We start from the raw sequence: 113,574 nt of genomic DNA, 5'->3' as shown, positions 1-113,574 counted from the left end.
GAGGGCGAAGGCGTGGAATCCAAGCCCGCCAAGCCGCCGCGCACCCACTGGGACATGCTGCGGGAACGCCGCACGATCGAGGAGCTCGATGTCCTGCTCGAAGAGCGTCTAGAGCAGCTGCGCAAGCGTCGCCGCACCGCAGCCCGCATTGCCAAGGAGCAGCAGCAGGCCAACGAGGGCTAGCCCGCCTCCTCGCGTCTCGCGCGAAGCGCCCGTCCGGTGACCATGGTCGCCGGACGGGCGCTTCGCTGTTTCGCTCTTTTACCGGCGCTTGCCGTCCAGACCAAGCGCGTGCAGAGCCTGGCGCGCCGTCTCCTCTCCCAGGTGGACTGCGTCGTTAACTCTGCGTGCTGCCCGGGAACGCAGTGCTCCCAGGTCGAAGCCTTGGACCTCGTGCTTCGCCACTGCAGCGAACTCACCGATGGCGGTGATGACTCGCTCCGGGGCACCCTCCGCCTTCTTGCCCAGGTCTGCGAGCTGGGAGTGCTCCACGGCGTGTGCCAACTGGCGGCCAGTCTCCGCGGTGAGGTCCTTGACGAACGTGGCCTTCTCCGTCACTCCCCACTTGGTCACTTCTGCCAGGGATGCGGTTGCGAAGCTGGCGTCCAGCTTGGATTCGCCCAGTTTGCGGTCCTCAAACGTGATCGGGACTTCGCGTACGTCGTAGCCAAGCTTGGCCACCTTGTGGGCGATCTCGACTTGGAAGATGTAGCCCTTTGTAGATAGCGCGTCGAGGTCGAGCTCCTCCAGCACTTCCCGCTTGAACGCGCGGTAGCCGGCCGTCATGTCTGCCACGTCCGTTCCCAGCGCGACGGAGATGTACTGGTTGCCCAGCTTGGACAGCAAGAAGCGCTCCTTCGGCCAGTTCTTCACCTCGCCGCCGTCGATGTAGCGCGAGCCGATGGCCAAGTCTGCGCCGTCGGCAACAGCGTCGAGAAGGCGGTGCAGCTCCTCGGGCGCGTGCGAGCCGTCGGCGTCCATTTGGACGAGCACGTTGTAGTCGCGCTCAAGACCCCAAGTGAAGCCCGCTCGGTAGGCGGCGAGCAAGCCCTCCTTGCCAGTGCGGTGCAAGACGTATACTTCGTCGTGCGCCTGGGCAAGTTCATCCGCCTTTGCGCCGGTGTCATCAGGCGAATTGTCGTCGACGACGAGGATGTCCACCGCATCCTTAGTGGCCAGCACTCGCTCGACGATGAGCGGGAGGTTTTCTACCTCGTTATAGGTCGGGATAATCACCAGTGTCTGGTTGGCCACGGCGCTACATCTCCTCATAGGTACGCTTGGGGTTTCTCGAAGGAGCATACCCTCGCCGGTTCTTGCGTGCGGACACGGTTGCGGCGAGCATAAGCAGCGCGCCAGCGCCGACGAGCAACCATTCCAGCGCTCCACCGAAACGCACTGCCGGCGTCGTTCCGGTTCGCAGAGGCAGCTCCTCAATCAAGTGCGCTGGCTCGAAAATGCTGGTCTGCTGCGAGACCGTGCCGTCTGGGTGCACGATGGCGGACACACCGGATGTCGCGGCCACCACGACCGCCCTGTCGGTCTCAAGTGCTCGCATCCGGCTCATCGCCAGCTGCTGGTAGGTCATGTCCGTGAACCCGAAGGTGGCGTTGTTCGTGGGCGTCGACAGTATTTGCGCCCCGCCGCGTACCGCCATGCGATACGCCTCGTCTTCAGCGATCTCGTAGCAGGTGGCCACTCCGACCGGGATGTTGCCCATGTGGACAACGCCGTTATCGTCGCCGGGTTTGAAGTCCCCGGCCAAATCCACCAGCTCGGAAAAATTGCGGAAGAAGTCGCGCATCGGCATGTATTCGCCGAACGGCTGCAAGAAGCGCTTGTTGTGGCGCTCCCCCGCACCCGTTTCCGGATCGAAGACGACCATGGTGTTGCGCGCCCCCGCGTCGTCGCGCGTGAGCGTGCCTATAAGCACAGGTGCGTCCACTCCACGTACGGCGACACCGACCAGCGCCGCAGCCTCAGTGTCGGCGAAGGGGTTGACGTCGGAAGCGTTCTCGGGCCAGATCACCATATCGAGAGGCTCGCCGGCATCGCGGGTCTCCTTCGCCAACTTCAGCGTTTCGTTGACATGGTTGCTCAATACGGCGCGGCGCTGCTCGTTAAAGTCCAATCCCATTCGAGGAACGTTGCCTTGCACGGCGGCTACGCGGGCACGGTCGACTGTGGACGAGTCCCCGCCGACTCCGAGACCCGCGAGGAGGCCTGCCGCGAGCGGAAGGACAACGGCCAGGGCGGCAGCGCGGCGCGAAGCTGCGCAGAGAAGCGACCCCAGCCCGACCGCCACGAACACGGCAGCGAGGGTGACAAGCGCAGGTCCGCCCCAGGCAGCAAGCGGCGCGAGCGGGCCGTTGATCTGACCCCACGCGAGCCGCACCCAGGCAAAGCCCCCAAAGGGCCAGGACGACCGGACGAACTCGACCGCCAAGTAGATGAAGGGAAACGCCAACGTGCCGAAACGCCAGCGTGCAGCGACGACGCCGAATGCGCCTGTGGCTAGCGCGTAGAGCGCCATCGTCACCGCGAGCGCGACATAGGGCATCGGGCCAACAAATTCGCCCACCCACGGCAGCAAGAAGAGGTAGCAGAACAACCCGTGCGTCAAGCCGATGAACGCACCGAATGCCACGGTCGGGCGTTCCTGGGCTTCGCCCGCCATTCCTAGCGGGGTCGTCACGCTCCTCGGCCAAGGAACGAGCATGAGCCATAGCAGCGCCACACCTGCGATCCCCGCCCACCAATGGCCGATTGGCTCGTAGGACAGGTACACAAGCCAGCCGGAAACGGCGGCGAGCCCGAAGCGGATGAACGCGGGCACTTAACGCGCCCCGCCTTGGGAGTCGGTATCGGGGCCGTCTGGGCCGTCCATGCGGTACCACTGCTCGAGCTCGTCGGCGTCGATGACCGGCTCCTGTCGCTGGTCTGCGCCCGTCGGTGCGCTGGGCTGGGTGCCCGACTGGGTAAAACTGCCGTAGCTGGTTTGGAACTGTCCCAGCGGGGTTGCGTTGTACACGCGGACGCCGAGGTTCTCCACGGCGGAGCGAGCTCGCCTGGTCATGGTCTTGCGGATGAGGCCGCGAGTCGGCCCAAACACCAGGGGCAGGCCCACAAGGGAGGTGACGAAGCCGGGGACGACGCTCAAGGCCCACCCACCGATGAGCAACGCGGTGTCTCCGGCGAGTTTGCCCACGCTCGAGCGGCCGTTCACGGCGTCCATCATTGCGCCGCGCAGCGCCAGGGTGGCAGCTGCGCCGCCTGCAATCATGAGCACGAATATGGCCAGAAGCGCCCACCCGACGCCGATGGCCCTGGCCACGAGGAAGAACGCGAGCGCTTCGACAACGAAGTATGCGAGAAGAGGGATCGGCATGGGGTTGAGGTTACCTAATCTGGCGCTTACCTCGGCATGCGCCTCCACACGGGCCGCGGCACTACCCGCATGACGGCGGCCAGAAGCGCGAGCCGGCGGGGAATCCACACCGTCGTGCTCCTCCCGCGGCGCGCGGCTGTAACCACGGCGTCGGCGACTATGTCCGGGGTCACAGACATCACCGCCGGCTTCATCCCCTCAGTCATAGAACCGATGACGAAGCCGGGCCGTGCCAGGATGAGGCGGAGCGGCGAGCCGTGCAACCGGTCCATCAGCCCCTGGCAGAACGCGTCGAGACCGGCCTTCGTCGACCCGTAGACGTAGTTCGCCCGCCGTGCCCGCCACCCCGCGATGGAAGAAAACGCGTAGATCTCCCCCGCCGGCATTTCATCTGCGAGCACGGTCAGCATGCTCACCTGCGCGAGGTAATCGACGGTGGCGATTCGTGCGGCCTCCGCCTCGTCGTGCTCGGCACGATTGTGGTCGCCGAGGATGCCGAACGCCACGATCGCGGTGGTCACCTCACCCGCCTCGCGCACGATTGTGCGGTGCGATTCGAGGTCAGCGGCATCGAAGTCCACCGCGCGGACGGCGGTAGCGCCCGCGTCAAGCAGACGCTGTTCGATATCCGCCAGCCCTCGACGTCCTCGCGCCGCGAGCACCACTTCCCTGCCCGCGCATACGCGCTGGGCGATCTCCCCTCCGATATCGCTGCGCGCGCCAAGCAGCAGAACGGAGCCTGCGCCGTTACGCATCGCCGCCACCCAGTGTGCGCCGGGTGCGGTTGAGCGTGACCACCCCGTCCGCGGTCATCCGCACGATGTCTTCGATGCGCATCCCCCACTGTCCGGGTTTGTAGATTCCCGGCTCAATGGAAAACACTATCCCTTCTCGCAACTCAACGTCGCTGCCTGCGATGATGAAGGGCTGTTCGTGCCCGGACAGGCCAATGCCGTGGCCGAGACGGTGCGTGAAGAATTCCCCGTAACCCCCCTGCTCGATCACGTTGCGTGCCACCGCGTCGAGCTCGCCCGCGGTCATGCCTGGGCGGGCCGCGTTGCACGCCGCCTGGAAGGCCTGCTCCAAGACCTCGTAGGCCTGGAGAAACTCCTTGGGCGCCTGGGCGGGCTCGCCCACCACGTGGGTGCGCGTGCAGTCGGACTGGTAGCCGGATGGCAGCGCCCCGCCTAGGTCCACCACTACCGGGTCCCCTGGCTCCAGCACGCGGTCGGAGAAGTCGTGGTGCGGGTTGGAGCCGTTCGGGCCGGAGCCGACGATGACAAACTCGACCGTGTCGTGCTCCTCCAAGATGAGCTGGTGGAGCTCCTCGGCGACGTCGCGCTCGGTGCGCCCGGGCCGCAGGAGCTCGGCGGCGCGCTCGTGCACGCGGTCAATCGCCGCTCCAGCTCGCTCGAGCTGCGCGATCTCATCGGCGTTTTTGACCATGAAAAGCTCCGCCACCGCATCCGACGCCAATTCCGTCCGCGGCAGTAGCTCCTGCAGCCCGAAGACATGGTCGGCGGTCAGGGAGGACCCCACCCCGATGGTCCCCTCGCCGAGCCGTTCCGCGACAAGCTGGTACGGGTTGTCGCCGTCGCGCCACCCGAGGACCTCCACGTCTGCCGCGCCCTCTAAGCCCAGCGACTGAATATCCGTCACCGGTGCCACCACGGCGGCCCCGCCTGGTGCAATGACCAGCGCAGTAAGGCGTTCATGGGACGACGCCCAAGAACCGGTGAGGAACGCAAACTCCGCGCCGGTACCGATGACGAGCCCACCCAGCCCCCTGTCCTGCAGGAGCCGGGCGGCCCGGTTACGGCGTCCGCTGTACACATCAGGGTCAAAAGCAGTCATGGCCGCAATGATAAATCGCTACCATCTCCCCCGTGACGTCCGACCTCCACCGCTCCGTCGCCCACCTCACCGCGCCAGGCGGCTACTGCTCTGGTGCGCTCATCGCCCCGGACATCGTGCTCACGTGCGCGCACTTTCTTGCGCGGCGCGGGTGGGCAGGTGTGCGCGTGCGTATCGACGGCTCCGCGTACAACCCCGCTCACGTGCACGTCATGCGCGGCACCGATATCGCTCTCGTGCGCCTGTCCCAGCCCGCGGATGCGCCTGCGCTGCCCCTCGGGCCGAGGCCGCGACCACTTGCGCGAACGCTCACCCTCGGTTTCGGCGGGAAGGCCCAGCACGTTCAGACGCGGCCAGGTGTGTACCTCGGCACGCTGCCGGCGGCGTGGTCGCGAAATCGGGCAACCACAGTGAGCCCTGCAGGCCTGGTCGTTGCTAACCCGCCGGCAGTGAAGGGTGATTCGGGCGGGCCGGTAATGGCGGATGGGAAGGTGGTTGGGGTGCAATCACTCATCCTCGACCCGCTTGGGGTAAACCTCCGTCTCGCCACGGTTGCACTGTGGCCCGTGGGCCTAGCAGATGCGCTCCGGGCGCTCTGATTAATTCCCGATGGCCACGACACCGCGGCGGATCGCGTCCACCGCGCGGTTGGCGTTGTCCCGGATCTCGTCCGAGTAACCGGTTTTCTTGATCTGCTCTAGCACATCGATCACCTGGCGGCACCAGCGCACGAAATCGCCCGGGGTCAATTCCGCCCCGGATTCGGCGGCCGCGGCGAGCGAATATCCCAGAGGCGCGCCTGCGGTCCACTGGTGGATGGACAAGCAAAATCCGGGATCCGGCAGGCGGGTTGCTGGCAGGCCGTGGCGCTGCTCGTCCGACACCAGCTCACCGTAGACCCGCATCGTCTCCTGCATCGCATCCGCCATGGCGTCGGTCGCTGCCTCTGGGTTTCCGCCTGTAGCGCGGCGGTTTTCAAACACCACCATGGACGCGACGCCGGCGAGCTCTGCCGGGTCTAACCCATCCCAGATCCCCCGCTTCAGGCACTGTGCAACGAGGAGGTCCGAGACGTTGTGAATCCGCGACAGGCGCTCGCCCTCGTCGGTGACCTGCGGTTCGCCGTCGATAAGCTCAACGTAATCCATCTCCGTGAGCAACCCGATGATGCGCTCGAAGGTGCGACCCAGCGAGTCTGTGGAGGTGTCCACACGGCGCTCCAACGTGGCCAGTCTGCGTTCTTCCCGCACGATCGCCTCGGCGGTGCGCGCAAGAACTTCGCGGTCGGCCGCGGGCCAGGCGTGCACCGGGTGGTTGCGGATTGCCTCGCGCAGCGCCATGATCTGCTTGTTTGGCCGCACCCGGGACTGTTCCCGGAGTCGTTTCGGGGCGTTGAAGTGCCCGCGGTGCAGAAGGTCCGCAACCTTGCGGGCATGCCGCCGCGGCTGGTCCTGCATGTGGCGGGGAACCTTCACCCGGCCCACAACCAAAGGCGGGTTCTTAAAGGACGACGCGTCGATGCGGCCGGACCAGCCGCGCTCGGTGGTTACCCACGGCCGCGGATCGTTCGCTTTATGGGCGGCTTCCACCACGGCAGCGAGTTCGGGCTTGCGTTTGCCGGGCAGCGCGATGACCTGCCCGACCTGCAGGGAACCGAGAATCTTGACCGTTTCCGTCTGCCGGCTGTCCAGGTGGTCGCGCCGGGCCTTCTTTTCCTCCTCCGACAGGTCCCTGCGCAAGTTGGAGTACTCCACCAGTTCGGCGGCAGCGTCGTCGCTTGGCGGGGCGAAGGCGGAAATGTCGCTATCCAGCTTGGCCCGCAGCGTCCGCACCTTCTGCTGCAGCCGTTCAATGTCGCGCACTTCACCCACCACGGAGCGGTCGGTTTGAAACTGGGCGAACGATTGCTCGATCAGGCGGATGGAATCTTCGTAGCCGTTCATCGCCAGCATATTGATGGCCATGTTGTAACCGGGCTGGAACTGGGAGATCAGCGGATACGTGCGGGTGGAGGCTAGCCCCGCTACCTGGTGCGGGTCCATTGCCGGCGCCCACTGCACAACTGCGTTACCGATGTGGTCGATGCCGCGGCGGCCCGCACGGCCAGTGAGCTGGGTGTACTGCCCGGGCGTGAGGTCCACATGGGCCTCGCCGTTGAACTTGACCATCTTTTCCAGCACGACGGTGCGCGCCGGCATGTTGATGCCGAGCGCGAGGGTCTCGGTGGCGAACACTACCTTGACCAAGCCGCGGACGAAGAGCTGCTCCACGATGTGCTTGAACGCCGGAAGCAAGCCGGCGTGGTGCGACGCGAAGCCGCGGGTCCACGCGGTGCGCAGCTGGCGGAAGTTCAGCACCTCAAGATCTTCTTCGGGGATGCCCTCCACGCCCTCGTCGATGATCTGCAGGATCTCAGCGCGCTCCTCGGGCGTTGTCAGCTCTTTGCGGGACCGTAAGCACTGAAACAGCGCGCCGTCGCACCCCGCTCGGGAGAAGATGAACACGATGGCGGGAAGCATGTCCTGCCCCTGCAGCGCGGAGACGACCTCTGGTCTCCCCACAGGGCGCACCTTGTCCTGGCCGCGCACACGGCCGCTGTGCGAGCGGGCGCGAAAGCCCCTCCCCTCCTCGTAGTCGCGGCGGCCTTCGTCCGAGGCGCCTGTTTCGATGCGCTCGATCGCATGTTCCAAGCTGCGGTTGACCCGGTCGTCGGTGCCCGGTTCGAAAAGCGGGAACATTTTGCGTCCGACCATCATGTACTGGGAGAGCGGCACTGGCCGGTGCTCGGAAACGACGACTTCCGTATCGCCGCGGACGGCATCGAGCCACTCGCCGAATTCCTCGGAGTTGGACACCGTTGCGGACAGGCCGATCAGGCTTACCGAGTCATCCAGGTTCAAAATGATTTCTTCCCACACCGCGCCTCGGTCTCGGTCGGCCAAGTAGTGGATCTCGTCCATCACGACATGGGTGAGGCGATCCAGCTGTGGCGACTCGGCGTAGAGCATGTTGCGCAGTACCTCTGTCGTCATCACCACGATGTCGGCGGACCCATTGATGCTGGTGTCGCCGGTGAGCAGGCCCACCGCATCTTCACCGTGTTGCGCGACAAGGTCGTGGTATTTCTGATTGCTCAGCGCCTTAATGGGCGTGGTGTAGAAGCATTTCGTGCCGCGGTGCAGCGCAAGCGCGACGGCAAACTCACCGACGATGGTCTTGCCCGAGCCGGTGGGCGCGCACACGAGCACCCCGCGGTCCTGCTCCACCGCCCGGCAGGCTTGGAGCTGGAAATCGTCGAGGGCAAACGGCTTGGCGTCGGCGAATTCCCGCAGGAAGGAAGTACCAGGTTCGGGGGAAAGCATGCCCCCTAGAGTACGTCGCCGAAATCCGTCCCGTCCGCGTAGCCCCGTTGGGAGGGCGCGTGCGGGCGCTCCGGGGCCGGTTGCTTCGGTGCCGGGCGAGCCTCCGGCTGCACGCTCACGCGGCTGGCCTTACCGATCGGCGTCGGCGCCTCGATCGGGCCGGATGCTTCGTCGTCGCTGAGGTCCATCCAGTCCGGGCGCTCCCGGTTGCGCTTCCGGTCGTTCCAGCGACAGAACTGGAACGCCATTTCCACCAGCACAGTGATGGACAGTGCCAGCGCGACCATCGAGAACGGATCCTGGCCGGGCGTCATGATGGCGGCGAACACGAAGATGAGGACGATGATCAGCCGGCGCTTGTCCTTGACGTGCTCGTAGCGCAAAATGCCCACCAGGTTGAGCATGACAATGATCAACGGCAGCTCAAAACTCACGCCGAAGATGACGATGAGGGAGAGCAGAAAGTTGTAGTACTCCCCACCTGTTAGGGCTGCTACCTGGAACTCCGAGCCGATGGACATGAGCACGTACAGGCCCTTATCCAGCACGAAGTACGCCAGCAACGCGCCGGCGACGAAAAGAGCTACGGCGATGGCGACGAAGCTGAAGGTGTAGCGCCGCTCACTCTTGTGCAGGCCGGGGGTGATGAAGTTCCAAATCTGGGTCAGCCACACCGGCGACGCCAACACGAGACCGGCCAGTGCGCCGACTTTCAGGCGCAGCATGAACATCTCAAACGGGCTGGTGGCAAGCAGGCGACACTCGCCGTCGCCAGTGAAGTCCGCCCGCAGTTCAGGAGGCAGATTGCAGTACGGACCACGGATAATCTCGCCCAGCGGCAGCATGCGCGGTGGGGCGGTTTGGTACCAGATGAACCCGATAATCGTGCCCACAACGATGGCGGCGAGCGAGACGATCACCCGGTGCCGGAGCTCTTGTAGGTGCTCCACCAGCGTCATTTCGCCGGTCGGATTTTTGGGCCTTTTCGGTTTCTTCGTGCGTGCCATCAGGCAGAATTAGCGCGGCTGGTTCTCCGGGCGATCCCAGAAGTCCGCCTCCTGGGTCGCGCTGCGGGTCTCCTGCGCGGGCGCAGATTCGATCTGTCGCTGCTGGGTGGCGGTGCCAGCCTCATCCTCCTCGCGCATTTCCTTCACCTCAGACTTGAAGATGCGTGCGGAGCGGCCCATCGACCGTGCGAGATCCGGCAGCTTATTAGCGCCGAACAGCAGCAGCACAAGAAAGAGAATGACGATGAGTTCGGTCCAACCGATGTTCGGCATGGAGGTTCCTTTCCAAAACGGTGTAACGCGCAGATTAGTCTAGCGCCTGCGTTGCGCGGAGAATGCGAGCCTTAACTTCGCGTGCCGCGCTCGGCGGGGCGACGAGGCGGACGCGGTCTGCTTGACTCAGGCAAAAGCGGACCAGCCAGTCTTCGTTGCCGTAACGCATCGTCGCACGGATCCAACCCGGCCGCTCGTGTGTGCCCTCACCCGCGGGGTCGGTCTGGGCTTGCGGGTCTGGTGACGGTTGCAGCTCGATGTCCCAGTAGTCCGCCAGCCAGGTCGCATCCGGGTGCACCAGTAGTGCTGCCTCTGCCCTTTCGGCCATGCCGAACGGGTCGGCGGGATCGAAATCGGCGCTTGCGGCGACCGAAGGTGCGTCGAGAAGCTCGGCGCTGCGGATCCTGTCAAGGCGAAACGTCTTCATCTCCCCGTCTTGCGTGGCGTGCATGTAGGTGGCGCCAGACTGGTGGAACAGGCCCGCGGGCTCGACGTGCCGCGTCGACGTCGTGTCGGAGGACGCGGAGTAGTACGTGATACGCAGCTGGCGCTTCTGCGCCAACGCCTCGGCGACAGTGCCGGCGACACCCGCCTCGCCGGAATGCTCCGCGTCGCCCACGGCATGGGTCTTGGCCACCGCGCGGATCTTCGCCGCAGCGGAGCGCACTGCGCGCGTGTCCACAAGCCCGGGCATCGTCTGCAGCGAATCCAGCAGGATGAGCAGGGCGCTCGCCTCGGCCGGGGACAAGCGCAGCGGCTTCGTCATCCCCTGGTCGTCGATGATGTCGACGCCTTTCCAGGAGTACTCCAGGTCGATCATCTCCCCCGGCCCAGTACCGACACCCGAGAGGAAGAGCAGCTCGAAATCGTCGCGCACCTGCACCGGGTCCGCCCCGAGGTCGCGCGCAATTTCCATCGGCGTGAGCCCCGGGTGGTTTGAGGCGTAGGCGAGCAGGTTGAGCAGGCGCACGACCCGCTCCTGCCTCTGAAAATCCACAGCCATTATTCGCTCCCTTCAACGGCAGTACGCAGCAGCTTGACGACGTCCTGACGGATGTCTGCCGGCTCTACACGAACGACGCTGCCGCCCAGGCTCGCGATCGTGCGCACGGCCCAGTCCCGGTCCGCGTTCCGTACCGTGATGACGTCGGTGTCGTTTCCGGTGTCGTTCCCGGTGCCCTCCCCCGACGCGCGCATTCCGCGCTGCGCCAGCGCTTCGCCCGTCCCTGCAGCGACCGTCACGGTGGCGTCGACAAGCTCCCCGCCTAGCGTGGCCTCGACGAGAGCCTGCAGGTCACCTTGCCGTTCATGAAATGCATCGGTGTGGCGAACCTTCTTCAACCCCGAGACTTTCTTCAACCGGAAGACACGGACGTCGTCGCGATCAATGTCGTAGCCGACGAAGTACGCGCGGTTGTTCAGGGACACCACTCCCCATGGATCCGTCACTCTCCGCTCCGGGTCTTTGCCCGGCGCGCGCACGAAATCGAAGGAGATGCGCTGCTTCGCCTGCACGCACTTCACAATCGCGCGCAGGGTGTCCGGGCGCAGTTGGAAGATATCGTTGGACACCGACATCAGCGCCGGGGCGTCCATGGTGCGGGTCGCCCCCGACGCCGCCAGTTTCGTCCACCCGGAGCGAGCGAATTCGCCCAGGGACCCTGGCTTGCTCAAATCGGCAGCGAGCCCTATCACGGACGCTTCCTCGGCGGTCAGGTCCACAGGCGGGAGCTCGTACAGGTCCTTGACCACCCAGACCTCGCCGTCCTGATAGCGCGCCGGCACACCGAGGTCGCGCAACTCGCGAACGTCGCGTTCCACCAAGTGGGTGGCCGCGTCGCGTGTGCGGTCGCCGTAGCCGTCGACGTGCGCCTGCACCCACGCCACATCCCGCTTCTCCGGCGACGCCAGCAGGGCGAACGTGAGCCCTACCTGGCGCACAATCATGTCGTTGTCGTTGGCCACTGCGACCTAGCCTTTCTGTGATTGCACCCAGCGAATCAGATCGGTGGCGGTGTCGCTGCTCGCGGCAAACGGGTCGGGCAGTTCCACCGTGCGGGGCTCGGGCCGGTTGACCTTGAGGTGCACCCAGTCAACGTTATGCGACAGCGCTGCCTCCCGCACGGCGTCGAGGAATGCTCCGCGGACGGCCGCCCGAGTCGTCGCGGGCGGGTGGGTGACGGCGTGCTCGATTGCGGCGTCGTCGACCCAGCGAGCGGCGAGCCCCCGGTGCTGCAGCAGGTAGAACAGGCCGCGCTGTGGGTGGATGTCGTGGTAGGTCAGGTCGATCTGGGCGAGCTTCGGGTGGTCCCAGTCGCACCCCAGACGGTCTTTGAACTGGGTGAGCAGTTTGCGCTTGATCACCCAGTCGATCTCCGTGTCCACGCCGGAGAAGTCCTGGGTGGCGATGGCTTCGAGCACGCGTTCCCACAGGTCGACGATCCGAGCCATCTCCTCGTTGGGGGTGCCCTCGTCGGGCCGCTGCGCCAGCCACCGCTTCGCGGTCTCCAGGGTCCGCTGCTGCACCTCCAGCGCGGTGATGGTGCCGCCAGCCGCGAGGGTAAGCTCTGTGGCTCCTGTCGGGTCTGCGGCGATGTCGCGGATGTGCGAGATCGGGTCCGCAAGCTCCATCTCCGGCAGGTCGAACCCTGCTTCGAGCATCTCGATGACTAGCAGCATGGACCCGACCTTCAGGGCGAACGTCGGCTCGGACATGTTCGAATCGCCCACGATGACGTGCATCCTGCGGAAGCGGTGGGAATCCGCGTGCGGCTCGTCGCGGGTGTTGATGATCGGCCGGGTGCGGGTCGTGGCGGACGAGACTCCCTCCCACACCTGGTCCGCGCGCTGCGAGATGACGAAGCGGCCGGCCGCGATCTTGCCGGCCCCGCAGATGAGCTGGCGGGTGATCAAAAACGGCAGCAGCTGTTCGCCGAAGGATTTCAGCGCGAGTTCGCGGCTGACCAGGTAGTTCTCGTGCGCGCCGTAGGAGTTGCCGCGCGAATCCACGTTGTTCTTGAACAGGTACGTGGAACCATTAAACCCGTCCGCGCGCAACGCCTCGTCGCACTGCTGCGACAGACGGTGGAAGATCCGCTCCCCCGCTTTGTCGTACGCCAGCAGCTGGCTTAGCGAGTCGCATTCCGCAGTCGCATATTCCGGGTGCGACCCCACGTCCAGGTACAGACGCGAGGCGTTTTCGGTGAACACGTTTGAGCTGCGGTGAGCCGCTACAACCGGACGGAAGAGGTAGCGGGCCACCTCCTCGGGGGTCAGTACTTGACTCGCGCCGTCGTACGCAGCGACGCCGAACTCCGTTTCCACGCCCATGATGCGGCGCGGGTAGCCGGTGGCCAGCTTACTGCCCGCCCTTCTGCACGAAGGACTTCACAAACTCCTCGGAATTACTCGCCAACAGCGCATCGATCTCGTCGAGCAGGCCGTCCGTGCCCGCGGTGTTGATCTGCGCCTGGCCGGCCTCGAAGTCCTCGTTGTGGTCATCGCCTCCGTTGCCCGAGGCGTGTGTCTGTTGGGTAGCCATAGCCGCAACACTACCGCTCCGGGGTCAGCCCCAAGCCAGAAAGCAGCGCTTCGGTTGTTTCGGCGCTGTCGATCAGCTGGCCCACCTGTTGCTTTGTATGCGCGCCCACGAGGTCGAGCGGCACCCGGTACAGCTCCCCGTCCACGGTGAACAGCATGGACTGCCAACTGGACGCGGTCAGGTCCGCCGCGAACTTCTCCCCAGCCCGGCCGCGGAAGTACGCGCGGGTGTCCTCCGGCGGGTGCACTGCGGCGCGCGCAATTTCCTCTGCGGAGACCATGCATTTCATCGCCCCCTTTCGCACAAGCGCATGGTAGAGGGACACCTGTGGGTCGATGTCCGCGTACTGCAGGTCGATGGCTTGCAGCTTCGCCTGCGTGGCGCCGCGCGCCTCGAATCGGCGCACCAGCGCCCATTTCGCGGTCCAGTCCAGCCGGTCTGCGGTGGAAAGCGGGTCGCGCTCGAGATCGTCGAGGATCTCGCCCCACATCTCCAGCACTTGCGTATCGACGTTGCTTCGCCCCTCACAGCGCTTCCTATATTCGCGCAAGACCGAAATCGCGGTCAACCTGCGGCCGTCGAGAAGCGTGAGCTCATGCTGGAGCGAGGGGTCGTGGCTGACGGCCTTGATCTCCTCGACGGGGTTTTGCAGGCGGAGGTCGGTGAAGTCCACGCCGGCCTCGATCGCGTCGAGCACGAGCGAGGTCATGCCGAGTTTGAGGAAGTTGGAGTACTGGCTCATGTTCGCATCCCCCACGATGACGTGGAGGCGGCGGAAGTCCTCCTCCGGCGCGTGCGGCTCGTCGCGGGTGTTGACAATCCCGCGGTTGAGCGTGGTCTCCAGCGATACCTCCTGCTCGAAGTAGTCCGCGCGCTGGGAGATCTGGAAGCCGGGCCGCTCCGATTCCTGACCGATGCCCACTCGACCCGCGCCGATGATGACCTGGCGGGTGACAAAGAACGGGATGAGCGCCTGGGTGAGGTTTTCAAAGTTGGTGTGGCGCGAATACAGGTAGTTCTCGTGGCTGCCGTAGGAGCGGCCCTTGCCATCGACGTTGTTCTTGTAGAACTTCAGCGGCGGGCACGGCTCGTGCTTGGCCAGCACGGACACCTGCTGCTCCCAGAGCTGGCGAATGCACGTTGCGGCGTCGTTGAGAATGATGTCGCCGGCTGCGTCGTAAACCATGGCGTCGAAGGCATTCGAGCACTCCGGGCTGGAGTACTCCGGGTGTCCGTGGTCGACGTAGTAGCGCGCGCCGTTGGTGGTGACCACGTTGGCCACGCCGATGGCGTTCGCGTCCACCACCGGCACGCTACGGTAGCGCTGCAGGTCGAAGCCGCGGGCGTCTTTCAGCGGCGCCTCTTCTGCGTAGTCCCAGCGTGTGCGTGCCTGGGTCCGCAGCGCCGCGTAGGCGACCACCGCGTGCGTTGAGGTGACCAGCGGGCTGATCTGCGGGTTATCCGGGCAGGTGATGCCGTACTCGGTCTCGGTTCCCATGTAGCGCGTCATGGGTGCCGAGCGTACAGGCGGTTGCTGCGGGAATTTCGCAGTGTTTTTCGAGAAACCCGCGCAGAATCGCTGCCGCGAGGTATTTGGCCGTTAATACGGTGGGTCGTATTTTATTTATTTATATCTACACAAACCCAGCCCGGTGCGGACACCCCGCGGACCGAGCGCACATTTTTCGGACAACCATGGGGCCTGGCCAACCTCTTCGGCATCGAGCTGTGGGAGCGATTCAGCTTCTACGGCATGCAGGCGCTGCTGGCGTTTTACATGTACTACGCCACAACCGATGGCGGGCTCGGCATCGACCGGCCACCGCCTTGAGCATCGTCGGCGCCTACGGCGGTTTCGTCTACATGATGGCGCTGGTGGCGTCGTTCGTCGGCGACCGACTTCTCGGCCCTGAACGCACCCTGTACTACTCCGCGATTTTGGTCATGATCGGCCACGTCATGCTCGCCTTGGTTCCAGGCGCCGTCGGCCTCGCCATCGGACTGGTCTGCGTCGGCATCGGCTCCGGCGGCGTGAAGACGGCGTCCCAGGTGGTGCTGGGGGATCTCTACAGCCGCGAGGACCCGCGCCGCGACGCGGGCTTTTCCATCTTCTACATGGCGGTCAACATCGGCGGCCTGTTCGGTCCCGCGATCACCGGCTGGGTGTGGGGCATGGCCGGCTTCCACTGGGGCTTCGGCCTTGCAGCCATCGGCATGGCCTTTGGTCTGGTGCAGTACACCGTGATGCGCAAATCCACCATCGGTGCCGCCGGCTCTGAGGTCCCCAACCCCTTGCCGCGCTCCGAATGGGCAAAGTGGGGGCTGGGCGTCGCCGCAATCGCGCTCCTGCTGGTCGGTTTGCTGACTACCGGCATTCTGCCGCTGGATTGGCTCTCCTGGGTCGTCTTCGCGGTTGCCCTGGTGGCGACAGTGGTGCTGCTGCGCGAGATGTACGCCACGAGGTCACTGACGCAGAGAAATCCCGCCTCACCGGCTACATCCCCCTCCTCGTCGGCTCGGTGGCGTTCTTTGCCATCTTCCAGTCGCAGTTCACCGTGGTCGCGGTCTACGCCGACCAGCGCGCGGACCTCAGCCTGTTCAAGTGGGTGCTCGAGCCGGCGCAGGTGCAGTCCTTCAACCCCGCGTTCATCATCATCTTCGCGCCGCTGTTTGCCGCCGCGTGGACCAAGCTCGGCGAGCGCCAGTGGGCCTCCGCCACCAAGTTCGGCGTCGCCAACATCATCATCGGCCTGTCCTTGTTTATCTTCCTGCCGTACGTGGGCAAGGGCGAGCAGTCAACTCCCCTTGTAGTGCTCGTGGTGATCTTGTTCCTGTTCACCATCGGCGAGCTGTTTTTGTCCCCCGTGGGCAACTCGCTGGCCACCAAGGTCGCCCCACAGGCGTTCAAGTCCCGGCTGTTCGCGGTCTGGCTGATGTCGGTGTCCATGGGCACCGCACTGTCCGGCGTGCTGGGCTCCCTGTACAACCCGGACGACGCGGCCGCCGAGCGCACCTTCTTCCTCACCCTTTCCGCGATCACGATCGTGCTTGGCGTGTTCCTCATCGCCATCCGCCGCTGGGTGGTGCGCAAGTTCGCCGACATTCGCTAACCGGCGAAGCCCACCTCTGCAACGCAAAGGCCCACTATCCGCAAGATAGTGGGCCTTCCCGTTTCTACTGCCTGTTACCAGCCACGCTCTGCCAGGCGGTGCGGCGCTGGCAGGTCAGCCACGTTGATGCCCACCATCGCCTCGCCCAGGCCGCGGGAGGCCTCGGTGACCACCGCGATGTCGTTCCAGTTCCTCGTCGCCTTTACCACGGCCTTCGCGCGGGCCTCGGGGTTGCCGGACTTGAAAATGCCGGAGCCGACGAACACGCCGTCCGCGCCGAGCTCCATCATGAACGCGGCGTCCGCCGGGGTAGAAACACCACCCGCGACCAGCAGGGGAACCGGCAGCTTGCCGTTTTCTGCCACCTGGGCCACCAGCTCGTACGGCGCTTGGAGCTCCTTGGCGGCGACGTAGAGCTCATCGCGGTTGTTGGCCCAAATCGCCTGCAGGCCCGCGATTTCGCTGGTGATCTTGCGGATGTGCTTGGTGGCCTCGGACACGTCGCCGGTGCCGGCCTCGCCCTTGGAGCGGATCATGGACGCGCCCTCGTTGATGCGGCGCAGCGCCTCACCGAGGTTGGTCGCGCCGCACACGAACGGCACCGAGAAGCCGCGCTTGTCGATGTGGTTGACGTAGTCGGCTGGGCTGAGCACCTCGGATTCGTCGATGTAGTCCACGCCCAGGTGCTCGAGGATCTTCGCCTCCACGATGTGGCCGATGCGGGCCTTGGCCATGACCGGGATGTCGACGGCCTCGATGATGCCCTCGATGAGGTCCGGATCCGACATGCGGGCCACGCCACCCTGGGCGCGGATATCGGCAGGCACGCGCTCGAGCGCCATGACGGCGGATGCGCCTGCGTCCTCGGCGATCTTGGCCTGTTCGGGCGTGACCACGTCCATGATCACGCCGCCGATGAATTGCTGGTTTAGTTCCTGTGCTTTAGACATGCTGTCGAGTTTGCACCCTCCAACTGGTAGATTCCAAGTGCCAGTTTCATGCAATTTCTTTGGACCAGTTGATGCTGCTGCAAATCTCCCGCGGCTCCGTGGTCGCGGCGTACGACCATCTCGAGGGCGAGGGTTACCTCCTCTCCCGGCAGGGCGCACCGACTCGGATCCATCCCGAGCTTACGGTGGCACCTGCGTCCGATAGCGGTGGTGCACCCCGCATTTCGCACAAGGTTTCCCGCACCCGCATCTCGTGAAGCCCTCCCCCGGCAGCGCCGGCACGATCAAACCGGCGGCATGGCGTAAGGCCTGGCGCGAAGCCGCGGGCATCCTTTCATGGCGCTGCTTCTACGTGTTCGCGCCTGGGGGCGCAGCGCTACGATGTCGGCCACCGCGTGCGTTGAGATAACCGGTGGGCTGAACTTCGGGCTATCCGGACAAATAATGTCGTACTCGGTCTCGGTTCCTATTTAACGCAACTGGTTATTAAGCATAGCCTGAATAGGCTACATGGCTGAGTTAACAGATCAGGACAAGTGAAAGTAGTGCCTGCTAGCGGTGACCTGTGCTATCATCTATGTTTCAGGGGTGAATCAAATGGACCACCTCATCGACAAAGGCCTCAAAGGAGTAAAGAACTTGAAGACGACGAAGTGGCGCATTCTCGCCGGACTAGCAGCGACTCTAACGAGTGCAATCTCCCTCTCGCCCATTTCGGACGCATCCCCCAGCGATGGCGCACCGACAGTGCCATATCAATGGTCTGAAGCACCCAAGGCGTGGCTGGCCGACGATTCGCGCGATGACGAGGGGGTCGCGCAAGATAAAAACGGCGCGGGATTTACCCCGTATGCTTTCCGGGAAACTGGGGCGCCGGGAACTTGCCGTCTTGTTGTTTGGGATATCGGTTGGGACCAATCCAAGAATTGGCTGGGCATCCAAGGCGGAAGGCAAAACTGTCCAAACAATACTGCTTTTTCTGTAGAGCTCCGCAAAGATCTTTCTTTTAGGCCGGATCCAATCATTGGTTCTGTGACGGGCGTGAATAACCAAATAGTTCGAGCTTTTGGTGCATGCCAGGGGGCCGGTAATTATTACGGCCGGGTGGCGAGTAACACAGGAAACTCGTTGCGTGGAGATAACTCTGGGGCGTGTCGCTAATCGGAAGGAAGCTCCTTGATTCGCACCAACTCGCTGAGCAAGACTTTCAGGTCCCGCACCGGCACCACGGAAGCGGTCAAAGACGTTTCGGTGACGTTCTCGCCCGGCCTTTCAGCGCTGATAGGCGGAAACGGCAGCGGAAAGTCGACGTTGATCCGTCTCCTATGCACAATTGAAAAACCGACGCGAGGCGGGTTTTCCGTCAATGGCTCTGAGATCACAGGAAGAGCGTTAGTTAATTATCGGCGTCGCATCGGTTACGTTCCCCAAGATGTACATTTCGCCTCGACAATGACATGTCGAGACGCCCTTGCATATGCAGGATGGGTTGCAGGTCTCGATAGACAAGCCTATCTGCGGCGAATCCCGGAAGTTTTAGATTTGGTCGAGCTGCCCGAAATTGAGAATTCCAGAGTTAGCAATCTTTCTGGAGGACAAACTCGACGTGTTGGAATTGCAGCCGCTCTGATCCATTCGCCGGACATTCTATTTTTGGATGAACCTACTGCGGGTCTTGATCCGCAAGCCAGGATTGAGGTGCGGCGTCTCCTTAAGCGCCTCAAAGATAGCGCAACAATAATTCTTTCCACGCATCTGCAGGATGATCTCGAGCATGTGGCCGACAGCGTGGTTGCACTCCACAACGGTCGCGTCGCGTACGAGGGAGCATGGGATCGACTAAGAGACGTTTCGACAGAAAATTTTTCCTCGGTGTCAACCGATAACCTGGAACGCGCCCTCGCCTACGTGGCTTCGAGAAATTAATCAAGGCTTCAAACTTATGATCGCTAGAAAACTCGGATCACCAGTGTTCTTGGTGCTCGGTGTCATTCAGGTTGTATTCAGTGTCGGGGTTTCCTTTTGGGTGACCTCCAAACAAATGCAATTTGCATACCCGCGAATCGCGGATATCGCTGAAGCGTTTCGGTTTGTAACCGCATTATCTTGTTTCGGACTTGCAGTTATCGTCTCCTTCAACGTGGCAGCTTTAGGATCTCCTCGTGTGGGAACTGCCAACCCGCTTGGCCGGTATCCGCTGAAACTGCAGGTTCTATTCTTGACGCTCACCCCAGCATTAATTACGGCCGTGTCAATATCATTTGGGGCCCTGCCTAGTTTCATCGATGCCATCACTCAAAGTGCAGTCGGATCGGTCTGGCTTCCTCTGGTAGTCGTTGTCAGTACAGCTTTTCTTTTCACCGTTGCTGCGCTGTCCGCTTTGGTTGCGCTAACCTTTCGCAAGTTTCATCCAGTCGTATCTTCACTGATTTCCGTGATTGTCGCCTACTTTGTCGTAGCGTTCGGTGCTAATAGTGATAAGACTTGGGCAGTCGCTCCAATTGTTTTACAAGCGATTGAACCGACTGATCTCACTGAGCCTCGAAACCTGGTAGTTGCCTTGGGGGTAAGTGCATGCCTAGCACTTGCAGCTGGTGGGCTCCTTTTGAAGGCTGCTGGGGTTTCGAAATACTTTAGTGTTAGCGGACTAGTTTCCATGACGGCGATTTTCGGTGTTTCAGCTCTGTTGCAGGCAGCTGCAGGTTCCGCCGCGATCGTTGATCGCGACTCCTGTGCATTGACGTCGGGCGGCTCAGAAATTTGTGTGGATTCGGCCGATAAGCCTGGCCTTGAGCAAATGGTGCGTGATGTCTCTGCCGTCGAAGAGTATCTACCCGAAAGGGTAAGCCCCAGGAAACTCGCTAGTACTTCGGCTTACCGAGTTAAGACCGGGGACCACGGTTACCAACAGTTTACGATCGCTGGTGAAGATCGGCGCCTAGACATCAGTGGGCTGCTTCTGGACGAGCTAGGAATCGACTCATGTACAGATCCGACGTCTGAAGGAGCCTTTGTGATCGACCGGGTTGGGGTTTACATCACTAAGCGCACTGGTGTCTATTCCAAGAACGTTGAGAATAATGGTGCTTTCTACCATAGTATTTCCGAGAGTGGTGAGACGGATCCAGCACCGGAGGACGTGTTGTCATTCCTTGATCCCAGTGTGGTCGACGATAACTTAGCGAAAAACTGGAGAGCAATCGAGTCATGTCAAGCAACGTGGGACATGTTGACGGCTGAGTCCTAAGCCATTCAATGACCAATACTTGATTACTCAGAGATAGCCCGATGCCGATCCGCAGTATCTTTCTGTCCACACCGTGGCACGTCATTATCCTTTTAGGGGCATTTTGCGATGTAATGATTTTTCTAGTTCGTGGCGTAACGTTCGAGGTCGGAGGCACTCCCACAGAGCCCTTCGTCATCACAGCTGCCGAGCTAGTTTCGCTGCTTTTCGCTTTGACCACGGTTGTGCTTCTATCACCCTCGATGCCTCACATTGATCTGCGGAGACGACGGGCTCAGTGGTTATCGGTAGTGAGGCAAACGATTGGTGCGATGATCGTTTTGATTGTCTCCAATTTCGCCTCGTCTCAGATCAAAGTAGCCTACTATCTCCAGTCGGGAACCGATTCTGCTGTTGGCCCGGAAAGCGAACTGATCATCAACAATAGTGTGTTGATATTTGCGACAGCCGGAATACTGATCGCGCAATGGGGAAAATCATTGGGAGTGGCAGCCACTGTTGTGCTGTGGCTTACGTGTAACGCGCCTCTGGTATTTTTCACCAACCTCACCCCTTGGCCCTTTGCGGTTCTTCTAGGTGAAGGTCCCTGGTTTTCTCTGAAGCATGTGGCGGCTACCGGGCTAGTGTTAACCGCAAATTTCGTAGTGCAGTTCCGTACAGCCGGAGCCGGTGCTTTCGCGATTCGAGCGGACAGATAGATGCCACCGCTCCAGAAGGAAAGCGTTCGTCAGATGTAGGTTGCAGAGCACCGCGGGCGTGCGACGCTGATCACGCCGCCGATGAATTGCTGGTTTAGTTCCTGTGCTTCAGACATGCTGTCGAGTTTGCACCCCCAACTGGTAGATTCCAAGTGCCAGTTCCATATAGTTTCTTTGGACCAGTTGATGCTTCTCGACGTCTCACGCGACTACCCCACGCCGATCCCAGCACAGATCGCCGCCGGGATCCGTGATGCCGTCGCCAAGGGCACCCTGGCGCCTGGCGACGAAGTGCCGTCCACGCGAGCGCTGGCCGCACAACTCGGGGTCTCCCGCGGTAGCGTGGTCACGGCCTACGACCAGCTTGAAGGCGAGGGCTATCTCCTCTCCCGGCAGGGCGCGCCGACCCGGATCCATCCCGAACTTGCGGTTGCGCCAGTGCACGAAATTGACGGGACACCCGGCATCTCGCACAAGATTTCCCGCACCCGCATCTCGCTGAAGCCCTCCCCCGCCAGCACCGGCACGATCAAACCGGCGGCGTGGCGTAAAGCCTGGCGCGAAGCCGCAGCTGAACCCGGCGGCAGCGTGGATAAATCGGGCGAGTCGGAACTTCGCCATGCAATCGCGGAGCACCTCCGTCTCGCCCGCGGTATGACGGTCTCGCCGGGGCACATCGTGGTCACCGGCGGTTCCCGCGAGGGGCTCATGTGCATCCTCTATACGCTGGGGGCAGACCTTAAGGTCGGCGTCGAGAACCCTGGCCACCCCGGCTTAAGGCGCGTCATTCCGCTCGGCGGCCACCGAGTGGTGGAGTGCGAAACGGACGCTGAAGGGGTCGTGGTCAAGCAACTGCCTACAGATTTGGACGCATTGTTAGTCACGCCATCACACCTCTACCCGTTCGGGGGCGCGATGCCGGCGCCGCGCCGGGCGGAACTGCTGGAGTGGGCGAAACAGACCGGCACGGTGATTATCGAGGACGACTTCCACACCGAACTGCGCTACCGCATCGCTCCCCAACCGACACTGTCCACGCTCGCGCCGTCGGCGGACGTACTCACCCTCGGCACGTTTTCCACGCTGCTGTCGCGCGAACTGGCCGCCGGCTACGTTGTCGCCTCCCCCGCGACCGTGGACCGGTTGAAAGAGGTCCGTGGAATCCTCGGCATGCCGGTCGCAACCGTGACTCAGCGCGCGATCGCCTCACTGCTGCGCGGAGGTGTCGTCCGCCGTAACACCCGCGCCGTGCACCGGGCGCTGGGCCAACGACGACAGGTGCTAGAAGACCTACTGGTGCCGCTTTTCAATGACGCGCGTCTCGCACCGGGCGACGGCGCGGATCTGACGGTGCGTTTTGGCACGCGACACGACCGTGATGATTTTGAAAAGCGCTTGCTTGAAGCTGGTATCGAGTCGGGCCATGAATCCGCATTGTGGACCAGCGGTGGCGACGGACTGGTACTAAGTTTTGCCCACTTGAGTACCACTGACTTCGACCGCGCCGTCGAAATCGTCACACGAACTGCCCGATGTCATGAGCACGGCACGTGACGCCGCATAGCGAAGTACTGAAGCGGATCGCCCCGCCTACCCGATGACCTCTGCGGCAACCACGCGGCGGCCGTGCCTGCCGGTGATGCGCGCCCACTCGTCCGGATTCGCTGTGTTCGGCATGTCCTCGCTCTCGTCCTGCTCCTCGCGCACTGTCTGGCGCAGGTGGTCGGCGGTAACGCCCGCTGTGGACACGCCGGAAAGGTGGTCCTTAATCGCCAGCTTCTTGGCACGGTCGACCACGTTGGCGATCATGGCGCCGGAGACGAAGTCGGAATAGTGCAGCGTTTCGGCGGAGCCGTCGACAAGCTCGAGGCGCACGAAGGGACGCGGGGCGAACATCGCGTCGGCGGTGGCGTCGATGAGCTCGTGGCGCGGAGCCGCGAGTGGCACGCCATCGGTGATGTAGCGGGCGAGGATGTCCTTCGCTTCCGCTCGGCCTGGGCGCGAGACGCGGACCTTAATATCGAGGCGGCCCGGGCGCAAAATCGCCGGGTCGATGAGCTCCTCCCGGTTCGTCGCGCCGATGACGATGACGTTGGCGATGTCCTCCACGCCATCGATCTCGGTGAGCAGCTGGGGCACCACCGTGGTCTCCATGTCCGAGGAGACGCCGGAGCCCCGGGTGCGGAAGATGGATTCCATCTCGTCGAAGAAGACGATGACGGGGTTGCCGCCGGATGCGAGTTCGCGGGCGCGCTCGAAAATGAGGCGGATGCGACGCTCGGTCTCGCCCACAAATTTGTTCAAAAGCTCCGGGCCTTTGACGTTGATGAAGTGGGCCTGGCCACCGTCGCCGATGCGCTGCGACAGCGAGTTCGCGACCGCCTTGGCGATCAGCGTCTTGCCGCAACCGGGCGGGCCGTAGAGCAGCAGGCCCTTCGGCGGGCGCAGGTCGTAGGCCTGGTAAAGCTCCGGGTGGGAAAACGGCAGCTCCACCGAGTCCTGGATGGTTTCGATCTGCGAGGCCAAGCCGCCGATGTCGGCGTAGGTGACATCCGGGACCTCGTCCAAGGAGAGCTGGTTGACCTCCGTCTTCGCCACCCGCTCGAAGGCGTAGCCCGCCGAGGTGTGCACAAGGACGGTGTCCCCTGCGCGTACGGCGGCGCGCAGCGGCTCGGCGAGCATGACGAGGGATTCCGCACCTTGCTGGTCTGCCACGATGGCGCGGTCCTCGCCGACGCGCTCGATCATGGTCGCGAGCTGGCCGGTGGGGTCGAACCCGCAGGCCTCCACCACGATCGTGCCCTCCCCGAGGCGCACGAGCGTACCGGGGACGAGCGCCGCCGGATCCACCAGCGGCGACACCTTTAACCGCATGCGTCGGCCGGAGGTGTGCACCTCGGCCTCGCCGTCGCGCGGGACCGGAGCGAGGTAGATCCCGTATGTCGACGCGGGCTCATTGAGTTCCTCGACCTTGGCGTACAGGTCGTTGAGCTTGTCACGGCTAGTTTTTAGCAGCTCAGCGAGCTTCTGATTGCGCGAGGTCAGCTCGCGGTTTTGACGTGCGAGCTCGCGCAGCTCCGCCGCGGGGGTGCCGTCGTGGGGATGTGCCATGTGCTCGAGCCTACAGAGGGGCTTTCCGCCTACCGACGAGCCTTGCGTTGCGGCCGCGGCGGCGTCACACCGTCTGCGAGCCTTCGGGTCCACACCAGGAACGCCGTGTGCGCGTTCATGCGGTGCTCCGGGCGGGTGGCCAGGCCCTCGACCTTCCACTCGCGCAGCAGGGTTTCCCATGCACGTGGCTCGGTGAAGCACTTCGCCTCGCGGATGGCCTCCATGATGTTCATCAGCTGCGGCACGGTAGCCACGTACGTCATGAACACACCGCCCGGGATGAGGACGTTCTTCACCGTGTCAATGAAGTGCCACGGCTCCACCATGTCCAGGATGACGCGGTCTACCTGGCCGTCCAGGTCCTCTGGAGTGACTTCGCCAAAGTCGCCGAGCCGCGGCGCCCACCAGCTTGGCTCACCCCCGAAGTAGTCGGCGACGTTGTCCCTGGCGAAGGCGAGGTGGTCATCCCGGATTTCGTACGAGTAGACATGGCCCTCGGGGCCGACCGCGCGCAGGAGCGACATCGTCAGCGCGCCGGAGCCTGCGCCGGCCTCGAGGACGCGCGCGCCCATGAAGATGTCGCCCTCGACCAGAATTTGTGCGGCGTCTTTGGGGTAGATCACGGCGGCGCCACGGGGCATCGAGAGCACGTGGTCCACCAGCAGGTGGCGGAAGCACAGAAAGTCCGAGCCGAGCGTCGACTTCACCACCGAGCCCTCGTCCGCGCCGATGATGTCGTCGTGGTGGACGATGCCCTTGTGCGAGTGGAACTGCCCGCCTGCTTTGAGCTCGATGGTGAAGTGGCGTCGCTTTGCGTCAGTAAGCTGCACCTTGTCGCCTGGCTGGAACGGTCCCGAATACATGGCGGCTAGTATGCCCTACCGCGCGCCCGCGTAAAAAGCCGAAAGGGCGCGCACGAAGTAGTCCATGTCGTCGACCCCGCACAGCTCCCGGGCGGAGTGCATAGACAGCAGCGGCACGCCGACATCCACGGTGGGAAGGCCCAGCCGCGTCGACGAGATCGGCCCGATAGTGGACCCGCACGGCACGGCGTTGTTGCCCACGAATGTCTGATGCGGTACCCCGGCGGCCCGGCAGGCCAGGATCCACTCTGCTTCCGTCGCAGCGTTTGACGCGTACCGCTGGTTGGCGTTGATCTTCAGCACCGGTCCGCGGTTGATCAGCGGGTGGTGGGTCGGGTCGTGCTTGCCCGGGTAGTTCGGGTGGACCGCGTGCGCGGCGTCCGCAGAGACCTGGATTGAGTTGGCGATGATCTCGGCGGGGTCGCCGAAGCCGGCGGCCACCTTCGTCAACACACGCTCCAACAGTGGGCCGCCAGCGCCCGCAGTCGAGGCCGAGCCGACCTCCTCGTGGTTGAACGCGGCGAGCACCAGGATGTCCCCCGCTTGGTGCTCTGCCTGGTCCTTGGCTGCGAGCAGCGCCTGCAGCGACGCCCACATGCTGGTGAGGTTGTCCAGGCGCCCGGCGGCGAGCATATCGCCCAGGATTTCGCCGCGTTGCGCGTCCGCGGTGATCAACTCGTGAGCGACGATGTCCTCCGCATCGATGCCGGCAGATTCCGCCGCAAGCTCCACAAGCGGCCGGTCCTCGCCCAGAACCGACTGCGTGTGCACTTGGCGGTCGATCTCCGGCATGTCGCCGCGGTAAAGGTGGATGGCCAGGTTCGGCACACGCGCCACCGGCCCGGTATTGACAAGGTGTTCGGTGCGATCCGCCGTGACCACCCTGCCTGCGAATGTGAGGTCCCGGTCGAACCAGCTGGCCAGAATCGGCCCCCCATAGACCTCCACCGCCACCTGCCTGAAACCCTCCCGCAGCACATCCGGGTCCGGCTTGGCCATCAGGCCCGGCGAATCGGTGTGCGATCCAACCACCCGGAAACGCGGGCGGGCGTTTTCCGGGACCCACCACGCGACGACCGCGCCGTCGCGCACGTTCAGGTGGCCACCGGGGGCGTGCGCGTCGTCGCCAAGCAATGCGCTCCGCGAAAACCCTTCCGCTTCCAGCCTGTCGGCGGCGGCCGCGGCGGCGTGGAAGGCTGACGGGCTCTGGGCGATGAAATCGATGAAGGGCTGTGTCATGGCTCCACTCTATGATGTTGTCCACCATGACAACTCCCAGCACTCCCCCACGCCCAATCGCCCTCTCCCCGTCGCGCGCCTCCGACTACAAGCGCTGCCCGCTGCAGTACAGGCTGCGCGCCATAGACCGGATCCCGGAGCCGTCTACAGAGGCGCAGGTGAAGGGCACCCTGGTCCACGCGGTGCTGGAGGAGATGTTCACGTGGCCTCGCGAGCAGCGAACCTACCCCGCTGCGGTGAAGCGGTTGAAACCCCAGTGGGAGCGGATGCAGGAAGCCGACCCGTCCTGCGGGGAGCCTGTCGCCGACGAGTACCAGTTGCTTGTAGACGCGCGCACGCTGCTCCGCGGGTACTTCACCATGGAAAATCCACTGGGCTTTGACGCGCACGCGCAGGAGATGCCCGTGGATTTCACGCTCCCGAACGGGGTGCCGGTGCGCGGGTTCATCGACCGCGTGGATATCGCACCTACCGGCGAGGTGCGCGTGGTCGACTACAAGACAGGTAAGAAACCGCTGTTGCGCTACTCCCAGGATGCCCAGTTCCAGATGCGTTTCTACGCCCTGGTGTACTGGCGGTTGTTCAACGTCGTGCCCACGCAGCTGAAACTGATGTACCTCAAGGTCATGGATTCCATGATCCTCGCCCCGTCGCGAGATGAGCTGGAGTACTTCGAGCGCGACCTTGCAGAGCTGTGGTGGAAGATCGAGGCAGACGGCAAGGCGGGCACTTTCCGCCCGCAGCAGTCCAAGCTGTGCGGATGGTGCGCCTTCCAGTCCCTGTGCCCCGTCTTTGGCGGCACTCCCCCGCCATACCCCGGCTGGCCGGGATCTCGGGCGGACACAGCGCCGGAGCCAGAAGCCTAGAACAGGCCGCTGATCACGCCGTTGTTGTCCACGTCGATGTTGTTCGCCGCCGGCTTCTTGGGCAGGCCCGGCATAGTCATCACATCGCCCGTGAGCACAAGTACGAAGCCTGCGCCGGTGCGCGGGATGAGGTTCCGCACGTGCAGGGTGTGGCCGGTCGGCGCGCCCAGCTGCGACGGGTCGTCCGAGAAGGAGTACTGCGTCTTGGAAATGCACACCGGGAGGTTGTCAAAGCCGTTGTCTTTGAGCGTCTGCAAATCCTTCAGCGCAGCTGCGGAGTACTGAACGTTGTCTGCGCGGTAGATCTCTTTGGCGATGGTCTCGATGGAGTTCTCCACACCCTCCGCTGGGTCGTAGAGCGGGTGCGAGGTGCCCTCGGTGAGGTTGTCCAGCAGCGTCTGGGCGAGCTTCAGCGCGCCGTCGCCGCCCTTGCCCCACACATCCGCTTCCGCCAGCGCAACGCCCTTGTCTTTCGCCCATGCGTGCACGAACTCCAGCTCGGCGGACGTATCGGAAGTAAACCGGTTCAGCGCCACCACCGGGGTGACGCCGAACTTGCGCACGTTCTCCACGTGGCGCTCAAGGTTGACAATGCCTTCCTCCAGCGCAGCGACGTTCTCATTGGACAGGTCTGCCTTGGCCACACCCGCGTTGTGTTTGATGGAACGGATGGTGGCGACGATGACTGCGCCGGCAACATCCAGGCCGCCGTAGCGCGCCTTGATGTCGAAGAATTTCTCTGCGCCGAGGTCCGAGCCGAACCCGGCCTCCGTGAGCACGATGTCGGCGTACTGCTGCGCGGTGCGGGTGGCGATCAGTGTGTTGCAGCCGTGGGCGATGTTGGCGAAGGGGCCGCCGTGGATGAACGCTGGGGTCCCGTCCAGGGTTTGCACCAGGTTTGGGTTCACAGCGTCCTTCAGCAGCGCCGCCATCGCGCCTTCCGCCCCGAGGTCGCCCGCGGTGACCGGCTTCTTGTCGTAGGTCAGGCCGATGGTGATGTTGGCCAAACGCTGCTTGAGGTCCTCCAGGTCCGTTGCCAGGCCGAGGATCGCCATGATTTCCGACGCAGCGGTAATGGTGAACCCGGTTTCCGCCGGCACGCCGTGTGCGGGCCCGCCGAGGCCCGTGACCACGTTGCGCAGCGCGCGGTCGTTGACATCCAGGCAGCGCTGCCAGGTCACCCGGCGCGGGTCGATGCCCAGCGCGTTGCCCTGGTGAATGTGGTTGTCAATCAAGGCCGCGAGCGTGTTGTTGGCGCTGGTAATGGCGTGGAAATCACCGGTGAAGTGGAGGTTGATCTGCTCCATCGGCACCACCTGGGAGTAGCCGCCGCCGGCCGCCCCGCCCTTGATGCCCATCACAGGACCGAGCGAGGGCTCGCGCAGCGCCACCATGGCGTTCTGCCCCAGCTTTGCCAACGCGTCGGTCAAGCCGATGAGCGTGGTGGATTTGCCCTCGCCGGCAGGTGTCGGCGACACGCCGGTGACCACGACCAGCTTGCCGGGGTTGCCGGACGGCACCTGGGTGATGTCCACCTTGGCCATGTGCTTGCCGTACGGGATGAGCGCATCCTCGCCGACCCCGGCCTGTGCGGCAATGTCGGCGATGGGAGCGAGCTCGTGGGCTTGGGCGATTTCGACGTCAGTCAACGGTTGAGCAGTCATGCGACTCACACTACAGCGGCGCCGATGGCGTAACCCAGCAGAACGCTGACAAATATGCAGACCACGCCTGGGGCCAAGAACGGGTGGTTAAACACGTATTTGCCAATGCGGGTGGAGCCCGTGTCGTCCATCTCCACCGCAGCCAGAAGCGTCGGGTAGGTGGGAAGCACGAACAGTGCTGATACTGCGGGGAATGCCGCGAGCGCGGTCAGCGGGCTTACTCCGATGGCCAGCGCCGCGGGAATCAACGCTTTCGCTGTTGCAGCCTGCGAGTACAACAGAGACGCTGCGACGAAGAGCACCACAGCCAGCAGCCACGGCTGTGCGGTGAGGACGTCGCCGGCGGCCGACTGGATGTCATCAATGTAGTGGTTGATAAACGTCGTGCCCAGCCAGGCGACGCCGAGTACGCACACGCAGGCCGACATCCCCGACCGGAACACCTGGGTGTTGAGAATTTCAGCCGCCGTGGTCCGGGTGATTAGCACGATCGTGGCCGCCGCACCGAGCATGATGGCCATGATCGCCTCGTTGCGCGGAATCGTCGGTTCCTGGATCAGACCCACTTGCTCCGAGATGAGCGTGGCGTAGACCATCACTACGACGATGGCAGCGAGGAAGATGCCTACTGACGCCTTAGCGCCGCGCGGGGGGACGTAGTGCGCGCGAGCCGCAGGCTTTGCGACGAGACCTTCGGCGAGCCGGCGTTGATACACCGGGTCCTGCGATAGTTCGGAGCCTGTCCTGTTGGCAATCCACGCCATCGGGAAAATAGCCAAGAATGTCGCGGGGATCATGACCGCCAGCAACTGCAGGTAACCCACGCCGAACGGCTCGAGTGCGGATGCCATGAACACCACGGCCGCCGAGATCGGCGAGGCGACAATCGCCATTTGCGACGCAATCACCGCCGCGGATAGCGGACGTGATGGGCGAACGTTACCCTCCTTCGCCACCTCGACGATGACGGGCATGGTGGAAAATGCGGTGTGGCCGGTGCCGGCGAGCACCGTCATGAGCCAGGTGACAATCGGCGCGTAGACGGTGATCCGTCGGGGGTTGCGGCGCAGGAACCGTTCCGCCAGATCCACGAGATAGTCCATCCCACCGGCCAGTTGCATCGCGGCAATCGCGGCGATGACGCACATGATGATGCCGATGACGTCAAAGGGGATCGCATCCGCGCTCACCGGCACCCCGGTCGCGCCGAGGAGCAACACGCCGAGGCCCCCGGCGAAGCCGATCGCGATCGACCCCATGCGGGCACCGACGACGATGGCCCCGAGCAGGATGATGAGATGGACGACGAGCATCACGGCACGCTCCTTCGGCTGACGGTAAGGTCATCCCAATTATCGGTCGTCGCCCGGCACGGGAGCGTGTAAGGCGGGTGTGACGTTGGCTACGCGCCGGAACGCTCACCCAGCGTCGGCTCATCGTCGACGTAGAGCTTGCCCCGGTACTCCGGGTGCATGAGGTTTTCCTTGCTCAGCAGCCGCTGCAGATCGTCCTCGTCGATCAGGCCCTTCTCCAAAACCAGGTCGTAGACGCTCTTGCCCGTCTCAGCCGCCTCGCGGCCGATCACGTCGCCGTTGTGGTGTCCGATCACCGGGTTGAGATAGGTGACGATGCCGATGGAATTGGTCACGTACCCCTCGCACACCTCCTTGTTCGCGGTGATGCCCACCACGCACTTTTCGCGCAGCGTCTTGGCCGCGTTGGAGAGCAGGCGAATGGACTCGAAGAGCGACTGCGCGATAACCGGTTCCATGACGTTGAGCTGCAGCTGACCGGCCTCCGCGGCCATGGAGATGGTCACGTCGTTGCCGAAGATTTTGAAGCAGACCTGGTTGACCACTTCCGGGATCACGGGGTTGACCTTGGCCGGCATGATCGACGAGCCCGCCTGGCGCTCCGGCAGGTTAATCTCGTTGAGCCCGGCGCGCGGCCCGGACGACAGGAGACGCAGATCGTTGCAGATCTTGGACAGCTTCATCGCCGCGCGCTTGATGGCACCATGCATCATCACGTAGCCGCCGGTGTCGGAAGTGGCCTCGATAAGATCTGGGGATGCTTGCACGTTGAGGCCCGTGACCTCACGCAGCGCGGAGACGACTTGGTCGCGGTAGCCGTTCGGGGTGTTGATGCCGGTGCCGATCGCGGTGGCACCCAGGTTGACCTCTAGGAGCGATTCGGCGGCGCCGCTGATGGTGCGCTGCTCCTCCGCTAGGTTTGCGCCGAACGCCGTGAACTCCTGGCCCAGCGTCATCGGCACAGCGTCCTGGAGCTGGGTGCGGCCCATCTTGATGATGTCCGCGAACTCGTCGCCCTTGGCACGCAACGACTTCTGCAGCTCGTCCAGCTCTGAGAGGAGATCCTGCACCGCGTAGTAGACACCGAGGCGGAAACCGGTCGGGTACGCGTCATTGGTCGACTGCGACATGTTGACGTCGTCGTTGGGGTTGATCACGTCGTAATCGCCCTTGCCACGGCCGATCAGCTCAAGCGCGAGGTTCGCCACGACCTCGTTGGTGTTCATGTTCACCGAGGTGCCCGCTCCGCCCTGAAAGACGTCGATTGGGAACTGGTCCATGCACACGGCCTCGCCCAGGATCTTGTCGCAGGCCGCGACGATCGCCTCGGCCTTATCCTTCGGCAGCGCGTGTAGGCGGCGGTTGGCCATGGCTGCGGCCTTTTTCACCTGCACCATTCCGCGGATGAACTCCGGGAAGTCGTTGATAGTGCTGTCGGAAATATGAAAGTTATCCACGGCGCGTAACGCGTGGATGCCGTAGTACACGTTTGCGGGTACTTCAGCGGTGCCAAGGAGGTCTTCTTCAATCCGTGCGTCCATGGGCGCCACTATACGGAGAACGCCGCTTCGCGCTGCAGCCTCCGCACCCCCGTTTATGCCTATAGAGCTGCAGAAAACCAGCTGTCCACGTCGCCGGCGTCGGCGCCCACGAGTGCCTGCGGATCGAGCGTTGACACCCCGTCCGGCACGACATCGGCCAACCCCAGAACGACGCATCCAGCGGCGGCAGCGGCCGACATGCCGTTCCACGAGTCCTCGACAACGAGGCACTCGCCAGGGGCCGCACCAACGCGCCGGGCAGCCTCGAGGTACATCTCGGGCTCGGGCTTGGGGTTATCCACCTCGTCGCCGGTAATCGTGTCGGCGAAGTATTGTCTGCCTATCGCGTCGATGCACGGATCGGCCAGCACCCGTTCGGTGTTGGTGCAGACGAACATCGGGGTGCCCCGTTGCGCAAGCGCTTCCAGCACTCCCTCGGTACCCGGCTTTAGCGCGATGCCGCCTGAAAACAGCTCGGCCACTCGGCCGAACATCCAGGTGCGGTAGCGCTCCACATCTCCTTCGGCCAGCGTGTGCCCGGCCCAATCCGCGACAATGCGCAGCGTGTTGGGGAAGCTGCCGCCGATGGTCTGTTCACGCACTTCGGGAGTCAGCGGGCGGCCAAGCAGCTCGCCGAGCTCGTAGGTGGCCTGGCCCCACAGCGGTTCCGTGTCGATGAGGGTGCCGTCCATGTCCCAGAAGACGGCGGCGGGCCTACTCAAATTCCGGCAGCTCATGCAGCGCCTCGTCGGTAGCACCTGTAGCAGCGGCGGCGCGAAAGACGAGGGTCTCGATGTCCGCCTTCTCCTCCGGCTCCAAGACCGCACCCGCGTGCTGCTCGTTGAACTCGTTAAGGTTGGCGTACAACGGCGCGACCACCTTCACCAGCGCCTCGCCCTCCGGGTCATCGCCCAGGAGGTCCAGTGCGTCGAGGAACATCTCCAAGATCCTCTTCAGGTCAGGCAGCACCGCCGGATCGAAGGGTTCCTCCCACAGGTCTTTGTCGTCGTCCTGCAAGTAGGAGCCGGTGGCAAACGTGGTCAGATCGTCGATAAATTCGTCGACCTCGGGCTGAAATTGCGCCCGGATCGAGCTCTCTGCAGCTGCGCTCATGGGCACCATTGTGCGCGAGCGGCGCTAAATACGCACGCCGAGCAACCCGTCGAGAGCGGTAGCGATAATCCGGTCGTGGTCTCCGGTGACGCCGTCGATAAGCGTCAGAGCCCGCGGGGTGTCCAGGTCGTTGGCCAGGTGGGCACGCAGCTCGTTGACGACGGCGATCGCCTCCGCTTCGCTCGCCTCTCCCCCTAGCTGCTCGCGCCAGCGGGCAAGGCGCGCCTCAGCCTCGTCCATGATGGCGTCGGAAAAGTCGCGATCCGTGCGGTAGTGGCCGGCAAAGACGGCCAGGCGGATCGCGGACGGATCGTGCCCCTGCTCCGACAGCTTGTGCACGAAGACGAGGTTGCCCAGGGACTTCGACATCTTCACGCCGTCAAGTGCGATCATGCCGGCGTGGACGTAATGGCTGGCCATGCGGTCCACCTCCAGCGCGGCTTCGGCGTGGGCAGCGGAGAACTCGTGGTGCGGAAACGCCAAGTCGGAGCCGCCGCCCTGGATGGCAAAGTGGGCGCCCAGCCGGTTGGTAGCGATGGCGGAGCACTCCACGTGCCAGCCGGGACGGCCCGGTCCGAACGGGGAATCCCAGGCGGGCTCGCCCTCGCGGTGCCCGCGCCAGATCAGTGCGTCCAGCGGGTCGCGCTTGCCCTCGCGTTCGGGGTCGCCGCCGCGCTCCGCGAAAAACTGCTCCATGGTGGCGCGGTCCAAGTTGGACTCGTAACCGAACTGTTGCGTCGCCTCGATAGAGGCGTAGATATCGCCGTGGTCAAGCTCGTAGGCGGCCCCTTTAGCGAGCAGACGCTGGACCATGGCGATGACCTCGTCGACGGATTCCATGGCGCCGATGTAGTCGCGCGGCGGGATCACCGACAGGATTTCCATGTCGCTGCGGAACAGGTCGATTTGGCTGGTGCCCAGCTCGCGCCAGTCCACCCCGTCGCGCGCGGCGCGCTCGAACAGCGGGTCGTCCACGTCGGTGATGTTCTGCACGTAGTGGACCGCGTGCCCGTTGGCGATGAGCTGGCGCTGCACCAGGTCGAACGTGAGGTAGGTGGCGGCGTGGCCCAGGTGTGTGGAGTCGTACGGCGTGATACCGCAGACGTAGAGGCCTACCTCCCCGTTGGCGTTTGGGGTGGTGTCCACCTCTTTCACACGCTGATCTGCGGTGTCGTAGAGCTTCAGCGGCGCCGGAGTACCGGCGACGGCGGGAACGGACGGCGTGGGCCAAGCATGCATGCGGACAACCCTACCGTTACGCCGCCATGACGCCGGTGCCCAGCAGCACCATGACGATCAGGCCCAGCGGGATGCGGTATGCGGCGAACCAGGCGAACGAGTGGTTGGACACAAACTTGAGCAGCCAGGCAATGGAGATGTAGCCCACGACAAACCCGATGCCGGAGCCGACTAGCAGCTGCAGACCAGACGCGGCCTGCCCCGACTGGGGGTCGAACGCGTCCGGCAGGGAGAACAGCCCGGACGCCAGCACCGCGGGGATGGCCAGCAGGAACGAAAAGCGCGTGGCCACCTCACGGTCCAGATCGAGCAGCAAACCGCCCGAGATGGTGCCGCCGGAGCGGGAGACGCCGGGGATGAGCGCAAGGCATTGCCACAGTCCCATCACGATCGCGTCTTTCATGGTCAGCTCGTCAAAACCGCGTGTCTTCTTACCCTTTCGCTCCGCCAGGATGAACACGAACGAGAACAGGATGAGCACGGTCGCGGTGATCCACAGGTTGCGGAAATTGTCCCGGATGAGGTCTTTGAGCAGCACGCCAGCGAGAGCGACGGGGATTGTGCCCACGATGACCATCCACCCCATGCGGTAGTCCGCCCCCCGCTTGGACGTGTCGGCCAGGCCTGCAAACCAGCCCGTGAGAATCCGCCAGATGTCTTTGGCGAAGTACACCAGGACCGCGAGCTCGGTGCCGAGCTGAATCACGGCTGTGAAGCTGGCGCCGGCGTCTTCGCCCCAGAACAGCTCCGAGACGATGCGCAGGTGCCCCGAGGAGGAAACCGGCAGGAACTCCGTCAAGCCTTGGACGACGGATAAGACAACGACCTGGAGCCAGGACATGGTTGTGGCGGGATCAGTCATGGCGAAAGACACTACCCCGCCGCCTGAGCAACTGCGGTGCGCGACGGGCGCGTTGCTAGGCTTTCGCCTTGTGAATGCTCGATCGTTTGCCCCCACTTCACGCGCCCGCGTATCGACGGCCTTCGGCGCCCTCGCGGCAGTTATCACCCTGAGCGCCTGTGGCGCATCCCCTGCCGCGAAGATCGAGGAAGCCGGCGGTGAGGCGGCCGCGAGCATGGGCAGCGCCGAGCCCGCCCAGTCCCCGGCGGCGGTAGACCCGGCGGGCCAAGTGGTCTCCTTCGAGCCGGTGCGGGACCTGGACGTGACAGACGGGCGCATCGGCGTGCGCACCGGCGACGCGCTGGTCATTGGCACGTTGGAGGAGATTGAACGCGGCGCAGGTGAGCGGCACGCGTTGGACGCGTCGTGCGGCGAGGCGTCCGCCAACGCCGGCACGTTCGCGGTGGCCTGCGACGGAGAGATCAAGCTGTTCGGAGACCGGGACGAGACCATCGGCACTGATTTGCCGGTGACGGTGGCCACCGTGGCGTCGTCAGGCGAGGTGCTCGCGGGCAGCAACTCCGAGCGCAAGATCTGGGTCTTTGAGGATGGCGAGCTGGCCTCGACAATCGATGTCGCGCGCGAGACCGACCAACTGCAAGCGATCCAGGTGGACGGCCAGCGCGACTCGGTAGTGCGCACGAACCGCTTCGACACCACGATCCAAGACGTGGACTGGACGGGCTCGCGCCAAGGCGGCACGCTGCGCGTCGGCTTGGGCGTGGGCAAGGTCGCCGGCGGCGAGCACGGTCTGGTGCTGGCCGCGGACTCCACCGGCAGCCAGCTCCACGTGTACACCACAGACGACATCATCCGCCTCCAGCAATCCGCCCCTGTGCCGGAGGGGCCGTGGGACGCGGCGTGGGACCCCGCGCAGCGGCTGGCATGGGTCAGCTCACTGCCCAGCAACACCGCGAGTGGCTGGGACATCTCCCAGGGTGTGCCGCTTCGCCGCAAGCACTTCGCCACCGTCGCGGACGCACAGAGCATCATTACGCTTGACGACGGCACTGTGGTCGCCGCCTCCGCATCCGGCGACGGCATCCAGATCGTCTCCCCCGCCGACCAGACCGAGAGCAACTAGGAGATACCACCCATGACGCTCTACGACCGCGCACTCAAGCTCATGTTCCTGCTGCCGCCGGAGCGCATCCATGGCATCATCAGCGGCGCCCTACAGACGCTGCACCTGGCCACCCCGGTCAACCGCGTGATGGAAAAGGCTGTGCGCGTGCACGACCCGGTGCTGCGCCAAACCGTTTTCGGCGTAGACTTCCCCGCCCCGTTGGGCCTGGCGGCCGGTTTTGACAAGAACGCGGAGGCGATCGACGCTTGGGGCGCGGTCGGCTTCGGCTACGCCGAGATGGGCACCGTGACCCCGAAAGCCCAGCCAGGCAACCCGGCCCCGCGGCTCTTCCGCCTGCCGGAGGACAAGGCGATTTTGAACCGCATGGGGTTCAATAACAAGGGCGCGCTCACCGTCGCCGATAACCTGCGGGCGAGGCGCTCGGGCGACATCGTGGGGATCAACATCGGCAAGAACAAGACCTCCGATGATGCCGTCGCGGATTACCGCGCCACTGCGACGCTGCTGGGCCAGCTAGCGGATTACCTCGTGGTCAACGTTTCCTCCCCCAACACGCCGGGGCTACGCGACCTGCAGGCGGTTGAAGAGCTTCGGCCGATCTTGGAAGTCGTAAAAAAGTCCACCACCACCCCGGTGCTGGTGAAGATCGCGCCAGATCTTTCCGATGAAGACATCGACGCCGTGGCTGACCTCGCCGTGGAGCTGGACCTTGCCGGCATCGTGGCCACCAACACCACCATCTCCCGCGGCGGGCTGAACACTCCCGCTTCCAGGGTGGAGAAGATGGGCGCAGGCGGGATCAGCGGTGCCCCGTTAGAGAAGCGCTCGCTCGAGGTGCTCAAGCGCCTCAACGAGCGCGTGGGCGACAAGCTGGTGCTGGTCAGCGTCGGCGGCATTTCCACCCCGGAGCAGGCGTGGGAGCGCATCGCCGCGGGCGCGAGCCTGTTGCAGGGCTACACCCCGTTCATCTACGGCGGGCTGGGCTGGATCCGCGGCATCCACCGCGGGATCGCCGCGCAGATTAGAGCCCACGGCCTGGACTCGATTGAGCAGGCCGTGGGCAGCGGGCTGGAGTGGAAAGAACTCTAGGTGTTCCCGGCGCGATAAATCCGAGCACGATGAGCACGGCGGCTGCGATGAGTGTCCCCACTTCGGTGCGCAAGCCTCACCGATCAGCTCCAGAAGCGGCCCGAGGACGCGGATCGCCAGTCGTGACTGTCTAGGGCTGACTCGCCGCGTTCATGGGATCCCCCGCTTCATACCCAGATGGCGCGGCGTTCACGACGTACGACCCCGGAACCTTCGGCCGGTGTGTTGTATCTAATGCCTTCGGCATTCCCTCAACTTGGGCCGACGGTCAAGAAATTGGTCGCTACCTAAGGAACAAGCAGTCGATACTTGCGGCTGACAAACTCGACTCACTCGCCGCGGTTTATGGCGCGACCGTATCGCTCAAATACGGCATCAAAGCCCTGGGGGCCGGTAGTGTGGGCGGGGCAACTCGCTCTCTACGCGGGTTCGTGCGCGGTTAGTGAGCAAATTCGCGTTGGTTAGGAATTTATAGTATGGGTTCTCGGTTTGTAATGGGGTTCGGGGGAGCGCTTGCCGCACGAGAGGAGAATGGGGCACCATGGGTTCCGCCATGGTGGCAGAGCTTCGTTATTGTGCCTCTCGCAGTGATCGCCATGTATGTTGTGTTTCCTGTCGATACAGATTTCAACACGCAGTCCCTAGATGCTAGTGGTTCATTCTGGAGCAATGTGAGCTTGGATCACTTAATCGCTCCGGTGACCTTTACATTAGGCGGATATTACCTGTTGATTTTGCCGATCTTCTATCTCCGCAGGTATCGCTGGAATAAGAAGAACCGCTAGTAGTTTTGCAGCGCCTGCAAGCTCTCGTCGATGGATCTCGCTGAATTTCATTTGGGCGCCACCGCAGGGCTCCTGGGTCATGCGGGTGACCTTCTGGAAGTGGTGGGCGGTTCAGCTAGGCGCTGTTGAAGCGTGAACAACTCGACGAATCCGTAGTTCAATCTTTTGAACGCACTTCGCGTGCTGGTGACGATTGGGCCAGCGCTCCGTCGTTTCGATTTTGAAGGTGATTTACAAGTGGGTTCCGCTCCTGCGATTTCTGCCTTGGCCCTCCTGTTTTTCGGCGTAAATTCCCTGATACTGTGCAGAAAAACGGTAAACGGAACGAATTCGCGCAACGACGGTTTTGGAATTCGAACTCAGGCGACCAGAACTAGCGACGCGGCATGGAATGCGGGGCACAGAGCAGTCGTCCCTCTACTGCGGACCTTTGGTATTCTCGACATGCTATTCGCCCTCCTCCTCGTCGTCATTGGCCTCCTTGCACCTGACATTTCTGCGCGCGTAGGGATAACCATCCGGTTAATCGCCTACGCAGTTGCGGGCAGTGGATTTTTTATTGCGGTGAAGAAAGCTGATGCCGCTGCCAGGGTCGTTAGTGGGCAATGATAGCCACCATCCAATACAGCGCTTTGAGGACGCAACGTACGTCTAGACCTACGACATGGAGCTTGTTGGTTGCTGATGATGGACCGGGCCAGATAGAGGGGCGGCCACCGCCAGTTAACCTTTCGACTCAATTTCCATATCTCACCGAAAGGCGCATGACGCTGCACATCCTCAGGGCCGGCCGGGACTACTCATTGTGCCCATCGGTCCCAAACTCGAGCCTGCCGTGCTTCCGGCGCGCCGCCTTTCGTTTCTGCGGTTGAGCAGCACAACGAGCAGGAGAAACGCAATGGAAAAGCCGATCACCATGCCAACCCAGAGGCACCCAATCACTGGAGAATCCCACAGAACGCCTGAGATTGGAATCATGACCTTGTGTGGTGCGGGGACCGACCCAACTGCCAGCCCCACCGCTGCGATGTATAGCCACGGTTTGCTGGAACGCGCAATGAGATACGCCCAAGAAAAGGCCAAGAAGGAAACAGCGGGGCCGAGCAGGCCGTGAGCAGCGGGTTGGAGTGGAAGGCGCTCTAAGCGTGTCCGGCTGCGCTGCGGCGCAGCACCACCGCGCAGAGTCCAGCGGCGAGCGCCCATCCGAGCAGCCAGAACGGCGTGGTGGCCATCAGCTCAGTGTCCGGCGAGATGAAGCCGAGTCCGATGAGCACCACGGCCGCAAGCAACGCACCCACCTGGGTGCGCGAGCCTTCCTGCTTGGTGTTGTAGGTGGCGAAGGCGCCGACGATAGCCACCGCAGCGATCACAGAGAGCACCTGCGGAGTGACGGGGAACGCGGCGTCGCCTCGAAGAAGCGCCAGTACGGCGTAGAGCACAAGCACGAGCGCAATGCCCAAAAACGCGCCGCCGACGCGGAGTTGCACTGGAACCATTCAGACAACCTTACTGGTTTTCGTACCAGCCCCAGATGATTGCCCGGCCCAGCGAGTGGAAATTCAAGTTGAAGCCGAGCTGGGTGGGGTTGGCAATCTCGTCCGCGGGCAGCTCCGTATCCACCGCATGCACGGCGAAGAGGTAACGGTGCGGGCCGTGGCCTGCCGGGGGGTTGGCGCCGTAGTAGCCCTTGACGCCGCTATCGCCGGTAAGCACCACCGCGCCCACACCGAGGCCATCTTCCGCGCCCGCGCCGGCGGGCAGTTCGGTCACGTCGGCCGGGATGTTGAACGCGGACCAGTGCCAGAACCCGGATGCGGTTGGCGCGTCCGGGTCGAAACAAGTCACCGCGAAGGTCTTTGTGCCCTCCGGGGCACCGGACCAGGACAGCTGCGGGCTGGTCGCGTTATCGCCGGCCAGCGAATCGGCAAGCCGCTCGCCGTTGACGATGTCTTTCGACGTGAGTTCGAAGGACGGCACGTCTGCAAGCGGCGCGTACGGGTCTGGGCCGGGGAAACGGTCGGATACGTAGGAAGCAGTCATGGCTTCATTCCTACCCGAGAGCTAGTGACCGTTGCCACTCCACGCGGCGAACAGTTGCGCGTATCTCCCCTGGGCGGCAAGCAGCTCTGCATGGGTGCCGTCCTCAATGATTCGGCCAGCGTCCATGACCAAGATCCGGTCCGCGGCCGCCGCCTGGTCCAGGCGGTGCGCAACCACCAACGCCGTGGTGTCCTCCGCGATGCGTGCGGCTGCCTCTTCCAACGCGTTCGTAGCGTCGCTGCCGGCTTCTGCCGTGGCCTCGTCCAGGATGAGCACCTTCGGGCCTGACAATGCGACGCGTGCGAGCGCGAACTGCTGCTCCACCTCCGGCGGCAGTTCCTCCGCGCCCGCGCCGACGGCGGTGTCCAATCCTTTCGGGAACAGGCGCGTGAACTGGGTGCCCTCCGGGTCGAGACCGACGTGCCTCAACGCGCGCAGCAGGTCTGCATCGGTGGCACCCTGGGCGGCCATCGAGAGGTCCTCGCGCAACGTGCCGGCGAACAGGTGAACGTCCTGGGTGAGCAGGGTGACGTTCTTGGCGGTCCACGTGTCACTGACCTGCGAGGTGTCCACTCTTCCCACCCGGATGCTGCCCGCCGTGGGCTCCACCAGCCCGGCGATGAGCGCGGCGAGCGTGGACTTGCCAGCGCCCGAGGTGCCCACCAGCGCGGTGGTTGTGCCCGCCTCAAGTGTGACGGAGAGGTCCTCCAGCACGTTGGCGCCGCCCGGGTACGCGAAGGAGACGTGGTCGACTGCCACGTCCACGGGCTTGGTTAGGTCCTCGGGTACGACTGTGGCGACGCGGCCGTCCGCCAGCTTGGCCAGGCTCACCGCGCGGCCCACTGCGGTGCCCGCACTCTGCAGTTCCCCGACAAAGAACAGGGCGTTGAACACCATGACTTCGGCGCGTATCACCATGAACACGGCAGCACTCGCCTGGCCCGGGGTGACGGCACCGGCCGAAGCCAGCCACGCGCCGACGCCGAGCGTGAGCAGCACCCACGCAGCGAAGGCGAACTGGCCGATGCCCATCAAGCGGATGAACCAGGGCACGCGGTCCATCTCCGCCTCCACCGCACCCCAGGAGGTCCGCCGCATCCGGGCCAACGCCCAGCGCTCTAGGTCGAAGGCGCGCAGCGTGGGCAGGCCCCGGACGGTGTCCAGCAACACCGCGTTGCGACGCGCCTCCGCCACGCTCACCGCGTTGGAGGCATCCGGGATGGCGCGGACCACCGAGCGGGCGAACGGGTAGGTGCAGATGCAGATCAATAGCAGGATCCCGGCGAAGCGGACGTCGATAAGCAAAAGCCCGATAAACGTGATCGGGAAGACGAACACGGTGGTGAGCACGCGCGAGCCGATGGCGGTGATGGTTTGGACGACGTCGTCGATGTCCTTGGTCATGCGCGTGATCACGTTGCCGGTGCCGAGCTCCATCACCCGCGGCACGGGTGCGCGCAGGATCGCGTCGAGGCAGCGACGGCGCAAGTCGATGGACGCGCGGGCGACCTTGAGGCCCACCACGTAGTTACCGAGGGCGCGCAGGAACATCTCGACGAGCATGCAGGCCAACGCCAGTCCAACAGTCCACACAAAGGCGCGGGTGCCGGTGCCCAGTAGCGGCACCTCGCCTCCGGTGAGTGGGTCGACGCTGCGCCCGAACAGGTTCGACTGCGTGGTGTACACGGCGACGATGAGCGCCTGGATGAGCAGCAGACCCGCCCACCAGCGTCTGTCCAGCGCGTTGGGCAGCGCCGAGAGGTACGCGAAGGTCTCCTTCACACTTGCGGGTGCGACCGCGTCTGTGCGTGCGTAATCGCGCTCCATCTACGCCACCTCCAGCGCGGTTCCGGCGTGCTGCCACGCCGCGTTTCCGGTGATGACCACGGTGGTTTTGTCCGCCCTGAGCGCGGCGACGGCCGCCACGACGTCCGCCTGGGTCACGGAATCGAGCCCCGTGGTTGGGTCGTCCAGGATGAGCACGTCCGGGTCGGCGGCGAGTGCCCTGGCGAGCGCGACGCGCTGACGCTGCCCGCCGGAGAGGTTCAGGCCGGCCTCCCCAAGCGGCGCGTCCGGCAACTCGCCGTTTTCGCCTATGCCGCCGAGCCTGCGGAGAATGTCCTGGCAGTGGGCGGCGGCGAGCGCTTGTTTCACCGCTTCTTCCGGCACATCCCCGCGCGGATTCACGTTGTCCGCGATGGTGCCTTCAAACACGTTGACGGTGTGCGGCGGGAACAGGACATCGCCGCGCTGCGCCCACGTGGCGGCTGTGGCGTAGGAGCGCTCCGCCGGCTCGAGGATCCACAGCCCCGCGCCTGGGACCGGGGTGTCTGTCGGCTCAGGCCCCGCGGTGTCGTCGCCCGCGTGGTGCAACTGCTCGATTCGCTGACCGCTCGCGACGGCCCTGCCCCACCCGCTGGCTAAATCGCCGAACGCGAAGCCCGCCATGTTCAACGCCGGCGGCACCAACAGTGCCACGGACGTCAGCTGCCCCGGGGTGATCTCCCCGCGCAGCGTCATCCACGCGCTGAAGCCCACGATGGCAAGGTTGCACAGCCACGCCACGCAGAACCTGGCAAAACCCAGCCACACCTCCACACGTAGGTGAGTGAGCATCAACTGCTTCGCCTTCGCCGTTTCCGAGTGAAAACGTGTTGCCACGGTTGCGCCCGCGCCGAGGCCTTTGACGGTGCGGATGCCTTGCGACGCATCCGTGGCCAAGCCAGCAACATCAGCCTCTGCGGCGCGGCGCTTCAGCGACACCCGCGTCACCGGCCCCGCGGTCCACGCGGCGAACAGAGCGATGATTAACGCGCTCGCCGGGATGGCCAGCGAGATCCACGGGGAGACCGACCACATCGCCACCATCGCGCCGGCCGCGTAGCCGATGGCCATCAGCGGAAACGACAGCAGCTCACGGTAGCGACCGACGGTGTTCGCGTCCGCGTCGATGGTGTTGAGCACGGTGCCGGGGCTCATCGCTCCCGCTCCGCGGCGCAGCACGCCCGAGGACAGGTGCTGCTGCGCGTTGTGGGTCACGCGGCGCACCGAGGCTGTGGCCAGGCCGTCGCCGGTGGCCTCGCCAATGAACTGGATAATAAAGATGCCGACCAGCACCGCGAAGAGCCACCACGCGTTGAACTTTTCTTCCCCCACCAGGCCGTCCACGATCATGCCCACCACCACCGGCACGAATGCGGAGATGCCCGAGCCGATGAGGTAGCTCAGAATATGCAACACCAGTACGCCCGGGTACGCGGCGACCATATCTCTAACCACCCGGTTTCCGCTGTTCCAGCGCGCCGGGTGGAGCCGCACAGGGTCATCCGCAGGTGGGGCGGGCGGGATGAACCAGCGGTACGTCAGCATTCGGCGGGGTGGGGCGATCATTTCTCAGAAGCTAGCAAAACCCTAGGGCTGGGCTGGCGATTTGGTGCTTGCCCCTCCCCGCCCTATAGTTATGCGAGTGCCCAGCCGAGAGGCTGAGAAACACCCAAAGCCCGGGTGGCGGAATGGCAGACGCGCTAGCTTGAGGTGCTAGTGTCCTATTAACGGACGTGGGGGTTCAAGTCCCCCCTCGGGCACAGATTTTTACCCCGCTACAGCACGTAGCGGGGTGTTTTTCTTTTGGGCAACCTCTTGCTGTAAAACTGTGGCTCGTGAAACGGTCGAACAAGCTGGTGCTACTCATTGTTGCCGCAGTGGTTTTCATCGCGGCGTGGCAGCTTCTCGACGTCCCCCCGCTGTCAACCCTGCGCGACTGGTCCGACCACACGGGTCCGTGGTTCCCCGTCGTCTTCGGGTTGCTCTACGTGCTGATTACGCAGTTCCCGATCCCGAGGACGCTCATGACCGTGTCTGCAGGGATCCTTTTCGGGGCCGGCCGCGGAATCCTCATCGCGCTCACCGCGACGACGATCAGCGCCGTCATCTCGCTGGTAATCGTGAGGTCGCTCCTCCGGGACTGGGTCGAACCCCGCCTGACGCACCCCTCGGTTCAGAACCTCAATCATCGCCTAGAACAGCGCGGGTGGCTGGCCATTCTCAGCCTGCGCATGATTGCCGCGGTGCCGTTTTCCATACTCAACTACGCGGCCGCGCTTACCCGGGTGCGGGTTATCCCGTTTGCGCTTGCCACCCTGGTCGGCTCTGCCCCCGGCACGATCCTGGTTGTGCTCTTCGGTGACACACTAACGGGCCGGGCGGACCCGGTGTTCGTCGCTGTCATGGCGGTGCTGGCGGTGGCCGGCGTTGCGGGTCTTGTGCTGGACGCGCGGCTGCCCACGCGCCGTGTCGGAGTCAAGGCGCAGGGGTAGACCCGAGTACGCTTCGGCCCATGATCGCAGTGCATGCCAGGTACCGGGGGCGGGAGAAGGGGCGCGCCGCAGTGGTGGAGCGATCCGCCCAGGCGCTGAGTTCCCTACCCGGGGTCGCCGGGTTTGAGGTGCTCGGTGTGGAGGACATCCGCTCAGAGGTCGTCGATGCGGAGGCGGCGCTCAACCTCATCATGGCGCTGCTTTCCGACGGCAGCTGGGCCATCGGGCTGGGCATCGCGGACAGTTCAGACGCCTCTCACGCAGCCACAAGGGCCGTGGGCACGAGGCCGGGCCAGGTGCAGGTCATCGTCGATAAGCGCGATGCCTCAACGGATGCCTCCGATATCGCCGCGGTGTTCGCGCTGATGGCGCACGTGCTGCACAAGCGCACCTACGAGGGGCGCGAGGCAACTTCACTCGTGCGCCGCGGCATGAACCAGAACGAGGCCGCCGCAACCCTGGGCATCTCCAAGCAGGCGATGAGCCAGCGGTTACAGGCGGCCGGGTGGCCTGCTGAGCAGGCCGGGTGGCAGCTTGCGCTGAACCTGATTACTCGCGCGGCTGCTCAGACGGGGTAACCGGCCGGGAAACTGGCCCCGGCGCTGCACTCTCGTCGGAATCCGCCGCGGGTTCGCGGGCCGTGATTTCGCGTCGCTCTAGACCGGGCTGGGGCGACGTTTCTGCAGGCTCCTGGGTCGGGTCCGGGTCGTCCACGTGCTTATTCGCCACCGCACGCGCCTCGGCGAGCGCCTTCGCCAGCTCCGGGTCGGTGGAGGTGTCAAACCAACGGTCCGTGTCGTCTGCCTCCGCCATTTCCCGGTCGCGCTCGTTCGGCGAGTCTGCCTTGTAGCGGAACACGCCGTCGTCGTCCTTGTCGGCGAACGCGCGGGCGAACTGCTGCAACGAGTCGCCGAACTGGGACGGGATCATCCACATCGTTGCCGCGTCGTTGTTGGCGATCTTCGGCAGCTGCTCCAGGTATTGGTAGGCCAACAGCTCCGGCGTGACGCCGGAGGACTTGATCGCAGCATTGACTTTCTGTATCGCGCGGGCCTCGCCCTGTGCGGCCAGATATTTGGCCGCACGTTCGCCTTCGGCACGCAGCATCATGGCCTGGCGCTCGGCCTCGGCCGCGAGAATCGCCGCGTGTTTCTCGCCCTCCGCGGAGAGAATGCGGGCTTGCTTCTCACCCTCGGCGGTCTTAATGTCTGATTCTCGTTTGCCTTCCGCAGTGAGAATCATCGCGCGCTTCTCGCGGTCCGCCTTCATCTGCATCTCCATCGACTGCTGGATGGACGGTGGCGGGTCAATCGCCTTCAGTTCGACTCGGCTAATGCGCAGGCCCCACTTGGCGGTGGCGGCGTCCAGCTCGCCGCGCAGGCGGCGGTTAATGGTCTCGCGGGACGTCAGCGTCTCCTCCAGCGTCATGCCGCCGACGACGTCTCGCAGCGTCGCCACCGAGATCTGCTCCACGCCGACGAGGTAGTTGTCCACGCCGTAGATAGCCTTGGCCGGATCGTTGATCTGGAACGTTACCACCGTGTCGATGGCCACAGTGAGGTTGTCCTGGGTGATCACGGCCTGCGGCGGGAACGACACCACCCGCTCACGGGTGTCCACACGCTGGCGCACGCGGTCGATGTACGGCACCAAAAAGGTCAGCCCGCCCGACGCCGTGCGGGTGTATCGCCCCAGCCGCTCAATCACCGCAGCTTCACCCTGCGGGATGAGTTTGACCGAGGCAGTGAATATCGCCACCAGCAAGGCGACAATGATGACGATGGTGATGATCCCTCCCACTTAGGGCTCCTTCCACACGACAGCAACAGGGCCGTCGATATCGTAAACGGTCACGGTGGATCCTGCTGGGATCGTTTCCGCCGGATCCAAGCTGCGCGCCGACCACAGCGAGCCGTCGAAACGCACCTGCCCGGCACCCGCAGCGATCTCCTCGACGACCTCTGCCCGGCTGCCCACGAGCGCGCGAGGCGTCTCATCCAGCACGAGCGGAGCGTCCATGCGCGTGCGAAGCACGGGCCGCAGGAACACCCAGAACAGCGCCGACGAGGCGACGAAAATGGCCAGTTCTGCCCACAGCGGCACGCCAGCGAGCGCAACCAGCGCTGTGGTGAGCGCGCCTGCCCCGAGCATGAGCAGAGTCAATTCGCCCACCGTTAACTCCAATAGCGCAAGGGTTGCGGCGGCCACGAACCAAAGAAGCGATCCCACGAGCCGTACCTTACATGTGTCCGAGATCGGATTTGGACAATTCCGGGTTTGTCACAAAGTCCACTAGACGCTCCACCGCCCCGATCAAGGTGGAGTCGAGGTCCCGGAATGTGCGCACGGACGAGGACACGCGCCGCCACCCTACCTTCGGGTCAGACCAGCCCAGCCGCCGGCACACCCCGGTCTTCCAATCTTCCCCGTAGGGCACCTCCGGCCACGCGGGGATGCCCACGCTCGCAGGTTTCACCGCCGCCCAAATGTCGATGTACGGGTGGCCGGTGACTAAGACATGCGGCCCAACGTGCTCAACCAAACGCGACTCTTTGGTGCCCTGGATAAGGTGGTCGGCGAGCACCCCGATGCGGCGGCCTGGCCCCGGCTGGAACTCGTCCAGACGCTGCTGCAGGTTGTCTAGGCCCTCCAGGTACTCGACCACGACGCCTTCCACGCGCAGGTCGTGGCCCCACACCTGCTCCACAATCGCCGCGTCGTGGATGCCCTCTACCCAAATGCGAGACGGCATGGCCACTTTCGCCTGCACGTTATCAACTTTGCGTGAGCCTGAATTGGACCGTTTCGGCCCCTCCGGGCGCGGCGCGACGTAGCGCGTCAGCGTAACGCGCCTGCCTTCCACCATGAACGCGCCGGGCAGCATCTTGAACAGCCGCTGCGTTCCGTGACGGTCTTCCAGCCTGACAAAGTCGCCGTCATATGTGCGCTCAAACCCCACCACTGCGCCGACAAAGTCGTTGCCCACGATTTCCACGATGATGCCGGGCTCCGCTGGCACCTCCGGGTACGCTGGCCGCTTTGTGCGCGCGTGGCCTTGAAAAATGTCTCCGCTGTACCGGCTATCTCCCATAGTGCGTCCGTATTCTATCCGCACCACTACACTGTCCCCGATGCACACGCGCGCCGAAGTCTATTCTCCCCTTCAAAACACCGCCGTCTGGCTCGCGGCCTGGCTTTACAACGTGGAGTCCACCGACGACACGCTCGACGCGCTCACGGACCTCGGTGGCAGGCACACGTTTCTCGGCGAGCCTGTGGCGCATCTGCTTCACGACGTCCGTTCCGTCGCCGACCTCGACTCCCCCGGCCCCTGTGTCAGACTTGTGCTCTGGGGCCCCGGACAAGCACCGCGGCTGCGGGCGGGATCCCCCGCGATGGAGGCGCTCACGCAAGCCGGGGCGCTGGTGGTCCGCGGAGTCGGCGCCCACCACATTCTGATCCCCACGTATGCAGGCGACGGTGTGAGCTGGCGCTGGTTCGAGGATCCGGAACCGCTTCCCGAGCCGGAGTGGCTCTCACCCGGCGAAGCGGATCAGTTGCTCTCGCGCGCCACGGACCAGGCCGCCGTGCTCATCGAAGCCGCCGGCGGCACGCGTAAGGAGTTGCCCAGCCCGCGCCTCGCAGTGGGCACCCTCGCAGATTTTTACGACACTCCGGGCCTACCTGCCGGCGTCACCGCCCGGGCCGCGAAGCTCTTCGCCCGGGCTGACAGGGTGGCCGCGATCATAGAGACGGTCACAGACCGGCTGGACGACCATTCCTTTGACCCCCAGCTCTTTGCCCTGTGGCGCCACGTCCGCTCCGCGCGTATCGCTGGGGTGGCCGACGCGGTGGTGGACTACCAGCGCGAGTGGGCGCGTTAACCGCGTGAACGCTGTGGACGCTTCACCGGCGCGCAGCACCCTTCCTTACACGGGGCGCCGTTGACGGTGCAGCCTTGCACGGTCACCGTAGACAAGGTTTCAGGCTTGACTTGGGTGGCAACTGCCTGCGCGAGGTCCACGACCATCCCAGCGAACTCGGGTTCAAGCCCCACAGTCTGCGTTCGCTCGAGGGTCACACCCATTTCCTCGCACGCCTGCCGCAGCTCGGTGTCCAAGTCCCACACCACCTCCATATGGTCGGTGATGAAGCCGATGGGGACACAAATCAGGTGCTCCATCCCCTCCCGTTTGAGTTCCTGCGCGCGGTCCACCACATCCGGCTCGAGCCAAGGCGTCGCCGGGTTTCCGGAGCGCGACTGCCACACCAGCTCGTAGTCTTCCACGCCTGCGTGCTTTGCGACGAGCTTCGCCGCCTCCTCCACTTGGCGCGAGTACAAGTGCCCATCCGTCGGGCCGCCAGCGTTTTCGTCCGCGGCACTGGGCACACTGTGCGCGGTAAACAGCACGCGCGTCTGCCCATCTGCATTGTCCACGGCCGCGCGCAGCCCCTCAGCGACGAGCTCAACGAACACAGGGTGCCCGTAGAACTGCCAGAGCTTGGTGTAGGTGATCTCCGGAGTGACCTCGCGGATCCGCTGGATGTCCTCGTCGTACTGGCGGCACGCGGAGTACCCGCCCCACGCGCTCGTAGCAAAGACGAGCACGTTCCTGCGGCCGTCGGCAAGCAACTGCTTCGCCGTGTCTTCGGCGAACGGACGCCAATTGCGGTTGCCAAAGTAGACGGGCAGGTCGATGCCGCGGCGGGACAGCTCCGCCTCGATGTTGGCGATGAGCTCCCGGTTTTGGGCATTGATGGGGCTCACGCCGCCGAAGTGGAAGTAGTGCTCACCCACCTGTGCCAGGCGTTCGCGGGGGATGCCGCGGCCGCGGGTGACGTTCTCGAGAAACGGAATGACCTCGTCCTCTCCCTCGGGGCCGCCGAAGGAAAGGACGAGGAGTGCGTCGTAGTCATTGAGGGCCATGCCCCCGAGCCTAGCCCGCTAGAGCAGGCGGACGGCGTTTGGAGCCATGCCGGACCAGCGCACCGGCGAGATCCGGACGTTCTGGCCGGACCGCGGCGCCTCGATCATGGTGCCGTCGCCGAGGTAGATGGCCACGTGCTGGTTCCCGCCCGGGCCCCAGAACAGCAGGTCTCCGCGCTGCGCCTCGCTGGCCGGGACGTGCGTGCCGCGTTGGTACTGGTACCCGGTGTAGTGCGGCAGCGCTACCCCAGCCGCCGCGAAGGCGTAGAGCACCAAGCCGGAGCAATCAAAACCTGCGACGGTGCCGCCGTCTACGCCGATCGTCGGCCCGTTGGCGTCGCCGCCGCCCCAGACGTACGGGGTACCGATCATCGACTGCGCGCGGGCAATCACCGCCTCGATCTGAGACGCGTCCGACACTGCAGCGACGGATGCTTGCGCCTGCTCCGTGACCTCTTCCGCGCTCTCGACATCAGGCAGCACCTCTGCGACGGTCGCGGAATTGCCCTCCACTCCACGGAGCGCGCCCGTGAGGCCGTCACCGAATGCCGTGACTAATGCTCCAGCGTCGACGTCGGCTCCAACATTGGCACTGCCAGGCGAGCTGTAGTTCGCGGTAGCACCTCCCACCAGCGCGATGCCGGCGGCGATAGCACCTGCCTTTGCGATTGCGTCCTCGTCGATCTCGAGCACCCCACTCCGGGAGATGAGCCCGGAGAGATCGCCGGTGGAGGAGGTTTGAGCGACTGTGCGAACCGCCTCAGCCACCGCCTCTCGGCTCGGCTGGGGTACGTCGGGCGCGCTGCTGGAAACCCGCTGGCGAACAAGGTCGACCACCTCTTCCGGGACCTCGTAGGTGGTGTCGCCCCGAGAGACCGTGAGCGTCGCCGCATACGGGTCGGCAGCGGTCGCGCTGCCAGCTTGTCCAGCTTGAGCGGCCTGTCGCTGTCCATCCGCCGCTTCAGCTTCAGGCTGGGCCGGGCGCTGCTCGTCCAGCGCAGCTTGCGCCCGGTCCAGATCCGTTTGGGCCGCGTCACGCTCCGCGGCCGCCGCTTCAAAGGCAGCGCGGTTTTCGTTCAGGAGTTCTTGCGCGTGGGCTTGCGCCTGCTCGGCCTCCGACTCGGAGGCGTCGGCGAGCTCGCTCACTTTACGCAGCGTGGCCTCGTCGTTGGCGGCCTCCGCGCGTGCCCGCTCCGCCTCCGCGAGCTTGGCGCGAGTCTCCTCGGAACGCTGCCGCAGCAACTGCGAGCGCTCCAGCACGTCGCGCTGCGAGCTAGAACCGCTGACCGCCACGAGCGCGTCGCCGGGGTTCGCGCCGCGGTATTGAGACCGGCTCAGCTTACCCAGCTCCGCGCGCAACGCGTCGACTCGCGCCTGGGCATCGTGTAGGCGGCGCTCGGCCTCGTCCCTCCCGCGCCGTGCCTGCTCTGCTTTCACCTGCGCGTCGTGCAGATCCACCAAAGCCTGGTTGACGGATTCCTGCAGACCACCGAGATCGAGGTTGAGCGCATCGACGTCGGCTTGTGCGCGCGAGACCGCGGTGACGAGCTCACCGACCGCGGAGGTTGAACTTTGACCGGACGCGGCGGGGCTGACGAAAACCGCCGTTGCAGAAATAGCTGCGGCGCACACGGCGGTGCCGAGCGCTTTACGCGCACGGCTCAACCGGGTGCCCCTCTGTGGATATGCCACGAAGGTGCTCCTCACACCGCCCGTCGCGCGCGCTGCAGTCACACCGGGCGATCAAGAAAAACCCAGGCATGGTGCAACCCACGCGGGAAACCGTGACTAGTGGTTCCGCGAGCGGTCTAGACATTGACTACTGACGCGGCAGCGCGAATCTCGTCCGACCCACACGAGCGTTGCCACCCGGTACTTGGCGTGCTTCCCCACATGCCCGAACGTCGACGGACGCTTGACTGTAGCGCCCGCATAGTGCCTGTGCGTCGTGTGTGACGGTTATCGACCCGCGAGCCGATACGGGAACCATACGTCAAGGAGACACACTTGTATCCCTTTCGTTACATTTCACCCCCGCAGTCAAGCCTGGTCGCATGATTCACGGCAGCCTCACCAGCACATACTGCCGTCAACCCGAATCAAGTGACCTTCGTCACTCGCAGGAATAGCCATCGTCGACCGGTCCCATCCGCGAGCCGGGGCCGCTAAGGCGTCAAGTATAGAAACTTGTCATCGCCGAGCTGCGCGCGCGGCGACGAGTGCTGCCGCCGCAAGCGCAAGAAGCGACACCGCGGTGACGAGCGGCCAATTCACCGAGAATGAGGTCGCGGCATCGACAAACGCATCCACGCCGGCGGGATAGTCGCGCTGCGCAACCATGGCGCGCTCTCCGCGTTCTACTTGTGCGCGGGTCAGCGAATCGCTGGCACCAACGGCCACGTGAGGGGTGCGTACGAGCACCGTGTCCAAGCCCGCTTCGGTGGCGGCATCTTGGGCGAGATCGCGCAAGTCAGCGACCACGGGCGGGGTCTGCTCGAGCACGATAATTCCAACGGGATCGAAGCCGGCCGTGTCGGCGTTTGCGAGTGTGTCCCGCAGTGCCGCACCCAGTTCAGCATTGACGGGGTTGTCGGTGCCGAACGCCACGGCGGAGGAATCCAGCTGGGACACCAGATCCTGGAACGTCGTCTCCGTCTGCATAGGCCTCTTCCCTTGTGTGCGCGGCGTTGTCGAGCGGTCGATGCGGAGTCTAGCGGTGCACGCCGAAGGGGCGTCGATAAGCGCGATGCGAAAACATAACGGGCGTAATGTTATTATCGACGCGGAACTATGGCAGGTCCCTTACACTGGTGGCCTGACCATAGGGTCATGAATCCCTGACGAGATACGACGAGAATTGGAGCTCACCGTGGCAGAAAGCAAGAACTCGTTCGGTGCCAAGAAGACGCTCGAGGTCGGCGGTAAGTCTTACGACTACTTTGCGCTCGACGCAGTTGAAGGCATGGAGAAACTCCCCTACTCCCTGAAGGCGCTGGGCGAGAACCTCCTGCGCACCGAGGACGGCAAGAACGTCACCGAGGACCACATCAAGGCAATCGCAAACTGGGACCCGTCCGCGGAGCCGAGCGTGGAGATCCAGTTCACCCCGGCCCGCGTCCTCATGCAGGACTTCACCGGCGTGCCGTGTGTTGTGGATCTTGCAACCATGCGTGAGGCCGTGGGCACCCTGGGCGGCAACCCTGACCAGGTCAACCCCCTGAACCCGGCCGAGATGGTCATCGACCACTCCGTGATCATCGAGGCGTTTGGTTCCGAGAACGCCATCGACAAAAACGTCGAGATCGAGTACCAGCGCAACGAGGAGCGCTACCAGTTCCTGCGCTGGGGTGCGGAAAACTTCTCCAACTTCCGCGTTGTGCCGCCGGGAACCGGCATCGTGCACCAGGTCAACATTGAGTACCTCTCCCGCGTTGTCTTCGACAACGAGGGTCTCGCATACCCGGACACCTGCATCGGCACCGACTCCCACACCACGATGGAAAATGGCCTCGGCATCCTCGGCTGGGGCGTTGGCGGCATCGAGGCTGAGGCCGCGATGCTGGGCCAGCCGGTCTCCATGCTCATCCCGCGCGTTGTCGGCTTCAAGCTCACCGGCGAGATCCCGGCCGGCGTGACCGCTACCGACGTGGTGCTCACCATCACCGAAATGCTCCGCGAGCACGGCGTCGTGCAGAAGTTCGTGGAGTTCTACGGCAACGGCGTGAAGGAAATCCCGCTGGCTAACCGCGCCACCATCGGCAACATGTCGCCGGAATTCGGCTCCACCTGCGCGATCTTCCCGATCGACGAGGAGACCATCAACTACCTGCACCTGACCGGCCGCTCCCAGGAGGACATCGACCGCGTCGAGGCATACGCCAAGGCACAGGGCATGTGGCTGGAGCAGGACGCACAGGAGGCCGAATACTCCGAGTACCTCGAGCTGGACCTGTCCACGGTGGTCCCGTCCATCGCTGGCCCGAAGCGCCCGCAGGACCGCATCCTGCTGTCCGAGTCCAAGAACACCTTCCGCAACCAGCTCCCGGACTACAACACCGCCGGCGAAGGCACTGCCGAGCCGGTCCGCGCCGAGAAGGTCGACGCGGTTTCCTACAACGAGTCCTGGCCGGCAAACGGTGAGTCCGCTGCCGAGGGCGCCGAGGGCCGTGCTTCCAAGCCGGTTATCGTGCAGTCCCCGCAGGGCGGCGAGTACACCCTCGACCACGGCTTCGTGGCTATCGCCGCCGTGACCTCCTGCACCAACACCTCGAACCCCTCCGTCATGGTGGGCGCCGCGCTGCTGGCCCGCAAGGCCGCGGAAAAGGGCCTGAAGGCTAAGCCGTGGGTCAAGACCATCATGGCGCCGGGCTCCCAGGTGGTCGACGGCTACTACGAGCGCGCCGACCTGTGGAAGGACCTCGAGGCCGTCGGCTTCTACCTCTCCGGCTTCGGCTGCGCATCCTGCATCGGCAACTCCGGCCCGCTGCCGGCCGAGGTGTCCGACGCCGTCAACGAGTTCGACCTGACTGCCACCGCAGTGCTGTCCGGCAACCGTAACTTCGAGGGCCGCATCTCCCCGGACGTGAAGATGAACTACCTCGCGTCTCCGCTGCTGGTCATCGCCTACGCCATCGCCGGCACCATGGACTTCGACTTCGAGTCCCAGCCGCTGGGCCAGGACCAGGACGGCAACGACGTCTTCCTCAAGGACGTTTGGCCGTCCACCGAGGAGATCGAAGAGACCATCGCCGGCACCATCTCCCGAGAGATGTACGAGAAAGATTACGCCGACGTCTTCAAGGGCGACGAGCAGTGGCAGGGCCTGGACATCCCGACCGGTAAGACCTTCGACTGGAACGAGGACTCCACATACATCCGCAAGGCTCCGTACTTCGACGGCATGCCGGAGCAGCCGGAGGATGTGAAGGACATCGAGGGCGCGCGCGTCCTAGCCAAGCTGGGCGATTCCGTGACCACGGACCACATCTCCCCCGCCTCCTCCATCAAGCCGGGCACCCCGGCCGCAAACTACCTCGACGAGCACGGCGTTGAGCGGAAGGACTACAACTCCTTCGGCTCGCGCCGAGGCAACCACGAGGTCATGGTGCGCGGCACCTTCGCCAACATCCGCCTGCGCAACCAGCTGGTGGACGAGCAGGGCGGCTACACCCGCGACTTCACCCAGGAGGGTGCGCCGCAGGCCTACATCTACGACGCCGCTATGAACTACGCCGAGAAGAACATCCCGCTGGTGGTTATCGCCGGCAAGGAGTACGGCACCGGTTCCTCCCGCGACTGGGCCGCGAAGGGCACCAACCTGCTCGGTGTGAAGGCTGTCATCGCCGAATCCTTCGAGCGCATTCACCGCTCGAACCTCATCGGCATGGGCGTGCTGCCGCTGCAGTTCCCGGAGGGCCAGTCCCACGAGTCCCTCGGCCTGGATGGCACGGAGACGTTCTCCATCACCGGCATCACGGACTTCAACGGCGGCGAGATCCCGTCCACGGTGCACGTCAAGGCCGAGAAGGACGGCGCCGACGAAGTCGAATTCGACGCTGTGGTCCGCGTTGACACCCCGGGCGAGGCCGAGTACTTCCGCCACGGCGGCATTCTGCAGTACGTGCTGCGCCAGATGGTCCAGAGCTAGCGCTTAGCCTGACCGCCATCGCCGCGAAGGGGCCTCCGCACTGCGCGGAGGCCCCTGACCGTTTCCCACCCCCGTTCCCGCCGACCTTGACACCCCCGAGGAGCCCTCATGCCGATAGTGAGCGACGAAGAGCTGCAGCGCCGACGCGGCGAGATCATCGATGCCGCCCGCGCGTGTTTCGCACGCTACGGCTATGAGGGCGCCACCGTCGCCCGTCTCGAGGCGGCCACCGGGAAGACACGGGGTGCGATCTTCCACCACTTCGAGGACAAAGAAGCGCTGTTCCTAGCCATCGCAAAGGCGGACGCTGAGCGCCAGGCCCAGGTGGTCAGCGAGCGCGGCCTTGTGGATGTCATGCGCGACATGCTCTTCGACCGCGAGTCGAACGACTGGTTCACTACCCGCTCCGAAATTCTTCGCAAGCTGCGCACCGACCCCGAGTTCGAGGCGCGTTGGCGCGAGCACCAGGAGGTGCTGGACCATGCCGTGCGCGAGCGCCTGGAGTCAAATAAGCAAATGCGTGACGACGTCCCAGTAGCCGTCGTCCAGACATACCTCGAAACGGTGCTCGAGGGCTTCATCACCAAGCTCGCATCCAGGGAGTCGGTGGAGCGGCTTGAGCAGATGCTCGACGTTGTGGAACAGTCAGTCCGCGGCTGATTCCTCGAAATAGACTAAGCGGTATAGAATCGCCGCTATGTCGAAGCTGCTCTTTCTCTCCCTGCGTACAGGCGACATCGGCCCGGATGTGGCCCGCGCCGAGTACCACGATGTGCTGCGCGCAACAGGCCTGCGTGAGGTAGACGTTGAGCTTCGCGTCATCGACTCCCCCAGCGCCGAGCTGGGCCCCCTCGACTCTGTCAGTGGGATCATCGTCGGCGGATGTTCTCTCAACGTGACGAACCCTGAGCGCGATGCGTGGCACCTGCGTATCGACGACATTCTGTCCGCAACCGTGCAGTCAGAAAAGCCCACATTCTTCGTGTGCTTCGGTATTTCCTGGCTCGTGGACTACCTGGGCGGTTCGGTCGGCCGCACGCATCCCGAACAGTCCGGCCCCACCACCGTCAATGTCGTGGCCGACGATGCTGTGGCCGGAGCGAGCGGGTCCTTCACCGCCTTAACCGGCCACACCGAAAACCCTGTCGAGGTGCCCGACTCCCTCACCGTGGTGGCGACGGGGCCGGGTGGAATGATCCAGATGGTGCGCTACACCGATCGCGTCTGGGCCACTCAGTTCCACGCGGAGATGGACGCCGACGCTATGCGCGCGCGGATGGATTTCTTTCACGATTACGGGTACTTCCCAGCCGACGAATACGCCCGCATCGTCGCCGATCTGCCCAACCATGACGTAAGCCGGGCGAACGCGCTGCTCCGCACGTTCGCCCGGCTTTGCCTGGATGGGCAGTTCACCTAAATCTCGGAGACCTTGCCCTCTCCAGTTTCGAAGTCGATCGGGTTGTGGTCGAATGCTTCACCGCGCCCGACCGATTCCACAATCACGTCCGCCACGAGCTCGCGCGGGGTCTCGGAGTCTGCGTCGCGCGCCCCGTCAAGCACCGTGATGCCGCTGGCGGCATCGTCCGTCAGACGGGTGGGGCCGAGGATCTGGTACGGCAGGTTCGACCCCAGCAGGCGCTGGTCCACAGCCTTCTTCGCTTCCACGTATGCGTACCAAGAGCCACCGTCGTCTTCCGCTGTGGCTTCTGCAGCCCCCGCGTAGGAGACCATAACCAGGAACGGCGCGTATTCCCCGAGCTCCTCCAGTGCGTCGATCATTGCCATCGCCGCGTCACGGTCGACGGCGTACGTGAGCTCCGCCGAGCCGCCACCGGCGCCAGCGGACCACACGACGGCATCGAACGGAGTGAGGAGCCGGGCCCAGTCCTCCGCATCCAACGTCGTCAGGTCGCGGACGATGACGGTGGCGCCGTCGTCAGCCAGCTTTTGCGCGTGATCAGGGTTGCGCACAAGCGCGCTGACCTTGTGGCCCTCCTTCACAAGCTTGGGTACCGAGTGGCGCGAGACGTTTCCACCCGCGCCGAGAACGAGAACATGTCGTGTTTCCATAACTTCAACCGTAGCGCTAAAAGTGCGTCTATACTTTGCGCATGCACGCAATTATTACGACCACTGGTAAGGACCGCCCCGGTGTTATCGCCGCCGTCTCTGCTGAAGCTGCAGAGCAGGGCCTGAACATCGTCGACGTGTCGCAGACCATCATGGATGACTACTTCACCATGATCATGCGCGTCGAACTTCCCGAGGGCGAGGTAGACATGGGGGCGTTGCAAGAGGCGTTCGACGCCGCCGGCAAGCCGCTCGGCATGGTCGTCCGCATCCAGTCCGATGCCCTCTTCAGCGCCATCAACGACATCTAGGGGCGCGACTGTGAGCTTCGAATTTTCAGATGCCCGGTTCCTCGAAGTCATCCGCATGATCGAGGACTACCGCCTAGACATCCGCACCGTCACCATGGGCATTTCGCTCATCGGTTGCACGCGCGGTTCCATGGAGGCCACGGCTCAGGCGGTGTACGACCGCGTGACCGAGCGCGCCCGCGACCTCGTTCCAGTGTGCCAAGGCATCGAGCGTGAACTGGGCATCCCGATCGTGAATAAGCGGATCTCCGTCTCGCCTATCGCCCTTGTCGCGGCGGGCGTAGACGGCAGCCCAGTCGAAATTGCCCGCGCCCTGGACCGCGCGGCTTCCGAACTAGGCGTGAATTTCGTCGGCGGCTACTCCGCCCTGGTGGAAAAGGGCGGCACGACCGCTGACAAGCGCCTGATCTACTCCATTCCGGAGGCGCTGTCTGAGACGAACCAGGTGTGCAGCTCCGTCAACGTCGCGTCTTCGCGTGCCGGCATCAACATGAACGCCGTAGCGAAAATGGGCGAGATTGTGAAAGAGGCGGCCGAGGTAACCGCTGACCGGTCATCCATTGCCTGCGCCAAACTGGTTGTGTTTGCCAACGCAGTCGGCGACAACCCGTTCATGGCCGGCGCCTTCCACGGGATCGAAGAGCCGGACACGGTGATCTCGGTCGGCGTGTCGGGGCCGGGCGTCGTCGACAACGCGATTGCCCCCCTCAAGGGCGCGACACTGAACGAGATCGCCGAAGAGATTAAGAAGGCCGCGTTTAAGATCACCCGCGCGGGCCAGCTTGTGGGCACGATGGCGGCGGAGCGCCTCGGCGTGCCGTTTGGGATTGTGGACCTGTCGCTGGCTCCGACTGCGGAGATGGGCGATTCGGTGGCACATGTGTTGGAGCGGATGGGTCTGGATCAGGTGGGAACGCACGGCACTACCGCCGCGCTCGCCCTGCTCAACGACGCGGTGAAGAAGGGCGGCATGATGGCGTGCTCGCGCGTCGGCGGTCTTTCCGGCTCGTTCATTCCCGTTTCCGAGGACAAGGGCATGATCGATGCGGTGCACTCCGGCGCCATCTCCATGGACAAGCTCGAGGCGATGACGTCCATCTGCTCCGTGGGCTTTGACATGATTGCTATCCCGGGTGACACGTCTGCGGAACTCATCGCTGGCATGATCGCCGACGAGGCTGCAATCGGTGTGATGAACCACAAAACCACCGCTTCGCGCCTGATCCCGGTCCCAGGCACCAAGCCCGGCGACGAAGTCAACTTCGGCGGCCTGCTGGGCTATGCGCCGGTGATCCCTGTGAACACGGTGGGCAACGACGAGTTCATCCACCGCGGCGGTTTCATCCCTGCCCCGGTGCACGGTTTCCGCAATTAGGAACCGGCCCTCGCTGGGTGCGAGGGCCGGTCATCGCGGTGGTGAGGGCGTTTTGGCGGCGGCGCCTTAGCGCTTCTTGCCCACCGCGAACCACGCCGCCCAACCGAGGGTGTTCACGGCGCCGATGATAGGGGTCCACAGCCACTTCGGGCCGCGGATGTGGCGGGAATCGGTGCGAGCGAGGTCGCGCAGCGCCAGTGCCTTTCCGGCGGTGTCGATGGTGGCGAGTGCGCCGGCGAGGGTTTTCTGGTCGGAGGACAAACCGTTCCACGCGCCCTGAAACGTTTTCGTGATGTTCTTGAGTGGTGCCATACTGCGAGTGTAGCGGGCACGCCGCGGCGGGAAAGGTTTCGCACTTCGAAGCTTATTCATGCCCCTTTCACTGGGCGGTAGATGTGCTGGGAGCTTGTTTCAGAGGCCGCGATGACGGACATGGTGCCGTCGGTTTCCAGGATGATCGCCTCCACCTCGCCAAGCCCCGCGCTACCGCTTTTGCGCACCGCTTGAAGGATCTCGCGCTCTGTGACGCGCTCACGTCGCATGGTTGCCGTGTTGAAGCGATCACCGGAGTACAGCAGCGCAGGCTCCGACTTGATGAGACGTTCGAAGCGGTCCGAATGGCAGGCGAGTTTGGATATGAGGTACTGGCCGCCGAGCAGCACCACGATCGCGGCCACGGATTGCGCAAGTTTCACATCCTTCGAGGTGAGCGTCGACGCGAAGACCGATCCGAGCGCAACCGTGATGACGAAGTCGAAGATGTTAAATTTCGACAGCGAGCGCTTCCCCGCGATGCGCAGCATCACGATAAGGGCAATGTAGATGAGCAGGCCTTTCGCTGCGGTGCTCCAGACGGTGGTGAGGTCGTTGTAGAAGATATCTCGCACGGTGGTCTACGATAACCGCAGTATTCGTCAGGGGTAGTGAATACAAACTGCGTTGGGCATGCACCTTGTTCTATGCCAGTTCCACGATTTCCATGTACTCGTCGCTCCACATGTCTTCGTCCCCTTCCGGCATGATGATCACGCGCTCAGGCTTGAGCGCACGCACCGCACCCGGATCGTGGGTGACCAAGACGACCGCGCCGGTGTAGGTCTTCAACGCGTCGAGCACCTGCTCGCGGGACTGGGGGTCAAGGTTGTTGGTCGGCTCGTCGAGAAGCAGGACGTTTGCCCGCGACGAGACAAGAGTGGCCAGCGCAAGACGGGTCTTCTCACCGCCCGAGAGTGTCCCCGCAGGCTGATCTAGCTTGTCGCCGGAAAACATGAACGCGCCAAGCAGGCCACGCAGGTCCTGCTGACCGGCATCGGGGCACGCCTCGATGGTGTTTTCCCACACGGACTTCTCACCGTCAATCGTGTCGTGCTCCTGTGCGAAGTAGCCGATCTTGAGACCGTGGCCCGACACGACGCCACCTTCACCGTCAGTGCGCTCCACCCCCGCAAGCAGCTTCAACAGCGTCGTCTTGCCGGCACCGTTCGTGCCTAGCACGACGACGCGGGAGCCCTTGTCCACCGCCAGATCGACGCCTGCGAACACTTCCAAGGACCCGTACATCTTGGTCAGCCCCTTGCCGAAGAGCGGGGTCTTGCCACAGGGTGCCGGCTCCGGGAATGAGATGGAGGCAACCTTATCGGCGACGCGGACCTCGTCGAGCTCCCCCATCATCCGCTCGGCTCGCGCCAGCATCTGCTTCGCGGCGGACGCCTTGGTCGCCTTCGCCCCGAGCTTCGCGGCCTGCTTCTGCAGCGCGGATGCCTTCTTCTCCGCGTTCGCCCGTTCGCGTCGCCGCCGCGCTTCATCGAGGGCGCGGGCGTCTTTGTACTTGGCAAAGCCCATGTTGTACACATCAGCCTCCGCGCGCACAGCGTCCAAGAACCACACCTTGTTGCACACGGCGTCAAGCAGCTCCACATCGTGGGAGATCATGATCAACCCGCCCTCGTGCTTCGAGAGAAAGTTGCGCAGCCACGCGATGGAGTCAGCGTCGAGGTGGTTGGTTGGCTCGTCGAGAAGCAGGGTGGTCTGAGACTTGCCAGAACCCTGCCTCGAGGCGAAAAGGATCTGGGCGAGCTCGACGCGGCGACGCTGGCCGCCGGAGAGCGTCTTTAGCTGCTGGTCCAGGATGCGCTCCGGGAGCCCGAGGTTGTCGCAAATCTGAGCAGCTTCCGCGTTGGCCTCGTAGCCACCGAGCGCCTGGTAGCGTTCCTCCAAGCGGGAAAACTTCGCAATCGCCTTGTCGCGTTCGGCGCCGTCGGTGGTTTCCATCAGCGTCTGCTGCTTTGCCATCGATCGCTGGATTTCATCCAGCCCACGTGCCGAAAGGACGCGGTCGCGTGCGGTCTGTTCGATATCTCCCTCCTTCGAATCCTGCGGGAGGTAGCCGATCTCGCCCGAGCGGGTCACCGAACCACCGTATGGCTCGGTTTCCCCGGCCAAAATACGCATGGTGGTGGTCTTGCCGGCGCCGTTGCGCCCGACTAGACCAATCCGGTCGCCGGGTTGGACGCGGAGGTGCTGGCCGGGAGCCTGGAGGAGCGTGCGCGCTCCAACTCTGACCTCGAGATCATGAGTAACAATCACGGAGAATTACTGTATCAACTCCCCCAAATCACGATTCACTTCTTGGTCACTGCGCGCACTATCCACCAGATCAGCACAAACGGCGCGGCAAACACGCCTACGACCGCGAGCATGATCAGAATTTCCCCGAGTGCGATATTCACACGACCCTCCTGCAAACGCTAGTGCGAGTTGAGCCAGTCGATGCCAACAGCCCGGTCGGTGCCGGAGTATTGCGTGTGCGCTTGGAACCCGCGGACAAGCGCCGCGTAGTCTCCCACGCCGTACCCGGCGACCTCGTTGAGAATCTTCGCCGACGGGGCGCGGCCGTGCAGCACATCCATCCTCATGGACGGTTCCACGATTCCACGGTATTGATCCGGGAACGCGCATACCGCGTCGCTTGGGTTACACACCTCGAGCACCTTGCTGCCCAGGGAGCCGAAACCGCCGTTCAGCTGTCCGAGGGCACCCGTGTTCACGTCGAGCTTCGGCGGGTACTGCACGGCGCCGTTGCCGCCCTGGTACGGGTTTGCGTAAAGCACAGCCCCCGCGAACCGGTTCTTATCCAGAGGCCCGCGGTTGTACGCGGCGTCGTTGATAATCCGAGCCGAGACATCTGCGCCGAGTGAGTAACCGACGAGGCTGATCGAGCTGTTCGGGCAATCGTGCTGGATGCGGGAAATGATGCGGGCAGCGTTGCGGTAGCCGTCATTAGAAGACTCACGGTACGGCGTCACCACAAAACCGTGGGAGGTGTACGGCACGTACGTGACATCGGCATCCGGTTGAACAGCGAGAGCGTTACCCACCGTGAACGTGATAAGGCCCAGCGGTGCTTGCTCGGTTGCGAACGACACGGTATTGCCACCGCCGGGAACCACAACCACCTGTTTAGGCGAGCAGTGGTTCACAATGTCATCGGGACCAGGCAGGTTGAGCGGAGCTGCACCGGCAACCCCCTGGCCCACGGTCAAAGCGGCTGCAAACGCGCAGGCGACAGAACTGCGAATGACCCGGCGGAAAAGAGACATGTTTTCTAACCCTTCAGCAACAACCAACGCGACGCGCACGGGAGTGGACCTGTGTCCGCGCGACGCGCTTTTCGCTCCAGGGGCACGTCGTCGACGCGCCCGCGTACGAAGCCACGGTGGTATGTTATCGCGCGCTTCCGGGATCCGCTGTGTAATCGCCGCCTGGAATTTTTGTCCTGAGGAGGACCGACGGATTGTGGGGATGTCATGTGGCGAGCGCGCGACTGCGGGCCCGGCGAAAAGTAAAAGCGCCCTAGCTCCAACCGGAACTAGGGCGCTTTCGCCTGCGTGGGCCAGGGTTACACCGCGAAGCCGAGGGCTCGAAGCTGCTCGCGGCCCTCCTCCGTGATGAACTGCGGGCCCCACGGCGGCATCCAAACCCAGTTGAGGTCGATCTCGTCGACCGCGGTGTTGGACACCACCGCTTGCGTCGCCTGGTCCTCAATCACGTCCGTGAGCGGGCACGCCGGCGAGGTCAGCGTCATGTTGATGACGGCGACGGTGCGGCCCTCACGATCCTCGATCCACAGGTCGTACACGAGCCCGAGATCGATGACGTTGATGCCCAGCTCTGGGTCGATCACGTCGTGGAGGTACTCCTCCACCTCGCCGATGAGCTTGAGCTGCTCCTCGGTCTGCTGCGGGCGCTCCGCCTGAGCCGGCTGACCCGCCTGGTTATTCGCCTCAGTCATAGCTACTCCTTTTCTCCCAGTGCGTCCGACGTCGCCGCCTGGAACGCCTTCCACCCCAGCAGCGCGCACTTCACGCGCGCCGGGAACTTTGCGACGCCCGCGAACGCAACGCCGTCACCGATCATCTCCGCGTCGCCCTCGACGGTGCCGCGCGAGGTGATCATCTCGTCGAAGGCGGCAAGCTTCTCCATCGCTGTCTCCACCGGCAGGCCGATAACTTCCTCGGCCATCACCGACGTGGAAGCCTGCGAAATCGAGCACCCCTCGGCGTCGTAGGAAACGTCCTCGACCGTCGAGCCGTCCTCGGACAGGTGCACACGCAGGGTTAGCTCGTCGCCGCAGGACGGGTTGACGTGGTGCACCTCCGCTTCGTACGGCTCACGCAAACCCGCGTGCTGCGGGTTCTTGTAGTGATCCAGGATGACTTCCTGGTACATGGACTCCAGGTTCATCGCGCGAAAAACTCCTTCGCCTTGGCTACGGACGCGACCAGCGCATCCACCTCTTCCAGCGTGTTGTACAGGTAGAAGCTCGCTCGCGCCGACGATTGCAAGTCCAAGCCCCGGTGCGCGGGCCACGCGCAGTGGTGGCCGGTGCGGATCGCCACACCTTCGGCATCGAGCACCTGCCCAAGGTCGTGCGGGTGCACGCCCTCGACCGCGAACGCGATCGCGCCGCCGCGTTTTTCGGCGGTGAGGGGGCCGGCGATCCGGAGGCCGTCGATAGCCTGCAGCTGCTCCAGCGCATACGCGGTGAGCTCATGCTCGTGGGCCTGGATGTTCTCCATGCCGATTTCGGTGAGGAAGCGCACGGCCTCGCCCCAGCCGACGACCTGGGAGGTCATCTGCGTACCCGCCTCGAAGCGCTGCGGTGCTGGCGCGTAGGTGGATCCCTCCATGCGGACGACCTCGATCATCGAGCCGCCTGTCAGGAACGGGGGCAGCTCGTTGAGGTGCTTTGAGTACACCGCACCGACACCGCTGGGCCCGCACATCTTGTGGCCGGAAAACGCCGCAAAATCGACATCCAAGGCGTGGAAGTCAACGGGCATGTGCGGCACAGACTGGCACGCGTCCAGCACGGTCACGGCTCCCACCGCCTTCGCGCGCCGCACCATCTCGTCGACGTCGGCGTGCGCGCCAGTGACGTTCGATTGGTGGGTAAAAGCGACGACCTTGACGGACTCGTCCAACTCAAGCGAGTCGAGGTCAATTCGGCCGTCTTCGGTCATCTTGTACCACTTCAGCGTCGCGCCAGTGCGACGAGCGAGCTCCTGCCACGGCACCAGGTTTGCGTGGTGCTCCAGCTCAGTGACCACGATGGTGTCGTCCGCACCGACAGCAAGCGAGCCCGCGCGGGAATCGCCCAGCACATACGCCACCAGATTGAGTGCCTCGGTCGCGTTTTTCGTAAACGCGATTTCATCGTTCGCCGCGCCCACGAACGACGCAATAGCCTCGCGCGCGGACTCGTACGCGTCGGTCGCCTCCTCCGCGAGCTGGTACGAGCCGCGGTGCACGGGTGCGTTGCACCCCAGCACGAAATCACGCTCGGCGTCCCACACCCGCTGTGGGCGCTGCGACGTCGCTCCCGAATCCAAGTAGACCAACGGCTTGCCGTCACGGACGGTGCGCTGGAGGATCGGGAACTCCTTGCGGATTGCTTGTACGTCGAGAGCCATTAGATGAACTTCTCGTAACCTTCGGCCTCGAGCTGGTCGGCGAGGGAGGAGTCGCCAGTCTGCACGATCTTGCCATCGGCGAAGACGTGAATGAAGTCGGGCTGGACGTAGTTCAGGATGCGCTTGTAGTGCGTAATCATGAGCACGCCGCCTCCGGTTTCATCCTGGTAGCGGTTGATGCCCTCGGACACGATACGCAGCGCATCGACGTCCAGGCCGGAGTCGGTCTCGTCCATGACGGCGAACTTCGGCTTCATCAGGGAAAGCTGCATAACCTCGTGGCGCTTCTTCTCGCCGCCGGAGAATCCTTCGTTCACCGACCGCTCGGAGAAGGACGCGTCCATCTGCAGCGCCTCGCGGGCGGCGTTGAGCTCGCCGACCCATTCGCGCAGCTTCGGGGACTCACCGCGGACCGCGGTGACGGCCGAGCGCATGAAGTTGGAAGACGACACGCCAGGGACCTCGACCGGGTACTGCATGGCCAAGAAGAGACCAGCGCGGGCGCGCTCGTCGATCTCCATGTCGAGGATGTTCTCGCCGTCGAGCAGCACCTCTCCCTCGGTCACCTCGTACTTCGGGTGGCCAGCCAGGGTGTAGGCGAGCGTGGACTTGCCGGAGCCGTTCGGGCCCATGATGGCGTGGGTCTCTCCGCCGTTAATCGTGAGGTTGACACCCTTCAGAATGGGCTTCGCCTCCTGGCCTTCCTCCGTGGGAAGGACATTTGCGTGCAGGTTCTTAATTTCCAGGGTGGACATGTATTGCTCCTTTTAGTTTTCGTTGCGCTCGAGCTCGCCGGCGACACGGGAGATAAGTTCCTCCCGCACCGACTCGACCGGAATCTGGTTGAGGACTTCGTTGAAGAAGCCGCGGATGATCAGGCGGGTGGCATCTTCCTCGCGGATGCCGCGGGAGCGCAGGTAGAACAGCTGGTCGTCGTCGAAGCGACCGACGGTCGCCGCGTGACCTGCACCGGCAATCTCACCGGTCTCGATCTCCAGGTTCGGGATGGCGTCAGCGCGCGCTCCGTCGGTAAGCACCAGGTTGCGGTTGGTCTCGTACGTGTCGGTGCCCTTCGCCTCAGCGCGGATCAGTACATCGCCCACCCAGCAGGTGCGTGCTTCCGGCAGCTTGGAGCCCTTGTCGCCCTGGAGCGCGCCCTTGTACAGCACGTTGGACCGGCAGTTCGGCACTGCGTGATCCACCAGGAGACGGTTCTCGATGTACTGGCCGGCGTCTGCGAAGTACACGCCGGTCAGCTCGGCGTCGCCGCCGGGCGCCGCAAAAGCGAGGCGCGGAGTGATGCGCACGACCTCACCGCCGAAGGCTGCGACGTGGTGGCGCAGGGTCGCATCGCGCTTGACGACGATCGACTGCTGGCCCACGTGCACGGTGTCGAGAGCCCAATCCGCGTCCACCACAGCGTTCACGCGGGATCCCTCGCCAATCACCCAGTTCACGTTGTCGGCGTGCGTGCCGGAGCCCGTGTAGCGGACCACGACAGTAGCGGCCGAGTTTGCGCCGGTCTCCACCACGACGGTGCCAAAGGTGGTCGCATCGACGCCCGCGCCCGTGATGGTGACGGTGATCGGCTCTGCCAACTCGACGTTTGCCGGCACCGAGATCAACGTGGCGTGGTCGGAGGACGTCCAGGCCTGGGCCGCGACGCGGTCAACCGGGGCGCCCGCGGCGGTCACGCGCTCGTCGGTAAGCGGAGCTTGCTCGACGGACACCTCGGACGGGCCGTCGACCGCGATTTGCACGGGAGCCTGGGGCGCAAACTGGCCGTTGTGCAGGCCACGGAGGCGGCGCAGGGAGATGAACCGCCAGACCTCGTCGCGTCCACCAGGAACGTCGAAGTCCTCGACATCAAACGAGGAAAAGAGGTCGCCCTTGTTGTTGTGCGTGGTGGCGTTGCGCACTACGTTTGCAACGGTTTGCTGGTCGGACATTTAGCCCACCGATCCTTCCATTTGCAGCTCGATGAGACGGTTGAGCTCCAGCGCGTACTCCATGGGCAGCTCCTTGGCAATCGGCTCGACGAAGCCGCGCACGATCATCGCCATGGCTTCATCCTCCGGAATGCCGCGGGACATCAGGTAGAACAGCTGGTCCTCGGACACCTTCGACACCTTGGCCTCGTGGCCGAGGGTCACGCGGTCGTTGCGGATGTCGTTGTACGGGTACGTGTCGGAGCGCGAAATGTCGTCCACCAGCAGCGCGTCGCACTCCACGTTGGACACGGAGTTGTGCGCATTGGTGTTGACTTGCACGAGGCCGCGGTAGGCGGCGCGGCCGCCGCCGCGAGCGACGGACTTGGACACGATGGACGACGACGTGTGCGGCGCCATGTGCGTCATCTTCGCGCCGGTGTCCTGGAACTGCCCTTCCCCTGCGAACGCGACGGAGAGCACCTCACCGCGCGCGTGCGGTCCGGTCATCCACACAGCCGGGTACTTCATGGTCACCTTGGAGCCGATGTTGCCGTCGACCCACTCCATGGTCGCGCCCTCTTCAGCCTTGGCGCGCTTCGTGACCAGGTTGTAGACGTTGTTGGACCAGTTCTGGATGGTCGTGTACCGGCAGCGGCCACCCTTCTTCACGATGATTTCCACCACAGCGGAGTGCAGCGAGTCCGACTTGTAAATCGGCGCGGTGCAACCCTCCACGTAGTGCACGTACGCATCTTCATCGACGATGATCAGCGTGCGCTCAAACTGGCCCATGTTTTCCGTGTTAATGCGGAAGTACGCCTGCAGCGGGATGTCCACGTGGACCCCCGGCGGGACGTAGATGAAGGAGCCACCCGACCACACAGCGGTGTTGAGTGCAGAAAACTTGTTGTCGCCAGCCGGAATGACGGAGCCGAAGTACTCCTTGAACAGGTCCTCGTGCTCACGCAGGGCGGTGTCGGTGTCAACGAAGATGACACCCTTTTCCTCCAGGTCCTCGCGGATCTGGTGGTAGACCACCTCGGATTCGTACTGGGCGGCAACGCCGGCGACGAGACGCTGCTTCTCCGCCTCGGGGATGCCGAGCTTGTCGTAGGTGCTCTTAATGTCCTCCGGCAGGTCGTCCCACGAGGCCGCCTGCTGCTCAGTCGAGCGCACGTAGTACTTGATGTTGTCGAAGTCGATGTCGGAAAGATCCGCGCCCCACGTGGGCATCGGCTTCTTCTCAAAAATCTCCAGCGCCTTCATGCGTTGGTTGAGCATCCACTCCGGCTCGCCCTTGATACCGGAGATGTCGCGCACGACATCTTCGTTCAAGCCACGGCGCGCAGCTGCGCCGGCAGCGTCGGAATCGTGCCAACCGTAGTTGTAGGCACCGATCGACTCAATGATTTCGTCGTCGTTCATCGGCCTTTCAAGGCCTGGTGTGGGCTTCACTTCAGTCATTGTCAGCCGCTCCTTTCATTGCGGTCCCCGCCGCTGTGTCCGCTGACGCGGATACAGGCTGGCCGGCAAGGGGAATGTTAGTCGTGCAGATTCCGTGTCCGTCTGCGATGAGGGCAAGCGGCTGCACATGCGTATCGACGATGCGCGCCACCGCCTCCCGCTCCGCCTCGCAAAACTCCGGGTACGCCGTGGCGACCGCTGACACCGGGCAGTGATGCTGGCAGATTTGAATGCCAGAATCGGTGCGGTGGACGCTAGGCGCGTACCCGTGGTCCTCGAGGGCGGCGGCGACGCGCTGCGCCGTCTCTTCAGCGTCAGCACCCGGCTCCACGCGGCCGAGAATTTTTTCCACGCGTGAGCGGGCAAAGTCGCGCACCGCGTCCTCGCCGCCGATGCGCTGGATCAGCTCGACGGCATCGAGAGCGAGGCCGTCGTAGTTCGATCCGAAGCGCTCGCGCCCCGCGGCGGTGAGCCGGAAGTGTTTGGCCGGCCGGCCGCGTCCTTGCTCTTCTCCCGCTACATTGCGCGGAGCGCACGCCTCCGCCAAGCCTTCGCTGACGAGTTTGTCAACGTGGCGGCGAACCCCAGCTGCAGACAACTGGAGTTCTTCCGCTATGTCGCTGGCAGTAACCGGGCCACGTTTCAGCAGGACCGACATCACCTGCGAACGCGTGTCTCCGCCAGCGCGGGACGCATCCGTAGGAACGGGGGTGTGGGAATCCACGATGGCACCACCTTTCGCTCGATGTGGTCGGGGTCGCTGCCTTTTCACAACACTAGTGTGTTCTAAATATTCCTGCAGCACCGGGTGCTGCACCCGCACCCCACTGCCGCGTCGGGCAGCGCCTTAGACTGTTCAGACGTGACCACCCCAAACCATCCGCAGCACGGCAACGTGACCACCAGCCCGCGTGATGTCAGGAGCTCCCGCAGCGGCCGCCGTGCGACTGTGGCCAGCGAGCTGCCCCGGATGGGACGGCCAGGGTCTCGCTCAACACTGCTGCACGACCCCGCCACGCCGCCTATTTCCGCGCCGCCCACGGGAACGAATGGGCGTTCCCGCGCGCACAGCAGGTTCGCCCTTCTGCGCTATCTCGGCGCCGCGGGCACGTTCCTCATCGGTTTCGCTGGCCTCGGCGGCGGCGCGCTGCCTGTGGTGGAAAACCCCTGGCAGGACTTTCCACTGGGCACCGAGATGGGCCGGATGATGCTGACGTCGAACTCGCTTGTCCTCATCGGCGTAGGAATGCTCGTCGCTGCGTGGCTCGCAATGGCACCCTGCGTCGGCGCTTCTCCTGGACCAGCACGCGGGGTGCGTTCCAGCACGCCTGAGGTGTTGCGGACGTTCATCGCGTGGGTCATTCCGCTCATGGCCACCGCGCCCCTGTTCACTCAGGACATTTATTCGTACCTGGCCAACGGCACCATCGTGCGTCAGGGGCTGGGCCCGTATGCTTCCGGCCCGGTGGAGATTCTGGGCGTGGAGCACCACCTGGCCCGGTCCGTGCCGTTCATCTGGGCGCACTCCCCCAGCCCCTACGGCCCGGTGGCGCTGGGGACGGCGGCGATCATTTCTCACCTCACCGGAGACTCGATCTTTTGGGGCGTGCTCGCGCACCGCGCCGTCTCCGTCGCCGGCATCCTCGCGGCGGCGTGGGGCATCCTGGCGCTCGCCCGCCGCTGCGGCGTGTCCGGGCCCGCGGCGCTGTGGCTGGGCATCCTCAACCCGCTCACGGTGCTGCACATGGTCGGCGGCATTCACAACGAAGCCATCATGATGGGTCTGCTGCTCGTCGGTCTCGAGATGGGACTGCGCGGGATCGACCGGATCCAGGCCGGCAACCGCGCCGGATGGGCTCTATTCGGGGCATCGACGGCCGTTATCAGCTGCGCAGGCATGGTGAAAGTCGTCGGTTTCCTCGCCCTCGGTTTCACCGGCATGGCGCTCGCCCGCCACCTGCGGTCGCGGGGTACAAACACCGCACTGGGTGCCCGCTCTATCCTGGCTGCGGCCGTGCTGCAGACGCTGGTGCTGGCGGCAACCGCCATCGCGGTCTCGCTCGTTTCCGGGATCGGGCTCGGGTGGGTCACGGGGCAGGGTGGCGCGGCGCAGATCCGCAGCTGGCTCTCACTCACCACAGACATTGGCGTCGCCGGGGGGTTCCTCGGCATGCAGCTCGGGCTCGGCGACCACACCGATGCGATGCTGAGCGTGACGCGGTGGGCGGGTCTCGCGGTCGCCGCCGCCTTCGTTGTCCGCATGCTGTGGGCCACCTACCGCGGCGCGATCCACCCGGTCGGTGGCCTCGGCGTCTCCACGATCGTGCTGGTCATCCTCTTCCCAGTCGTCCACCCCTGGTACCCGCTCTGGGCCATCCTGCCCCTCGCTGCCTGGGCGAACCGATTTGCATTCCGCGCCTCCGTCGCCGGATACAGCGCCCTGGTGAGCTTCTTGGTGCTGCCCCGCGGCCTGCGGTTACAAGCCGATGCAGTTGCGACAATTTACGGCGCAGCGATCCTTGGCTTCGCCTTCCTAGCAGGCGTCGTCCTCCTCGTGCTTCGGGAGTGGAAGCGGCGACGGTCTACACTCATCTCCCATGAGTGATCACGCGCTGGTCGTCGACAACGTTGTCAAGCGTTTCGGGGGCACGACGGCGGTAGATGGCCTCAGCTTCACAGCACGGCGCGGCCAGCTGCTCGCGCTGCTTGGGCCCAACGGCGCCGGGAAAACCACCACCATTGAGATGTGCGAGGGATTTACCACACCGACCTCGGGCACTATCCGCGTACTCGGCATGGACCCGGTGGCCAACCCGCAAGCAGTGCGCAACCGCATCGGCATCATGCTCCAAGGCGGTGGCGCATACGCCAGTGTGTCCGTGCGCGAGATGCTTGAACTTGCGGCGGGGTACAACGCCAATCCGCACGACCCGCAGTGGCTCATGCAGCTCCTGGGCCTTGAGGGGATCGCGAACACGAGCTACCGCAGGCTTTCCGGCGGGCAGCAGCAGCGCCTTTCGCTCGCGCTCGCCATGATCGGCCGGCCCGAGCTGATCTTTTTGGACGAGCCCACCGCGGGTATGGATGCGCAGTCCCGAATCGCGGTCTGGGACATCATCGCCGCCATGAAGCGCGACGGGGTGAGCGTGGTGCTCACCACGCACCTCATGGACGAGGCCGAGCAGCTCGCAGACGACGTGGTCATCATCGACCACGGCAAGGTCGTCGCCCAGGGATCCCCGTCCGAGCTAACCAACCACGACGAGTTCCCGGTGCTGTCCGTGGAGACCGCAGACGTCCTGGACACCCGCCCGCTTAGCGACGCGCTCGCGCCCGCAGGCCTGAGCGTCGAGGAAGTCCGCCCGCGGAGTTACCGGGTCCGGGGAACGGGCTCACCGGAGGTCGTCGAGAAGCTGGCGCGTGAGGCTGCCCGGCAGGATGTGCTGATTCGGGAGCTCAGCGTTTCGCACCGCAACTTGGAGGACGTGTTTTTGGATCTGACCGGAAGAGAGTTGAGGAGCTAATGCAGGCAAACGCACTCACCCCCGGGGTCTTTGCCCCCGCACCGCAGCGAGCCTCCTTCGCGGCGATGGTGGCGGCCCAGGGCAAGATCGAAGCAAAGCTCATGTTGCGCCACGGCGAGCAGCTTCTTGTCAATGTCATCATCCCGGCAGCAATCCTCGTTGCCGCGCACTTCGCGCCGATCCTGGGCGACAACACGAGCTTCGACGTGCTGGTGCCGATGGTGTTCGCTGTTGCCGCTACCGGCGCCGGTTTCACCGGCCAGGCCATTGCAGTGGCGTTTGACCGCCGCTACGGAGCACTGAAGCGCACGGGCGCGTCGGGAGTGCCCGCCTGGACCATCATCGCCGGCAAGATCCTCGGCGTGCTTGCGACTGTGCTGGTGCAGATCGTGGTGCTCAGCGCCATCGCCTTCGCGCTGGGTTGGCGGGTCTCCGCCGCCGGAGCAGCATTCGGCTTGGCTACCCTGCTGCTCGGTGTCGCGGTGTTTACCGCGTTGGGTCTGCTCATGGGTGGCACCCTGAGCTCGGAGTTGGTGCTCGCGCTGGCCAACCTCATCTGGCTGGTGCTCATGGGGGTCCTCGGCTGGGTGGGTTACTCGTCCGATATCGCCCACGCCGGCTGGTGGAATGCGGTTCCCACCGTCGCGCTGGCGGGCACACTGGTTCAGGCGGTGCAGTTGCACGTCAACTGGGCTGCGTGGGTGTCGCTCGCCGTATGGGGGGGAGCCGCAATCACGGCGGCCGTGCGCCTGTTCCGTTTCGACGGCTAGGCGCGATACACTCTGCCACGATCGCCATCGTCCGAAAGTTGGAGAACTAGTGACTGCAACCACAGCTGAGACCCGTCCCCGTTCCTGGAGGGAAGCCTGGCGCAACCCGTCATTGAAGCTGCAGCGCGTCCTCGCAATGGTGCTGCTGCTGTGCCAGGGCGGCATCACCGTCACGGGCTCGCTGGTGCGCGTGACTGGCTCGGGGCTGGGTTGCAACACGTGGCCGCTGTGCCACGAGGGCTCGCTCGTGCCGGTGGCGGGCGCGGCACCGTGGATCCACCAGGCCATCGAATTTGGCAACCGCACCCTCACGTTCGTCGTCGCGGCCTCTGCGGCGCTGGTGCTGCTCGCCGTGATCCGTGCGCGCCGGCGCAAGGAGATTACAACCCTTGCCTGGGTCTCGCTGCTCGGGGTTGTCCTGCAGGCGGTCATCGGCGGCATATCGGTGCTGCTGGACCTCCGCTGGTGGTCTGTGGCCGTACACTTCCTGCCCTCCATGGTGCTGGTGTTCGTGGCTGCGATGCTCTACATGCGGATCGCTGAGCCGGACGAGGCCTCACCCACTCGCCGCTACCCCACGTCGGCGCAGACATGGACGCTCATCGCCGCCGCCGCGCTCTGCGTGGTGCTCATCACCGGCACGATGGTCACCGGCTCGGGCCCGCACTCCGGCGACTCCGGGGTCGGCATGGAGGGGCGCCTCCAAATGGACACACGCGTGTTGGCGTACGTCCACGCGGTGTGCATGTACCTTTACCTGATTGCCACCATCATCACCACTGTGCTGCTGCGCAACTCTGGCGCACCCGAGGACGCGCTCCGCACCTCGTACGTGCTGATCGCCCTGATTTTGGTGCAGTGGGCCATCGGCGTCACACAGTTCCGTCTCGGCGTTCCACGCTGGACAATCCCGGCGCACATTGCAATGTCGTCTGCCGTGGTTGCATTTAGTTCCTTCCTTTTCGCACACGGGAAACGCAGGTTGCCTACGCTCGTGTGACATGAAAGCAATCGTTGTCACCTCACACGGCGGCCCGGAGGTCCTTGAATACAAGGATGTCGAGGCGCCGGTTCCCAGTAAGGGCCAGCTGCTTATCGACGTCAGCTACGCCGGCATCAACTTCATCGACACCTACTTTCGCTCCGGCACATACCCCTCCGATCCCCCGTACATCCCGGGCACGGAGGGCTGCGGGCGTGTAGTGGAAGACCCGCTCGGCGAGATCGCGCCGGGCACCCTGGTCGCTTGGCACGACGCCCCCGGCTCCTACGCTGAGCAGGTGGCGGTAGACCGCAACCGCCTCGTGGCCGTACCGGAGGGCGTTGAGCCGGCAGTGGCGGCCTCGATGCTGCTGCAAGGCATGACGGCCCACTACCTCCTTCACGGCGTGCGGGAGACCAGGCCGGGCGACACGATGGTGGTCACCGCGGGGGCGGGCGGTGTTGGCCTGATCCTCACCCAGATGGCGGCGGCCGAAGAGGCGACGGTGTACTCCGTTGTCTCCACCGACGAGAAGGAAAAGCTCGCCTACGATGCCGGCGCGACCAAGGTGTTCCGCTACGGCGACGACCTGGCCGAGCAGATCAAGACAGAAAGCGGCGGTGGCGTGGACGTGGTCTACGACGGCGTGGGCAACGACACCTTCCAAATGTGCCTCGACGTCACCCGTCCGCGGGGACTGGTGTGCTCGTTCGGGTCTGCCTCAGGCGACGTGGAGCCGTTTAAGATTCAGGAACTCAACGCCCACGGCGCGCTGTTTCTCACCCGTCCGTCGCTCAAGCACTACGTCGCCACCGACGACGAGTTCCTCATGCGTGCCCAGGCTGTGGCCCGCGCGGTGGAAGATGGCACGGTGAAGATTCGTATCCACCCGCCGTACAAATTGGAAAACGCCCGCGAGGCCCATGCGGACCTGCAGGCGCGAAAGACCGCCGGCTCTGTGGTGCTGGAGGTTTAGAACACCAGCTCCCCGACGGTCTCCCAGCCCAGCACGGCATCGAAGGAGAGCCCGAGGAAGAGCGCGGCCAAGTAGTTGTTGGACAAGATAAACAACTTGAGCGGCTTGACGTTCTCGCCGCGCACGATGCCTTGGTGCAGCCTGGTGGCCATGACCAGGAAGGCCGCGCCGGAGACCACCGCGATGACGAAGTAGATCCACGAAGCCGCCGGCACGAGCAGCAGTGAGACGGCCACGGTGATCCAGGAGTAGATGACGATCTGCCGGCTGGTATCTTCAGCCGAGGCGACCACCGGCAACATCGGCACCTTTGCGCGCGCGTAGTCGTCCTTGTACTTCATTGCCAGGGCCCATGTGTGCGGCGGCGTCCAGAAGAAGATGATGAGGAACATCACGATGGCCTGCCACCAGTTGTCGGCGGACCCGTCCTGGACATTGTCGCGGATGACAGCCCAGCCGACGAGCACGGGCATGCAGCCCGCTGCCCCGCCCCAAATCACGTTCTGCCAGGTGCGGCGCTTCAGCCACTTCGTGTACACGAAGATGTAGAAGAAATTGGTCAGCACAATGAAAAAGGCGGCCAGCCAGGAGTTGCACAGCAGGCCGAGCCACAGCACTGACAGCGCCAGCATGACCCAGGCGAACACCGCCGCCTTCTGCTTCGTCACCGAGTGGCGCACGAGCGGGCGGGCGCGGGTTCTCCCCATTTTCTGGTCGATGTCGTAGTCAGCGACCATGTTGAAGGTGTTGGCCGCTGCAGCACCCATCCAGCCGCCGAGCAACGTGCCCAGGACCAGCCAGAGGTGCACCTCGCCGCGGTCGGCCTGCAACATCGCAGGGATCGCGGCCACCAAGAGAAGTTCAATGACCCTCGGCTTCGTCAACGCGAAATATGCCTTGATGGTCTCCAACAACTCTCTCCTTTTATGTGCTGCGGATTGCGCGGGCAATCATACCTTCGGACGATGGTAGCCCTTTCCAACACGCGGGCACGAATCCGGAATGCATCGAGTGAGGGCGATCTCCCGGAGGCGTCGATAAGCGATATGCTTTTGAGCGACCTTAGAGAAAGCGAGGACCCCATGACGCTGCCCCCTGAACTGCAGGCGATGACCGAGCGCAACTACCCCGAGGACTGGACTGACACCGACACCCGGGCGGTGGATACGGCCCGGGTACTCGCCGCGGACGCCGTGGAGCACTGCGGCTCCGGCCACCCCGGCACCGCTATGAGCCTCGCGCCGCTGGCGTACACGCTCTTCCAGCGCGTCATGGACGTTGACCCGGCCGACAAGGACTGGGTGGGCCGCGACCGGTTCGTGCTGTCTAACGGCCACTCCTCGCTCACCCAGTACGTGCAGCTCTACCTGGGCGGCTTCGGGCTTGAGCTGCAGGATTTGAAGGATCTGCGCACCTGGGGCTCGAAGACCCCGGGCCACCCGGAGTACAACCACACCGACCACATCGAGATCACCACGGGCCCGCTCGGCCAGGGTTTGGCATCCGCAGTGGGCATGGCCATGGCGGCGCGGCGCGAGCGCGGGCTGTTCGACCCCGATGCACCTGCGGGCGAATCTCCATTCGACCACTACATCTACGTCGTCGCCGGCGACGGCTGCCTGCAGGAGGGTGTGACCTCGGAGGCGTCTTCCCTCGCCGGCACCCAACAGCTCGGAAACCTCATCCTGTTCTGGGACGACAACCGCATTTCCATCGAGGACGACACCCAGATCGCGTTCACCGAGGACGTACTGCAGCGGTACGAGGCCTACGGGTGGCAGACGCTCACCGTCGAGTCCGGCGAAGACGTCGCCGCCATCGAGTCCGCGGTTGCTGAGGCGAAGGCCGAGCCGGGCAAGCCGACCATCATTCGCGTCAAGACCGTCATCGGGTACCCGGCCCCGAACCTCATGAACACCGGCGCCATCCACGGCGCTGCGTTGGGCGCCGACGAGGTAGCCGCTGTCAAGGAGGCACTCGGCTTCGACCCGGCCGTGATGTTCCCGGAGGAAGGCGAAGTGATCGCCCACTCCCGCAGGCTGCGTGAGCGTGCGGCTGCGAAGCACGCAGCGTGGAACGAGAAGTTCGACGCATGGGCGCAGGCAAACCCCGAGCGCAAGGCGCTGCTGGACCGTCTCACCGCGCGCGAGCTGCCGGCCGATTGGAAGAAGGACTTCCCCACCTGGGAGCCGGACGCCAAGGGCCTGGCCACCCGCAAAGCGTCCGAAGCCGCCATCCAGGCCGCCGCGGCCGCACTGCCGGAGCTCTGGGGCGGCTCCGCCGACCTGGCCGGCTCCAACAACACCTTGATCAAGGGCGCGAAGTCCTTTGGCCCGCAGGCCATCTCCACCGAGAAATTCTCCGCTCACCCGTACGGGCGAAACCTGCACTTCGGCATCCGAGAGCACGCCATGGGCTCGGTGATGAACGGCATTGCCCTGCACGGCGGCACCCGCGTTTACGGCGGCACCTTCCTGATCTTCTCCGAGTACCTCTACCCGGCGATTCGCGTGGCCGCTCTCTCCGGCATCGACGGCTACTACGTGTTCACGCACGACTCCATCGGCCTCGGCGAGGACGGCCCAACCCACCAGCCCGTGGAAACCCTGGCCGCGCTGCGCGCGATCCCGGACGTGGCCGTTATTCGCCCGGCGGATGCGAACGAGACCTCAGCGGCCTGGATTGCGGCGCTGGAAGCCAAGGAGCAGCCGAAGGCGCTGGCGCTGTCCCGCCAGAACCTGCCGGTGCTCGAGGGCACCAAGGAGAAGGCCTTCGACGGCGTCGCCCGCGGCGCTTACGTCCTAGTCGAGGCGTCCGCCGAGACCCCCGACCTCATCCTGATGGCCTCCGGCTCGGAAGTCCAGTACGCAGTGGAGGCGGCGAAGGTGCTTGAATCCGAGGGCACGGCGACCCGCGTCGTGTCCGTGCCGTCCATGGACTGGTTCATGGAACAGGACGATGCATACATCGACTCGGTGCTTCCTCGCGATGTCAAGGCCCGCGTCTCGGTGGAGGCGGCGACCTCCATGCCGTGGTTCCGCTTTCTCGGCGAATACGGCCGCGCTGTCTCGCTTGAGCACTTCGGGGCCTCGGCCCCCGGCGCCGAGCTGTTCGAACGCTTCGGGTTCACTACCGACAACGTTGTCCGCGTCGCGCGCGAGACCCTCGACTGCGTGCGCGAACAACGCAGCGTAGCGACGAGCGTCCGCGTCGGCAACACCGAATCCGAGCCGACTCGCGGAGACGGGCGTTAACTCGCAGGCTCGTTAACGAGATCTAATAGGAAGGAACTGACGAATGAATGCCATTGACGAACTCTTCGAGGTTGGCACCTCCACTTGGCTCGACGACCTGTCCCGCGAACGCATCGCCACCGGCAACCTCGGGGAGGTCAAGGCGGAAAAGTCAATCGTTGGCGTGACCACCAACCCGGCTATCTTCGCCGCGGCCATGGGCACCGGCACGCACTACGACGACCAGCTGGCGGAGCTCAAGCTCGCCGGCACCACGGCGGACGCTGCGGTGTACGCCATGAGCGTCAAAGATGTCCAGGACGCCTGCGACCTTTTTCGCGACACGTACGACACCACCGGCGGTAAAGACGGGCGCGTCTCCATCGAAGTTGACCCGCGCTACGCCGCTGACGAGGCCAAGACCATCGCGCAGGCACGCGAACTGTGGGAACTCGTTGACCGCGAGAACTTGATGATTAAGATTCCGGCCACCGACGAATCCCTGCCCGCCGTGACCGCGGCGTTGGCGGACGGCATCTCTGTCAACGTCACCCTGATTTTCTCGGTGGCGCGTTACAAGCAGGTCATCAAGGCCTACAAGGAGGGCATCCGGCAGGCTGCCGCCAATGGCCACGATGTGAGCCGCATCCACTCGGTGGCGTCCTTCTTCGTCTCCCGCATGGACACCGAGGTGGACAAGCGGCTCGAAACCATCGGCACCGACGAGGCGCTGGCACTGCGCGGTAAGGCCGGCATCGCGAACGCCCGGTTGGCGTACGCGTTGTTCCAGTCGGAGTTTGGCGAAGCTGGCGTCGATACGCTGCCCGCGGGCGCGAATGCGCAGCGTCCGCTGTGGGCGTCTACCGGTGTAAAGAACCCGGCGTACCCGGCGACCATGTACGTGACCGAGCTGGCTGGCCCGGACACGGTGAACACGATGCCGGAAAAGACGCTGGATGCGGTGCTGCGAGACGGTGGTGTCCACGGCGACACACTCACCGGCACCGAGGCCGTCTCCCGCGAGGTGTTTGCGGCGCTGAGCGAGGTCGGTATCGACCTCGACGACGTCGTCGCGGTGCTGGAGCGCGAAGGCGTGGAGAAGTTCGTGGACGCGTGGCAAGACCTGCTCGATTCCATGGCTGCTAAGCTCGCCTGACGTGACTGAACCGCACCGGCAGTGGTCCAATCCGCTGCGCTCCCCCGCAGATAAACGCCTCCCCCAGATCGCCGGACCATCGGGCATGGTCATCTTTGGTGTGACGGGTAACCTCGCTCGCAAGAAGCTGCTTCCGGCCATCTACGACCTGGCTAATCGCGGCCTGCTTCCCGGCGGGTTCACCCTCATCGGCTACGGCAGGCGCGAATGGGACAAGGCAGACTTTCAGGACTACGTGCGCGAGGCGATCCTCAACGGTGCCCGCACCGAGTTCCACGAGAACGTCTGGCAGCGCCTCGCCGAAGGCCTGGAGTTTGTCCGGGGCAACTTCGACGACGACGCGGCGTTCGACGACTTGGCTGCTGCCTGCAAGCGCAGCGACGAGCACCGCGGCACGGCTGGGAACTGGGCGTACTACTTGTCCGTGCCCCCGGAGTTCTTCGCCGAGGTAGTCCACCAGCTTGATCGCTGCGGGATGGCGAAGGCGGGTGCCAACGACTGGCGCCGCGTGATCATTGAAAAGCCGTTTGGCCACGATCTCGCCTCCGCCAAGGAGCTCAACGACGTGGTTGGCGCCGTCTTCCCCGAGCGCTCGGTGTTCCGCATCGACCACTACCTGGGTAAAGAGACGGTGCAAAACATTCTTGCGCTGCGCTTTTCCAACCAAATGTTCGAGCCGGTGTGGAACTCGCACTACATCGACCACGTACAGATCACCATGGCGGAAGATATCGGTCTCGGCGGCCGCGCCAGCTACTACGACGGTATCGGCGCAGCCCGCGACGTGATCCAAAACCACCTGATCCAGCTGCTGGCGCTGGTGGCGATGGAGGAGCCGACATCCTTCTCCCCAGCCCAACTGCGCGCGGAAAAACTAAAGGTGCTGCGGGCAACCTCCGCCGTCGGGCCGTTTGGCAAGACCACCGCCCGCGGGCAGTACACCGCGGGCTGGCAGGGTTCGAAGAAGGTTGTGGGCCTGCGCGAGGAGGACGGGTTCGACCCAGAATCCACGACCGAAACCTACGCGGCATGCACACTGCAGATCGAGTCCCGCCGCTGGGCCGGGGTGCCGTTCTACCTGCGCACCGGGAAGCGCCTGGGCAGGAGGGTGACCGAGATCGCGCTGGTGTTCAAGCGCCCTCCGTATCAGCCGTTCTCTAAGGGCCAGGCGGATCTACTCACCAATAACGCCGTGGTTATCCGGGTGCAGCCGGACGAGGGCGTGCTCATGCGCTTCGGATCCAAGGTGCCCGGACCCGGCATGGAACTGCGGGATGTAAACATGGACTTCTCGTACTCGGAGGCGTTCACCGAGCAATCCCCCGAGGCCTACGAACGCCTCATCCTGGACGCGCTGTTGGACGAGTCCAGCCTGTTCCCCACCAACTCGGAAGTGGAGCGCAGCTGGGAGATCCTGGACCCGGTGCTTGATTACTGGGCCGAGCAGGGCCGTCCGGACGACTACGCGGCCGGCACGTGGGGGCCGGCGTCCGCCGATCGCATGCTGGCCAAAGACGGCCGCGTGTGGCGCCGCCCGTAAGAAAGGTCGAACCACATGATCATCGAACTGCCTGACACATCCACTAAGGCCATTGGCGCAGAACTCGCCAAGGCCCGGGAAAGCCACTCGCTAACCACCGGGCGCGTGCTGACCCTTCTCGTCGCCATCGACGACTCCGGCGCGGACTCCATCGACGACACCCTAGAGACCCTGCGCAACGCGTCGTTCGAGCACCCAGCGCGCGTGCTCGTCCTCATCTCCGGTGACACCGGCGCAGCCACCCGCCTCGATGCCCAGGTACTTGTGGCCAGCGATGCCGGCGCCTCCGAGGTCGTGGTGATGCGGCTCTACGGCGAACTCACGAGCCACCTGGGTGCGATTGTCACACCCCTACTTCTGCCGGACACCCCCGTCGTGGTCTGCTGGCCGCAAAAGGCCCCGGAGCGCCCTGCCGACACCCAGCTCGGACGGATCGCGCAGCGCCGCATTACGAACCTGCGCCGGGACGGCAACGGGATGACCCTGCAACGCCTCACAGCGGGGTACGTGGATGGGGACTCAGACGTGATGTGGTCGCGCATCACGCCGTGGCGGGGCATTGTGGCCTCGGCCCTAGACCGCCACCCCGGCAAGCGCATCCTGAGTGCCGAGATTGCCGGTGCCGCCGGCGACCCGAGCGTGGACGTCGCTGCTGGCTGGCTCGCTTCCAGCTTGAACGTGCAGGTCACCCGACGTCAGGCTGATCCCGCGGGGAGCTTTCCTATCACCCGGCTCGCGCTGCGTTGCGAAGACGGCGACGTTGAAGTGGCCGTCCAGGACAGCCACACCGTGCGCATTTCCACCCCCGGCCACGCAGACTCGCTCGTCGCTATGGGTGAGCGCAGCGACGCGGAGAGTCTCGCGGAGGATCTACGCCACCTCGGCCCCGATGCCACTTACGAACGCGCTTTGCGCGGGCTGTCAGGAGTAGACCATGAGCTATAAAGACCTGCCATCGCTTCTTGACGACGTCGCCTCACGGTTCACCGACGTCATGGCCGAGATCCAGGCCACCGGTCGCTCCACGCGCGTGGTGCTCACGGGCGGCACTGCGGGAACCGCCCTGCTCGCACGGTTAGTTGATGAGCCAATTGACTGGACGCGGGTTGAGGTGTTCTTCGGCGACGAGCGCAATGTGCCGGTGGACCACCCGGACTCCAACGAAGGCCAGGCGAGGTCGGCGCTGCTGTCGCACGTGGACATCCCGGAGAGCAACATTCACGGCTACGGCCTCGATGGCGGCCCGATGAACGCCGCGGTCGAGCAGTACCAGGAACTCGTTGGCGACGGCGGCTTCGATCTGCACCTGCTGGGCATGGGCGGCGAGGGTCACATCAACTCCCTGTTTCCCCATACCGACGCCGTCCGGGAGCGAGACGCGTTGGTTGTGGCGGTCACCGACTCCCCCAAACCGCCGGCGGAGCGCGCCACCCTCACCCTGCCGGCGGTGCAGAGCGCGGACCGCGTGTGGCTGCTTGTTTCTGGCGCCGAGAAGGCTGAGGCCGCAAGCCACGCCGCCGACGGCGCAGACGCGGCCGAGGACTGGCCGGTCGCTGGCGCAATCGGGCGCAAAGAAACGGTCCTGTTCGCCACTGAGGACGCCACAGGACCGTTGTAACGGCGGGGTCTGGGTCAGACCGCGTAGGTCTGAATCAGATTCAACCCGACGATGCACAGAATCCAGATCAGCGCCATCAGCACGGTGATGCGGTCGAGGTTTTTCTCCACCGTCGTCGAACCGGAGAGGTTGGCCTGAACACCGCCGCCGAACAGGCTGGACAGGCCACCGCCCTTGCCCTTGTGCAGCAAGACGAAAATGGTCATGAGAATCGCTGAAATCACCAGTACGATCTCAAGCGCTAAAGCCATATGCGCGACACCTTTCAAATGGGAGACGGTGCAAACTCTTCCAGGGAGCTTACACCACTGCGAGTACTGGCCCGCGCTGCGGCTACATCACAGAGTTGGCGGCCGCGGCGGCGAGTTTGGCAAAGTCTTGCCCGTCGAGTGACGCGCCTCCGACAAGACCACCGTCCACATCAGGCTGGCCGATGATCTCCGCCACCGTGTCGGCCTTGACGGAGCCGCCGTAGAGGATGCGGATCTGGTCGGCCACAGCGTCGTCGCTGAGCTCCCGCACGAGTTCGCGGATGCCGTGGCAGACTTCCTGCGCGTCCTGCGCGGAGGCTACCTTACCGGTGCCGATCGCCCAGACCGGCTCATACGCAATGACGGTGCGGGACAGGTCCACGCCCGCCAGCGATTCGCGTGCCTGCTGGACGACGTAGGAGACATGCTCGCCCGCCTCGCGTACCTCCAGGGGCTCGCCGACGCAGACGATCGGGACGATGCCGTGTTCGATGGCTTTGGCTGCCTTTGCGGCGACCTGCTCGTTGGTCTCCCCGTGGTACTCACGGCGCTCCGAGTGGCCCACGACCACCCAGGAGCAACCCAGCTTTTCCAGCATCGCAGCGGAGATGTCGCCGGTGAACGCACCGTTGTCGTGCTCGGAGACGTCCTGGGCACCGTAGGTGATCTTGAGTTTGTCGCCCTCGACCAGCGTCTGGATCGAGCGCAGATCCGTGAACGGAACCGTCAAGGCGATATCGACGTATTCGTAGCCATCTTTCGGAAACGCGAAGACGAGTTTCTGGGCACTCTGGATGGCCTGAAGGTGGTCGTGGTTCATTTTCCAGTTGCCGGCGATAAGTGGGGTGCGTGCCATAGCGTGAAATACCTCCTAGGTTGGACTAGTTCAGAACGGAGACGCCCGGCAGGTCCTTACCCTCAATGAGTTCGAGGGAGGCGCCACCGCCGGTAGAGATGTGGGAGAAGCCGTCCTCGTCGAGGCCGAGTGTGCGCACCGACGCCGCAGAGTCGCCGCCGCCGACGACGGTGAAGGAACCGTTGTCTTTGGTCGCGGCGATCATTGCCTCGGCCACAGCCTTGGTGCCATCTGCGAAGTTCGGGAACTCAAACACACCCATCGGGCCGTTCCAGAACACCGTCTTGGAGGCTGCAAGTGCCTCGGCGTAACGCTTCGCTGTCTCCGGTCCGATGTCGAGGCCCATCCAGCCCTCCGGAATCGCATCCACACCGACAATCCTCTTCTCGGTGTCCTTGGCAAACTCGGCGCCTGCGGCGACATCCACCGGTAGCAGCAGCTTCTCGCCGAAGCGCTCTATGAGCTCCTTGCACGTGCCCACCATGTCCTCTTGAAGGAGGGAATTCTGCACGTCGTGACCTTGAGCAGCGAGGAAAGTGTAGCACATACCGCCGCCGATGATGATCTGGTCCGCTTTCTCCGCCAGCGCTTCAATGACACCGAGCTTGTCAGACACCTTCGAACCACCGAGCACCACCACGTACGGGTGCGCCGGGTCGTTCTTCACAGAATTCAGGGTCGCGACTTCCTTATCCACGAGGTAGCCCGCGTAGGCGGGCAGCGCCTTCGCCACGTCGTAGACGGAAGCCTGCGCGCGGTGGACCACGCCGAAGCCGTCGGAGACGAAGGCGCCGTCGTCCGCCGCGAGCGCGGCCAGCTCGTCGGCGAACGCGGCCCGCTCTGCCTCATCCTTGGAGGTCTCGCGCGGGTCGAAGCGGACGTTTTCCAGAAGGAGGATCTCGCCTTCGGTCAGGCCGTTTGCACGCTCGTGCGCGTCCTCACCTGAGACATCGGCAGCGAGCGGGACGAACTGGTCGAGCCGCTCGGAAAGCGCCTCAGCAACGGGTGCAAGCGAGAATTTTGGGTTGACCTCGCCCTTCGGACGCCCCAGATGCGCCACCACGATGACCTTCGCGCCTGCGTCAAGCAGTGCCTTCAATGTGGGCAGCGACGCGTCGATACGACCCGCGTCGGTGATGTTGCCGTCGTCATCGAGCGGGACGTTAAAGTCCGACCGCACCAGGACGTGGCGCCCGTCCACGCCTTCGTCGAGAAGCTGCTGCAGATTCTTGGTCATAGGTCTCTCCTTCATTGTGTGAACCGTATCCATCGTATGAAAAACGGGCCCGCAACGTCACTATTGTTGCGGGCCCGTATCAGCGTCACGCCTTAGAGTTTGTCAGCCACAAACTTTGCCAGGCGGATGTACTGCGAGGTGTACGACCACTCGTTGTCGTACCAGGAGATGACCTTGACCAAGTTTCCGTCGATGACGCGGGTCATGCCCGCATCAAAAATGGCCCCGTGGGTGTTGCCGATGATGTCGGAGGAAACGATCGGGTCTTCGGTGTATTGCATGGCGCGACCGAACTCCGCGTCCTGCACGGCGTTCTTCACCGCCTGGTTGACGTCCTCCACGGTAACGTCCTCGCGCAGCGTAACCGTGAGGTCGGTCGCGGAACCGGTGATAGTGGGCACGCGCATGGCGAAGCCATCCAGCTTGCCCTCCAAGTTCGGGAGCACCAAGGCCACTGCCTTCGCGGCGCCGGTCGTGGTCGGCACGATGTTCTGCGCGGCCGCACGTGCACGACGCAGGTCCCTGTGAGGTGCGTCCTGCAGCCGCTGGTCGCCGGTGTAAGCGTGGATGGTGGTCATCAACCCACGCTCGATGCCAAACGCATCGTCGAGCACCTTAGCTACCGGCGCAAGCGAGTTGGTGGTGCAAGATGCGGCGGAAATGACGTCTTCGCTACCCGTGTAGTCGGTGTGGTTGACGCCCCACACGTAGGTGCCGTCGACTTCCTTGCCCGGCGCGGAAATGATGACCTTCTTCGCGCCGGCGTCGATGTGCGCCTTCGCAGCGGGGCCCTTGGTGAACACGCCGGTGCACTCCAGCACGATGTCGACGTCCGCGTCGCCCCACGCGAGGTTGGCGGGATCCTTCTCCTCGGAAACCGCGATCCGGCGGCCGTCGACCGTGATGGATTCGTCGTCGTACTCGATGTCGTGGTCAAACTGGCCGTAGGCGGTGTCGTACTTCATCAGGTGAGCCAGCGTCTGGTTGTCGGTGAGGTCGTTGATCTTGACGACTTCGAGCTCGCCCTTGTACTCGTTCTCGATGATGCGAAACGCTGCGCGGCCGATGCGGCCGAAACCGTTGATGCCAATGCGGGTAGTCACAGTCAAACTCCTCGTCTTTGTGCCTGTGTCGTTCCGCTTCCGAGTGTAATGAGCTTGGCTTTTACCTGCAGGGGGCGCGGGCGTGGCAGAGAAACCGGGGGCAGGAACCGCAACCGGATCTGCCAATCAATGTGGGTTTGAGCCCGGATCGATCGCGGCGGGGGGATGAGCGCCAGCAGTTTTCTACCCCCGGCGTGACACAGACAGGACCCGGTGTGACAAATGCCACTGAATGCCGGCCTAAGTGGTTGCTGTCCCGTGAGTGTCTTCAATGCCGAGTTCTGCCGCCCGTTTGTCGGCAAGCGACAGGAGGCGACGAATGCGGCCTGCGACCGCGTCCTTGGTCATTTGCGGATCCGCCAGCCGACCGAGCTCCTCCAGTGACGCGTGACGGTGCTCGACACGGAGGAAGCCGGCTTCGGCGAGGTGCTCAGGAACGTCGTCACCGAGAATGTCCATCGCCCGTTCCACGCGAGCGGCCGCGGCTGCAGCCGCCTGCGCGGAGCGGCGCGTGTTCGCGTCGTCGAACGTGGCGAGACGACTATTCGTCTTCGCGGTGGCCGCCCGGGTTTCGCGCTTGGTGTCCCATTCGATACGGGCGGCGGGCGCACCCATGCGGCTGAGCAATATGCCGATTGCCTCGCCATCGCGCAAGGTCACGCGCTCGATACCTCGGGTCTCGCGAGTCTTCGCCGTGAGCCCCATTCTCCGAGCCAAGCCCACTAGGGCAAGTGCCGCCTCTTGGCCTGGGCACGCTACCTCGAGGCTTGCGGCGCGACCCGGCTCAGTGAGCCGGCCACGGGCAAGAAACGCTCCGCGCCACGCGGCCTCAACCCCGGCCATGGGACCCGAGATGATCTGACGCGGCATGCCGACTACCGGGTGACCGGACGCGGTAACGAGCTTCAGCGAGCGAATAACGTCCGCCGCGCCGTCCCCAACCCGGACTTCATAACGGCAATCCCGGCTGGCGGACGATGCCGGAATGAGCTCCACCGGCGCGCTGACCGCGCATAGATCTGTCAGCGTGCGGGCCAAGCGACGGGCGACTGCCTCCTCGGCAAAGCCAGCAACAATGGCGACACCCCGCTCAGCCGGACGCAGCTCCCCGCCGAAGCGAATCAGCGCGGTCGCTTCGGCTCCGCGCGCTTCCAAGCCGCCGCCCGTGGCGCGCAAAAGCTCATCTTTGACCTTGGCCGTCAGCGCCACCGGCGCCTCCCCTCGTCTATCGTGCAGGTGCGAATCGCCCAGCAGTCTATCGCGTGGGGCCAAGTGCCTTGAGGGCAGCTGCCAGTTTGTCGGGGTCGTGCCGGTTCGAGGCCACCCGGTCGTCCCCCACCTCACGCAGCGGCGCAAACACCACCTGTGCGCCCAATCGGCCCGCGGCCCGCGCGATGTTGTCCCGCTCGCCGGGGGACGTGGCTGTGTGCTCGTCCGCAAGCACATAATCCACCCGCAGGTCCGGGGCGTGCTGCGAGAAGACGTGGATATGGCGCTCGGTGCTGAAACCCGGCGTCTCCCCCGCCTCCGGGGACAAGTTGAGGATGACCACGACGGTCGCGTCCGTCTCGTTAAGCGCCTGCGCGATATCGGGGACGAGAATGTGCGGGATGACGGACGAGAACCAGGAGCCGGGTCCGATAGTCACCACATCGGCATCCAGGACCGCCCGCACCGCTGCGGCGCTGGCCGCCGGCCGCGCAGGGATCAGCCGCACTCGCCGCACCGCGCCAGGAGTAGTCGCCACCGCGACCTGCCCGCGCACTGCACGCAGCACACGAGGATCGTCGTCTAACCCCGCAACTTCCGCCTCGATGTCGAGGGGCTGGGGGCACACGGGGATCACCCTGCCCGCGGATCCTGTCCACGCCGCGACTCGGTCGAGAGCCGCCTGCGTGTCGCCGAGGCGCTCCGCAAGCCCAGTGATGAGGAGGTTGCCTAGGGCGTGGCCCGCCATCGCTCCGTGGCCCCCGAACCGGTGCTGAAGCGTCTCGCGCCAAATCGAGCCGTCCTCGTCGCTCGCTGTTAGCGCGGCGAGCGCCATACGCAGATCACCTGGGGGAACAATGTCCATCTCGCGGCGAAGACGGCCGGACGATCCTCCGTCATCAGCCACCGTGACTACGGCGTTAATGGTGGAAGCTCCCGCCGCGCGTGCGGCGGTCAGCGTCTGGTACAGGCCGTGCCCTCCCCCAAGGCACGCATACGACACATGGCTCACTTGACCCTTCTTTCTCTGGCCTGGTGTGTGGGGTTAGTGGCGCTCAAGGTCACGGTGGATGACATTGACGTCCACCTGGCCCTGCTGGCTCAGCCGCTTGCCGATCGCCTCTGCCACCGCAACCGAGCGGTGGTGTCCACCCGTGCAGCCGACACCGACGGTAATGAAGTCCTTGCCCTCGTGGCGGTAGCCCCCAAGGGTGCTCGAGAGCAACTCGACGACGTTGTCGACGTAGTCCCTGGCACCCTCCTGGCTCAGCACGTAGTCGGCCACCGCCTTGTCTACACCGCGGAATTCGCGCAGCTCCTCCACCCAGTACGGGTTTGGCAAGAACCGGACGTCGAGCACGATATCGGCGTCACGCGGTGAGCCGTGCTTGAACCCGAAGGATTCGATGGTGATGTGCTGCCGCCCGAGGGGTAGTTCACCCACCGACGCCTCCACCGCGCGGCGCAGGTCGTGCACCGACAAGCTGGTCGTGTCGATGATGACGTCGGCGGAGGCCCGGAGGTCCTCCATCGCCTCGCGCTCGCGCTCAATCCCGGACTGCAGCGTGCCGTCGCCCTGCATCGGGTGGGTTCGCCGCACCGAGTCGAAACGGCGGATGAGGACGTCGTCGCGTGCCTCCAAGAACAGAATGAACGGGTCGTACCCGCGCTCGCGTATCCCCGCGATGGTGCTCATCAGCGAGCCTTTGAACATCGACGCACGGACGTCGGTGACAACCGCGAGGCGGTCGACGGGAGAATCATCCGCCGCGGCGAGATCGACGAGCTCCAGGATGAGCTGCGGAGGCAGGTTCTGGGAGACGAAGTAGCCTTTGTCCTCGAACACCTTCGCTGCGGTGGACAAGCCGCCACCGGACAGGCCCGTGATGATTACCGGGCGCGTCCGCGCCTCAGTGGTGTCGTGGGGCAACGCGTGGGTGTGGGGTGTGGTGGGCATAGCCCTCATCCTAGACAAGGCGGCAGCGAAGCGGCGTCGAGAAGCCGCGTGCTACTGGTCGTGCAGGTGGTTGTAGATGGTCTCGGCCAACTTTGGTCCAACGCCCTTGACCTGCTGGATCTCCTCGACCGACGCCTCCTTGATCTTCTTTACCGAGCCGAAGTGCTTGACCAGGTCCGTGCGGCGGGCGGGCCCCAGCCCCGGAACGGCGTCGAGCGCGGAGGAGCGCATGCGCTTGGATCGCTGCTGGCGGTGGTAGGTGATGGCGAAACGGTGCGCCTCGTCGCGCACCTGCTGCAGCAGGTACATGCCCTCCGAGTTACGGGGCAAGATAACCGGCTCGTCGTCGTCCGGCACCCAGACCTCTTCCAAGCGCTTCGCGAGGCCGATGAGCTGCACATCCACGATGCCGAGCTCGTCGAACACCTCCTGCGCGGCCGTAACCTGGGGCTTGCCGCCGTCCACGATGAATAACTGGGGCGGGTACGCAAAGCGCTTCGCGCCCGTGGTCTCGTCCGCCTCGTCCTCGAAAGTCTGCTCGTCTGCCACCTCGTCCGGGTTCGCCAACTTGTCTTCGTTGTAGCGCTTGAAACGGCGGCGGGTCACTTCTGCAATGGAGCCGACGTCGTTGGAATGGCCGTCACCGGCGGCCTCCTTGATGCGGTAGCGGCGGTAGTCGTTCTTCTTGGGAAGCCCGTCCTCGAACACCACCAGCGACGCAACGACGTCCGTGCCCTGAATGTGCGAAATATCCGTGCACTCGATGCGAAGCGGCGCCTCGTCCATGCCCAGCGCATCTTGGATATCCTGCAGGGCCTGCGAGCGGGCCGTGAGGTCGCCCACTCGCTTGAGCTTGTGCTGGTGCAGCGCCTCCGCCGCGTTCTTGTGCACGGTCTCCATCAGCGCCCGCTTGTCGCCGCGCTGCGGCACGCGGATGTCGACGGGCCCGCCGCGAAGTTCCGCCAGCAGTTCCGTAACCTCCGGCAGTTCTGCCGGCGACGCCTCCACGAGGATCTCGCGGGGCACCGGCATCGGCGCCTCCGCCTTCGCGCGCGATTCTTGGTCGACACCGCGGCGGCGCACCTTCTGCGCCTCGATCTTCCGGTCTTCTTCCTGCTCAAGGCGCACCCGCTCAACGGCATCCGAGTAGTACTGCACGAGGAAGTTCTGCATCAAGGTGGGCAACGTCGGATCTGCTTGGCCCTCATCAAGGCGCTCGGAGGCGCCCGGCTCGTCGCCGGTTTTCTCGACCACCCAGCCGCGCTGCGCCTTGATGCGGCCGTCCCGGACGTTGAAGATCTGCACCGCGGCCTCAAGTTCGTCGGTGTCGAACGCGATGATGTCGGCGTCGGTGTCTTGGCCCAGCACCACCGTCTGGCGCTCCATGACCTTGTTCACCGCCCCCAAGTCGTCGCGCAGCCTCGCCGCGCGTTCGAACTCCAAGTTCTCCGCCGCCTCGGTCATCTGCGTGGTGATGCCGCGCACCAGTTGATCCGTGCGGCCGGACATGAAGCCGAGGAAGCCCTGGACAATCTCGTCGTACTCCGCCTCGTCCACGCGCCCCACGCACGGGGCCGCGCACTTGTCGATGTATCCCAGCAGGCACGGCCGCCCGAGCGACTCGTGGCGGTTGAACACTCCGTTTGAGCATGTGCGTATTGGGAAAACGCGGGTAAGCAGATCCAGCGTCTCGCGCACGGCCCACGCATGAGAGTACGGGCCGAAGTAGCGCACACCCTTGCGCTTCGGGCCGCGGTAGAAAAACGCGCGCGGGTAGCGCTCCCTCACGCTGACCGCGAGCATCGGGTACGTCTTGTCGTCGCGGTACATGACGTTGAACCACGGGTCGAACCGCTTGATCCAGGTGTATTCCAGCTGTAGCGCCTCCACCTCGGAGGCCACAACGGTCCACTCCACTGAGGCGCCCGTGTACACCATCTGGCGGGTGCGCGGGTGCAGCGTGTTCGGCGGCTGGAAGTAGTTGTTCAGGCGCGCACGCAGGTTCTTTGCTTTACCCACGTAGATGACGCGGCCATCGCGGTCACGGAACTTATATACGCCCGGATCGGTCGGGATTGTGCCCGGCGCTGGGCGGTAACTCTGCGGATCTGCCAAGGGTTAATCCTGCGGCATGTACTGGGCTTCCAGAGCCCGGAAGTCGTCCACGGCCTTCAGCGCCCGCTCCTTGTCGCCGGATTGAATGGCCCACAGTGGGACGTATTCGAACTCCGGCAGTTCCAGCCGCGCCATGCGCGAGCCCTTGGGAAAGCTCAGCCCGTAGATCACCACCCACGGGTAGTAACGGGTTCCGATGATGTTACGTACCTGCACGCCGTCCTCGTTCGCACGCACGCGTGGGCGCGTCAGGGCGACCCACGACAGGAGTGAGATGACGAGGCCGACGCCGATGAAGGCGAATTTATCTAGGCCGGTGATGGCGACGCCCGTGAACTCCGCGTCCACGGCCCAGGCCATGAAAAAGTGCACTGCCATAACCAAGACGACCCAGCCCACGGCCACGGTGCGCAAAAACTTGGACGAGATCTCAAGCTCCCACGGCTTCGTGGTTGTGGTCGCGTGCGGGTCGAGCGCGTTGAGGTAGGCAACCTCGTCCGGGCCCGAAAGTTCCGTCGGGTTGTGCTGGTGAGCCACTCCCACTCTCCTTACAAACGCTCGAGCTACGTGCGTTTCGACGCCCGCAGGCGCGCCACGCTTTCCGGTTACCTTAACCCTTCAACGGCAAGGCACGAACCTTGCGCAGCTCAGCGGCGGTGCCGGCGGCCGCTCGCATTGCCTCCGCGCCTTTGTCCTCCTTTGCGTCTTCCCCGCCGGCGCGCTCATAGGCCTGGTCCTCGTCGTCGACGGTGAGCACGCCGTTGCCCACCGGGGTTTGCTCGTCCAGCGCCACCCTGGTCAAACCGGCAGTGACGGAGTCGCACACATATTGGAAGTGCGCCGTTTCCCCGCGGATGACGCAGCCGAGGGCCACAACCGCGTCGTAGCGCCGCGCGCACGCCTGCACGACCACCGGCAGCTCCAGGGCTCCGGCCACGGCGTACTCCTCCACCTTCACACCGAGTTCTCGCGCTTCATCCCGCGCACCGCTGCGCAGCAGGTCGACGATTTTGTCGTTCCAGCGGGTGTAGACGACCGCGATGGTCATGCCCTCCGCGTGTATGGAATAGTCCTCTGGTGCTCCGGTCGATGCCACTGGTGCTCCTTAGTGTCCGTACCCCGGATGCGCGGCCAGCCATTCGGCTACGCCGGGCAGGTCGTGCCCCATCCGGTCGCGCTTTGTGCGCAGGTACTTGATGTTGTCGTGTGTGGGAACGATTTCGATCCTACTGCGGCTCGCCACCTCGGGGCCGTAACCCGTCAGCGCGTCGGTTTTGTCGGGGTTGTTAGTAAGGAGCTCGAATGAGTCCACCCCGAGATCGGCCAGGATCTGCCCCGCGGCGGAATACTCCCTCGCGTCCGCTGGCAAACCCTGCTCCAGGTTGGCGTCCACCGTGTCCAAACCCTGATCTTGCAGGCGGTAAGCCTGCAGCTTGGCCAGCAACCCGATGCCACGGCCCTCGTGCCCTCGCAGGTACACCACCACGCCGCGGCCGGCCTGCTGGATGCGGCGCATGGATTCGTGCAGCTGCGGCCCGCAATCGCAGCGCTTTGAGGCGAACACGTCGCCCGTCAGGCACTCCGAGTGCACCCGGACGAGCACGTCGTCCGCGCCCGCGAGCGTGTCGACGCCTCCGGCCACCAACGCCACATGCTCCACCCCGGTGACGGTATCGCGATAGCCCACTGCGGTGAACTCGCCGTACTCGGTGGGCAGCGCCGCCTCCGTGACGCGCTCAACGGTGCGCTCGTGGTGGCGGCGGTAGTCTGCCAGCTGCTCGATGGAAATCATGGGCAGGTTATGGGTGTCAGCGAAGCGACGCAGCTCTGCGAACCGCGCCATGTCCGTGGGGTCGTCCTCGGAGACGATCTCGCACAACGCCCCCACAGGCGCCTTGCCGGCCAGGCGCGCAAGATCCACCGCTGCTTCGGTGTGGCCGGGTCGCTCGAGGACGCCACCTGCCTTCGCCCGCAACGGGACCACGTGGCCGGGCCGGGTAAAGGAGGCGGGGGTGGCGGAGCCGTCGGCAAGCATTGCGATAGTGGTCGCGCGCGAGCGGGCGGAGATGCCGGTGGTGCCTGTGGCCGCGTCGACGGTGACCGCGTAGGCGGTGCCGTGGAGATCCTGGTTGTTGGCCACCATCGGCGGCAGCTCGAGCACGGTGGCGCGCTCGTCCGACATGGACACGCAGATGTAGCCGGACGTGTGGCGCACCGTGAAGGCGACGAGTTCCGGTGTTGCGTCCTGGGCGGCGAAGATGAGGTCGCCCTCGTTTTCCCGGTCCTCGCTGTCCACCACGACAACGGCCTTACCTGCGCGGATGGCAGCGACGGCCTCCTCGACAGTATCCAACGTGGAGTTCAACGAGTTGAGGGAAGTCATAGCGCTCAACCCTAACCCTGCACCATTTTTTCAACGTATTTGGCCACCACGTCTACTTCCAGGTTCACTGGGTCGCCCGGTTGTAGCGCGCCGGCGGTGGTCTCGCTCAGCGTGGTGGGGATGAGCGACACCTCGAAGTACCCCTCACTCACCGCCGAGACGGTCAAGGACGTGCCATTGACGGCGATCGACCCCTTCTCCACGACATAGCGGTTTAACTGCTGCGGCAACGTGAAGCGCACGACCTCCCAGTGTTCCGAAGCTGTCCGCGAAACCACCTCGGCCACGCCGTCGACGTGTCCTTGAACGATGTGGCCGCCCATGCGCTGGCCGGCCGCGAGCGCGCGCTCAAGATTGACCCGCGACCCGGGTGCGTAGGAGCCGAGCCGCGAGCGATCCAACGTCTCGCGCATGACGTCCGCGGTAAAGGTGCCGGAGGCGTTGTCCACCACAGTCAGGCACACGCCGTCCACGGCGATCGAGTCGCCGGCGGCCGCGTCTTGGGTGACCTTGGGGGCGCGCACGGCGATCCGGACGGCGTCGCCAAGCGGCACCAGCTCTTCCACCGTTCCGATTTCCTCAATAAGTCCCGTAAACATCTCTCTCCATTTCTATGAACACGTCATCGCCCACCTGCCGCACCGCGGTGGTGCGGAAGCGGTAAGCGTCGGCGATGGTGCCCGCGATCGCACGATCCAGGACCCCGCGGCCGGCGCCGAGGAGCGCGGGCGCAATATAGGCCTGCACCGTGTCCACCAAATCCAGCTCGAGGAAACTCGCGGCGAGTGTCGCCCCACCTTCGACCAGCACGTCGCGCGCCCCGGTGTGCCACAGCGCGTCCAGCGCCTCGTGAGGCGTGGCGTACTGCTCGAATCCCAGGCGCGAGAGGTTGCCCTCGGGGACCTCGCGTGAGCCGATAACCACGCGGCGCGGCTGGTGCTGTCGAAGCGTGCCGTCGGGAAACCGTGCGGTCAGCGACGGGTCGTCCGCGATCGCGGTGCCGGTGCCGACGATGATCGCATCGATCTTCGCGCGGTCCTCGTGCACCTGTCCCCTGGCTGCTTCGCCTGTGATCCACTTACTCGTGCCGTCAGCTGCGGCGGTGAAACCGTCGAGCGTGGAGGCGAACTTCAGCGTCACGCTCGGGCGACCGTGTCGCACGGAGCGCAGCCATGGTTGCAGCGCCGCCACCCGCACCGGCTGGAAGTCCACCTCAACGCCGTGGTCCCGCAGGTACGCGGCCCCGCCGGCAGCTGCTTTGTTGGGGTCGGCGGTGAAATACACCACCCGTTTGACCCCCGCCTCCACGAGCGCGCGGGCGCACGGGCCGGTGCGACCAATGTGGCTGCACGGCTCCAGGGTCACCACGGCGGTGGCGCCCCGGGCGCGCGCACCCGCCTGTCGCAGGGCGTTGATCTCCGCGTGCGGCCCGCCCGCTGGCGAGGTCGCGCCGGTTGCGATGAGCTCACCGGAGGCGCTGACAAGCGCGCAGCCCACCGGCGGGTTCGGCGACGTTGTGCCACGGACGGATTCACCTGCCGCAATCGCGGCGGAAATAGCGCCGAGTTCCTCCGTCACGCTTGCGTCGCCTCGCGGGCAAGCTCGCGCAGACGCTCCACCGCCTCGGCCGGGTTACCGGCACCAAAGACTGCGGAACCGGCCACGAACGCGTCCACGCCGGCCTCTGCAGCCTGGGCGATGGTCGCGCCCGCGATGCCGCCGTCGATGCCAATGATGGTGTCCAGGCCTGCCTCCGCGATGCGGTCGCGCAGCACCATCACCTTGCTCAGCACCTCCGGCATAAATTTCTGGCCGCCAAACCCGGGCTCCACGCTCATCACCATCACTTGGTCGAAGTGCTCGAGGTCGTCCAGGTATGGCTCGATCGCGGTGCCGGGCTTGATGGCAAACCCCGATTGCACCCCCAGCTCGCGGCACTGCTTGGCGGCCCCGACGTGGTCATCGGTGGCCTCGACGTGGAACACAAGGCGGTCGCCGCCGGCACGCACATAGGTGTCGAACCAACGCTCAGGCTCCTCGATCATCAAATGCATGTCCAGGAACTGGTCTGTGACCCCGTTGACCGCCTTGGTCACGTCCGGGCCGAATGAAAGGTTGGGCACAAAGTGGCCGTCCATGATGTCCACGTGGATCAGGTCCGCGTTCGCCACCTTGCGCACGTCCTCGCCGAGCGTGGCGTAGTTGGCAGCCAGAATTGATGGGGCAATCTGAATCATGGGCACTACCCTAGCGTTCCGGTTTTGCGCAGCACCGCGTAGAACATCGCGTCGGTGCCGTGCCGGTGGGGCCACATCTGCACGCTCGGGCCGTCGCCGACGTCCTCCATGCCGGCGGCCCACTCGCGAGCGTCGAGTTCCTCAACGCCGCCTTTGGCCAACTGCTTCTGGACGATCCTTCGGGTCTCCCGCACATCCGGCGAGCACGTGGAATAGACGACGACTCCGCCGGGCTTAGCCAGCTCAACCGCCGACTCCAGCAGCTCCTCCTGGAGCTGGTTGAGCTCGGCGATGTCGCTCTCCGCTTTCGTCCAGCGAGCTTCCGGGCGGCGCCGCAAAGCCCCCAACCCGGAGCAGGGAGCGTCCACAAGCACGCGGTCGTAGCCCGGCTCGAGGCCGGGGTCCCGCCCGTCGGCGGTGTGCACCGTCACGGGCAGGCCGCGCACCGTCTTGGCAATCAGCTCCGCACGGTGCGGACTGACCTCCACGGCGTCGACCGTGGCGCCGTCAATTGCCGCAATGGCCCCCATCAGGGCAGCCTTGCCACCTGGCCCCGCGCACAGGTCAAGCCACCGGCCGTGATCGTCGCCGACCGGCACCTCGGTGACCGCCCGTGCGATGACCTGGGAGCCTTCGTCTTGCACCGCGGCGAGGCCGTCGCGCACCGGGTCGAGCTGCCCCGGGTCTCCCTCCGGCAGGTAGACCGCGTACGGCGAGTACCTACCCTGCTCACCACCCGTGGACAGCGCGAGCTCCTCCGCGCTGATCTCGCCGGGGCGCGCCACAAGGTGCACAACCGGGCGGGCTGAGTCCGCCTCGAGCGCGGCCTCGAGCTCGCCCCTCTTGTCGCCGAGCGCCTCAGCAAAGGCACGCGCGATCCACTCCGGGTGGGCATGGGTGAAGGCGAGCGCTCCCATCTCGCTTTCCGGCGCAAGCATGCGCAGCCACTCCTCAGCAGGCGTGCGGCCGACGGAGCGCAACACGCCGTTGGCAAAGCCTTTGGCCTTGTCGTGGCCGGCCGCCTCGACCAGCCGCACGGACGTGTCCACTGCGGCGTGGTCGCCGACGCGGGTGTACAGGAGCTGGTAGGTGCCTAGGCGAAGCGCGGCGAGGACCTCGGGTGCAATGCGGTTGAGCTCACGCGACGAGTTCTTCGCGATTACCGCGTCGAGCACCCCGAGCGAGCGCAGCGTGCCGTAGGCCAGTTCGGTAGCAAATGCGGCGTCGCAGCCGGCGATCGCCCGCTCCCGCAGGATGCCGGGCAGGGTGAGGTTGGCAAACGCCCCGTCCCGCGCCACGCGCAACACGACCTCAAACGCCGCCTCGCGCGCCGGGTCACCGATGCTGGCCGGGCGGCCCTTCACCGTGTAGCGCTGGCGTCCACCACCCTGCCCGCGCGTCTGGTGCCGCGCCTGTGCGCGGCCCTGCTTCTGGCCCTTGTTGCGTTCCGGCTTGTCGTCGCGGCGCCCCGCGGAGCGCGACCGAAACCCTCCGCTCATTCGAACACCACTCCCTCTTTCGCTTCCGGGTTAAGCCCGCGAGCCCAATCCGCAGCGTTCATCATTTTCTTCCCCGGCGGCTGGATCCTGCCCAAGCGCACGTCGCCGTCAGCGGTGCCCACCAGCACCTCATTTTTGCCAAACCACGCCTCTCCCGGGGCCAGTGTGTCCCCGTCAGTCGGGGTAATGGGGCCGAGCTTGAAGCGTTCCTCCCCGCGCATTGTCCACGCACCGGGCGCTGGGGTGTGCGCCCGGATGCCGCGGTCAACCACCGAGGCCGGCTGCGCCCAGTCCACCCGGGCGTCCGCCGGGGTGATCTTGTGGGCGTAGGTTCCCTCCTGCGGCTGCGGGATGGGCGTTGCGGTCCCGGCCTCGAGCGCGTCCATGGTCGCAGCCAGCAGGCCCGCGCCCGTGTCGGCGAGGCGCTCCAGCAGTTCTCCGCTGGTTTCGGTCTGCCCGATCCCAGTTTCCAGCTTGCCCAGGATGTCTCCGGTATCCAGGCCCTCGTCGATGCGGAAGGTGGTGGCGCCGGTCACCTCGTCACCGTTGGCAATCGCCGCCTGCACCGGTGCTGCGCCGCGCCAAGCCGGGAGCAGCGAAAAGTGCAGGTTCACCCATCCGCGCGCCGGAATGTCCAGCAAGTCGGCGGGGATGAGGTTGCCGTACGCAACCACAGGCACGGCGTCCGGGGACAACTCGCGCAGCCTGTGCTGTATCGTGCTGTCGCCCGCCAGACTTTCCGGGGTGAGCACCTCGATACCGTGCTCAAGCGCAATCGCCTTTACCGGCGAAGGGTGCAGCGTTCGACCCCGTCCTTTGCGGGCATCCGGGCGCGTGAGCACCGCGACCACCTCGTGCTCGGAGGCGAGAAGCCGCTGCAGCGCCACCGCCGCAGGCTCTGGGGTGCCGGCGAATACCAGTCGCATGTGTGTGCCTACCTCCAATCGGCGGCACGGATTGCCGCCATTGCTTCCTTGCGCTGTTCGGGTTCCATCCTGCGCATAAACATCACGCCGTCCAAGTGGTCCGCCTCGTGCTGGATGCACCGGGCCAGTAACCCCGTCCCGCGCAGCGCCAGCGGCCGGCCGAAGCAGTCTTGGCCCCGAGCGACCACCGCGTTGTGCCGGGTGACCGCGCCACGCACACCCGGCACGGAGAGACAACCCTCCATGCCAGTCTGTAGCCCTTCGCCCAGTGGCTCCCACACGGGGTTGACAATGTGGCCCCGCATGCCCTGGCAGTCGAAGACGAACACGCGGCGGGTCAGTCCGATCTGGTTGGCGGCGAGGCCGACCCCGCCGGCATGGTCCATCGTCTCCAGCATGTCTCGGACAAGCCGTTCCAATGCTGAATCGAAGACGGTGACCGGATCAGCGACGGAGTTGAGCACCGGGTCGCCGAAGAGACGGATATCGCGGAGAGCCATGTGGAGGAAGTGTACTGGCTCGCTGCTGCACCACCGCGCCTTAGCCGATGTCGACGGGGTCCACTTGAATTCTCAGCGGCAGGTCCTGCCGCGCCGTCGTCCAGGCCACCGCGCCAGCGCGCAGCGCCTTGCCTAGCGCGGCCCGCCCAGCGAGCGGAGTGCGGACGAGCATCCGCTGTGCTGGCCCGAGCGCCTCCCGGTTCCACTCCCCCGGCAGCCGCACCCCGGGCGGCAGATCCACGGGCCCGAGGAGCTCCGCATGCTCCGGCAGCTCAGTGCGGGCGAAAAACTCGTCCAACCCGTCGCGGGGGGCGTCCGCGACCGCGACGTGCACCGCGGGCGGGAATCGCGCCTCCCGCCGCAGGTTCAGCTCGAGCGCGGCGAAACCGGGCGCATCCCACCGGATGAGGTGCTGCACCACCGGCAGCGACGGCTCCGCCACGACGACAACCTCCCCGCCCGATGAGTGCGGCTGCACGAGTGTCGCCGCAGCCATCCAGCGCGCGAACGTGTCTTCCACGGCGCGTAGATCAGGCCGCTGCAACAGCGCCCACGCGTCAAGCAGCACGGCGGCGCCGTAACCGCCGTCGACCCGCGGCTCCGCGCCTGGGGTGGCCACCACGAGCGCGGCTCCGGGCTGCACCTCCGCCCGCACGTGGTCGCCGCCGGAGGTCACAACCTTGTACTTGGCAAATGCCCGGCCCAGCTCTTCGGCTGTGCGGTCCGCGCCGAGCACCACCGCCCGCAGCTTGCGCGAGCCGCACACCGGGCACACGTGCGCCGGATCCATCCGCCCGCACCAGCGGCACGTCGGCGCCGCGGCCTCGCCACCGGACGGCAACCCCAGCGGCCCGTTGCACCACCTGCAGCGCGCCGGGGTGCGGCACTGGCCGCACGCGAGAGCCTGGATGTAGCCCGTGCGCGGCACCTGGAACAGCACCGGCGTGCCTCGCTCGAGCGCTTTGGTTGCCGCCTGGAACGCCGCCGACGGCAGGCGCGCCTGCCGCGCACGCGGGTCGCGCTCCATCTCAAAATCCGAGTCACCCGCGGCGTGGATATATGGGGCGCGGGTGCGCAGCGTCTGCTTCGGCGCAACGAGCTCGTGCATCCAGCCCGACTCCACCAGCAGCTGCGCCTCCGCGGTGCGGGCGTGGCCGCCGATGAGCAGCGAGCACCCCTCCTGCGCCGAGCGGGTGGTCAACACTTCTCTGGCATGCACATACGGTGCCCGGGGGTCCACCAAGTTGGTGTCGCCGTCGAACATCACCGCGGCGAAGCGCAAGTTGCGCACGGGCGCGAACGCCGCAGAGCGGGTGCCCACCACGATGCGCCCCTGCCCGTGCAGTACGGAGAGATAGCGCGAGTAGCGCGCCTGCGGCCCTTGTGAGGCCGTCAAGGTGGTCACCTGCCGCGGGCCGACGAACTCGCGCAGCGCGGACTCGCACGCATCCACGTCTTTTTGGTCCGGCACGATGATGAGAGCCCCGGCCCCGTCCAGCGCCACCTTCGCCGCCAGCGCCGCTAGCGCCGCCGCCCAGTCATCGCCCGGCGCCACCTGCCACGCAGCCCGCGCGATCTTGCCGGCCACCACGGCATCCACGAAGGACTGCCCGAACGCGTACGGGGTCCACGCGGATAAGTCCGGTTCCCCAACGTCGCCGAGTTCCTCCCACGGCGTCGAGGTGTCTGTCTCCTCCGCCTTCGCGTGCCGCGCCGGGATGGCGGAGCGGTAAATGTCGGATCTGACACCTGCGTAGCGGTCCGCCAATGCGTCGACAAGCTCGCGCACCTTGCCCGGCGCCACCACCTCCGGCGAGATGACGCGCTCGATGAAACGCAGCGAGCCTTCGTGGCGCGATGTGGATGCGCGCTCGAGCACAATCGCGTCCACTAACCTGCCGGCGAACCGGACGCGCACACGCACACCCGGCTGCACCGCGTCCGCGTGGCCTTCCGGTACGAGGTAGTCGAACGGCCGGTCCAAGTGCGCCAATCCGAGCATGGGCAACACGCGCGCAACGGGTAACTCTGCGGCAGGCGTGTCGGACATGACCCCGGATTCTAAACGACTCCCCGACACCGACCCCGGCACGTAAGCCCCATCGCGCGCCAGACCACCACATGGAGTACGAATAAGACTGCAGCTTCGCCCGTCAACCATGCCCCGAAAGTCCGCTTCGCCCTCATGAAACGCCTGTGTATTGCCGCCTCGTCTGCCCTCGCCCTTGTTGCCGCCGCTGGCGCTCCTTCCGCCGCATCGGCAGACGTGGCCAAGGTGACACAGCTGGCAACGCCGAAAAGCGCGCAGGTTGTCCCGGGCCACCCGTTCGGCCCGATTCTGGCTGAGGGCGAGGGGCTGCCTATCGACGCGAGCTCCGCCTTTGTCGCCAAGTCCTCCCAGCGCACCTCCTGGATCGCGGATGACGGTTGGCGCCGCGCCTAAGCGAACCTCCCTGCGCAGGCGCAGCAGGCCGTGCCGCCACACCTGCGCCCAACAGATTCATGGCTCGCCAGACAGACGGCAGGATCGCCGCGCAAATGGATAAGACCGACGCTGCGCTGAAGGAACAGGGCGGGATCACTCCCCGCTGGATGCGCCCGCCCTACGGCTCGTACGACTCGCGCGTGGCCGCGGCCGCCGGGGCTCGCGGAATGGCGCTGGCGGTGTGGGACGTAGTCACAGCCGACTGGCAGCACCGTAACACAGCGACGACGTGCCAGCGGGCGGTCGCATCCGCGCACGAGGGGGCGATCATCCTCATGCACGACATCCACGAACCCACGGTCGCGGCGGCCGAGTGCGTCATTGACGCCCTGCGCGCCAAGGGGTTAAAACCGGTCGGCCTACACGAGATGATTGCACGCCCAGAAGCCGGTCACGTGTACGAAAACGCGGCGTAGAACATATACTCCCGCCCGTGAGCGAACCTGAAACAAACGCGGGCCGGACCGGGTGGGTCAAGACCGTGCCCTATACCATGCTCGCCGTCTACGCCGTCGGCCCGTTGCTGCTCATCCCTGTTGTGAGCACTCCCTGGCCGGTGGTCGGGTTCATCTTCGCGGTGGCCGCGGCCGCCGGGCTTATCGACGGCTTCGCCTTCCGCCCCAACTGGTCCCTGCCAATCCTCGCCGGCGTCGGGTTCTGGATTTCGAAGGTCCTCTACTTCAACGACGGGACATTCATCTACGCCCTGGGCGCGGCGGCTGCATGCGCAGCGGCAATGGGACTTTCCCGTCTGCTCAGCGTCAGCTCGTCGACAAGCAACGCGGAAGATAGAGCCGAAGATAGGGCGGGGGCGTAGCCGGTGCAGACTTGGAGCCTGGACCACCCGCAATACGGGTTGATCGAAGTTCGCGTCGGCTTCGACCGGGACTTCGCCGCCGAGGAACCGGACTGGCCCGGCGACGAAACGGAAAAGGAAGGCGCCCTGGCAACCGCCGAGAGCTCGCTGCGAGAGCGGATCAAGCTGTGGGCGGACAACCCTTCGGAACGCATGGAGGTACGTGTCAGCGGCGTGGTGCAGCACCGCTACAACGGCGTGGCCAGTGCGCGGCTTCCCTTATTTCGAGAGGATGCCCACGATACGTTGGCAACGCCGACGGGGCTTGGGACGGACCGCAACGAACCGCATCTCAAGCTGCTGGCCAGTGGGCTGGACGAGCTGCTGAGCGTGGAGTTCCGAGACGGCTCGACCGTCGTCGAGTTCGATCCGCCCGAAGGCTCCCGCGGCGCGCGGCGGCGCGAAGTGATGGAGTCGAGTGAGCTCAAACGCGCGCTCATTCCCATGGCGGAGGGGATTGGCAAGGGCGGCTGGGCCTTGGTGATTCTCATACTCGGCCCCCTTGTGAGCCGCCTGCTGGGCTGGCTTGCGCAATTCCTCCCAGAATGGGAGCTGCCGCGATGGCGTCTTCCAGACTGGCAGTTGCCCCACATCGACCTGCCGGTGCCGGATCTGCCGCAGATGCGTCTGCCGCTTCCGCACATCGACGTCCCCTCACCCGCCCTCCCGGAGGTGCCGGAATGGGTGCTGTGGCTTGTCGAGTACAGCAAAATCTGGGTGCCGGTGGTCATCGGTGTTGTCGTCGGCGCTCTCGCGCTGCGCAACCACCGGCGTTCCGAAAAAGAAAAGGCCGCCTGGCAGCACTACCAGGCGGCGGGGACCATCACGCCGGAGGAACGGGCGAACTAAATGCCGGCGGCGGCTTTCAGGTCGTCGACCTTGTCGGTGCGCTCCCATGGCACGTCGATATCCGTGCGCCCGAAATGCCCGTACGCTGCGGTCTGTGCGTAAATGGGGCGCTTTAAGTCGAGCTCGCGGATGATCGCCTGGGGGCGAAGGTCGAAGACTTTCTCCACCGCCTGCTGAATGCTCTCGTCAGTTTGCCCGGCAGCCGCTGTGCCGAACGTCTCCACGTAGAGGCCAACAGGGTTCGCCCGACCGATGGCGTACGCCACCTGCACCTCGACACGCTCTGCCAGTCCTGCGGCAACGATGTTCTTGGCCACCCAGCGCATGGCGTACGCGCCGGAGCGGTCCACCTTTGACGGATCCTTGCCAGAAAAAGCGCCGCCGCCGTGGCGCGCCATGCCGCCGTAGGTGTCCACAATGATCTTGCGGCCGGTCAGGCCGGCGTCACTCATCGGGCCACCCTGGATGAAGGAACCCGAGGGGTTGATCAGCACCTTCGTGTCGTCACGGTAGTAGCGCTGCAGCCCCGCGTCGTCCAGCACCCAGTTGATCACGTGCTCGCGCAGCGCCTGCTCCAGCGCCTCGCCGGTGAAATCCGGATCGTGCTGGGTCGAGATGACGATCGTGTCGATGAATGCGGGCGTCGCGCCGTCGTAGGCGAAGGTGACCTGGGTCTTGCCATCGGGGCGCAGGCCCGCCACGATTCCGTCGTGGCGCACTTGGGAAAGGCGGCGTGCGAGGCGGTGCGCCGTAGAAATCGGCAGCGGCATGTATTCCGGCGTCTCGTTGGTTGCGTACCCGAACATCAGCCCTTGGTCGCCGGCACCCGTCTGGTCCTCCTCGCCAGTGGAGGTGTTCTCGCGCACTTCCTGGGACGTGATCACAGAATCGTGGATCTCGGTGGATTGATCGCCGATGGCGATGTTCACGCCGCAGCTGCGGCCGTCAAATCCGACCTCGGAGGAGTCGAACCCGATCTCCACCAACTTCTCCCGCACGATCTTGGCGATGTTCGAGTACGCGGAGGTGCGCACCTCTCCAGCGACATGAACCTGGCCCGTGGTCGCCAGAGTCTCCACCGCGACCTTCGCCTCAGGGTCTTGCGCGAGCATGTCGTCGAGGATGGAGTCCGAGATCGCATCGCAGATCTTGTCGGGGTGGCCCTCGGTAACCGATTCACTTGTGAACAAGCGGAAGTAGGTGTCAGTGGACAAAGCAGTCTTTCCTTCGCGTCTGAGCGGACGAGTTACGTTCCGGCGCACCACCTGGGGAATTCAGCGCAAACACGGCTGAGACGGAAACGGCACGTCGTAAGGTGAAGCCCACGATAGACCAAGCTGTCTAAGAGCGCAACGTCACCGCAGGCGGCGCTCGACTGCATCCCAGATCCGGACCGCGACTTCATGCTTGGTGCCGTCGGGAATCTCCTCTTGTCCCCCATCCGCGCTGAGCAACCAACCGCGATTGCGGGATTGGCCGAACACGCCCCCACCCGCGACCGAGTTGACCATGAGCATGTCCGCGCCCTTGCGCCTGAGCTTCTCGCGGCCGTAATCGAGCTCATTGTCCGTCTCAGCAGCGAACCCGATGACGGTTGCCCGGGTCTGACCTGCATCACGCATCTGCACGAGCGTCTTGAGGATGTCCGGGTTCTCGGTCAGCCGGATGACAGACAGTGCCTCGTCGGCCTGGCCCTTCTTCAACTTGGTGTCGGCCTCGGTCTCCGGGCGGAAATCCGCTACGGCCGCTGCCATGATGATGACGTCGGATTGTGGAGCATGCTCAGCCATCGCGTCGCGCATGTCCCGGGTTGAGCGGACCCTGACGATCTCGGCCCCCGACGGCGGTTCCAACTGGTCGGTCGCTCCTGCCACGATGATGACCTGCGCGCCCCGCTGCGCGGCGATATCGCCGAGCGCGTACCCCTGCCTGCCGGAAGACCGGTTTCCTACGAAACGCACCGGGTCGATGTTTTCCTGCGTACCGCCAGCGCTGATAAGCACCCGCTTGCCCGCGAGCGACGACGAAAACGCAGCTGTGCGCTGCACCGTACGGGCAAGCTCCGCAATTACGTGCGGCTCAGGCAGGCGCCCCGGGCCGGTGTCTTTGCCAGTGAGTCTGCCGTGGGCGGGTTCGAGCACGGTGATCCCGCGATTGCGAAGTGTCTCCACGTTCGCTTGGGTTGCGGGGTTCAACCACATCTCGGTGTGCATGGCTGGGGCGAGGACCACCGGGCAGGTGGCCACAAGGATCGTGGTGGTGAGGAGGTCGTCCGCCCGGCCAGCCGCAACGCGGGCCAGAAAGTCGGCGGTGGCGGGAGCGACGACCACCAAGTCGGCCTCCTGCCCGAGACGCACGTGCTGCACCTCGTCGACCCGGCTGAAGACCCCGGTTTCAACCGGGTGGCCACTCAACGCCTCGAAGGTGGCTGCACCCACGAAACGCAGTGCGTTTTCAGTGGGTATGACGCGAACGTCAGCGCCCTGCTCCTTAAAATCGCGCACCACGTGGCAGGCCTTGTACGCGGCGATGCCACCGGATACGCCAACGATAACGTGCAGGGGTTTGGACGCGTTCGGGGCTTCACTCATGGCTCCCAAGCATACAAAACGCCGCTATCCAGCTCAGTTGCTGGATAGCGGCGGGACTACGCAATGCACCGCGTGACGGGCAGGGCTACTGCCCCTCCTCGTGCTCCAGAAGGCCGGCCTCGATCTCACGGAGCGCGATAGACAACGGCTTCTCGCCGGGCTCCGGGGACACCAGCGGCCCGACGAACTCGAAGACCCCGTCTTCAGAATTCTGGTAGAAGCTGTTGATCTGGCGGGCGCGCTTGGCGGCGAAGATGACGAGCGCGTACTTCGACGACACCTTGGTCAAAAGCTCATCGATCGGGGGCGCCGTAATGCCCTCTGGCGTGTCGTAAACGTTCTCCTGCTGGGGTTGCTCAGCAGCAGAGGTGTCAGACAGGTCCTTAGTTTCGTTACTCACGTGTAAACCCACTCGCTAACTGTTGTTGGAAGATGTGCCTTGAAGAATATCGGCGATGGACCGCACCGCAACATCCACGTCGTCGTTGACCACCACAACGTCGAATTCACCCTGTGCGTCGAGCTCCTCGCGGGCGGTGGTGAGCCTGCGCTCAATCACCTCAGGCGTTTCAGTGCCGCGTCCGGTCAGGCGCTGCACGAGGACGTCCCAAGACGGCGGAGCAAGAAACACGGTGCGCGCCTCAGGCATCAACCGCTTGATGTTGCGCGCGCCGACTAAGTCGACCTCAACCAGCACAGGGCGGCCGACCCCCATCGCCTCCTGCACCGGGCCGGCAGGGGTGCCGGAACGCTGCAGACCGCCATGGATGTCCGCCCACTCCAGCATCTCGCCACGGTCGATGCGGCCCTGAAAGGCCTCCGGCGTGACAAAGAAGTAGTCCTTGCCGTCCACTTCACCCGGACGCGGCGCCCGAGTTGTCATGGAAACCGAGAAGTATAGATTCGGCACGGTCTCGCGCAGGCGGCTGACCACCGTCGACTTCCCCACTGCGGACGGACCGGCCAGCACGACCAGGCGCCCGCGGGGGGTCACCCCGGACACGCTTAGTTCTCTTCGTAGCCGAAGCGCTCAAGCAGCGCGCGGCGCTGACGGTCGCCGAGCCCGCGCAGACGACGGGTCTGGGCGATCTCCAGCTCCTCCATGATCTCGCGTGCCTTGACCTTGCCCACCTTCGGCATGGCCTCGAGGAGCGCGGAAACCTTCGTCTTGCCGATGATTTCGTCGGTGTCCGCCTTGTCCAAGACATCCTGCAGCGTGGTCTCGCCACGCTTCAGGGACGCCTTCAGCTCGGCGCGCGCCTTACGTGCCTCTGCCGCCTTCTCCAGGGCTGCCTTGCGCTGCTCATCGGTCAACTGTGGAAGTGCCACGGGTTCCTCCATGTGATAGTTACGAACATTGATTCAGTCCGACGTGCGCCGGATCGGGGGCTTCCTTCGCCGAATGTCATCGGTGCAATTCGCCACGTCCGGCACAGTCTAACACTGCGATTTTCAGCAGCGGCGGCGCAGAGCGAGTGCTTAGCTGCATTTCTCCACGTCACCGTGCGACGGAATTAAACTACCAGGGTTTTTACTCGGCGGTAAATGCACCCTGGGGATTTCCCGATTTCACCAGGGCAGACACGCGTTTCCGCAGCTCAGAAGCATCTGGACCTGCGGAAAGAACAGAACGCGAAACGCTTGGGAATACCAGGTGCCCGACGGCTCCGGCGATCGCCTCCGCGTCCTGCATTGTCGCGCCCTGGGCGCCTACGCCGGGCATGAGGACAGGGCCGTTCAACGCGTCCAGCACCGGAGGCGTGGACACCGTGGCTCCCACAACCACGCCTACGTGCCCGACGTGCCCGCCGCTGTTGTAAGTGGCGCATTCGTCCACCATGTGCTGCGACAGCATCCGCCCATCGATCTTCCCGGTCTGCAGTGCTACAGCCTCCGGGTTGGAATTTGCAGCCATGATAAACACGCCCTTGTGGTGCTCGGCCGCCATGTCGATGGCGGGTGCGAGTGACCCAACGCCTAGATACGGGGTCAGCGTTAGGGCATCCGCCTCCAGCGGTGCGCCAGGCGCCAGCCACGCTGCGGCATAGCCAGCCATGGTGGATCCGATGTCGCCGCGCTTCGCGTCCGCGATGACGAGGGTTCCCGCCTCGCGCAGCGCGGCCAACGTCGATTCAAGTACGGCGAACCCCGCGGCGCCGAAGCGCTCGTAAAACGCAACTTGGGGCTTCACCGCCGCCACATGGCCCGCGAATGCGTCAACGCAGATCTGCGAGAACACCCGCAGGCCCTCCACCGAATCGGACAGCCCCCACTGCTCAAGCAGTGCCGCGTGCGGGTCGATGCCCACGCACAGCCGGCCGTATTCACGGCCGGCGGCGACGAGGCGCTCACCGAAAGTCAACGTGCCCATTACTCGGAGACCTTGCTGTGCTCAAGCTCCTGCAGGCTGGTGACGGTGATCTCGTTAGCGCGCAGCGCCTCAATACCCTGCACCGCGGCGGTCACGCCCTGCACGGTGGTCATGATCGGCACGCTCGAAACGACCGCAGCTGCGCGGATGTCGTAACCGTCGTGGCGGGCGCCGGCGGAGCCCGCCGGGGTGTTCAGCACCAGATCGACCTCGCCGTCGAGGATGCGCTCGACGATGGACGTGCCCTCCGCGCCGGCGCGCACCTCAGAAGCCTTGAGCGCGACTTCGCACTCGATGCCGTTGCGTCGCAGCATCTGCGCGGTGCCCTCAGTGGCAAGCACTTTAAAGCCCATGGTGGAAAGGCGCTGGATGGGGAAAATCAGCGTGCGCTTGTCGCGGTTGGCCAGGGAGACGAACACCGTGCCCTCCGTGGGCAGCTCCCCGAATGCCGCGGCCTCAGCCTTGGCGTACGCCACACCGAAGGACGGCGCCAAGCCCATCACCTCGCCGGTGGACTTCATCTCCGGGCCGAGGATGGTGTCCAGCACCGCGCCGTCCGGGCGGCGGAAGCGGGTAAACGGCAGCACCGCTTCCTTCACGGCAATCGGGTGCTCGAGCGGCAGGGAGCCGCCGTCGTAGTCGCTGGGGATGAGGCCTTCACCGCGCAGCTCCGCAATAGTTGCGCCGAGCATGATGCGGGCCGCCGCCTTCGCCATGTGCACGCCAGTCGCCTTGGACACGAATGGCACGGTGCGCGAGGCGCGCGGGTTCGCCTCGATGACGTAAAGGATGTCGTCCTTCAGGGCGAACTGCACATTCATCAGGCCCTTCACACCGATGCCGTGCGCGAGCGCCTCTGCGGAACGGCGAACCTTGTCAATGTCGTCGGGTCCGAGCGTCATCGGCGGCAGGGCGCACGCGGAGTCGCCGGAGTGGATGCCCGCTTCCTCGATGTGCTCCATCACGCCGCCGAGGTAAACATCCGTGCCGTCGCACAGCACGTCCACGTCGATCTCGATTGCGTTGTCCAAGAAGCGGTCCACCAGCACCGGGTGATCCGGAGAAAGCTCGGTGGCACGGTCGATGTAATCGCGCAGGTTCTGCTCGTCGTAGACAATCTCCATGCCGCGGCCACCCAGCACGTAGGAGGGGCGCACCAGCACCGGGTACCCGATGCGGTCGGCCACTTCGCGCGCGCCTTCGAAGGTGGTCGCGGTGCCGTATGCCGGTGCCGGCAGGTTGGCCGCCGAGAGCACCTCGCCGAACTCGCCGCGGTCCTCCGCCAAGTCAATGGCCTTGGGCGAGGTGCCCACGACCGGCACACCGGCATCTTCAAGTCGCTGAGCCAGGCCAAGCGGGGTCTGCCCGCCAAGCTGCACGATGACACCCGCAACGGTGCCGGTTGCGGCCTCGGCGCGGTAGACCTCCATGACGTCTTCGAACGTGAGCGGCTCGAAGTAGAGGCGGTCTGCGGTGTCGTAGTCGGTGGAGACGGTCTCGGGGTTGCAGTTGACCATCACCGTCTCGTAGCCCACTCGGGACAGCTCGAGAGCTGCGTGGACGCAGGAGTAATCGAACTCGATGCCCTGGCCAATGCGGTTCGGGCCGGAGCCGAGGATGATCACCTTCTCCTTGTCGCTCTGCCCGCCGCGTGCGTGGCGTACCTCGGACTCGGCGTTCGGGTCCAGCTCGTACGCCGAGTAGTGGTACGGCGTCTGCGCCTCGAATTCACCCGCGCAGGTGTCGACGGTCTTGTACACGGGGTGGATGCCCAAGGACCAGCGCAGCGAACGCACGCCGTCCTCCCCTGCCAATTCGGGGCGCAGGGCAGCGAGCTGGGCGTCGGACAGCCCGTAGGATTTCGCCTCGCGCAGGAGGTCGGCGTCCAGCACCGGGGCGTCGATAAGCACCTGCCTGAAATCGATGAGCGCCTCGAGCTCGGCGAGGAACCACGGGTCGATGCCGCTCGCTTCGTGGACCTGCTCGACGGATGCGCCGAGTCGGAGCGCGAGCTCGACGTCGTAGAGACGCTTGTCGGTCGGCACCTTGAGGTCCTCGAGTACAGCGGCGACGTCGGTCGCGCGCTCACCGGCGAAGTACTCGTCCGGCTTGGTCCAAAAGCCGTTCGGCTTATCCTCCATGGACCGCATGACTTTGTTTAGGCCCTGGATGTAGTTGCGGCCGATGCCCATGGCCTCGCCCACCGCCTTCATCGAGGTGCCCAGGGTCTCGTCGGAGCCCGGGAACTTCTCAAAGGCGAAGCGCGGCATCTTCACAATCACGTAGTCGAGCGTCGGCTCGAACGCCGCGGGGGTCACTCCGGTGATGTCGTTGGTGATCTCGTCGAGGGTGTAGCCGATGGCGAGCTTCGACGCGATCTTCGCAATCGGGAAGCCCGTCGCCTTCGACGCCAGCGCGGAAGACCGGGACACGCGCGGGTTCATCTCGATGGTGATGATGCGGCCGTCGGCCGGGTTGACGGCGAACTGGATGTTGCAGCCGCCGGTGTCCACGCCGACTTCACGGATGATGGCGATGCCCTGGTCGCGCATGGTCTGGTACTCGCGGTCCGTCAGCGTCAGCGCCGGTGCCACCGTGACAGAGTCGCCGGTGTGGACGCCGAGCGCGTCCACGTTCTCGATGGAGGCAACGACCACGACGTTGTCGTCGCCGTCGCGCATGAGCTCAAGCTCGAACTCTTTCCATCCCAGGATGGATTCCTCGATAAGGACGTTCGCCTCCGGGCTCGCTTCCAGGCCGCCGCCGGCGATCCGGTCCAAATCTTCCATGGTGAACGCCAGGCCAGAACCCAGGCCGCCCATGGTGAAGGACGGGCGCACCACCACCGGCAGGCCCAGCTCTGCAACGGTCTCGTGGACCTCGTCCATGTTGAAGCAGACGCGGGACCGTGCGGATTCGCCGCCGATCTTCGCCACAATATCCTTGAACTTCTGACGGTCCTCGCCGCGCTCGATCGCGTCGATGTTCGCACCGATGAGCTCGACACCGTGCTTGGCCAGGATTCCCTGGCGGTCAAGCTGGATCGCAGCGTTGAGCGCGGTCTGGCCGCCGAGGGTGGCCAAAATTGCGTCGACAGGGTGCCCCTGCTCCGCCTCGCGCGCGAGAATCCTGTCGATGTAGGACGGCTCAATCGGCTCCACGTAGGTGTGGTCCGCGAATTCCGGGTCGGTCATAATCGTCGCCGGGTTGGAGTTGATCAGGGTGACGCGCAACCCCTCTTCCTTGAGCACGCGGCAGGCCTGAGTACCGGAGTAGTCGAATTCGCAAGCCTGGCCGATCACGATGGGGCCGGAGCCGATGACCAGGACGTGGTTAATGTCGTCGCGTTTCATGTGTTTCCCTTCCTGGTTTTACGCGTTCTTCTGAGAGGTGCTCATCAGCTCGATGAACTGGTCGAAGAGGGGGTTCGCATCGTGCGGGCCAGCCGCAGACTCGGGGTGGTACTGCACCGAGTACGCCATGCCGCTTTCCAGCGCCACGCCCTCCACGACGCCGTCGTTCAGGCAGGTATGCGTAATGACGGCGGTGCCGAAATCGGTGTCGAAGGTTCCGCCTGCGCCAACGCCGTCGGGCGCCTTGAGCGCAAAACCGTGGTTCTGCGAGGTGATGTCGATCTTGCCGGTGAGGTGATTTTTCACCGGAACGTTCACGCCACGGTGGCCGAACTTCATCTTGTACGTTTCCAGCCCCAGCGCGCGGCCGAGAATCTGGTTGCCGAAGCAGATGCCGAAAAACGGCACGCCCTGCTCGATGACCTCGCGGACAACCTCCACCATCGTGTCGGCCGTCGCCGGGTCGCCCGGGCCGTTGGAGACGAATACGCCGTCCGGGTTGTACTTCTGCACCTCGGCAAACGGGGTGTTGGCCGGCACGACCACCGTTTCAATTCCGCGCTTGGCAAAGTGGCCGGGCGTGGCGGTTTTGATGCCCATGTCATAGGCCACCACTGTGAAGCGCTTCTCGCCCACTGCCTCGATGGTGTACGGCTGGTCCGTAGAGACGTCCGCGGCGAGGTCCGCGCCCTGCATGGACGGCTGCCCCTGCACCTTCGTCACCAGCGTATCAACGTCCTGACGGGCTTCCTCACCCGTGAAGATGCCTGCCGCGATGGAACCGTAATTGCGCAGGTGGCGCACCAGCGAGCGGGTGTCCACCCCACGGATGCCGGTGATGTCTTGGGCACGCATCTCCTCTTCGAGGCTGCGCGCAGCGCGCCAGTTTGAGACGCGGCGGGACAGGTCGCGGACGACAAGCCCCGCAACCCAAATGCGGTTGTCGTGGGACTCGTTGTCCTCGTCGTTCCAGCCGGTGTTGCCGATTTGCGGCGCGGTGGTCACCACGATCTGGCGGTGGTACGACGGGTCCGTCATGGTCTCCTGGTACCCGGTCATCGCGGTGGTGAAGACGGCCTCACCGAAGACGGTGTGCTCTGCGCCGAATGCGTAGCCGGGAAAGGTCGCGCCATCGGCCAGGACCAGCACGGCCGGGATTCGTTGTTCCTTCATTGCTTCTTCTTTCACTTTCCGTTTAGTCCTGCTGTGCGCCGTAGGTCTGGGTGCCGCGCAGCCAGGTGGCGGTAACGCGTGCGCTGAATTCAATGCCCTCGTACGGCGTGTTCGACGCCTTGGACGCCATCTCCTCGCCGCGGGCGGTCCACGGCGACTGCGGGTCGACCAACACCAGGTTGGCCGGCTCGCCGACGGCAATCGGGCGCCCCTGGTCCTGGAGGCGAAGGATCTCGGCAGGGCGCTCGCTCATCACTTTGGCCACGAAACGCCAATCCGCCAGACCGGTTTCCACGAAGACCCGGTGCACGACTGCCAGGGAGGTTTCCAAACCGAGCATCCCGGGCTTGGCGTGCTCGAACTCAACGCACTTGTCCTCGGAGCCGTGCGGCGCATGGTCAGTGGCCACAACGTCGACCGTCCCGTCGAGTAGCGCCTGCTTGAGCGCCTCGGCGTCTCGGGCCTCACGCAGCGGCGGGTTGACGCGGTAGAGGCCGTCGTAGGTCTTGAGCTGCTCGTCGGTGAGCAGCAGGTGGTGCGGGGTGACCTCCGCAGTGACCTCGATGCCCTGGTCCTTGGCAAAACGCAGCAGCTGCACGGTGCCCTCTGTGGAGGCGTGGCACAGGTGATAGCGCCCGCCGTAGTCGCGGGTCATGATCGCGTCGCGGGCCACGATGGATTCCTCCGCCACACGCGGCCAGCCGCGCAAACCCAGGCGCGCGGCTTGCTCGCCCTCGTGGGCGACAGCACCAGACGTCATTCGGTGGTCCTCGGCGTGCTGTGCGAGCACGACGTCGTGGGCCTTCGCGTACTCAATGGCACGGCGCATCAGCTGCGGGTCGTTGACGCACTTCCCGTCATCGGAGAACATGCGCACACCCCTGCGCGCCATGAGACCGATCTCGGTGAGCTGTTCGCCCTCCAACCCCTGAGTGATGGATCCGACTGGGTAGACGTCGCATTTGCCGTACGTCTGGCCCTTCTCCCACACTGCCTCAGCCAGGAACGGCTGGTCGATCACCGGGTTGGTGTTGGCCATGGTGAACACGGCGGTGAACCCGCCCTTCGCGGCGGCGTCAGAGCCGGTGGCAATGGTTTCGGTGTCCTCGCGGCCCGGCTCGCGCAGGTGGACGTGCATATCCACCAGGCCTGGCAGGAGCACGTTCCCGCCGCAGTCGATCACTTCGTCTGCGTCGTCGAAGCGCTTGTCACCAATCGCCTCAATGACGCCGCGGGTGACGTCGATGAGAATGTTGGTCGCGTCCTCACCGTACGGGCGGACATTGTTGAGCGCCAGAGTGGTCACTTGGTTGCTCCTTCCTCGGTAGCTGGCCGCTCGTCAGAGCCGGCGAGCAGGGTGAACAGCACGGCCATGCGGGTGTAGACGCCGTTGGACACCTGGCCAAGCACGACGGCGTTGTCGCGGTCCGCGACGTCGAAGTTGATCTCCATGCCGCGCAGCATCGGGCCCGGGTGCATGATCAACGCGGAATCCTTCATCCGGTCCGCGCGTGCCTTGCTCAACCC

General features: G+C 64.8%; 110 protein-coding genes, 1 tRNA gene and 1 pseudogene (2 of these 112 running past the window's edge). 37 read left to right on the top strand and 75 right to left on the bottom strand.

The window, feature by feature from the left end:
• Positions 1 to 183, top strand: partial view of an RNA polymerase-binding protein RbpA gene (locus HF989_RS03100; protein WP_168683873.1) — the 3' end only. The gene continues 195 nt to the left of window position 1, outside the view; the window shows 183 of its 378 coding nt (coding positions 196-378); its start codon lies beyond the left edge, outside the window; it ends in the stop codon at positions 181 to 183.
• A gap of 78 nt (positions 184 to 261) precedes the next feature.
• Here the strand turns inward: HF989_RS03100 and HF989_RS03095 are convergent, their stop codons facing one another.
• From HF989_RS03095 to HF989_RS03075, 5 genes are read right to left on the bottom strand one after another with little or no spacing between them, the layout of a single operon-like run.
• A complete protein-coding gene (locus tag HF989_RS03095) occupies positions 262 to 1,272 on the bottom strand; it encodes a polyprenol monophosphomannose synthase (RefSeq protein ID WP_168683872.1) in 1,011 nt (336 codons plus the stop codon).
• Positions 1,259 to 2,836 (bottom strand): apolipoprotein N-acyltransferase, encoded by a 1,578-nt coding sequence (gene lnt / locus HF989_RS03090; protein ID WP_168683871.1) that lies wholly within the window; start codon positions 2,834 to 2,836, stop codon positions 1,259 to 1,261. Before lnt ends, HF989_RS03095 begins: the two co-directional genes overlap by 14 nt.
• Complete coding sequence (locus HF989_RS03085; RefSeq protein WP_168683870.1) at positions 2,837 to 3,388, bottom strand: FxsA family protein; 552 nt, start codon at positions 3,386 to 3,388, stop codon at positions 2,837 to 2,839.
• A 26-nt stretch (positions 3,389 to 3,414) separates the two neighbouring features.
• The gene (locus HF989_RS03080) at positions 3,415 to 4,143 is read right to left on the bottom strand and encodes an SDR family oxidoreductase (RefSeq protein ID WP_168683869.1); all 729 of its coding nucleotides are present in this window, start codon (positions 4,141 to 4,143) and stop codon (positions 3,415 to 3,417) included.
• Positions 4,136 to 5,242: a M24 family metallopeptidase gene (locus tag HF989_RS03075; RefSeq protein ID WP_168683868.1), complete on the bottom strand. Its 1,107-nt coding sequence runs from the start codon at positions 5,240 to 5,242 to the stop codon at positions 4,136 to 4,138. The genes HF989_RS03080 and HF989_RS03075 overlap by 8 nt, the downstream gene beginning before the upstream one ends.
• 32 nt (positions 5,243 to 5,274) lie before the next feature.
• Between HF989_RS03075 and HF989_RS03070 the strand changes: the two genes are divergently transcribed.
• Positions 5,275 to 5,841, top strand: a complete 567-nt coding sequence (locus HF989_RS03070; protein ID WP_168683867.1) for a trypsin-like peptidase domain-containing protein — start codon at positions 5,275 to 5,277, stop codon at positions 5,839 to 5,841.
• Here HF989_RS03070 and HF989_RS03065 read toward each other — a convergent pair whose 3' ends face one another.
• The 8 genes from HF989_RS03065 to dop are packed head-to-tail and all read right to left on the bottom strand — an operon-like array spanning position 5,842 to position 14,935.
• Positions 5,842 to 8,604 carry a DEAD/DEAH box helicase gene (locus tag HF989_RS03065; RefSeq protein ID WP_168683866.1) on the bottom strand — a complete coding sequence of 921 codons (2,763 nt, stop codon included), beginning with the start codon at positions 8,602 to 8,604 and terminating at the stop codon, positions 5,842 to 5,844. It lies immediately after the preceding gene.
• 5 nt (positions 8,605 to 8,609) lie between these two features.
• The gene (tatC, locus tag HF989_RS03060) at positions 8,610 to 9,611 is read right to left on the bottom strand and encodes a twin-arginine translocase subunit TatC (protein ID WP_246233767.1); all 1,002 of its coding nucleotides are present in this window, start codon (positions 9,609 to 9,611) and stop codon (positions 8,610 to 8,612) included.
• Between the two features lie 9 nt (positions 9,612 to 9,620).
• Positions 9,621 to 9,884 (bottom strand): Sec-independent protein translocase subunit TatA, encoded by a 264-nt coding sequence (gene tatA, locus HF989_RS03055; protein WP_168683865.1) that lies wholly within the window; start codon positions 9,882 to 9,884, stop codon positions 9,621 to 9,623.
• Positions 9,885 to 9,918: 34 nt separating this feature from the next.
• On the bottom strand, positions 9,919 to 10,887 hold the full coding sequence (locus HF989_RS03050; protein WP_168683864.1) for a helix-turn-helix transcriptional regulator: 969 nt from the start codon (positions 10,885 to 10,887) through the stop codon (positions 9,919 to 9,921).
• Positions 10,887 to 11,849 carry a WYL domain-containing protein gene (locus HF989_RS10875; protein WP_168683863.1) on the bottom strand — a complete coding sequence of 321 codons (963 nt, stop codon included), beginning with the start codon at positions 11,847 to 11,849 and terminating at the stop codon, positions 10,887 to 10,889. The genes HF989_RS03050 and HF989_RS10875 overlap by 1 nt, the downstream gene beginning before the upstream one ends.
• A 6-nt stretch (positions 11,850 to 11,855) precedes the next feature.
• A complete protein-coding gene (pafA, locus tag HF989_RS03040) occupies positions 11,856 to 13,214 on the bottom strand; it encodes a Pup--protein ligase (RefSeq protein ID WP_168683862.1) in 1,359 nt (452 codons plus the stop codon).
• Positions 13,215 to 13,242: 28 nt separating this feature from the next.
• Positions 13,243 to 13,425 carry a ubiquitin-like protein Pup gene (locus HF989_RS03035; protein ID WP_168683861.1) on the bottom strand — a complete coding sequence of 61 codons (183 nt, stop codon included), beginning with the start codon at positions 13,423 to 13,425 and terminating at the stop codon, positions 13,243 to 13,245.
• 10 nt (positions 13,426 to 13,435) lie between these two features.
• Complete coding sequence (gene dop / locus HF989_RS03030) at positions 13,436 to 14,935, bottom strand: depupylase/deamidase Dop (protein WP_168683860.1); 1,500 nt, start codon at positions 14,933 to 14,935, stop codon at positions 13,436 to 13,438.
• Positions 14,936 to 15,055: 120 nt separating this feature from the next.
• Between dop and HF989_RS03025 the strand changes: the two are divergent.
• Positions 15,056 to 16,535 (top strand): annotated as a pseudogene (locus HF989_RS03025) (peptide MFS transporter).
• Positions 16,536 to 16,609: 74 nt separating this feature from the next.
• Here the strand turns inward: HF989_RS03025 and pdxS are convergent.
• The gene (gene pdxS / locus HF989_RS03020; RefSeq protein ID WP_168683859.1) at positions 16,610 to 17,485 is read right to left on the bottom strand and encodes a pyridoxal 5'-phosphate synthase lyase subunit PdxS; all 876 of its coding nucleotides are present in this window, start codon (positions 17,483 to 17,485) and stop codon (positions 16,610 to 16,612) included.
• A 71-nt stretch (positions 17,486 to 17,556) separates the two neighbouring features.
• Between pdxS and HF989_RS03015 the strand changes: the two genes are divergently transcribed.
• The 6 genes from HF989_RS03015 to pdxR all read left to right on the top strand — a co-directional run bounded on the left by HF989_RS03015 (position 17,557) and on the right by pdxR (position 22,984).
• On the top strand, positions 17,557 to 17,742 hold the full coding sequence (locus HF989_RS03015) for a hypothetical protein (RefSeq protein WP_144242426.1): 186 nt from the start codon (positions 17,557 to 17,559) through the stop codon (positions 17,740 to 17,742).
• 340 nt (positions 17,743 to 18,082) lie between these two features.
• Positions 18,083 to 18,646 (top strand): hypothetical protein, encoded by a 564-nt coding sequence (locus tag HF989_RS03010; RefSeq protein WP_144242427.1) that lies wholly within the window; start codon positions 18,083 to 18,085, stop codon positions 18,644 to 18,646.
• 15 nt (positions 18,647 to 18,661) lie between these two features.
• Positions 18,662 to 19,411, top strand: a complete 750-nt coding sequence (locus HF989_RS03005; RefSeq protein ID WP_084768201.1) for an ABC transporter ATP-binding protein — start codon at positions 18,662 to 18,664, stop codon at positions 19,409 to 19,411.
• 16 nt (positions 19,412 to 19,427) lie between these two features.
• Positions 19,428 to 20,732 (top strand): zinc-binding metallopeptidase family protein, encoded by a 1,305-nt coding sequence (locus tag HF989_RS03000; protein WP_144242428.1) that lies wholly within the window; start codon positions 19,428 to 19,430, stop codon positions 20,730 to 20,732.
• A gap of 311 nt (positions 20,733 to 21,043) precedes the next feature.
• The gene (locus HF989_RS02995) at positions 21,044 to 21,430 is read left to right on the top strand and encodes a hypothetical protein (protein WP_144242429.1); all 387 of its coding nucleotides are present in this window, start codon (positions 21,044 to 21,046) and stop codon (positions 21,428 to 21,430) included.
• Between the two features lie 174 nt (positions 21,431 to 21,604).
• On the top strand, positions 21,605 to 22,984 hold the full coding sequence (gene pdxR / locus HF989_RS02990; RefSeq protein WP_236627161.1) for a MocR-like pyridoxine biosynthesis transcription factor PdxR: 1,380 nt from the start codon (positions 21,605 to 21,607) through the stop codon (positions 22,982 to 22,984).
• Positions 22,985 to 23,020: 36 nt separating this feature from the next.
• On the opposite strand, the gene arc is transcribed toward pdxR, so the two are convergent.
• From arc to HF989_RS02975, 3 genes are read right to left on the bottom strand one after another with little or no spacing between them, the layout of a single operon-like run.
• Positions 23,021 to 24,541 carry a proteasome ATPase gene (gene arc / locus HF989_RS02985; protein WP_168683858.1) on the bottom strand — a complete coding sequence of 507 codons (1,521 nt, stop codon included), beginning with the start codon at positions 24,539 to 24,541 and terminating at the stop codon, positions 23,021 to 23,023.
• A 29-nt stretch (positions 24,542 to 24,570) separates the two neighbouring features.
• Positions 24,571 to 25,404: a tRNA (adenine-N1)-methyltransferase gene (locus tag HF989_RS02980; RefSeq protein WP_038611572.1), complete on the bottom strand. Its 834-nt coding sequence runs from the start codon at positions 25,402 to 25,404 to the stop codon at positions 24,571 to 24,573.
• A gap of 15 nt (positions 25,405 to 25,419) precedes the next feature.
• Entirely contained in the window at positions 25,420 to 26,643 is a 1,224-nt protein-coding gene (locus HF989_RS02975; protein ID WP_168683857.1) for a M18 family aminopeptidase, read from the bottom strand.
• 26 nt (positions 26,644 to 26,669) lie between these two features.
• On the opposite strand from HF989_RS02975, the gene HF989_RS02970 reads away from it, so the two are divergent.
• Complete coding sequence (locus HF989_RS02970) at positions 26,670 to 27,509, top strand: RecB family exonuclease (RefSeq protein WP_168683856.1); 840 nt, start codon at positions 26,670 to 26,672, stop codon at positions 27,507 to 27,509.
• On the opposite strand, the gene HF989_RS02965 is transcribed toward HF989_RS02970, so the two are convergent.
• The 7 genes from HF989_RS02965 to HF989_RS02935 form a co-directional block, all read right to left on the bottom strand.
• Positions 27,506 to 29,173 carry a formate--tetrahydrofolate ligase gene (locus HF989_RS02965; protein WP_168683855.1) on the bottom strand — a complete coding sequence of 556 codons (1,668 nt, stop codon included), beginning with the start codon at positions 29,171 to 29,173 and terminating at the stop codon, positions 27,506 to 27,508. The genes HF989_RS02970 and HF989_RS02965 overlap by 4 nt on opposite strands.
• A gap of 5 nt (positions 29,174 to 29,178) precedes the next feature.
• A complete protein-coding gene (locus HF989_RS02960; RefSeq protein ID WP_168683854.1) occupies positions 29,179 to 30,486 on the bottom strand; it encodes an anaerobic C4-dicarboxylate transporter in 1,308 nt (435 codons plus the stop codon).
• A gap of 89 nt (positions 30,487 to 30,575) precedes the next feature.
• Positions 30,576 to 32,027 carry an aspartate ammonia-lyase gene (gene aspA / locus HF989_RS02955; RefSeq protein ID WP_168683853.1) on the bottom strand — a complete coding sequence of 484 codons (1,452 nt, stop codon included), beginning with the start codon at positions 32,025 to 32,027 and terminating at the stop codon, positions 30,576 to 30,578.
• 59 nt (positions 32,028 to 32,086) lie between these two features.
• Positions 32,087 to 32,764, bottom strand: coding sequence for an HAD family hydrolase (locus tag HF989_RS02950; RefSeq protein WP_281351318.1), 678 nt, complete (start codon positions 32,762 to 32,764; stop codon positions 32,087 to 32,089).
• Positions 32,742 to 33,140, bottom strand: a complete 399-nt coding sequence (locus HF989_RS02945) for a hypothetical protein (protein ID WP_168683852.1) — start codon at positions 33,138 to 33,140, stop codon at positions 32,742 to 32,744. Before HF989_RS02945 ends, HF989_RS02950 begins: the two co-directional genes overlap by 23 nt.
• A 24-nt stretch (positions 33,141 to 33,164) precedes the next feature.
• Positions 33,165 to 34,379, bottom strand: a complete 1,215-nt coding sequence (mshC, locus tag HF989_RS02940) for a cysteine--1-D-myo-inosityl 2-amino-2-deoxy-alpha-D-glucopyranoside ligase (RefSeq protein WP_168683851.1) — start codon at positions 34,377 to 34,379, stop codon at positions 33,165 to 33,167.
• 16 nt (positions 34,380 to 34,395) lie between these two features.
• Positions 34,396 to 35,241: an undecaprenyl-diphosphate phosphatase gene (locus HF989_RS02935; protein WP_168683850.1), complete on the bottom strand. Its 846-nt coding sequence runs from the start codon at positions 35,239 to 35,241 to the stop codon at positions 34,396 to 34,398.
• A gap of 70 nt (positions 35,242 to 35,311) precedes the next feature.
• Between HF989_RS02935 and HF989_RS02930 the strand changes: the two genes are divergently transcribed.
• The 4 genes from HF989_RS02930 (at position 35,312) to HF989_RS02915 (ending at position 38,850) form a co-directional block, all read left to right on the top strand.
• Positions 35,312 to 36,364, top strand: coding sequence for a YncE family protein (locus HF989_RS02930; RefSeq protein WP_343033528.1), 1,053 nt, complete (start codon positions 35,312 to 35,314; stop codon positions 36,362 to 36,364).
• A gap of 12 nt (positions 36,365 to 36,376) precedes the next feature.
• Complete coding sequence (locus HF989_RS02925; RefSeq protein ID WP_168683849.1) at positions 36,377 to 37,456, top strand: quinone-dependent dihydroorotate dehydrogenase; 1,080 nt, start codon at positions 36,377 to 36,379, stop codon at positions 37,454 to 37,456.
• A gap of 476 nt (positions 37,457 to 37,932) precedes the next feature.
• Positions 37,933 to 38,241 (top strand): hypothetical protein, encoded by a 309-nt coding sequence (locus HF989_RS02920; RefSeq protein WP_168683848.1) that lies wholly within the window; start codon positions 37,933 to 37,935, stop codon positions 38,239 to 38,241.
• Between the two features lie 180 nt (positions 38,242 to 38,421).
• The gene (locus HF989_RS02915; protein WP_343033527.1) at positions 38,422 to 38,850 is read left to right on the top strand and encodes an SdpI family protein; all 429 of its coding nucleotides are present in this window, start codon (positions 38,422 to 38,424) and stop codon (positions 38,848 to 38,850) included.
• A gap of 530 nt (positions 38,851 to 39,380) precedes the next feature.
• Here the strand turns inward: HF989_RS02915 and HF989_RS02910 are convergent.
• Genes HF989_RS02910 through tetA form a run of 4 tightly spaced genes read right to left on the bottom strand, consistent with a single transcriptional unit; the run spans position 39,381 to position 43,671 of the window.
• Positions 39,381 to 39,737: a hypothetical protein gene (locus HF989_RS02910; RefSeq protein ID WP_168683847.1), complete on the bottom strand. Its 357-nt coding sequence runs from the start codon at positions 39,735 to 39,737 to the stop codon at positions 39,381 to 39,383.
• 10 nt (positions 39,738 to 39,747) lie between these two features.
• Positions 39,748 to 40,281, bottom strand: coding sequence for a YbhB/YbcL family Raf kinase inhibitor-like protein (locus HF989_RS02905; RefSeq protein WP_168683846.1), 534 nt, complete (start codon positions 40,279 to 40,281; stop codon positions 39,748 to 39,750).
• A 21-nt stretch (positions 40,282 to 40,302) separates the two neighbouring features.
• Positions 40,303 to 42,108: an ABC transporter ATP-binding protein gene (locus HF989_RS02900; RefSeq protein ID WP_168683845.1), complete on the bottom strand. Its 1,806-nt coding sequence runs from the start codon at positions 42,106 to 42,108 to the stop codon at positions 40,303 to 40,305.
• Complete coding sequence (gene tetA / locus HF989_RS02895; RefSeq protein ID WP_354074365.1) at positions 42,109 to 43,671, bottom strand: tetracycline efflux ABC transporter TetAB subunit A; 1,563 nt, start codon at positions 43,669 to 43,671, stop codon at positions 42,109 to 42,111.
• A gap of 108 nt (positions 43,672 to 43,779) precedes the next feature.
• Here tetA and HF989_RS02890 point away from each other — a divergent pair.
• From HF989_RS02890 to HF989_RS02880, 3 genes are all read left to right on the top strand, one after another.
• Positions 43,780 to 43,865 (top strand) — tRNA-Leu (locus HF989_RS02890).
• 75 nt (positions 43,866 to 43,940) lie between these two features.
• Positions 43,941 to 44,597, top strand: a complete 657-nt coding sequence (locus HF989_RS02885) for a VTT domain-containing protein (RefSeq protein ID WP_168683844.1) — start codon at positions 43,941 to 43,943, stop codon at positions 44,595 to 44,597.
• 20 nt (positions 44,598 to 44,617) lie between these two features.
• Positions 44,618 to 45,175 carry a MarR family transcriptional regulator gene (locus tag HF989_RS02880; protein ID WP_168683843.1) on the top strand — a complete coding sequence of 186 codons (558 nt, stop codon included), beginning with the start codon at positions 44,618 to 44,620 and terminating at the stop codon, positions 45,173 to 45,175.
• Here the strand turns inward: HF989_RS02880 and HF989_RS02875 are convergent.
• From HF989_RS02875 to HF989_RS02865, 3 genes are read right to left on the bottom strand one after another with little or no spacing between them, the layout of a single operon-like run.
• On the bottom strand, positions 45,147 to 46,388 hold the full coding sequence (locus HF989_RS02875; RefSeq protein ID WP_425482976.1) for an SPFH domain-containing protein: 1,242 nt from the start codon (positions 46,386 to 46,388) through the stop codon (positions 45,147 to 45,149). The two genes, HF989_RS02880 and HF989_RS02875, sit on opposite strands and share 29 nt — an antisense overlap.
• A gap of 9 nt (positions 46,389 to 46,397) precedes the next feature.
• Entirely contained in the window at positions 46,398 to 46,826 is a 429-nt protein-coding gene (locus tag HF989_RS02870; protein ID WP_168683841.1) for an NfeD family protein, read from the bottom strand.
• A 10-nt stretch (positions 46,827 to 46,836) separates the two neighbouring features.
• Positions 46,837 to 47,688, bottom strand: coding sequence for a DUF3097 domain-containing protein (locus HF989_RS02865; protein WP_168683840.1), 852 nt, complete (start codon positions 47,686 to 47,688; stop codon positions 46,837 to 46,839).
• Positions 47,689 to 47,728: 40 nt separating this feature from the next.
• On the opposite strand from HF989_RS02865, the gene HF989_RS02860 reads away from it, so the two are divergent.
• Entirely contained in the window at positions 47,729 to 48,481 is a 753-nt protein-coding gene (locus HF989_RS02860; protein ID WP_168683839.1) for a hypothetical protein, read from the top strand.
• On the opposite strand, the gene HF989_RS02855 is transcribed toward HF989_RS02860, so the two are convergent.
• From HF989_RS02855 to HF989_RS02845, 3 genes are all read right to left on the bottom strand, one after another.
• Positions 48,478 to 49,524 (bottom strand): ferrochelatase, encoded by a 1,047-nt coding sequence (locus HF989_RS02855; protein WP_168683838.1) that lies wholly within the window; start codon positions 49,522 to 49,524, stop codon positions 48,478 to 48,480. The genes HF989_RS02860 and HF989_RS02855 overlap by 4 nt on opposite strands.
• 18 nt (positions 49,525 to 49,542) lie before the next feature.
• Complete coding sequence (locus HF989_RS02850) at positions 49,543 to 51,216, bottom strand: DIP1281 family NlpC/P60 protein (protein WP_343033526.1); 1,674 nt, start codon at positions 51,214 to 51,216, stop codon at positions 49,543 to 49,545.
• Between the two features lie 498 nt (positions 51,217 to 51,714).
• A complete protein-coding gene (locus HF989_RS02845; RefSeq protein ID WP_168683837.1) occupies positions 51,715 to 52,185 on the bottom strand; it encodes an Rv1476 family membrane protein in 471 nt (156 codons plus the stop codon).
• Positions 52,186 to 52,393: 208 nt separating this feature from the next.
• Between HF989_RS02845 and acnA the strand changes: the two genes are divergently transcribed.
• The 3 genes from acnA to HF989_RS02830 all read left to right on the top strand — a co-directional run bounded on the left by acnA (position 52,394) and on the right by HF989_RS02830 (position 56,591).
• The gene (gene acnA / locus HF989_RS02840; RefSeq protein ID WP_343033525.1) at positions 52,394 to 55,171 is read left to right on the top strand and encodes an aconitate hydratase AcnA; all 2,778 of its coding nucleotides are present in this window, start codon (positions 52,394 to 52,396) and stop codon (positions 55,169 to 55,171) included.
• A 108-nt stretch (positions 55,172 to 55,279) separates the two neighbouring features.
• Entirely contained in the window at positions 55,280 to 55,831 is a 552-nt protein-coding gene (locus HF989_RS02835) for a TetR/AcrR family transcriptional regulator (protein ID WP_168683835.1), read from the top strand.
• Positions 55,832 to 55,868: 37 nt separating this feature from the next.
• Positions 55,869 to 56,591 carry a glutamine amidotransferase-related protein gene (locus HF989_RS02830; protein ID WP_168683834.1) on the top strand — a complete coding sequence of 241 codons (723 nt, stop codon included), beginning with the start codon at positions 55,869 to 55,871 and terminating at the stop codon, positions 56,589 to 56,591.
• Here the strand turns inward: HF989_RS02830 and HF989_RS02825 are convergent.
• Positions 56,588 to 57,244: an NAD(P)H-binding protein gene (locus tag HF989_RS02825; protein ID WP_168683833.1), complete on the bottom strand. Its 657-nt coding sequence runs from the start codon at positions 57,242 to 57,244 to the stop codon at positions 56,588 to 56,590. The two genes, HF989_RS02830 and HF989_RS02825, sit on opposite strands and share 4 nt — an antisense overlap.
• Before the next feature lie 41 nt (positions 57,245 to 57,285).
• Here HF989_RS02825 and HF989_RS02820 point away from each other — a divergent pair, with 41 nt between their 5' ends.
• On the top strand, positions 57,286 to 57,555 hold the full coding sequence (locus HF989_RS02820; RefSeq protein ID WP_038611649.1) for an ACT domain-containing protein: 270 nt from the start codon (positions 57,286 to 57,288) through the stop codon (positions 57,553 to 57,555).
• A gap of 10 nt (positions 57,556 to 57,565) precedes the next feature.
• Entirely contained in the window at positions 57,566 to 58,930 is a 1,365-nt protein-coding gene (locus tag HF989_RS02815; RefSeq protein WP_168683832.1) for a PFL family protein, read from the top strand.
• A 66-nt stretch (positions 58,931 to 58,996) separates the two neighbouring features.
• Here the strand turns inward: HF989_RS02815 and HF989_RS02810 are convergent, their stop codons facing one another.
• From HF989_RS02810 to HF989_RS02760, 11 genes are all read right to left on the bottom strand, one after another.
• Positions 58,997 to 59,242 carry a hypothetical protein gene (locus tag HF989_RS02810; RefSeq protein ID WP_168683831.1) on the bottom strand — a complete coding sequence of 82 codons (246 nt, stop codon included), beginning with the start codon at positions 59,240 to 59,242 and terminating at the stop codon, positions 58,997 to 58,999.
• A 56-nt stretch (positions 59,243 to 59,298) separates the two neighbouring features.
• On the bottom strand, positions 59,299 to 59,817 hold the full coding sequence (locus HF989_RS02805) for a YetF domain-containing protein (RefSeq protein ID WP_168683830.1): 519 nt from the start codon (positions 59,815 to 59,817) through the stop codon (positions 59,299 to 59,301).
• A gap of 70 nt (positions 59,818 to 59,887) precedes the next feature.
• Entirely contained in the window at positions 59,888 to 61,516 is a 1,629-nt protein-coding gene (locus tag HF989_RS02800) for an ATP-binding cassette domain-containing protein (RefSeq protein ID WP_168683829.1), read from the bottom strand.
• Between the two features lie 161 nt (positions 61,517 to 61,677).
• On the bottom strand, positions 61,678 to 62,529 hold the full coding sequence (locus tag HF989_RS02795) for a cutinase family protein (protein ID WP_168683828.1): 852 nt from the start codon (positions 62,527 to 62,529) through the stop codon (positions 61,678 to 61,680).
• Positions 62,530 to 62,828: 299 nt separating this feature from the next.
• Entirely contained in the window at positions 62,829 to 63,221 is a 393-nt protein-coding gene (locus HF989_RS02790; protein ID WP_168683827.1) for a metal-sulfur cluster assembly factor, read from the bottom strand.
• 2 nt (positions 63,222 to 63,223) lie between these two features.
• Positions 63,224 to 63,673 carry a Fe-S cluster assembly sulfur transfer protein SufU gene (gene sufU, locus HF989_RS02785; RefSeq protein WP_038611663.1) on the bottom strand — a complete coding sequence of 150 codons (450 nt, stop codon included), beginning with the start codon at positions 63,671 to 63,673 and terminating at the stop codon, positions 63,224 to 63,226.
• Entirely contained in the window at positions 63,670 to 64,902 is a 1,233-nt protein-coding gene (locus HF989_RS02780) for a cysteine desulfurase (protein ID WP_168683826.1), read from the bottom strand. Before HF989_RS02780 ends, sufU begins: the two co-directional genes overlap by 4 nt.
• Positions 64,902 to 65,657 (bottom strand): Fe-S cluster assembly ATPase SufC, encoded by a 756-nt coding sequence (gene sufC, locus HF989_RS02775; RefSeq protein WP_168683825.1) that lies wholly within the window; start codon positions 65,655 to 65,657, stop codon positions 64,902 to 64,904. The genes HF989_RS02780 and sufC overlap by 1 nt, the downstream gene beginning before the upstream one ends.
• A gap of 12 nt (positions 65,658 to 65,669) precedes the next feature.
• Positions 65,670 to 66,851, bottom strand: coding sequence for a Fe-S cluster assembly protein SufD (gene sufD / locus HF989_RS02770; RefSeq protein ID WP_168683824.1), 1,182 nt, complete (start codon positions 66,849 to 66,851; stop codon positions 65,670 to 65,672).
• Positions 66,852 to 68,297: a Fe-S cluster assembly protein SufB gene (gene sufB / locus HF989_RS02765; protein ID WP_038611675.1), complete on the bottom strand. Its 1,446-nt coding sequence runs from the start codon at positions 68,295 to 68,297 to the stop codon at positions 66,852 to 66,854.
• Positions 68,290 to 69,024, bottom strand: coding sequence for a helix-turn-helix transcriptional regulator (locus HF989_RS02760; RefSeq protein ID WP_425482974.1), 735 nt, complete (start codon positions 69,022 to 69,024; stop codon positions 68,290 to 68,292). Before HF989_RS02760 ends, sufB begins: the two co-directional genes overlap by 8 nt.
• Before the next feature lie 243 nt (positions 69,025 to 69,267).
• Here HF989_RS02760 and mptB point away from each other — a divergent pair, with 243 nt between their 5' ends.
• From mptB to HF989_RS02735, 5 genes are all read left to right on the top strand, one after another.
• Positions 69,268 to 70,902, top strand: a complete 1,635-nt coding sequence (gene mptB / locus HF989_RS02755) for a polyprenol phosphomannose-dependent alpha 1,6 mannosyltransferase MptB (protein WP_168683925.1) — start codon at positions 69,268 to 69,270, stop codon at positions 70,900 to 70,902.
• A complete protein-coding gene (locus HF989_RS02750; RefSeq protein ID WP_168683823.1) occupies positions 70,895 to 71,821 on the top strand; it encodes an ABC transporter ATP-binding protein in 927 nt (308 codons plus the stop codon). The genes mptB and HF989_RS02750 overlap by 8 nt, the downstream gene beginning before the upstream one ends.
• A complete protein-coding gene (locus HF989_RS02745) occupies positions 71,821 to 72,591 on the top strand; it encodes an ABC transporter permease (protein ID WP_168683822.1) in 771 nt (256 codons plus the stop codon). Before HF989_RS02750 ends, HF989_RS02745 begins: the two co-directional genes overlap by 1 nt.
• A 136-nt stretch (positions 72,592 to 72,727) precedes the next feature.
• Positions 72,728 to 73,591: a COX15/CtaA family protein gene (locus tag HF989_RS02740; RefSeq protein ID WP_168683924.1), complete on the top strand. Its 864-nt coding sequence runs from the start codon at positions 72,728 to 72,730 to the stop codon at positions 73,589 to 73,591.
• A gap of 1 nt (position 73,592) precedes the next feature.
• Positions 73,593 to 74,549, top strand: a complete 957-nt coding sequence (locus tag HF989_RS02735; protein ID WP_168683821.1) for a quinone oxidoreductase family protein — start codon at positions 73,593 to 73,595, stop codon at positions 74,547 to 74,549.
• On the opposite strand, the gene HF989_RS02730 is transcribed toward HF989_RS02735, so the two are convergent.
• Positions 74,546 to 75,499, bottom strand: a complete 954-nt coding sequence (locus HF989_RS02730) for a heme o synthase (protein WP_168683820.1) — start codon at positions 75,497 to 75,499, stop codon at positions 74,546 to 74,548. The genes HF989_RS02735 and HF989_RS02730 overlap by 4 nt on opposite strands.
• Before the next feature lie 132 nt (positions 75,500 to 75,631).
• On the opposite strand from HF989_RS02730, the gene tkt reads away from it, so the two are divergent.
• Genes tkt through pgl form a run of 5 tightly spaced genes read left to right on the top strand, consistent with a single transcriptional unit; the run spans position 75,632 to position 82,096 of the window.
• Entirely contained in the window at positions 75,632 to 77,803 is a 2,172-nt protein-coding gene (gene tkt, locus HF989_RS02725) for a transketolase (protein ID WP_168683819.1), read from the top strand.
• Between the two features lie 43 nt (positions 77,804 to 77,846).
• On the top strand, positions 77,847 to 78,938 hold the full coding sequence (gene tal / locus HF989_RS02720) for a transaldolase (protein ID WP_168683818.1): 1,092 nt from the start codon (positions 77,847 to 77,849) through the stop codon (positions 78,936 to 78,938).
• A gap of 1 nt (position 78,939) precedes the next feature.
• Positions 78,940 to 80,478 (top strand): glucose-6-phosphate dehydrogenase, encoded by a 1,539-nt coding sequence (zwf, locus tag HF989_RS02715; protein ID WP_168683817.1) that lies wholly within the window; start codon positions 78,940 to 78,942, stop codon positions 80,476 to 80,478.
• A 15-nt stretch (positions 80,479 to 80,493) separates the two neighbouring features.
• Positions 80,494 to 81,423 carry a glucose-6-phosphate dehydrogenase assembly protein OpcA gene (locus tag HF989_RS02710; RefSeq protein WP_168683816.1) on the top strand — a complete coding sequence of 310 codons (930 nt, stop codon included), beginning with the start codon at positions 80,494 to 80,496 and terminating at the stop codon, positions 81,421 to 81,423.
• Positions 81,413 to 82,096 carry a 6-phosphogluconolactonase gene (gene pgl / locus HF989_RS02705; RefSeq protein ID WP_168683815.1) on the top strand — a complete coding sequence of 228 codons (684 nt, stop codon included), beginning with the start codon at positions 81,413 to 81,415 and terminating at the stop codon, positions 82,094 to 82,096. The genes HF989_RS02710 and pgl overlap by 11 nt, the downstream gene beginning before the upstream one ends.
• A 14-nt stretch (positions 82,097 to 82,110) precedes the next feature.
• Here the strand turns inward: pgl and secG are convergent, their stop codons facing one another.
• The 18 genes from secG to HF989_RS02615 form a co-directional block, all read right to left on the bottom strand.
• On the bottom strand, positions 82,111 to 82,347 hold the full coding sequence (secG, locus tag HF989_RS02700; protein WP_168683814.1) for a preprotein translocase subunit SecG: 237 nt from the start codon (positions 82,345 to 82,347) through the stop codon (positions 82,111 to 82,113).
• An 82-nt stretch (positions 82,348 to 82,429) separates the two neighbouring features.
• On the bottom strand, positions 82,430 to 83,203 hold the full coding sequence (tpiA, locus tag HF989_RS02695; protein WP_168683813.1) for a triose-phosphate isomerase: 774 nt from the start codon (positions 83,201 to 83,203) through the stop codon (positions 82,430 to 82,432).
• A 25-nt stretch (positions 83,204 to 83,228) separates the two neighbouring features.
• Entirely contained in the window at positions 83,229 to 84,440 is a 1,212-nt protein-coding gene (locus HF989_RS02690) for a phosphoglycerate kinase (RefSeq protein ID WP_168683812.1), read from the bottom strand.
• A gap of 92 nt (positions 84,441 to 84,532) precedes the next feature.
• The gene (gap, locus tag HF989_RS02685; protein WP_168683811.1) at positions 84,533 to 85,543 is read right to left on the bottom strand and encodes a type I glyceraldehyde-3-phosphate dehydrogenase; all 1,011 of its coding nucleotides are present in this window, start codon (positions 85,541 to 85,543) and stop codon (positions 84,533 to 84,535) included.
• Between the two features lie 240 nt (positions 85,544 to 85,783).
• Positions 85,784 to 86,752 carry a DNA-binding protein WhiA gene (gene whiA, locus HF989_RS02680; protein WP_168683923.1) on the bottom strand — a complete coding sequence of 323 codons (969 nt, stop codon included), beginning with the start codon at positions 86,750 to 86,752 and terminating at the stop codon, positions 85,784 to 85,786.
• A gap of 46 nt (positions 86,753 to 86,798) precedes the next feature.
• Positions 86,799 to 87,764, bottom strand: a complete 966-nt coding sequence (locus HF989_RS02675; RefSeq protein ID WP_168683810.1) for a uridine diphosphate-N-acetylglucosamine-binding protein YvcK — start codon at positions 87,762 to 87,764, stop codon at positions 86,799 to 86,801.
• A 33-nt stretch (positions 87,765 to 87,797) separates the two neighbouring features.
• The gene (gene rapZ / locus HF989_RS02670; protein WP_168683809.1) at positions 87,798 to 88,709 is read right to left on the bottom strand and encodes an RNase adapter RapZ; all 912 of its coding nucleotides are present in this window, start codon (positions 88,707 to 88,709) and stop codon (positions 87,798 to 87,800) included.
• A 51-nt stretch (positions 88,710 to 88,760) separates the two neighbouring features.
• Entirely contained in the window at positions 88,761 to 90,824 is a 2,064-nt protein-coding gene (gene uvrC, locus HF989_RS02665) for an excinuclease ABC subunit UvrC (protein ID WP_168683808.1), read from the bottom strand.
• Between the two features lie 3 nt (positions 90,825 to 90,827).
• A complete protein-coding gene (locus HF989_RS02660; RefSeq protein WP_425482972.1) occupies positions 90,828 to 91,367 on the bottom strand; it encodes a PH domain-containing protein in 540 nt (179 codons plus the stop codon).
• 67 nt (positions 91,368 to 91,434) lie between these two features.
• The gene (gene ribH, locus HF989_RS02655) at positions 91,435 to 91,920 is read right to left on the bottom strand and encodes a 6,7-dimethyl-8-ribityllumazine synthase (RefSeq protein WP_168683807.1); all 486 of its coding nucleotides are present in this window, start codon (positions 91,918 to 91,920) and stop codon (positions 91,435 to 91,437) included.
• A gap of 9 nt (positions 91,921 to 91,929) precedes the next feature.
• Positions 91,930 to 93,207, bottom strand: a complete 1,278-nt coding sequence (locus tag HF989_RS02650; RefSeq protein WP_168683806.1) for a bifunctional 3,4-dihydroxy-2-butanone-4-phosphate synthase/GTP cyclohydrolase II — start codon at positions 93,205 to 93,207, stop codon at positions 91,930 to 91,932.
• An 11-nt stretch (positions 93,208 to 93,218) separates the two neighbouring features.
• Positions 93,219 to 93,806 carry a riboflavin synthase gene (locus HF989_RS02645; protein ID WP_168683805.1) on the bottom strand — a complete coding sequence of 196 codons (588 nt, stop codon included), beginning with the start codon at positions 93,804 to 93,806 and terminating at the stop codon, positions 93,219 to 93,221.
• A complete protein-coding gene (gene ribD / locus HF989_RS02640; RefSeq protein WP_343033523.1) occupies positions 93,787 to 94,785 on the bottom strand; it encodes a bifunctional diaminohydroxyphosphoribosylaminopyrimidine deaminase/5-amino-6-(5-phosphoribosylamino)uracil reductase RibD in 999 nt (332 codons plus the stop codon). Before ribD ends, HF989_RS02645 begins: the two co-directional genes overlap by 20 nt.
• Positions 94,782 to 95,444, bottom strand: a complete 663-nt coding sequence (rpe, locus tag HF989_RS02635; protein WP_168683804.1) for a ribulose-phosphate 3-epimerase — start codon at positions 95,442 to 95,444, stop codon at positions 94,782 to 94,784. Before rpe ends, ribD begins: the two co-directional genes overlap by 4 nt.
• Positions 95,445 to 95,449: 5 nt before the next feature.
• On the bottom strand, positions 95,450 to 96,943 hold the full coding sequence (locus HF989_RS02630; protein WP_168683803.1) for an RsmB/NOP family class I SAM-dependent RNA methyltransferase: 1,494 nt from the start codon (positions 96,941 to 96,943) through the stop codon (positions 95,450 to 95,452).
• Entirely contained in the window at positions 96,940 to 97,869 is a 930-nt protein-coding gene (gene fmt / locus HF989_RS02625) for a methionyl-tRNA formyltransferase (protein ID WP_168683802.1), read from the bottom strand. The genes HF989_RS02630 and fmt overlap by 4 nt, the downstream gene beginning before the upstream one ends.
• Before the next feature lie 8 nt (positions 97,870 to 97,877).
• On the bottom strand, positions 97,878 to 98,369 hold the full coding sequence (def, locus tag HF989_RS02620) for a peptide deformylase (RefSeq protein WP_168683801.1): 492 nt from the start codon (positions 98,367 to 98,369) through the stop codon (positions 97,878 to 97,880).
• A gap of 40 nt (positions 98,370 to 98,409) precedes the next feature.
• Positions 98,410 to 100,419: a primosomal protein N' gene (locus HF989_RS02615; RefSeq protein ID WP_168683800.1), complete on the bottom strand. Its 2,010-nt coding sequence runs from the start codon at positions 100,417 to 100,419 to the stop codon at positions 98,410 to 98,412.
• Positions 100,420 to 100,554: 135 nt separating this feature from the next.
• Between HF989_RS02615 and HF989_RS02610 the strand changes: the two genes are divergently transcribed.
• The 4 genes from HF989_RS02610 to HF989_RS02595 are packed head-to-tail and all read left to right on the top strand — an operon-like array spanning position 100,555 to position 102,559.
• Positions 100,555 to 100,812, top strand: a complete 258-nt coding sequence (locus HF989_RS02610; protein WP_168683799.1) for a hypothetical protein — start codon at positions 100,555 to 100,557, stop codon at positions 100,810 to 100,812.
• A 59-nt stretch (positions 100,813 to 100,871) separates the two neighbouring features.
• Positions 100,872 to 101,270: a polysaccharide deacetylase family protein gene (locus tag HF989_RS02605; protein ID WP_281351314.1), complete on the top strand. Its 399-nt coding sequence runs from the start codon at positions 100,872 to 100,874 to the stop codon at positions 101,268 to 101,270.
• A 17-nt stretch (positions 101,271 to 101,287) separates the two neighbouring features.
• Positions 101,288 to 101,671, top strand: coding sequence for a hypothetical protein (locus HF989_RS02600; RefSeq protein WP_168683797.1), 384 nt, complete (start codon positions 101,288 to 101,290; stop codon positions 101,669 to 101,671).
• Positions 101,672 to 101,674: 3 nt separating this feature from the next.
• Positions 101,675 to 102,559, top strand: a complete 885-nt coding sequence (locus tag HF989_RS02595; protein WP_168683796.1) for a hypothetical protein — start codon at positions 101,675 to 101,677, stop codon at positions 102,557 to 102,559.
• Here the strand turns inward: HF989_RS02595 and metK are convergent.
• From metK to HF989_RS02545, 10 genes are all read right to left on the bottom strand, one after another.
• The gene (gene metK / locus HF989_RS02590) at positions 102,556 to 103,773 is read right to left on the bottom strand and encodes a methionine adenosyltransferase (protein WP_168683795.1); all 1,218 of its coding nucleotides are present in this window, start codon (positions 103,771 to 103,773) and stop codon (positions 102,556 to 102,558) included. The two genes, HF989_RS02595 and metK, sit on opposite strands and share 4 nt — an antisense overlap.
• A 141-nt stretch (positions 103,774 to 103,914) precedes the next feature.
• Complete coding sequence (gene coaBC / locus HF989_RS02585) at positions 103,915 to 105,150, bottom strand: bifunctional phosphopantothenoylcysteine decarboxylase/phosphopantothenate--cysteine ligase CoaBC (protein ID WP_168683794.1); 1,236 nt, start codon at positions 105,148 to 105,150, stop codon at positions 103,915 to 103,917.
• A gap of 85 nt (positions 105,151 to 105,235) precedes the next feature.
• Positions 105,236 to 105,550 carry a DNA-directed RNA polymerase subunit omega gene (rpoZ, locus tag HF989_RS02580; protein WP_038611759.1) on the bottom strand — a complete coding sequence of 105 codons (315 nt, stop codon included), beginning with the start codon at positions 105,548 to 105,550 and terminating at the stop codon, positions 105,236 to 105,238.
• Between the two features lie 15 nt (positions 105,551 to 105,565).
• Complete coding sequence (gmk, locus tag HF989_RS02575) at positions 105,566 to 106,153, bottom strand: guanylate kinase (RefSeq protein ID WP_168683793.1); 588 nt, start codon at positions 106,151 to 106,153, stop codon at positions 105,566 to 105,568.
• 2 nt (positions 106,154 to 106,155) lie between these two features.
• Positions 106,156 to 106,479 carry an integration host factor, actinobacterial type gene (gene mihF, locus HF989_RS02570; RefSeq protein ID WP_038614115.1) on the bottom strand — a complete coding sequence of 108 codons (324 nt, stop codon included), beginning with the start codon at positions 106,477 to 106,479 and terminating at the stop codon, positions 106,156 to 106,158.
• Between the two features lie 202 nt (positions 106,480 to 106,681).
• Entirely contained in the window at positions 106,682 to 107,521 is an 840-nt protein-coding gene (gene pyrF, locus HF989_RS02565) for an orotidine-5'-phosphate decarboxylase (protein ID WP_168683792.1), read from the bottom strand.
• Positions 107,521 to 110,874: a carbamoyl-phosphate synthase large subunit gene (gene carB / locus HF989_RS02560; protein WP_168683791.1), complete on the bottom strand. Its 3,354-nt coding sequence runs from the start codon at positions 110,872 to 110,874 to the stop codon at positions 107,521 to 107,523. Before carB ends, pyrF begins: the two co-directional genes overlap by 1 nt.
• Positions 110,875 to 110,892: 18 nt before the next feature.
• On the bottom strand, positions 110,893 to 112,047 hold the full coding sequence (gene carA, locus HF989_RS02555) for a glutamine-hydrolyzing carbamoyl-phosphate synthase small subunit (RefSeq protein ID WP_168683790.1): 1,155 nt from the start codon (positions 112,045 to 112,047) through the stop codon (positions 110,893 to 110,895).
• A gap of 22 nt (positions 112,048 to 112,069) precedes the next feature.
• Positions 112,070 to 113,353: a dihydroorotase gene (locus HF989_RS02550; protein ID WP_168683789.1), complete on the bottom strand. Its 1,284-nt coding sequence runs from the start codon at positions 113,351 to 113,353 to the stop codon at positions 112,070 to 112,072.
• Positions 113,350 to 113,574, bottom strand: the 3' end of a protein-coding gene (locus HF989_RS02545; RefSeq protein ID WP_168683788.1) for an aspartate carbamoyltransferase catalytic subunit. The gene runs 726 nt beyond the window's last position; the window shows 225 of its 951 coding nt (coding positions 727-951); its start codon lies off the right edge, out of view; it ends in the stop codon at positions 113,350 to 113,352. Before HF989_RS02545 ends, HF989_RS02550 begins: the two co-directional genes overlap by 4 nt.

Source organism: Corynebacterium mucifaciens (genome assembly GCF_012396315.1).
Taxonomy (GTDB): Bacteria; Actinomycetota; Actinomycetes; order Mycobacteriales; family Mycobacteriaceae; genus Corynebacterium; species Corynebacterium mucifaciens.
This window is presented reverse-complemented; position numbering and strand designations above follow the sequence as displayed.

Excerpts from the sequence above, each read along its gene's own strand:
- HF989_RS03095 (WP_168683872.1), bottom strand. The coding sequence starts at position 1,272 with ATGAGGAGATGTAGCGCCGTGGCCAACCAGACACTGGTGATTATCCCG.
- HF989_RS03085 (WP_168683870.1), bottom strand. The coding sequence starts at position 3,388 with ATGCCGATCCCTCTTCTCGCATACTTCGTTGTCGAAGCGCTCGCGTTC.
- HF989_RS03080 (WP_168683869.1), bottom strand. The coding sequence starts at position 4,143 with ATGCGTAACGGCGCAGGCTCCGTTCTGCTGCTTGGCGCGCGCAGCGAT.
- HF989_RS03075 (WP_168683868.1), bottom strand. The coding sequence starts at position 5,242 with ATGACTGCTTTTGACCCTGATGTGTACAGCGGACGCCGTAACCGGGCC.
- HF989_RS03065 (WP_168683866.1), bottom strand. The coding sequence starts at position 8,604 with ATGCTTTCCCCCGAACCTGGTACTTCCTTCCTGCGGGAATTCGCCGAC.
- tatC (WP_246233767.1), bottom strand. The coding sequence starts at position 9,611 with ATGGCACGCACGAAGAAACCGAAAAGGCCCAAAAATCCGACCGGCGAA.
- tatA (WP_168683865.1), bottom strand. The coding sequence starts at position 9,884 with ATGCCGAACATCGGTTGGACCGAACTCATCGTCATTCTCTTTCTTGTG.
- HF989_RS03050 (WP_168683864.1), bottom strand. The coding sequence starts at position 10,887 with ATGGCTGTGGATTTTCAGAGGCAGGAGCGGGTCGTGCGCCTGCTCAAC.
- pafA (WP_168683862.1), bottom strand. The coding sequence starts at position 13,214 with ATGGGCGTGGAAACGGAGTTCGGCGTCGCTGCGTACGACGGCGCGAGT.
- HF989_RS03035 (WP_168683861.1), bottom strand. The coding sequence starts at position 13,425 with ATGGCTACCCAACAGACACACGCCTCGGGCAACGGAGGCGATGACCAC.
- dop (WP_168683860.1), bottom strand. The coding sequence starts at position 14,935 with ATGACGCGCTACATGGGAACCGAGACCGAGTACGGCATCACCTGCCCG.
- pdxS (WP_168683859.1), bottom strand. The coding sequence starts at position 17,485 with ATGTCTAAAGCACAGGAACTAAACCAGCAATTCATCGGCGGCGTGATC.
- HF989_RS03015 (WP_144242426.1), top strand. The coding sequence starts at position 17,557 with ATGCTGCTGCAAATCTCCCGCGGCTCCGTGGTCGCGGCGTACGACCAT.
- HF989_RS03010 (WP_144242427.1), top strand. The coding sequence starts at position 18,083 with ATGGACCACCTCATCGACAAAGGCCTCAAAGGAGTAAAGAACTTGAAG.
- HF989_RS03000 (WP_144242428.1), top strand. The coding sequence starts at position 19,428 with ATGATCGCTAGAAAACTCGGATCACCAGTGTTCTTGGTGCTCGGTGTC.
- HF989_RS02995 (WP_144242429.1), top strand. The coding sequence starts at position 21,044 with ATGATCGTTTTGATTGTCTCCAATTTCGCCTCGTCTCAGATCAAAGTA.
- arc (WP_168683858.1), bottom strand. The coding sequence starts at position 24,541 with ATGGCACATCCCCACGACGGCACCCCCGCGGCGGAGCTGCGCGAGCTC.
- HF989_RS02980 (WP_038611572.1), bottom strand. The coding sequence starts at position 25,404 with ATGTATTCGGGACCGTTCCAGCCAGGCGACAAGGTGCAGCTTACTGAC.
- HF989_RS02975 (WP_168683857.1), bottom strand. The coding sequence starts at position 26,643 with ATGACACAGCCCTTCATCGATTTCATCGCCCAGAGCCCGTCAGCCTTC.
- HF989_RS02970 (WP_168683856.1), top strand. The coding sequence starts at position 26,670 with ATGACAACTCCCAGCACTCCCCCACGCCCAATCGCCCTCTCCCCGTCG.
- HF989_RS02965 (WP_168683855.1), bottom strand. The coding sequence starts at position 29,173 with ATGACTGCTCAACCGTTGACTGACGTCGAAATCGCCCAAGCCCACGAG.
- HF989_RS02960 (WP_168683854.1), bottom strand. The coding sequence starts at position 30,486 with ATGCTCGTCGTCCATCTCATCATCCTGCTCGGGGCCATCGTCGTCGGT.
- aspA (WP_168683853.1), bottom strand. The coding sequence starts at position 32,027 with ATGGACGCACGGATTGAAGAAGACCTCCTTGGCACCGCTGAAGTACCC.
- HF989_RS02950 (WP_281351318.1), bottom strand. The coding sequence starts at position 32,764 with ATGAGCTGCCGGAATTTGAGTAGGCCCGCCGCCGTCTTCTGGGACATG.
- HF989_RS02945 (WP_168683852.1), bottom strand. The coding sequence starts at position 33,140 with ATGAGCGCAGCTGCAGAGAGCTCGATCCGGGCGCAATTTCAGCCCGAG.
- mshC (WP_168683851.1), bottom strand. The coding sequence starts at position 34,379 with ATGCATGCTTGGCCCACGCCGTCCGTTCCCGCCGTCGCCGGTACTCCG.
- HF989_RS02935 (WP_168683850.1), bottom strand. The coding sequence starts at position 35,241 with ATGACTGATCCCGCCACAACCATGTCCTGGCTCCAGGTCGTTGTCTTA.
- HF989_RS02925 (WP_168683849.1), top strand. The coding sequence starts at position 36,377 with ATGACGCTCTACGACCGCGCACTCAAGCTCATGTTCCTGCTGCCGCCG.
- HF989_RS02920 (WP_168683848.1), top strand. The coding sequence starts at position 37,933 with ATGGGTTCTCGGTTTGTAATGGGGTTCGGGGGAGCGCTTGCCGCACGA.
- HF989_RS02910 (WP_168683847.1), bottom strand. The coding sequence starts at position 39,737 with ATGGTTCCAGTGCAACTCCGCGTCGGCGGCGCGTTTTTGGGCATTGCG.
- HF989_RS02905 (WP_168683846.1), bottom strand. The coding sequence starts at position 40,281 with ATGACTGCTTCCTACGTATCCGACCGTTTCCCCGGCCCAGACCCGTAC.
- HF989_RS02900 (WP_168683845.1), bottom strand. The coding sequence starts at position 42,108 with ATGGAGCGCGATTACGCACGCACAGACGCGGTCGCACCCGCAAGTGTG.
- tetA (WP_354074365.1), bottom strand. The coding sequence starts at position 43,671 with ATGATCGCCCCACCCCGCCGAATGCTGACGTACCGCTGGTTCATCCCG.
- HF989_RS02880 (WP_168683843.1), top strand. The coding sequence starts at position 44,618 with ATGATCGCAGTGCATGCCAGGTACCGGGGGCGGGAGAAGGGGCGCGCC.
- HF989_RS02865 (WP_168683840.1), bottom strand. The coding sequence starts at position 47,688 with ATGGGAGATAGCCGGTACAGCGGAGACATTTTTCAAGGCCACGCGCGC.
- HF989_RS02860 (WP_168683839.1), top strand. The coding sequence starts at position 47,729 with ATGCACACGCGCGCCGAAGTCTATTCTCCCCTTCAAAACACCGCCGTC.
- HF989_RS02855 (WP_168683838.1), bottom strand. The coding sequence starts at position 49,524 with ATGGCCCTCAATGACTACGACGCACTCCTCGTCCTTTCCTTCGGCGGC.
- HF989_RS02845 (WP_168683837.1), bottom strand. The coding sequence starts at position 52,185 with ATGCAGACGGAGACGACGTTCCAGGATCTGGTGTCCCAGCTGGATTCC.
- HF989_RS02835 (WP_168683835.1), top strand. The coding sequence starts at position 55,280 with ATGCCGATAGTGAGCGACGAAGAGCTGCAGCGCCGACGCGGCGAGATC.
- HF989_RS02830 (WP_168683834.1), top strand. The coding sequence starts at position 55,869 with ATGTCGAAGCTGCTCTTTCTCTCCCTGCGTACAGGCGACATCGGCCCG.
- HF989_RS02825 (WP_168683833.1), bottom strand. The coding sequence starts at position 57,244 with ATGGAAACACGACATGTTCTCGTTCTCGGCGCGGGTGGAAACGTCTCG.
- HF989_RS02820 (WP_038611649.1), top strand. The coding sequence starts at position 57,286 with ATGCACGCAATTATTACGACCACTGGTAAGGACCGCCCCGGTGTTATC.
- HF989_RS02810 (WP_168683831.1), bottom strand. The coding sequence starts at position 59,242 with ATGGCACCACTCAAGAACATCACGAAAACGTTTCAGGGCGCGTGGAAC.
- HF989_RS02795 (WP_168683828.1), bottom strand. The coding sequence starts at position 62,529 with ATGTCTCTTTTCCGCCGGGTCATTCGCAGTTCTGTCGCCTGCGCGTTT.
- HF989_RS02790 (WP_168683827.1), bottom strand. The coding sequence starts at position 63,221 with ATGACTGAGGCGAATAACCAGGCGGGTCAGCCGGCTCAGGCGGAGCGC.
- sufU (WP_038611663.1), bottom strand. The coding sequence starts at position 63,673 with ATGAACCTGGAGTCCATGTACCAGGAAGTCATCCTGGATCACTACAAG.
- HF989_RS02780 (WP_168683826.1), bottom strand. The coding sequence starts at position 64,902 with ATGGCTCTCGACGTACAAGCAATCCGCAAGGAGTTCCCGATCCTCCAG.
- sufC (WP_168683825.1), bottom strand. The coding sequence starts at position 65,657 with ATGTCCACCCTGGAAATTAAGAACCTGCACGCAAATGTCCTTCCCACG.
- sufD (WP_168683824.1), bottom strand. The coding sequence starts at position 66,851 with ATGTCCGACCAGCAAACCGTTGCAAACGTAGTGCGCAACGCCACCACG.
- sufB (WP_038611675.1), bottom strand. The coding sequence starts at position 68,297 with ATGACTGAAGTGAAGCCCACACCAGGCCTTGAAAGGCCGATGAACGAC.
- mptB (WP_168683925.1), top strand. The coding sequence starts at position 69,268 with ATGGGACGGCCAGGGTCTCGCTCAACACTGCTGCACGACCCCGCCACG.
- HF989_RS02750 (WP_168683823.1), top strand. The coding sequence starts at position 70,895 with ATGAGTGATCACGCGCTGGTCGTCGACAACGTTGTCAAGCGTTTCGGG.
- HF989_RS02745 (WP_168683822.1), top strand. The coding sequence starts at position 71,821 with ATGCAGGCAAACGCACTCACCCCCGGGGTCTTTGCCCCCGCACCGCAG.
- HF989_RS02740 (WP_168683924.1), top strand. The coding sequence starts at position 72,728 with ATGGTGCTGCTGCTGTGCCAGGGCGGCATCACCGTCACGGGCTCGCTG.
- HF989_RS02735 (WP_168683821.1), top strand. The coding sequence starts at position 73,593 with ATGAAAGCAATCGTTGTCACCTCACACGGCGGCCCGGAGGTCCTTGAA.
- tkt (WP_168683819.1), top strand. The coding sequence starts at position 75,632 with ATGACGCTGCCCCCTGAACTGCAGGCGATGACCGAGCGCAACTACCCC.
- tal (WP_168683818.1), top strand. The coding sequence starts at position 77,847 with ATGAATGCCATTGACGAACTCTTCGAGGTTGGCACCTCCACTTGGCTC.
- HF989_RS02710 (WP_168683816.1), top strand. The coding sequence starts at position 80,494 with ATGATCATCGAACTGCCTGACACATCCACTAAGGCCATTGGCGCAGAA.
- pgl (WP_168683815.1), top strand. The coding sequence starts at position 81,413 with ATGAGCTATAAAGACCTGCCATCGCTTCTTGACGACGTCGCCTCACGG.
- secG (WP_168683814.1), bottom strand. The coding sequence starts at position 82,347 with ATGGCTTTAGCGCTTGAGATCGTACTGGTGATTTCAGCGATTCTCATG.
- tpiA (WP_168683813.1), bottom strand. The coding sequence starts at position 83,203 with ATGGCACGCACCCCACTTATCGCCGGCAACTGGAAAATGAACCACGAC.
- HF989_RS02690 (WP_168683812.1), bottom strand. The coding sequence starts at position 84,440 with ATGACCAAGAATCTGCAGCAGCTTCTCGACGAAGGCGTGGACGGGCGC.
- rapZ (WP_168683809.1), bottom strand. The coding sequence starts at position 88,709 with ATGCCCACCACACCCCACACCCACGCGTTGCCCCACGACACCACTGAG.
- HF989_RS02650 (WP_168683806.1), bottom strand. The coding sequence starts at position 93,207 with ATGACTTCCCTCAACTCGTTGAACTCCACGTTGGATACTGTCGAGGAG.
- HF989_RS02645 (WP_168683805.1), bottom strand. The coding sequence starts at position 93,806 with ATGTTTACGGGACTTATTGAGGAAATCGGAACGGTGGAAGAGCTGGTG.
- rpe (WP_168683804.1), bottom strand. The coding sequence starts at position 95,444 with ATGATTCAGATTGCCCCATCAATTCTGGCTGCCAACTACGCCACGCTC.
- HF989_RS02630 (WP_168683803.1), bottom strand. The coding sequence starts at position 96,943 with ATGAGCGGAGGGTTTCGGTCGCGCTCCGCGGGGCGCCGCGACGACAAG.
- fmt (WP_168683802.1), bottom strand. The coding sequence starts at position 97,869 with ATGCGACTGGTATTCGCCGGCACCCCAGAGCCTGCGGCGGTGGCGCTG.
- def (WP_168683801.1), bottom strand. The coding sequence starts at position 98,369 with ATGGCTCTCCGCGATATCCGTCTCTTCGGCGACCCGGTGCTCAACTCC.
- HF989_RS02615 (WP_168683800.1), bottom strand. The coding sequence starts at position 100,419 with ATGTCCGACACGCCTGCCGCAGAGTTACCCGTTGCGCGCGTGTTGCCC.
- HF989_RS02610 (WP_168683799.1), top strand. The coding sequence starts at position 100,555 with ATGAAACGCCTGTGTATTGCCGCCTCGTCTGCCCTCGCCCTTGTTGCC.
- HF989_RS02605 (WP_281351314.1), top strand. The coding sequence starts at position 100,872 with ATGGCTCGCCAGACAGACGGCAGGATCGCCGCGCAAATGGATAAGACC.
- coaBC (WP_168683794.1), bottom strand. The coding sequence starts at position 105,150 with ATGAGTGAAGCCCCGAACGCGTCCAAACCCCTGCACGTTATCGTTGGC.
- pyrF (WP_168683792.1), bottom strand. The coding sequence starts at position 107,521 with ATGGGCACGTTGACTTTCGGTGAGCGCCTCGTCGCCGCCGGCCGTGAA.
- carB (WP_168683791.1), bottom strand. The coding sequence starts at position 110,874 with ATGAAACGCGACGACATTAACCACGTCCTGGTCATCGGCTCCGGCCCC.
- carA (WP_168683790.1), bottom strand. The coding sequence starts at position 112,047 with ATGAAGGAACAACGAATCCCGGCCGTGCTGGTCCTGGCCGATGGCGCG.